General features: G+C 43.6%; 103 protein-coding genes and 1 pseudogene (1 of these 104 running past the window's edge). 46 read left to right on the top strand and 58 right to left on the bottom strand.

The window, feature by feature from the left end; genetic code table 11:
- From pcnB to mazG, 3 genes are all read right to left on the bottom strand, one after another.
- Nucleotides 1-1,215 carry the 5' portion of a polynucleotide adenylyltransferase PcnB gene (gene pcnB, locus FTV25_RS05335; RefSeq protein ID WP_180002354.1) on the bottom strand. 261 nt of this gene lie to the left of the window's left edge, so only the first 1,215 of its 1,476 coding nucleotides appear in the window; the start codon lies at nt 1,213-1,215; the stop codon falls past the left edge of the window.
- Nucleotides 1,216-1,351: 136 nt separating this feature from the next.
- Nucleotides 1,352-1,780 (bottom strand): ComEA family DNA-binding protein, encoded by a 429-nt coding sequence (locus tag FTV25_RS05330; protein WP_180002355.1) that lies wholly within the window; start codon nt 1,778-1,780, stop codon nt 1,352-1,354.
- On the bottom strand, nt 1,740-2,552 hold the full coding sequence (gene mazG, locus FTV25_RS05325; RefSeq protein ID WP_180002356.1) for a nucleoside triphosphate pyrophosphohydrolase: 813 nt from the start codon (nt 2,550-2,552) through the stop codon (nt 1,740-1,742). Before mazG ends, FTV25_RS05330 begins: the two co-directional genes overlap by 41 nt.
- A gap of 89 nt (nt 2,553-2,641) precedes the next feature.
- Here mazG and FTV25_RS05320 point away from each other — a divergent pair, with 89 nt between their 5' ends.
- A complete protein-coding gene (locus FTV25_RS05320) occupies nt 2,642-3,412 on the top strand; it encodes an SDR family oxidoreductase (RefSeq protein WP_179992370.1) in 771 nt (256 codons plus the stop codon).
- A gap of 25 nt (nt 3,413-3,437) precedes the next feature.
- Here the strand turns inward: FTV25_RS05320 and FTV25_RS05315 are convergent, their stop codons facing one another.
- From FTV25_RS05315 to FTV25_RS05230, 18 genes are all read right to left on the bottom strand, one after another.
- Nucleotides 3,438-4,085 carry a 4'-phosphopantetheinyl transferase superfamily protein gene (locus tag FTV25_RS05315; RefSeq protein ID WP_180002357.1) on the bottom strand — a complete coding sequence of 216 codons (648 nt, stop codon included), beginning with the start codon at nt 4,083-4,085 and terminating at the stop codon, nt 3,438-3,440.
- Nucleotides 4,086-4,177: 92 nt separating this feature from the next.
- Nucleotides 4,178-4,873, bottom strand: a complete 696-nt coding sequence (locus FTV25_RS05310; protein ID WP_180002358.1) for a hypothetical protein — start codon at nt 4,871-4,873, stop codon at nt 4,178-4,180.
- Between the two features lie 21 nt (nt 4,874-4,894).
- A complete protein-coding gene (locus FTV25_RS05305) occupies nt 4,895-6,955 on the bottom strand; it encodes a hypothetical protein (RefSeq protein ID WP_180002359.1) in 2,061 nt (686 codons plus the stop codon).
- Complete coding sequence (locus FTV25_RS05300) at nt 6,946-8,454, bottom strand: hypothetical protein (protein ID WP_180002360.1); 1,509 nt, start codon at nt 8,452-8,454, stop codon at nt 6,946-6,948. The genes FTV25_RS05305 and FTV25_RS05300 overlap by 10 nt, the downstream gene beginning before the upstream one ends.
- Before the next feature lie 262 nt (nt 8,455-8,716).
- Entirely contained in the window at nt 8,717-10,129 is a 1,413-nt protein-coding gene (gene der / locus FTV25_RS05295; RefSeq protein WP_166139054.1) for a ribosome biogenesis GTPase Der, read from the bottom strand.
- Nucleotides 10,130-10,305: 176 nt separating this feature from the next.
- The gene (gene bamB / locus FTV25_RS05290) at nt 10,306-11,454 is read right to left on the bottom strand and encodes an outer membrane protein assembly factor BamB (protein ID WP_180002361.1); all 1,149 of its coding nucleotides are present in this window, start codon (nt 11,452-11,454) and stop codon (nt 10,306-10,308) included.
- Nucleotides 11,451-12,149 carry a tetratricopeptide repeat protein gene (locus FTV25_RS05285; protein ID WP_005232125.1) on the bottom strand — a complete coding sequence of 233 codons (699 nt, stop codon included), beginning with the start codon at nt 12,147-12,149 and terminating at the stop codon, nt 11,451-11,453. Before FTV25_RS05285 ends, bamB begins: the two co-directional genes overlap by 4 nt.
- Nucleotides 12,150-12,179: 30 nt before the next feature.
- The gene (gene hisS / locus FTV25_RS05280) at nt 12,180-13,475 is read right to left on the bottom strand and encodes a histidine--tRNA ligase (RefSeq protein ID WP_180002362.1); all 1,296 of its coding nucleotides are present in this window, start codon (nt 13,473-13,475) and stop codon (nt 12,180-12,182) included.
- A 3-nt stretch (nt 13,476-13,478) separates the two neighbouring features.
- Nucleotides 13,479-14,600 carry a flavodoxin-dependent (E)-4-hydroxy-3-methylbut-2-enyl-diphosphate synthase gene (gene ispG / locus FTV25_RS05275; RefSeq protein WP_004782104.1) on the bottom strand — a complete coding sequence of 374 codons (1,122 nt, stop codon included), beginning with the start codon at nt 14,598-14,600 and terminating at the stop codon, nt 13,479-13,481.
- 23 nt (nt 14,601-14,623) lie between these two features.
- Nucleotides 14,624-15,409 (bottom strand): helix-turn-helix domain-containing protein, encoded by a 786-nt coding sequence (locus FTV25_RS05270; RefSeq protein WP_179992375.1) that lies wholly within the window; start codon nt 15,407-15,409, stop codon nt 14,624-14,626.
- Complete coding sequence (gene pilW / locus FTV25_RS05265) at nt 15,400-16,173, bottom strand: type IV pilus biogenesis/stability protein PilW (protein ID WP_373683619.1); 774 nt, start codon at nt 16,171-16,173, stop codon at nt 15,400-15,402. The genes FTV25_RS05270 and pilW overlap by 10 nt, the downstream gene beginning before the upstream one ends.
- A gap of 41 nt (nt 16,174-16,214) precedes the next feature.
- The gene (gene rlmN, locus FTV25_RS05260; RefSeq protein WP_005232136.1) at nt 16,215-17,450 is read right to left on the bottom strand and encodes a 23S rRNA (adenine(2503)-C(2))-methyltransferase RlmN; all 1,236 of its coding nucleotides are present in this window, start codon (nt 17,448-17,450) and stop codon (nt 16,215-16,217) included.
- Between the two features lie 121 nt (nt 17,451-17,571).
- A complete protein-coding gene (gene ndk / locus FTV25_RS05255) occupies nt 17,572-18,003 on the bottom strand; it encodes a nucleoside-diphosphate kinase (RefSeq protein WP_004782097.1) in 432 nt (143 codons plus the stop codon).
- A gap of 110 nt (nt 18,004-18,113) precedes the next feature.
- Nucleotides 18,114-18,314 carry a Fe-S cluster assembly protein IscX gene (iscX, locus tag FTV25_RS05250; RefSeq protein ID WP_005232138.1) on the bottom strand — a complete coding sequence of 67 codons (201 nt, stop codon included), beginning with the start codon at nt 18,312-18,314 and terminating at the stop codon, nt 18,114-18,116.
- 88 nt (nt 18,315-18,402) lie between these two features.
- Nucleotides 18,403-18,954, bottom strand: coding sequence for a phosphatase PAP2 family protein (locus tag FTV25_RS05245; RefSeq protein ID WP_004782094.1), 552 nt, complete (start codon nt 18,952-18,954; stop codon nt 18,403-18,405).
- Between the two features lie 1,184 nt (nt 18,955-20,138).
- Nucleotides 20,139-21,155 carry a ketol-acid reductoisomerase gene (ilvC, locus tag FTV25_RS05240; RefSeq protein WP_180002364.1) on the bottom strand — a complete coding sequence of 339 codons (1,017 nt, stop codon included), beginning with the start codon at nt 21,153-21,155 and terminating at the stop codon, nt 20,139-20,141.
- A 107-nt stretch (nt 21,156-21,262) separates the two neighbouring features.
- Nucleotides 21,263-21,754, bottom strand: coding sequence for an acetolactate synthase small subunit (gene ilvN, locus FTV25_RS05235; RefSeq protein ID WP_004782091.1), 492 nt, complete (start codon nt 21,752-21,754; stop codon nt 21,263-21,265).
- Nucleotides 21,751-23,478, bottom strand: a complete 1,728-nt coding sequence (locus FTV25_RS05230) for an acetolactate synthase 3 large subunit (protein ID WP_004782089.1) — start codon at nt 23,476-23,478, stop codon at nt 21,751-21,753. The genes ilvN and FTV25_RS05230 overlap by 4 nt, the downstream gene beginning before the upstream one ends.
- Nucleotides 23,479-24,160: 682 nt before the next feature.
- Here FTV25_RS05230 and FTV25_RS05225 point away from each other — a divergent pair.
- The 4 genes from FTV25_RS05225 (at nt 24,161) to holA (ending at nt 29,089) form a co-directional block, all read left to right on the top strand.
- Entirely contained in the window at nt 24,161-24,511 is a 351-nt protein-coding gene (locus tag FTV25_RS05225) for a DUF4124 domain-containing protein (RefSeq protein ID WP_034703208.1), read from the top strand.
- A 122-nt stretch (nt 24,512-24,633) separates the two neighbouring features.
- Complete coding sequence (gene leuS, locus FTV25_RS05220) at nt 24,634-27,270, top strand: leucine--tRNA ligase (protein WP_180002365.1); 2,637 nt, start codon at nt 24,634-24,636, stop codon at nt 27,268-27,270.
- 277 nt (nt 27,271-27,547) lie between these two features.
- Complete coding sequence (locus FTV25_RS05215) at nt 27,548-28,081, top strand: hypothetical protein (RefSeq protein WP_004782084.1); 534 nt, start codon at nt 27,548-27,550, stop codon at nt 28,079-28,081.
- Nucleotides 28,082-28,090: 9 nt separating this feature from the next.
- Nucleotides 28,091-29,089, top strand: a complete 999-nt coding sequence (gene holA / locus FTV25_RS05210) for a DNA polymerase III subunit delta (RefSeq protein WP_180002366.1) — start codon at nt 28,091-28,093, stop codon at nt 29,087-29,089.
- Here the strand turns inward: holA and FTV25_RS05205 are convergent.
- Nucleotides 29,086-29,535, bottom strand: a pseudogene (locus FTV25_RS05205) (bacteriohemerythrin). The gene holA and the pseudogene FTV25_RS05205 overlap by 4 nt on opposite strands.
- 601 nt (nt 29,536-30,136) lie before the next feature.
- On the opposite strand from FTV25_RS05205, the gene FTV25_RS05200 reads away from it, so the two are divergent.
- Genes FTV25_RS05200 through FTV25_RS05190 form a run of 3 tightly spaced genes read left to right on the top strand, consistent with a single transcriptional unit; the run spans nt 30,137 to nt 34,912 of the window.
- Nucleotides 30,137-31,510, top strand: a complete 1,374-nt coding sequence (locus tag FTV25_RS05200) for a MacA family efflux pump subunit (protein ID WP_180002367.1) — start codon at nt 30,137-30,139, stop codon at nt 31,508-31,510.
- Between the two features lie 2 nt (nt 31,511-31,512).
- A complete protein-coding gene (locus tag FTV25_RS05195) occupies nt 31,513-33,489 on the top strand; it encodes a MacB family efflux pump subunit (protein ID WP_180002368.1) in 1,977 nt (658 codons plus the stop codon).
- Nucleotides 33,490-33,499: 10 nt separating this feature from the next.
- Entirely contained in the window at nt 33,500-34,912 is a 1,413-nt protein-coding gene (locus FTV25_RS05190; RefSeq protein WP_180002369.1) for an efflux transporter outer membrane subunit, read from the top strand.
- Between the two features lie 56 nt (nt 34,913-34,968).
- On the opposite strand, the gene FTV25_RS05185 is transcribed toward FTV25_RS05190, so the two are convergent.
- Both FTV25_RS05185 and FTV25_RS05180 read right to left on the bottom strand, forming a co-directional pair.
- Nucleotides 34,969-36,783 (bottom strand): tetratricopeptide repeat protein, encoded by a 1,815-nt coding sequence (locus tag FTV25_RS05185; protein WP_180002370.1) that lies wholly within the window; start codon nt 36,781-36,783, stop codon nt 34,969-34,971.
- Nucleotides 36,784-36,885: 102 nt separating this feature from the next.
- Nucleotides 36,886-37,656, bottom strand: coding sequence for a ThiF family adenylyltransferase (locus tag FTV25_RS05180; protein WP_004782076.1), 771 nt, complete (start codon nt 37,654-37,656; stop codon nt 36,886-36,888).
- Nucleotides 37,657-37,854: 198 nt separating this feature from the next.
- Between FTV25_RS05180 and FTV25_RS05175 the strand changes: the two genes are divergently transcribed.
- The gene (locus FTV25_RS05175; protein ID WP_180002371.1) at nt 37,855-38,103 is read left to right on the top strand and encodes a hypothetical protein; all 249 of its coding nucleotides are present in this window, start codon (nt 37,855-37,857) and stop codon (nt 38,101-38,103) included.
- 34 nt (nt 38,104-38,137) lie between these two features.
- On the opposite strand, the gene orn is transcribed toward FTV25_RS05175, so the two are convergent.
- Nucleotides 38,138-38,692, bottom strand: coding sequence for an oligoribonuclease (gene orn, locus FTV25_RS05170; protein ID WP_004782074.1), 555 nt, complete (start codon nt 38,690-38,692; stop codon nt 38,138-38,140).
- A 124-nt stretch (nt 38,693-38,816) separates the two neighbouring features.
- On the opposite strand from orn, the gene rsgA reads away from it, so the two are divergent.
- The 4 genes from rsgA to secB all read left to right on the top strand — a co-directional run bounded on the left by rsgA (nt 38,817) and on the right by secB (nt 41,146).
- On the top strand, nt 38,817-39,875 hold the full coding sequence (gene rsgA, locus FTV25_RS05165; protein ID WP_180002372.1) for a ribosome small subunit-dependent GTPase A: 1,059 nt from the start codon (nt 38,817-38,819) through the stop codon (nt 39,873-39,875).
- A 93-nt stretch (nt 39,876-39,968) separates the two neighbouring features.
- Entirely contained in the window at nt 39,969-40,376 is a 408-nt protein-coding gene (locus FTV25_RS05160; RefSeq protein ID WP_005232169.1) for a rhodanese-like domain-containing protein, read from the top strand.
- A 21-nt stretch (nt 40,377-40,397) separates the two neighbouring features.
- A complete protein-coding gene (grxC, locus tag FTV25_RS05155; RefSeq protein ID WP_004782071.1) occupies nt 40,398-40,652 on the top strand; it encodes a glutaredoxin 3 in 255 nt (84 codons plus the stop codon).
- 35 nt (nt 40,653-40,687) lie between these two features.
- Nucleotides 40,688-41,146 carry a protein-export chaperone SecB gene (gene secB, locus FTV25_RS05150; protein WP_004782070.1) on the top strand — a complete coding sequence of 153 codons (459 nt, stop codon included), beginning with the start codon at nt 40,688-40,690 and terminating at the stop codon, nt 41,144-41,146.
- Nucleotides 41,147-41,197: 51 nt separating this feature from the next.
- Here the strand turns inward: secB and FTV25_RS05145 are convergent, their stop codons facing one another.
- The 8 genes from FTV25_RS05145 to FTV25_RS05110 all read right to left on the bottom strand — a co-directional run bounded on the left by FTV25_RS05145 (nt 41,198) and on the right by FTV25_RS05110 (nt 52,028).
- Entirely contained in the window at nt 41,198-41,596 is a 399-nt protein-coding gene (locus FTV25_RS05145) for a cytochrome b562 (protein ID WP_180002373.1), read from the bottom strand.
- 189 nt (nt 41,597-41,785) lie between these two features.
- A complete protein-coding gene (locus FTV25_RS05140) occupies nt 41,786-42,592 on the bottom strand; it encodes an enoyl-ACP reductase (protein ID WP_005232173.1) in 807 nt (268 codons plus the stop codon).
- Between the two features lie 128 nt (nt 42,593-42,720).
- On the bottom strand, nt 42,721-43,542 hold the full coding sequence (locus FTV25_RS05135) for a TatD family hydrolase (protein ID WP_180002402.1): 822 nt from the start codon (nt 43,540-43,542) through the stop codon (nt 42,721-42,723).
- Nucleotides 43,539-44,501 carry an RsiV family protein gene (locus FTV25_RS05130; RefSeq protein ID WP_180002374.1) on the bottom strand — a complete coding sequence of 321 codons (963 nt, stop codon included), beginning with the start codon at nt 44,499-44,501 and terminating at the stop codon, nt 43,539-43,541. The genes FTV25_RS05135 and FTV25_RS05130 overlap by 4 nt, the downstream gene beginning before the upstream one ends.
- A 49-nt stretch (nt 44,502-44,550) precedes the next feature.
- Nucleotides 44,551-45,378, bottom strand: coding sequence for a hypothetical protein (locus FTV25_RS05125; protein ID WP_166136334.1), 828 nt, complete (start codon nt 45,376-45,378; stop codon nt 44,551-44,553).
- Nucleotides 45,379-45,473: 95 nt separating this feature from the next.
- Entirely contained in the window at nt 45,474-47,066 is a 1,593-nt protein-coding gene (locus FTV25_RS05120; protein ID WP_180002375.1) for a peptide chain release factor 3, read from the bottom strand.
- Between the two features lie 287 nt (nt 47,067-47,353).
- Entirely contained in the window at nt 47,354-49,411 is a 2,058-nt protein-coding gene (locus FTV25_RS05115; RefSeq protein ID WP_180002376.1) for an EAL domain-containing protein, read from the bottom strand.
- A gap of 427 nt (nt 49,412-49,838) precedes the next feature.
- On the bottom strand, nt 49,839-52,028 hold the full coding sequence (locus FTV25_RS05110; RefSeq protein WP_166136328.1) for a carboxy terminal-processing peptidase: 2,190 nt from the start codon (nt 52,026-52,028) through the stop codon (nt 49,839-49,841).
- A gap of 199 nt (nt 52,029-52,227) precedes the next feature.
- On the opposite strand from FTV25_RS05110, the gene nagZ reads away from it, so the two are divergent.
- Complete coding sequence (gene nagZ, locus FTV25_RS05105; protein ID WP_180002377.1) at nt 52,228-53,250, top strand: beta-N-acetylhexosaminidase; 1,023 nt, start codon at nt 52,228-52,230, stop codon at nt 53,248-53,250.
- 123 nt (nt 53,251-53,373) lie between these two features.
- Nucleotides 53,374-54,237, top strand: a complete 864-nt coding sequence (locus FTV25_RS05100) for a class I SAM-dependent methyltransferase (RefSeq protein ID WP_180002378.1) — start codon at nt 53,374-53,376, stop codon at nt 54,235-54,237.
- A 31-nt stretch (nt 54,238-54,268) separates the two neighbouring features.
- On the opposite strand, the gene FTV25_RS05095 is transcribed toward FTV25_RS05100, so the two are convergent.
- Complete coding sequence (locus FTV25_RS05095; RefSeq protein ID WP_179992394.1) at nt 54,269-55,606, bottom strand: alpha/beta fold hydrolase; 1,338 nt, start codon at nt 55,604-55,606, stop codon at nt 54,269-54,271.
- Between the two features lie 324 nt (nt 55,607-55,930).
- On the opposite strand from FTV25_RS05095, the gene FTV25_RS05090 reads away from it, so the two are divergent.
- From FTV25_RS05090 to pta, 3 genes are all read left to right on the top strand, one after another.
- Entirely contained in the window at nt 55,931-57,196 is a 1,266-nt protein-coding gene (locus tag FTV25_RS05090; RefSeq protein WP_034703231.1) for a glutamate-5-semialdehyde dehydrogenase, read from the top strand.
- 406 nt (nt 57,197-57,602) lie between these two features.
- Nucleotides 57,603-58,826 carry an acetate kinase gene (locus FTV25_RS05085; protein WP_180002379.1) on the top strand — a complete coding sequence of 408 codons (1,224 nt, stop codon included), beginning with the start codon at nt 57,603-57,605 and terminating at the stop codon, nt 58,824-58,826.
- 54 nt (nt 58,827-58,880) lie between these two features.
- Complete coding sequence (gene pta / locus FTV25_RS05080; protein ID WP_180002380.1) at nt 58,881-61,019, top strand: phosphate acetyltransferase; 2,139 nt, start codon at nt 58,881-58,883, stop codon at nt 61,017-61,019.
- Nucleotides 61,020-61,328: 309 nt separating this feature from the next.
- Here the strand turns inward: pta and FTV25_RS05075 are convergent, their stop codons facing one another.
- Nucleotides 61,329-61,568: a DUF2171 domain-containing protein gene (locus tag FTV25_RS05075; RefSeq protein ID WP_004781996.1), complete on the bottom strand. Its 240-nt coding sequence runs from the start codon at nt 61,566-61,568 to the stop codon at nt 61,329-61,331.
- Nucleotides 61,569-62,321: 753 nt separating this feature from the next.
- Here FTV25_RS05075 and FTV25_RS05070 point away from each other — a divergent pair.
- On the top strand, nt 62,322-63,848 hold the full coding sequence (locus FTV25_RS05070; protein WP_005232211.1) for a fumarate hydratase: 1,527 nt from the start codon (nt 62,322-62,324) through the stop codon (nt 63,846-63,848).
- Nucleotides 63,849-63,908: 60 nt separating this feature from the next.
- On the opposite strand, the gene FTV25_RS05065 is transcribed toward FTV25_RS05070, so the two are convergent.
- The 4 genes from FTV25_RS05065 to tig all read right to left on the bottom strand — a co-directional run bounded on the left by FTV25_RS05065 (nt 63,909) and on the right by tig (nt 68,260).
- A complete protein-coding gene (locus FTV25_RS05065) occupies nt 63,909-64,625 on the bottom strand; it encodes a DUF2846 domain-containing protein (RefSeq protein ID WP_004781989.1) in 717 nt (238 codons plus the stop codon).
- A gap of 167 nt (nt 64,626-64,792) precedes the next feature.
- The gene (gene clpX / locus FTV25_RS05060) at nt 64,793-66,103 is read right to left on the bottom strand and encodes an ATP-dependent protease ATP-binding subunit ClpX (RefSeq protein WP_004781987.1); all 1,311 of its coding nucleotides are present in this window, start codon (nt 66,101-66,103) and stop codon (nt 64,793-64,795) included.
- Between the two features lie 29 nt (nt 66,104-66,132).
- Nucleotides 66,133-66,738 carry an ATP-dependent Clp endopeptidase proteolytic subunit ClpP gene (gene clpP, locus FTV25_RS05055; RefSeq protein WP_004781985.1) on the bottom strand — a complete coding sequence of 202 codons (606 nt, stop codon included), beginning with the start codon at nt 66,736-66,738 and terminating at the stop codon, nt 66,133-66,135.
- A gap of 190 nt (nt 66,739-66,928) precedes the next feature.
- Nucleotides 66,929-68,260, bottom strand: coding sequence for a trigger factor (gene tig, locus FTV25_RS05050; protein ID WP_180002381.1), 1,332 nt, complete (start codon nt 68,258-68,260; stop codon nt 66,929-66,931).
- A 503-nt stretch (nt 68,261-68,763) separates the two neighbouring features.
- Between tig and FTV25_RS05045 the strand changes: the two genes are divergently transcribed.
- The 10 genes from FTV25_RS05045 (at nt 68,764) to rdgB (ending at nt 83,550) form a co-directional block, all read left to right on the top strand.
- Nucleotides 68,764-71,058 carry a TonB-dependent siderophore receptor gene (locus tag FTV25_RS05045; RefSeq protein WP_180002382.1) on the top strand — a complete coding sequence of 765 codons (2,295 nt, stop codon included), beginning with the start codon at nt 68,764-68,766 and terminating at the stop codon, nt 71,056-71,058.
- A 412-nt stretch (nt 71,059-71,470) separates the two neighbouring features.
- Nucleotides 71,471-73,726, top strand: coding sequence for a catecholate siderophore receptor Fiu (locus FTV25_RS05040; protein WP_180002383.1), 2,256 nt, complete (start codon nt 71,471-71,473; stop codon nt 73,724-73,726).
- A 79-nt stretch (nt 73,727-73,805) separates the two neighbouring features.
- The gene (locus tag FTV25_RS05035; protein WP_180002384.1) at nt 73,806-74,489 is read left to right on the top strand and encodes a Fe2+-dependent dioxygenase; all 684 of its coding nucleotides are present in this window, start codon (nt 73,806-73,808) and stop codon (nt 74,487-74,489) included.
- Nucleotides 74,489-75,595, top strand: a complete 1,107-nt coding sequence (locus FTV25_RS05030) for an alpha-hydroxy acid oxidase (protein WP_180002385.1) — start codon at nt 74,489-74,491, stop codon at nt 75,593-75,595. The genes FTV25_RS05035 and FTV25_RS05030 overlap by 1 nt, the downstream gene beginning before the upstream one ends.
- 316 nt (nt 75,596-75,911) lie before the next feature.
- Nucleotides 75,912-78,203 (top strand): TonB-dependent siderophore receptor, encoded by a 2,292-nt coding sequence (locus FTV25_RS05025; protein WP_180002386.1) that lies wholly within the window; start codon nt 75,912-75,914, stop codon nt 78,201-78,203.
- Between the two features lie 466 nt (nt 78,204-78,669).
- Nucleotides 78,670-80,367 carry a 2-isopropylmalate synthase gene (gene leuA / locus FTV25_RS05020; protein WP_180002387.1) on the top strand — a complete coding sequence of 566 codons (1,698 nt, stop codon included), beginning with the start codon at nt 78,670-78,672 and terminating at the stop codon, nt 80,365-80,367.
- 112 nt (nt 80,368-80,479) lie between these two features.
- The gene (locus FTV25_RS05015) at nt 80,480-81,640 is read left to right on the top strand and encodes a homoserine O-acetyltransferase (protein ID WP_034704397.1); all 1,161 of its coding nucleotides are present in this window, start codon (nt 80,480-80,482) and stop codon (nt 81,638-81,640) included.
- A complete protein-coding gene (gene metW, locus FTV25_RS05010) occupies nt 81,640-82,233 on the top strand; it encodes a methionine biosynthesis protein MetW (protein WP_004781976.1) in 594 nt (197 codons plus the stop codon). The genes FTV25_RS05015 and metW overlap by 1 nt, the downstream gene beginning before the upstream one ends.
- Nucleotides 82,230-82,820, top strand: a complete 591-nt coding sequence (locus tag FTV25_RS05005; protein ID WP_218945549.1) for a tetratricopeptide repeat protein — start codon at nt 82,230-82,232, stop codon at nt 82,818-82,820. The genes metW and FTV25_RS05005 overlap by 4 nt, the downstream gene beginning before the upstream one ends.
- A gap of 103 nt (nt 82,821-82,923) precedes the next feature.
- On the top strand, nt 82,924-83,550 hold the full coding sequence (gene rdgB, locus FTV25_RS05000) for an RdgB/HAM1 family non-canonical purine NTP pyrophosphatase (protein WP_180002388.1): 627 nt from the start codon (nt 82,924-82,926) through the stop codon (nt 83,548-83,550).
- Nucleotides 83,551-83,657: 107 nt separating this feature from the next.
- Here rdgB and FTV25_RS04995 read toward each other — a convergent pair whose 3' ends face one another.
- Nucleotides 83,658-84,539, bottom strand: a complete 882-nt coding sequence (locus FTV25_RS04995) for a permease (RefSeq protein WP_180002389.1) — start codon at nt 84,537-84,539, stop codon at nt 83,658-83,660.
- 186 nt (nt 84,540-84,725) lie between these two features.
- Here FTV25_RS04995 and FTV25_RS04990 point away from each other — a divergent pair, with 186 nt between their 5' ends.
- From FTV25_RS04990 to FTV25_RS04975, 4 genes are all read left to right on the top strand, one after another.
- Nucleotides 84,726-84,944 carry a Sec-independent protein translocase subunit TatA gene (locus FTV25_RS04990; protein ID WP_159123604.1) on the top strand — a complete coding sequence of 73 codons (219 nt, stop codon included), beginning with the start codon at nt 84,726-84,728 and terminating at the stop codon, nt 84,942-84,944.
- Nucleotides 84,945-84,953: 9 nt separating this feature from the next.
- Nucleotides 84,954-85,376 carry a Sec-independent protein translocase protein TatB gene (gene tatB / locus FTV25_RS04985; RefSeq protein WP_180002390.1) on the top strand — a complete coding sequence of 141 codons (423 nt, stop codon included), beginning with the start codon at nt 84,954-84,956 and terminating at the stop codon, nt 85,374-85,376.
- Nucleotides 85,373-86,152, top strand: coding sequence for a twin-arginine translocase subunit TatC (tatC, locus tag FTV25_RS04980; RefSeq protein ID WP_180002391.1), 780 nt, complete (start codon nt 85,373-85,375; stop codon nt 86,150-86,152). The genes tatB and tatC overlap by 4 nt, the downstream gene beginning before the upstream one ends.
- A gap of 187 nt (nt 86,153-86,339) precedes the next feature.
- Nucleotides 86,340-88,568 carry a PhoX family phosphatase gene (locus FTV25_RS04975; RefSeq protein WP_159123607.1) on the top strand — a complete coding sequence of 743 codons (2,229 nt, stop codon included), beginning with the start codon at nt 86,340-86,342 and terminating at the stop codon, nt 88,566-88,568.
- Between the two features lie 34 nt (nt 88,569-88,602).
- Here FTV25_RS04975 and FTV25_RS04970 read toward each other — a convergent pair whose 3' ends face one another.
- Entirely contained in the window at nt 88,603-89,394 is a 792-nt protein-coding gene (locus tag FTV25_RS04970) for an NRDE family protein (protein WP_159123608.1), read from the bottom strand.
- Between the two features lie 93 nt (nt 89,395-89,487).
- Between FTV25_RS04970 and lgt the strand changes: the two genes are divergently transcribed.
- The 3 genes from lgt (at nt 89,488) to FTV25_RS04955 (ending at nt 91,161) form a co-directional block, all read left to right on the top strand.
- Nucleotides 89,488-90,300: a prolipoprotein diacylglyceryl transferase gene (gene lgt / locus FTV25_RS04965; RefSeq protein ID WP_159123609.1), complete on the top strand. Its 813-nt coding sequence runs from the start codon at nt 89,488-89,490 to the stop codon at nt 90,298-90,300.
- An 89-nt stretch (nt 90,301-90,389) separates the two neighbouring features.
- Nucleotides 90,390-90,782, top strand: a complete 393-nt coding sequence (locus FTV25_RS04960) for a hypothetical protein (RefSeq protein ID WP_034169880.1) — start codon at nt 90,390-90,392, stop codon at nt 90,780-90,782.
- Nucleotides 90,775-91,161: a hypothetical protein gene (locus tag FTV25_RS04955; RefSeq protein ID WP_180002392.1), complete on the top strand. Its 387-nt coding sequence runs from the start codon at nt 90,775-90,777 to the stop codon at nt 91,159-91,161. Before FTV25_RS04960 ends, FTV25_RS04955 begins: the two co-directional genes overlap by 8 nt.
- Before the next feature lie 49 nt (nt 91,162-91,210).
- On the opposite strand, the gene FTV25_RS04950 is transcribed toward FTV25_RS04955, so the two are convergent.
- Nucleotides 91,211-91,756, bottom strand: coding sequence for a CHAP domain-containing protein (locus FTV25_RS04950; protein ID WP_166136276.1), 546 nt, complete (start codon nt 91,754-91,756; stop codon nt 91,211-91,213).
- Between the two features lie 389 nt (nt 91,757-92,145).
- Between FTV25_RS04950 and FTV25_RS04945 the strand changes: the two genes are divergently transcribed.
- The 6 genes from FTV25_RS04945 to msrA all read left to right on the top strand — a co-directional run bounded on the left by FTV25_RS04945 (nt 92,146) and on the right by msrA (nt 96,523).
- Nucleotides 92,146-92,637, top strand: a complete 492-nt coding sequence (locus FTV25_RS04945; RefSeq protein WP_180002393.1) for a lipocalin family protein — start codon at nt 92,146-92,148, stop codon at nt 92,635-92,637.
- A 171-nt stretch (nt 92,638-92,808) separates the two neighbouring features.
- Nucleotides 92,809-93,651 carry a thymidylate synthase gene (gene thyA, locus FTV25_RS04940; RefSeq protein ID WP_034169878.1) on the top strand — a complete coding sequence of 281 codons (843 nt, stop codon included), beginning with the start codon at nt 92,809-92,811 and terminating at the stop codon, nt 93,649-93,651.
- A 98-nt stretch (nt 93,652-93,749) separates the two neighbouring features.
- Nucleotides 93,750-94,262, top strand: a complete 513-nt coding sequence (gene dfrA40 / locus FTV25_RS04935; RefSeq protein WP_180002394.1) for a trimethoprim-resistant dihydrofolate reductase DfrA40 — start codon at nt 93,750-93,752, stop codon at nt 94,260-94,262.
- Between the two features lie 26 nt (nt 94,263-94,288).
- Nucleotides 94,289-95,335, top strand: a complete 1,047-nt coding sequence (locus FTV25_RS04930; protein ID WP_166136267.1) for a DUF4105 domain-containing protein — start codon at nt 94,289-94,291, stop codon at nt 95,333-95,335.
- A 103-nt stretch (nt 95,336-95,438) separates the two neighbouring features.
- The gene (locus FTV25_RS04925; protein ID WP_180002395.1) at nt 95,439-95,900 is read left to right on the top strand and encodes an META domain-containing protein; all 462 of its coding nucleotides are present in this window, start codon (nt 95,439-95,441) and stop codon (nt 95,898-95,900) included.
- Between the two features lie 98 nt (nt 95,901-95,998).
- On the top strand, nt 95,999-96,523 hold the full coding sequence (gene msrA / locus FTV25_RS04920; RefSeq protein WP_004781907.1) for a peptide-methionine (S)-S-oxide reductase MsrA: 525 nt from the start codon (nt 95,999-96,001) through the stop codon (nt 96,521-96,523).
- An 88-nt stretch (nt 96,524-96,611) separates the two neighbouring features.
- On the opposite strand, the gene FTV25_RS04915 is transcribed toward msrA, so the two are convergent.
- The 5 genes from FTV25_RS04915 to FTV25_RS04895 form a co-directional block, all read right to left on the bottom strand.
- Entirely contained in the window at nt 96,612-97,016 is a 405-nt protein-coding gene (locus FTV25_RS04915; RefSeq protein ID WP_004781905.1) for a biopolymer transporter ExbD, read from the bottom strand.
- The gene (locus tag FTV25_RS04910; RefSeq protein WP_034702346.1) at nt 97,016-97,639 is read right to left on the bottom strand and encodes a MotA/TolQ/ExbB proton channel family protein; all 624 of its coding nucleotides are present in this window, start codon (nt 97,637-97,639) and stop codon (nt 97,016-97,018) included. The genes FTV25_RS04915 and FTV25_RS04910 overlap by 1 nt, the downstream gene beginning before the upstream one ends.
- A 25-nt stretch (nt 97,640-97,664) precedes the next feature.
- Nucleotides 97,665-98,441 carry a hypothetical protein gene (locus FTV25_RS04905; RefSeq protein ID WP_004781901.1) on the bottom strand — a complete coding sequence of 259 codons (777 nt, stop codon included), beginning with the start codon at nt 98,439-98,441 and terminating at the stop codon, nt 97,665-97,667.
- A gap of 194 nt (nt 98,442-98,635) precedes the next feature.
- The gene (gene purU / locus FTV25_RS04900; protein ID WP_005232297.1) at nt 98,636-99,502 is read right to left on the bottom strand and encodes a formyltetrahydrofolate deformylase; all 867 of its coding nucleotides are present in this window, start codon (nt 99,500-99,502) and stop codon (nt 98,636-98,638) included.
- A gap of 61 nt (nt 99,503-99,563) precedes the next feature.
- A complete protein-coding gene (locus FTV25_RS04895; protein ID WP_034580311.1) occupies nt 99,564-100,283 on the bottom strand; it encodes a TetR/AcrR family transcriptional regulator in 720 nt (239 codons plus the stop codon).
- 114 nt (nt 100,284-100,397) lie between these two features.
- On the opposite strand from FTV25_RS04895, the gene FTV25_RS04890 reads away from it, so the two are divergent.
- From FTV25_RS04890 to FTV25_RS04875, 4 genes are all read left to right on the top strand, one after another.
- Nucleotides 100,398-101,846, top strand: a complete 1,449-nt coding sequence (locus FTV25_RS04890) for a coniferyl aldehyde dehydrogenase (RefSeq protein ID WP_004781896.1) — start codon at nt 100,398-100,400, stop codon at nt 101,844-101,846.
- A 165-nt stretch (nt 101,847-102,011) separates the two neighbouring features.
- Nucleotides 102,012-102,248, top strand: coding sequence for a 50S ribosomal protein L28 (gene rpmB, locus FTV25_RS04885; protein WP_000048256.1), 237 nt, complete (start codon nt 102,012-102,014; stop codon nt 102,246-102,248).
- Between the two features lie 16 nt (nt 102,249-102,264).
- Nucleotides 102,265-102,420, top strand: a complete 156-nt coding sequence (rpmG, locus tag FTV25_RS04880; RefSeq protein ID WP_001205031.1) for a 50S ribosomal protein L33 — start codon at nt 102,265-102,267, stop codon at nt 102,418-102,420.
- A 153-nt stretch (nt 102,421-102,573) separates the two neighbouring features.
- Complete coding sequence (locus FTV25_RS04875; RefSeq protein WP_159123619.1) at nt 102,574-104,301, top strand: cation:proton antiporter; 1,728 nt, start codon at nt 102,574-102,576, stop codon at nt 104,299-104,301.
- 201 nt (nt 104,302-104,502) lie between these two features.
- On the opposite strand, the gene FTV25_RS04870 is transcribed toward FTV25_RS04875, so the two are convergent.
- From FTV25_RS04870 to FTV25_RS04820, 11 genes are all read right to left on the bottom strand, one after another.
- Entirely contained in the window at nt 104,503-104,781 is a 279-nt protein-coding gene (locus tag FTV25_RS04870; RefSeq protein ID WP_004781893.1) for a hypothetical protein, read from the bottom strand.
- A gap of 104 nt (nt 104,782-104,885) precedes the next feature.
- Nucleotides 104,886-105,389 (bottom strand): DUF6586 family protein, encoded by a 504-nt coding sequence (locus tag FTV25_RS04865; protein WP_159123620.1) that lies wholly within the window; start codon nt 105,387-105,389, stop codon nt 104,886-104,888.
- Nucleotides 105,390-105,598: 209 nt separating this feature from the next.
- Complete coding sequence (locus tag FTV25_RS04860) at nt 105,599-105,850, bottom strand: RNA-binding protein (protein WP_004781890.1); 252 nt, start codon at nt 105,848-105,850, stop codon at nt 105,599-105,601.
- Between the two features lie 83 nt (nt 105,851-105,933).
- Nucleotides 105,934-107,922, bottom strand: coding sequence for an ATP-dependent helicase (locus FTV25_RS04855; protein WP_180002396.1), 1,989 nt, complete (start codon nt 107,920-107,922; stop codon nt 105,934-105,936).
- A 289-nt stretch (nt 107,923-108,211) separates the two neighbouring features.
- Nucleotides 108,212-109,354, bottom strand: a complete 1,143-nt coding sequence (locus FTV25_RS04850; RefSeq protein WP_180002397.1) for a glycerate kinase — start codon at nt 109,352-109,354, stop codon at nt 108,212-108,214.
- Between the two features lie 123 nt (nt 109,355-109,477).
- Nucleotides 109,478-110,050, bottom strand: coding sequence for an HdeD family acid-resistance protein (locus tag FTV25_RS04845; protein ID WP_180002398.1), 573 nt, complete (start codon nt 110,048-110,050; stop codon nt 109,478-109,480).
- 125 nt (nt 110,051-110,175) lie between these two features.
- Nucleotides 110,176-110,934, bottom strand: a complete 759-nt coding sequence (locus FTV25_RS04840; protein ID WP_180002399.1) for a hypothetical protein — start codon at nt 110,932-110,934, stop codon at nt 110,176-110,178.
- Nucleotides 110,935-110,966: 32 nt separating this feature from the next.
- The gene (locus FTV25_RS04835; protein ID WP_004781881.1) at nt 110,967-111,164 is read right to left on the bottom strand and encodes a hypothetical protein; all 198 of its coding nucleotides are present in this window, start codon (nt 111,162-111,164) and stop codon (nt 110,967-110,969) included.
- Nucleotides 111,165-111,288: 124 nt separating this feature from the next.
- Nucleotides 111,289-113,931, bottom strand: coding sequence for a type I DNA topoisomerase (gene topA, locus FTV25_RS04830; RefSeq protein ID WP_005232311.1), 2,643 nt, complete (start codon nt 113,929-113,931; stop codon nt 111,289-111,291).
- A gap of 31 nt (nt 113,932-113,962) precedes the next feature.
- Complete coding sequence (locus FTV25_RS04825) at nt 113,963-114,412, bottom strand: ammonium transporter (protein WP_004781877.1); 450 nt, start codon at nt 114,410-114,412, stop codon at nt 113,963-113,965.
- Nucleotides 114,413-114,524: 112 nt separating this feature from the next.
- Complete coding sequence (locus FTV25_RS04820; RefSeq protein WP_180002400.1) at nt 114,525-115,199, bottom strand: hypothetical protein; 675 nt, start codon at nt 115,197-115,199, stop codon at nt 114,525-114,527.
- Nucleotides 115,200-115,343 lie beyond the last annotated feature (144 nt).

Below are 115,343 nucleotides of genomic sequence, written 5' to 3'. Positions count from 1 at the left end.
GCTCTTGGCACGCTGACGGTTATATTGGGCAATGGCACGCTCTTTTTCATCGCTGCCCATTTGCTGATAGGCTTCCCACCAGCTTCCCATACCTTGTGCAGTTTCATCGCCTGATTTTTCACGCAGCAACAAAAAGTCAAAGCCGGCACGGAAACGTGCATGACCTGATAATGCTTCAATCTGTTGCGGTTTTGGATTGAGCAAGCGGGTTTGCATTTCCCAGACTTCACGAATGAAAGTTTCCGCAAAGCGTGGAATCACAGTACGGGTAGCCTGACGTTTCAGTACATCTAGTCCTGCCTGTGCACGTGCTTCTGCAGGCACGGCCCCTTTAGACAGATAAAAATCACAGCGCTCTAGGAACGGTTGCCACAACAATACCGCATAGAAGAAAGCCGGATTGATGGTCTTGCCAATCGAAATACGCTGATCGGTATTTTTCGCTGCCAGTTCAATAAATGCAGTAATGTTTGGCTTGATATCGGCAAACAGCTGACGCCAGATGCCAAAATCGATCAGCATTGGCATCACACGATTCAGATGTCCCATAGTGAATAGCTTTTGCGATTCATCATAGAGACGGTGTGGAGACACATCACGTAGAAGCTGGGTCATTTCCGGAGTGAAAATATCCAGAATGGCTTTATCAATACTGAAATTGAGTTTGGCTGCAAAACGTAAAGTTCGCAGCATCCGGACCGGATCTTCCTCAAATCTTAGAGTCGGATCACCCAGTAAACGCAGCGTTTTGTGTTTAATATCATCTACTGCATTGCAAAAATCCAGCACGATACCTTTGCGTGGCTGGTAATACATGGCATTGATCGAAAAATCTCGACGAGCAAAATCTTGCTCAATGGTGCCCCAGTTATTATCGCGCAGGATCATCCCTGCTGCAGAGGTCACCGCTTTTTTAGGAGGCGCACGGAAAGTTGCCACTTCAACCAGTTCACGGCCCGAATAGACATGCGCCAGCTCGAAACGTCGTCCGATAATCCGACAACGCCGTCCGAACACTTCTTTAACCTGAGCTGGTGTAGCATTGGTCACTGCATCGAAATCTTTGGGATTTAAACCCAGCATCAGATCCCGGACACCACCACCTACGATATAAGCTTCATAGCCTGCCTTGGTTAAGGCATCAATCACATCGAGAATATAAGAAGGTAATTGAGCGGTTGATAAACCACATTTTGACGCGCGCAAAGTTTGCAAAAGACGCTGTCTCCTACGTCTGAACGTAAAATTCTAAGATGACGCTAATCATATCGCTTACACCGCTAAAGGGCAATTTGATTATGTCATTCTCATGGTTCAGATGGATGGCTTATTTACAATAAATTCAGCAGGGTTACAAAGCCAGTTTATCCTTGTTTTTGGCAAATAAGGCCGGCCCGATGCCTTTGATCTGTTGAATATCTTCAATTGTTTTAAATTTACCGTTTTTCTGCCGGTATTCAATGATCGCTTCCGCTTTCTTCTGCCCGATGCCATTTAACTGCTGTAACTGCTCAATACTGGCCTGATTCAGACTGATTTTATCAGCAGCTGAAGAGGCGGATAATGCAGGTTTAGCCAGATAATGATTGTTTTCAGAAACGGGGGTAGCAGCAGCAATTTTCTTCTTCAGGCGTGCATCATGCTGCTGCTGACGTACTTTCCATTCTGCATAATCGGTTGCAGTTGCATGTACTGTTCCAATTGAAGTATAGGCCAGCCAAATGCCTAGTAGGACAGTATTAATCCATGCTGGACCTATGCGATGTTGTACTTTGTTCATGAGCGGCTCTTTGTTTTAATTCTAATTTGGCCTGTTCCCAGAGCTGATCCAATTCAGCCAATGACAGGCTTTCCAGATTGAGTTGCTGTTGTTCTGCCCGATCTTCCATCAGGGCAAAGCGAGTCCGGAATTTATGGATCGTGCCCAATAATGCCATCTCGCTTGAGACACCAAGTTTACGACCAACATTCACCAGTGAAAATAAGCAGTCTCCAAATTCTTCGAGTATTTCATCGGAATTTTGTCCAGCAACGGCTTCTTTGAGTTCAGCCAGTTCTTCTTCCAGCTTGCCATAGGCACCCGCGACATCTGGAAAGTCAAAGCCGATTTTGGCGACATTTTTCTGGATCTCATCCGCCTGTTGCAGTGCAGGTGCATGCTTGGTCTCATCCAAACGTGAACGTGGCTTACCCTGTTTTTCTTTCTGCTTGATTTCTTTCCAGAGTACCGAGACATCTTCAGGACTCAGCTGTGCAAACTGTTCAGCCTGAAATACATGCGGATGACGACGAATCAGCTTATCCGTAATCGCCTGAACTACATCGTGAAAATCAAAAGCGCCCTGCTCGCTATACATTTGTGACTGAAATACGACCTGTAACAGCAAATCACCCAGTTCATCCCGCACCTCATCAGCTTGGCCAGAGCGCACTGCTGCTTCAACTTCATAGGCTTCCTCAATCGCATATTTGGTTAAAGATTCGGGAGTCTGTTGCTGATCCCATGGACATTTTTCACGTAACTCACGCATGACTTGGAGTAATTGTTCCACCGTAAAACCTCTTCTTTACCAAATAGCCGCATTATTTTGCCTGTCTCTTGCTATGCTCAAGAAAAAAAGACAATAAGGAGATCAAGCACATGCACAGTATATTGATTAGTGGTGCAGCACAAGGAATTGGTGCCGCGACAGCCAGGCTATTTTACCAGCAAGGTTATAAAGTCGGAATTTATGATATTAATCTTGAACAGGCAGAACAATTGGCCCAGCAACTCGGTGAGCATGCCAAAGCTGGCTTTCTGGATGTAACCGATTATGCATCATGGGAAACTACTCTATCTGAATTCGCATCCTGGTCAGGTGAAATCAATATTCTGGTAAATAATGCCGGGATTTTATATTCTGGTCCTTTTGAAGAAACGAATATTACTAATCACCATCGCACCCTTGACGTGAATATTAAAGGCGTCCTGAATGGCTGTCATGCTGCTTTACCCTACTTAAAGCAGGCTTCCTTTGCCCGGGTCATTAACCTGTCTTCAGCATCGGCGATTTATGGCCAAGCGGATCTGGCTTCCTATGCAACCAGCAAATTTGCGGTTCGTGGTTTGACTGAAGGACTAGATATCGAATGGCAAAAATATGGCATTCGGGTATTTGATGTGATGCCGCTTTTTGTTAGCACTGCAATGGTGAAAGATATGCAGGCTGAAAGTATCAAAAAAATGGGCGTGCATTTAAAAGCTGAGGATGTTGCACAAGATATTTTCAAATTGGCACAGCTAAAAGATTCGATCTGGCAAGTGACGCATCATCCAGTCGGATTCAAGAGTAAGTTTTTATTTCACTTATCTCGAATGAGCCCACAGTTCGTTAACCGGCTGAGTAATTTAATGATTGCCAAACAATAAGAAATATTTTGGGCTTACTTCACTTTCAAAAAGCTTGATGAATCTTAATCACTGGAAATCTTAGACCTTTACAGGAATGCTCACTTTGCCAGGCCACAGTGAGCATGCAACCCGCTAAGATATAGTTTTGATAGGCATAAATTCCAATTTCTGGATGTTCACAACGTCCCCCATCCTGATATGGATGAATCTGGGTATTCAGCTCATTCAGGTTCATCCGGATTCCAAGTCCTGAGGCTTTTAGGACCGCCTCTTTGGTGGTCCAGACTTTAAACCAGTATTCAGGATCGTAATCTAATGCCTGCCACTGTTTCAGCTCTTCAGGATGAAAAGCGTGTTGGGCTAGGGCTTCAAAACGTACATTTCGATTAAGTTCTTCGATATCGATCCCCAAATTCTGAATATGTTTGCTTGTTGCTAATCCATAAAAGTTTTGGCTATGCGTATGATTAAAGCCATAGTCTGGATGGGCTGAAAGATAGGGTTTGCCGTATTCGGTGGCAGCAAAATCTGAAGACTGAACCGGTCGATTGAGTTGATCTGAAAGTAGCTGATTACGATGATTATAAATCGCAAGTTTACGCTGCTTAATTTGCTCTACTCGTGATTGATGAGGATCTGTGAAAAAGAACTGATCAATTTTTTGTAGATAAATTTGAATATTACGCGACAATGCAAAACTCTTAAAAACAGATCGACATCTGCATTTTACGTCGCCAGACAGAAAAAGAAAGCCTGTTCGAAAACAGGCTAATTTCATACATATTAGATAGAATCTGAAATATCAACTGGTTTTGCTGCTGCAGATTCTGGTGCTTTAAAGTTTAAGCCCGCTTTTTTCATCAGCTGTGGATATTCAACCAGTGCCATCGTCGAGTTTTTGGCAATACCCGTAACATCACTCAGTAAACCTTTAGCATCCATCAGTGACATACCACTATTAGAAAGACTCATTGGATTAGTCAGCAATTGCATCGATACCTGCTTACTATTCACGACCAGTTCACGTGCAGATAAACCTGCAATCGCAAAGTTGGTCAGTGAATTTACCAAAAGTTGTTTCTGACTCGCACTTAATGCATTAATACGTTCAAGTGTTGCAGCTTCATCTTTTTTCGACGCTTCTAAAACTTCATCGGTCAGTTTGGTAATTTCTTTCTGGATTGCTGCTTTTTCTTTCACATCAGAAGTTGTTTTCAAGCTATTTAACTTGGTTTTTAATTCTTCGCTGTCCTTACGTTCAGCAAATAAGGTTGCCAGTGCAGTACGGCTCTGAGTAAACATAGCATTGGTAGCTTGAGCCTGTTTCAAAAAACCAGCCAAATCAAGATTTTGTGTAGATGTCCCAGTGGTGGTTTCAACTACTTTTGAAGCCAGACTGCTCAATGTTCCAAGACCTGCATGAGCTTGTGATGTTAATACAGCACTACCTACAATTAATATGCTTGCGATTTTTTTCATAATGTTTCCCCTCATAATTCCTTATTGAATTGCATCGGCCTTTTGCACGATCTGATTTAAAATTTTTGGTAATGCCTTGAACATCTGAATGTTGTACATTTCATGACGATGGGTGATATCAATACCCTTTAAATTGACTTCCTGTTGCAAGCCAACAGCTCCCACACGTTCCTGTTTTGCATTAAAACGGCGTGCTCCTCCAGCCAGCACCAAAGTGGCATCACAACTGGATTTGTCCACATTACATTTGATAGAGTCTTCTTTGACTTGGATCTTGAATGCCGGTTGTAAGCATTCGTCTTTTGGCACATACAAGTCTAATTTAAGCTGTTTTTTAAAGCCGGCATTTTCGGTCATTCTGGCAATCGACGTTTGTAAACTGGTCTGGCCTTTGAATCCTGATCCAGTCGCATAAAATGGACGCTTAGACTGACTAGTAAATGCGTGATAAATCAGTGGCCCAAATCCATAAAATGGAATTTCACCTACTTGATCGGTATGTAGACTTGGACACAATACCCGTGCAAGTTTTGAGTCACCGACAGCCGCATGACTATCTACCAAAATACTGTCACCCGAACGTACTGGCAGACGGTCATTTCCACTTACAGGGAAATCCAACTGTGCTTTAACTTTAGCCCCTTGACGCTCAATTACTGTAGCTTCCCAAGTTGGAATTAATACTTCACGCTGGGCAACTTTTTCACGATTATAGACATGAATTTTCATTCCTGTAGTTAAACGTTCGCCGGCATCCTGAATCGTAATGGTTTCGCTACCGCCACTCGATACCTGCAAATCTGAACGGGTAAACTGAATCCCTTTCTGGAATTGCTGGCCCAATTTTACCAAGGCATTTTTAAGTGCAACTTCTTTACGCGTATCTAGTGAAAAACCCATACCTTGAGAAATAGTTTCATTAATTTCATCAGTGGCATGTGCGGAATAAATCACACGTCCTGAACGGTCGATCATTTCGGCAAACACTTCACTATGAACTACTTGCTGCTGGGTCATCTTTCCGACTTGCTGCTGATAACCAATCACAGGAATCACATTTATACGAATGAAAAATTCAGGCAGTTCACGCTGCAGCTGAGTTTCCTGATTGCTCAAACCTGTCTGCTCACTGATACTCTGTGCCAATGTGCTATAACGTTTATTCACCGGTGTAAGGGTGAATGAGGCATTTTCCCCAATTGCATCAGAAAAAATCTGTTCAATCAGATCCTTTGACTCACCTTGATAGGTCAAGACATCAACAACTAAAGTTTTAGGCTTATTCAATGCCTGACGGGTATTGGTTGAAATCTTGCTGAACTGGCTAGCACTACCACTCATCAATACAGGCAATGCCACTGCATAATCGCTGTCAGCATGCACCACCCGAATCAGATCTCCTGACTCTGAACTCAACTCATCATCTTTAGCAATACCCTGATTAAAGCCTTTGTCCAAAACCAGATAGGATTTCCAGCGATCAATTACCTTGGTCTGCACCTCAGATACTTTGAATTTCTTTTGGAGATCCTGAGCCAGTTGCTGAGTCAGAGTCAGCAAACTGCTTTGAAATTTCTGTTGAACTGCCTGACGGGTTGCAGCTGTTTCAATATCGTTTGCTAAGACCTGAATTGGCTGTGACAGAGTTGCACTATCGGTATAAATCACTTCCCCAGACAGGACATTGGTTAGCTTTAAACTTAAGGTAACAGGCAAAAAAATCTCGGCTGTAGATTCTTTTTGCACTACATATTCACTGGCGCGCAAAACTTCCAGCGAAGCCACATAAGATCGATGTTTATTCTGCTGAGAAATAGAGGCAACTACCTGATCTTGCAGAGCCTGTTTCAACTGCTGCTCGAAGGTTCGTGCAACCTGTTGACGAAGCGCTTCGTTCGATACTGCCTTGCTAAAGTCACAGGAAATCGACGAAGCATTTGCTTCTATATGGTCTGCTGATTGACGGCAAGGCAGTTCCAGCCCGTAAATTCCCTTAGCCGGAAAAACCTGAATATTCGCTTGCGCACTGACAGCACCCATGAGTGCTACAGCAAGCGCGACTTTTTTAAAGCTTATTTGCATTGGGTACCACCAATACATAAAGTGATGGTATTCCCTGCCTGCAAGCGTTCGGCATTAGATAGAACAGGATTCACACGACGCAGCGCTTTTGCAAGTTCGGCACTTAGAGGCTTTTCACTCTTATAAGTCATGGTCATTTCAACCAATTTGCCATCTTGGGTACGGATATCGATATTTTCAGCACCGTCCATTTCATCTAAAGCTACATAGAGGTCATCCCCCAAACGGCTAGAGACACTGCCCGATACGCTCTTCACAAAGAGAGTAATTTCTTTACCATACATGCTGCGGTTTTTCGAATAAGCCAGAATTTGTGGACCAACTTCAGTCAAAGTCATTTCACCCAATTTACGGGCAACATTGGTCCGGCAAGAATCTGTCGTTGCCGCTGTAGAGGATTCAGTACGAGTATCACCGCCCATCAGCGTGCCATCATCAACTGAATAAATTTTATAGCTGATTGCACCATCACACACGAATTGGCCCGTTGCACCTGAACGGCCACGATCAAAAATATGAGAGCTACCAACCATGAACCAGTCCGCTTTTTCCTGACGAGCAGCAGCTGCGAGTTTGGCCAGTTCTGCATCACTCAGTAATTGCTGAATGCTCATACTGCGCCCTTTTAAATAACGGCTACGGAACAGATCCGAATCCATTAAACGCAGGTCATATTTAGATGCCGAACTAGCAATCGCATTCAGTGTCTGGTTTTCTCGTTCTGGCTTTGTAGATGGTGTTTGATATTCCACATATTTCACAAAGCTTTGGATGTCATTCTGGCGCTCAGACTGGCTATAACGTGCTGACTCACTAGCGTTATAACTTGCTGAAGATGCAGATTTGCCTGAATTGTTATGACTGGATGAACGTGCTGCGACGCCTACGCCTGCACCATAGTAATTGTCATAAGCATAACCTGCTGCAGCCGATGACTTTCCTTTCGAGGAATAAGATGAACTTTCACTTGCTTTGGCACTTTCTTTCGCGTCATAGCTGGCTTTTTCATCATAGGCATAGCTTTTATCAGAGAAGTACGAAGTAAATTCTTTAACCGGTTTTGAATTGTCACGTGGTACACCGAAATACTCATCCATCACAATCATGATCGGACTGGTTCGACTAGCCTTTTTAGATAGCCCCAGATCATTTAAGATCTGACGAAATTCCTGATCATCCATTTCAATTGAAATAGAAGTCACTAGCTCTTTGTTGCCATTAGTTTGGCTACCACGATTAAATACGTAGCTATTGTCAACCTGTTTCACAATATCTGCCAGATGCGGCTGGGCATCTTGCATGGCTTGGGGACCATTAATTTTCTTGATTAAAGCAATGACCGCATCAGTTTTTGCATTATTCAGTGCTTGATTACGTGTAGCTACCGGATCTTTTTTATTAATAGGGCTACTACCCTCACCATTTACTTTGATCAGTTCAGCGCACGCAAGGCTTGGTAAGCCCACCATACAGATTAAGGCCAATGCTGTTTTTTTCATGTTTCCCTCACACTGCCAAAATCCAGGCAATTATTTATTGTGATCTTTTTCAGTCAATTTTCATTCTTGTGAATGAGTTAACAATTTTATACAAATATAGTACATATAACATTAACATTTAATTTATTTTTATACTAAATGATTAGAATTAAACGAATATTTAATTTTTTCTAAATTTACAATTTAAGTTTACTAATATATTTTTATTTTCTTAGATATAAAAAAGCCTGCTTTCGCAGGCTTTTTTATTTAACTATGGCAATTAACCACGTTTAAATTTTTTCTCGGCTTTCTTGAATTTCTGTACATAACGACGGCGACGCGCAGCAGTACGTTCATCCAGCTGTGACTTGCGACCTTCAAATGGGTTTTCTGAGGTTTTAAATTCAATTTTTACTGGTGTACCTTCAAGTTTGTAAACTTTACGGAATACATTTTCCAAGTAACGGCGATAATCTGCAGGTGTCTTATCTACCTTATTACCATGAACCACGATAGTCGGTGGATTCTGTCCGCCCATATGCGCATAACGCATCTTGATGCGACGACCTTGTACAGTAGGTGGTTGGTGCGCTTCAGTGGCATCATTTAGAATCTGGGTTAGCTTCGCTGGTGATACTTTCAGATGTGAAGAATCATAAGCACGGTGAATCGATGGATACATCTCACCGACCCCTGTACCATGTAGCGCAGAAATCAGGTGGATTTTCGCCCAAGGAATAAAGTCAAAACGACGCTCTACATCGAGCTTACATTGTTTACGATCATATTCGGACATGTTGTCCCATTTATTGATCGCAATCACCATGGCACGGCCAGCTTCCAGTGCATAACCGATCAGGTGTAAGTCCTGCTCTACAATCCCTTCACGCGCATCAACAACAACAACTACTACGTGCGCATCTTTCATCGCCTGTAAGGTTTTCACAATTGAGAATTTCTCAATCATTTCATCAACCTTACCTTTACGGCGTACCCCAGCGGTATCAATCAGGGTGTATTGACGACCATCACGCTCAAAAGGAATATAGATTGAGTCACGCGTCGTTCCTGGCTGGTCAAACGCTACAACACGCTCTTCACCCAATAGACGGTTTACTAGTGTCGATTTACCTACGTTTGGACGACCAATAATTGCAAGACGTAGACCAGTATTCTTGTCATGTTCTTCTGGACTTTCATCTTCAGGCACATCTTCAAGTACTTCTTCCAGCATTTGCTGTACGCCACGGCCGTGGCTAGCAGCCACTTGCATAGGCTCGCCCATACCGAGTTTATAAAACTCGACCAGAGCAGCTTCAGCATGTACGCCATCAACTTTGTTAGCTACAAGGAAAACTTTCTTGCCCAAAGTACGCAGTTCACGAGCGATCTGTTCATCAGATGCCAGTAGTCCGGCACGTGCATCGACCACAAAAATGATCATGTCGGCTTCATGGATCGCAGTTTTAGACTGCTCAGCCATGTAGGAGTCAATACCGCCTTCATTTTCACCGATACCACCAGTATCCACGACAATGAAAGATTTGTTTTGATAGATCGCATCACCATATTTACGGTCGCGTGTCAGACCAGCAAAGTCTGCCACCAATGCGTCACGGCTCTTGGTTATCTGGTTAAACAGAGTTGATTTTCCGACGTTCGGACGACCAATGAGCGCAATTACGGGTTTCATAGATTAACCTTTATTCAATATCAGGCTGTCTAAAAATGGCCTGAACATCAGAAAGTTTTGGAAGAAAAAGGGAATAGGATTAAAGCCTAAAATAAATAAAAACACGGGGCATTGAACATTCAATCACCCCGCGTAAAAAATACGGTTGGCTTATTTTAGCATAAGCCAAACAAAAATTAACGATTCTGCCAGATGCTTAATGCACCCTTGCGAGTCGAAACATAGAGCTGGTTGTCAATTACGCGTAAATGACGCACTTCACCAGAAGTTTTAGCACGGCCAATAATCTGCCCTGTTGATGGATCCAGCAGGTGCAATACCCCGTCCAGATCACCTACGACAAGTTCAGTTCCGAGCATTACCGGATTGCTCAACTGACGATTCAACAACTGGTCATTTTCCCATAAAGGCTGACCAGTGGTAATTTCATAAGCGCTGATTTTACCGTCGGTTTGGGCAACGAAGACGCCATTGCCCACCACTTCCGGACGCTGGATACTGCTGGCATCTTCACTCCAGATCACCTGTTGTGAAGCCAGATCAAATACAGTCACCTGACCTTGATAGCTGGTGGTCACAATAAACTGACCTGCTACGACAGGATCACCGTCAATATCAATCAAACGCTGAATGTCCGAACGGCCATCCGAGATTGCAACACGGCGCTGCAATTTAGGCACACCACTTAAGGCATCGATTGCATAAATATAAGCATTTGAAGTCGCAATCAATACATTACGCGCATCTAAAGGCACTGGAGCCGCCATGCCACGCAGGCTAAACTGGACATTCGGTAAATCATAGGTCCAGACCTGAGCGCCTGAGGCCACTTCGTGGGCATATACAGTACCGTCATTAGTGACAGTAATTACGCGGCCTGCATGAATCAAAGAAGGCGCCAAGATGGCACCAGTCAATTGTGCAGTCCAGCGTTGTTCGCCAGTCTGCTGATCCAGTGCGATCAGTTGGCCTTTGTTGCTGCCAACCACCACGATCCCATCAGCGGCTTCAACGCCAGAGCTTAACGTATCTTTGCTGACTTTTTTCTGCCACAGGCGCTGCTTGCCATTAAAAGCAGTGACTTCACCCTTAGGGTCGATCGCAAATACGACTCCGTTATCCGCATCCAGACGTAAACGTAGCGGATCAGCCTTCTCTGTTGAAGAAACACTGGTCGAAAATACAGGAACAAGTGTTTTAGTCTGACTGATTTTTGGAAGTGGATTCGGTTTTACTTCTGGTACTTTATTGGTCTTACCCGCACAGCCAGCGAGTGCAAGAGTTAAAACAGTTAAAGCACAGGTGATTTTATATGTTCTGTTCATTCAGCTTCTTCCACTTGTGTTTCTATAATTGGGCGTTCGATTTCCGGGTCATCGACCAACACGCCTACGCTTTCGAGCTTAATTTGTAAAATTTGACGTTCTTCTTTACGTTCAATCAAAGCATCCCATGCACTTTGATATACTTTTTTGGCATTTTCAATATCATTTTTGGCAACATAGATATCGCCACGTGCTTCATCGGCGGTTGCTTTAAATGCAGGTTCAGTCACTGCATCCAAAGTTTTCAGGGCTGCATCATATTTTTTCTGTGCTAATTGTGCATAAGCCAGACGCAATTTAACGACCTGAACCAGGCCTTTATCATCAACTTTAGAGTTTTCAACTTTTTGTAATGCTTTCTCAGCGGCAGCGTAATCCTGCTTGTCATAAGCCAGTTTCGCCATGACCAACTGGGTTTGAATTGCTTGAGCTGAATCTGGCGCTTCTTTGACAATCTTGTCTGCAGTTTCAGATAGCTTGGCAAAAGCATCACCATCTGCAGCCTGTGCTTCATCCATCAGTTGCTGAACCTTGGCAGTCTGCATTTGCGATTCCGCCAGGTTTTTCTTCTGCCAATATTCCCATCCGAAAAAGGCAATCAGCGCAACCAGAATCCCGATAATGATCGAAGAACCATACTTCTTCGTGAAGGATTTTAAACTTTCAAGTTGTTCATCATCAGTCATTGCGCTCATGCGATTACCTTTTTCCTAATGTTTTATCGATTATTTTGAAGAAATTTTAGTACTGAAAAATGCGACAAAGTCTGCAAATGGCACAGTAGATTGCTCTGCAGTCGCCAGCTCTTTCACCGTAAAGCTTTGTGCTTCCAGTTCACGCTCACCGATAATGGCCGCATATAAAGCACCGGCTTGATCGGCTTTTTTCATTTGCGACTTCATTGAACCTTGTGAGCCGACTTTCAGACGAATATTACTGCCTGCAGCTTCCAATTGATCACGAATCTGTTCGGCCAATACCAGTGCTTTACCTTGAGAAGCAGGATCGGCAACCAGGAATACTTCGCAATCACGTACTGGCGTATTGTCTTCAACCTGTTCCAGTAGAAGCAATAAACGCTCCATCCCCATCGCGAAACCAACTGCAGGCACAGATTGATCTGCCTTGCCTTTCAATTGACCGACTAAGCCGTCATAACGACCACCGGCACACACAGTACCTTGCGAACCTAAATGAGTCGTAGTCCATTCAAATACGGTTTTGTTGTAGTAGTCCAGACCACGTACCAGTTTCTGATTGATGACAAAGCTGATACCGGCATCTGACAAATACTGTTGTAACTGGTTAAAGTGCGCCAGTGTTTCTTCACCCATAAAGTCGTGAAGTTTTGGTGCATTTTCTAGGATGCTTTGAGTTTTGACATCTTTGGAATCCAGAATACGCAGCGGATTAGTCGTCAGACGACGTTGAGAATCTTCATCCAGATCCGCTTTATGCGCTTGTAGGAAGTCTACCAGCGCCGCACGATACGCTGCACGTTCATCAGACTCGCCCAATGTATTCAGTTCGAGTTGAACTTTGTCAGCAACGCCCATACGTTTCCAAAGACGTGCTGTCATCAGAATCAATTCTGCATCTTGATCAGGCGTTGCCACACCAAAGGTTTCCACGCCAAACTGGTGGAACTGACGATAACGGCCTTTTTGCGGTTTTTCATAACGGAACATCGGTCCGATATACCAGACTTTCGGGGTCGCACCACGAAGCAGGTTATGTTCCAGCATCGCACGTACACAGCCCGCTGTTCCTTCAGGACGTAAAGTCAGAGACTCAGGCGGATTACCTTTGTCCAGAAAGGTGTACATTTCTTTTTCAACGATATCTGTGGCATCACCGATTGAACGTTTAAACAGATTGGTCTGTTCAACCATCGGCAAACGGATTTGTTGATAGCCATAGGCATCCATCAGACCTGACAGATGCTGTTCAAGACGTCTCCAAGCTGGGGTTTGCGTTGGGAGAATGTCATTAAAACCTTTGATTGCGACGATTGAACTCATGATCTACTCAGAAAAACTTGTGCGAATAATTTCTTTTGATTTGGCTTCTTCAAGCTCGGAAACACGTTGACGAACCATTGATTCGATTTCATCAACCAGTTGATTGGTATCGATTAAATGGCTCTTTTCACCATTACGATACACCAGTGAGCGCGGACTTGCACCTACTACACCGATATCGGCTTCTTTGGCTTCGCCCGGACCATTCACTTTACAGCCAATTACAGACACATCCATCGGAACACGGACATCTTCCAGACGTTCTTCAAGGGTCTGCATTACTTTAATCACGTTAAATTCCTGACGTGAACAGCTTGGGCAGGCAATAAAGTTAATTCCGTTAGAACGAAGGCCCAGCGATTTCAGGATATCAAAACCAATCTTGATTTCTTCTTCAGGCTCAGCTGCCAGAGAAATACGCATGGTATCGCCAATACCTTCCATCAGCAGACCACCCAAAGCAATCGCTGATTTCACTGAACCGGTACGATATACACCCGCTTCCGTCACACCCAAGTGCAATGGATTATCAATCTGTTTAGACAGCAGACGATAAGCATCCATAGTCAAAAACACGTTTGATGCTTTGACCGATACTTTAAATTCATGGAAATTCAGACGATCCAGAATGTCGATATGACGCATCGCAGATTCCAGCAATGCTTCACCGGTCGGTTCGCCATATTTTTTCTGGATATCTTTTTCCAGTGAACCGGCATTCACGCCAATCCGCATAGAAATGTCGTTATGACGTGCCGCTGCCACGACTTCACGAATCTTGGCTTCTGAGCCGATATTCCCCGGGTTAATACGCAGACAGTCTGCACCCAGATCAGCAACAGCCAGCGCAATCTTATAGTCGAAGTGAATATCTGCAACCAGTGGTACGTCGACTTGCTTACGAATTTCACCGAAAGCCGCTGCTGCTTCCATACTCGGCACAGAGACACGCATAATGTCTGCACCTGCATCTACACAACGCTGAATTTGTGCAACAGTTGCTGCGACATCGCAGGTTTCAGTATTGGTCATTGACTGAACAGTGATCGGTGCATCACCACCGACATAGACAGAACCGACACGGATTTTACGTGTTGGACGGCGCTGAATTGGATTTACGATCATGATTTCGCCCTATCTGCTCACCATTAACGTGATAAACGGAAATCTGCTTTTCCGTTAACCGTATAAGGTGACAATGCAATACTTTCATTATTTAAACTGAGTGATACTGCTGTCGCATCATCCAGTCGGATCTGGAATGGCGCTTCACCGCTCAGCTCTATAGTAGACGCTTGACGGCCAGTGGCCAGCACGTTACCGCCTGCATCTACAATATGCACAGAGGTTGGACGGCTAAAATCAAGCTTAAGCTGATCACCGGACATGGCAGCACCGGCATCCAGATTCAAAATCTCAACATCAGAAGAAGTGTCAGCAACTTCAGCATTATTTGAACTGCTTTCTGACCAGTTCTGGATCATGGCGACCAGTGCACCCAAGATCAGTACTACGACCAGCGCAATCAGACCGCGTTTTAACCATTTGCGGTTACGATCACGCTTTGATCCTGGCAATTTACCCATGATCTTGATTGGAGAATCTTTCAGAGCATGCGTTGCAACCATACCGGTATCATTGGCATAAATTTCATCAAAACGCTGAATCAGGCTAGAAGCATCGACACCGAGATATTTGGCATAGGTGCGGTAATAACCCTTAATAAAAGTCGCTTCAGGCAAGGATTTATAATCATCCTTTTCCAAGGCATTCAGGGTCTTTACCGGAATATTAAGCTCTTTGGCAACGTCTTCAAGCTCACGTTGCTGATTAATACGAATCTTGCGTAAGTACTCGCCTGGACGCTGAACATTTCCTAACGCGTTTGGAGCTACGCTCGAATTATTCGAATCTGAATTAGGATTTACTTCCATACGGCCTCAGTACTGTACTGTAATTGCAAATAACGTTGGTATTCCGGGCTTTCAGGGAACAATGCACGTAATTGATTGACCAAAACCTGCATGCCTAACTGATCGCCACTGGCACGCGCAGTGCGAATGCCAATCCAGAGCGCACGGGCACTCTGGTTTTTCTGCCCCACGCCACGTACAAACTGTTCATACATTTGAGTCGCGGCCGGGAACTGCTGGTTCAGATAAAAAATTTCTGCCAACTCTAACATTGATATATACGAAGCGCGATTAGCCTGTAGTGCCTGTTTGAATGATTTTTCAGCATTCGCCAGATCCCCCTGTTTCAGGTAAATCCGCCCCATATTTTCAAGGGCACGAAATCGCTGGTCATAACCTAAAGTTGCGCCAGCAATTTCGAACTGCTCAATCGCATCTTTATAGCGCTCAAGCTGATATAAATAGGTGCCGTAGTTATTTCGTGCCTGGGCATTCTTTGGATCTGCCGAAATTGCACGCTTGAAATAACCTTCGGCTTTTTCAAGATTAGGTTTACTGCCTTCCTGCTGAAGCAGCACCCCCATCATCATATTGGCTTGCGAATCACGCGGATTAGTTTCCAGTGCCTGATCCAGCGCACGTTTGGCTGAATCCAGATCACCGTTTTTAAGATATTCAACCGCCAACTGAGTACGAACCTTGGTGGCTTTTTCCGGATCCTTCTGACCTAGATCTGGCGTTTGACACGCAGTTAAAACCAAAGACCCACATACTACTGAAACCAAAGCAAGTTTAGATGTCAGACTACTCAATTGGCGACCTCTTGTTATCCTTGTGAGCGCATAATCTCATTGGACTGCGCAATTTTCTTTTTCCACTGTTCCGCACGACGGGTACGGTCAGCAACTTGTCCTACCAGTTGTCCACACGCAGCGTCGATATCATCACCACGTGTCTGACGAATCGTACACACAAAACCGGCATCAGACAAAGTTTTTTGGAAAGAAATAATCCGGTTACGGCTTGAACGGCCATATGGCGCATGCGGGAACGGGTTAAATGGAATCAGGTTAATCTTGCTTGGCAGATCTTTAAGCAGCTTGATCATCTGCTGGGCATGTTCAGGTTTGTCATTTACGCCATCCAGCATTACATATTCGATAGTCACGTGCTTACGCGCACTTTCATTACCATCTTTAGTGATGTAGCGCTGACAAGCGGCAATAAGCTGCTCTAGCGGATATTTTTTGTTGATTGGCACCAGTTCATTACGCAGCTCGTCATTGGTTGCGTGTAATGAAATCGCCAAAGCCACATCAATATCTTGCGCCAACTGGTCAATTTTCGGCACGACACCAGATGTTGAAAGCGTTACGCGGCGTTTAGACATGCCATAAGCAAAATCATCCAGCATAATGCGCATAGAGTTTAATACAGCATCATAGTTCAGCAATGGCTCGCCCATGCCCATCATCACCACATTGGTCACTGAACGCTCACGCTCAGCCACAGGCACTTCTTCCATATAGGAGTAGTTGGCCATCCATAACTGACCAATGATTTCAGCTTGAGTCAGGTCACGCTGGAAACCTTGCTTACCGGTTGAACAGAATGAACAGTCTAGGGCACAGCCCACTTGTGAAGAAATACACAGGGTCTTACGTGAACCAGTTTTATCCTCTGCCGGAATCAGGACAGTTTCAACCAGAGAGCCATCACCATCACCGACACGGAACACCCATTTACGGGTACCGTCTTTGGAATAGTTTTTATGCACTACTTCTGGCGCTTTAATTTCACAAATCTTTTCCAGTTTTTCACGCAGCTTGCCCGAGATATTGGTCATCTCGGCAAAATCAGTCACGAAATACTGATGAATCCATTTCATCACCTGACCGGCACGGAACTTCTTCTCGCCCATATCTTCGAAGAATTTTTCCATTTGCGGACGTGACATGCCTAGTAAGTTCACTTTTTCCACAGAATTTTGCTGTGCAGGAGTGGACGGAGATTGTTGCTGTGCATCAGAAACTGCTGATGTAGCGACCACTTCAGTACTCATGTGTATACCTAAACCATGTCTAAAGATGAAAGGAGAAGCTCAATATCTGAGCAAAGAATTATTCAGAGAATAAAAAAACCAGATAAGTATAATAACACTTATCTGGTTTGAATACTGCGTATTAACGAGTACGTGGAGCAATCTCAGTTTGCGCGAAGAAGTAGTTAATTTCGCGGTCAGCAGATGCTACAGAGTCAGAACCGTGAGCAGCGTTTTCGTCGATGCTTACAGCGAAGTCTGCACGGATTGTACCAGGAGCAGCTTCTTTAGGGTTAGTCGCGCCAAGGATGTCACGGTGAGCAAGAACAGCGTTTTCGCCTTCAAGAACTGAAACAACAACTGGACCAGAAGTCATGAATGCAACTAGGTCACCGAAGAAACCACGTTCTTTGTGCTCAGCGTAGAAGCCTTCAGCTTCAGCTTGAGTCAGGTGTTTCATTTTAGTCGCAACGATTTTAAGACCTGCTTTTTCGAAACGAGCAAAGATGTCACCGATGTGGTTTTTAGCAACTGCGTCTGGTTTTACGATAGATAATGTACGTTCAATAGCCATGATTGGCTCCTTAAGTCAATTGTTGACATGAAAATTTGCCGCATTATACCGAATAATGGACTTTTTTCTGCCTTTAAACTGTAAAAAAATTGCTTTTTTCAAACTGGCAATTAACGTGCTTCGTCAATCCATGCCATTTGAATGGCTTCCAGAAGCCCTTCGGTTGATTTGGTTGGATCGTCTTCAAAATCAGGAAGTGCACATACCCAGGCATGCAGGTCGGTAAAGCGAACCCATTGCGGATCCACGTCTGGATGCGCTTCATACAATTCAATCGCGATATCGAGGGTATCTGTCCAACGTAAACCCATATCTATTCCTAAGCCTATTTACTGTGATGTAGTACTTTAGCAAATTTGCAAAATTCTGCGAGCCTTTGCCAGATCATCTCGTGATTTTTTACAACATGATATTAAAAAAAGGTGCCGTAAATACAATCATGGTGGCTACCAGTGCGCCTAATATGGCTCCTACCGCCACATCACTTGGATAATGCAAGCCTAAAACCATTCGAGAGATCGCAACTAGAATGGCAAATGGCAACATTAAAAACAGCAAGAAAGGCACGATATAACCCAGCACGATGGTCACCATCACTGCATGCAAGGTATGTCCCGAAGGAAAACTAAAATGATCCAGCGGATGCTCACAGAGCCGAATCACCTGATGCACCTGATAAGGACGTGGCCGTACTGTTTTGGTTTTTAGCAGTTTATAGATCAAGGTTCCGACCATACTACCAAACACCAGATAAACAATCTGCAAGGTATACATCAAACCCTGAATCAGCCAGACGGCAATCAGCATCAAATACCAGAATACGCCATTGCCCAACCGGCTAATGATCTTAAAAAAAGCTGCAATGCGTTCTGAATGTGAAAAATGATTAAGATAAATGCAGCCTTTTAAATCAATTTCTAAAAATTTTAATTTTGCATTCTGAAATTTCATTGTAGAGCTCTTATTGTTTTATGCCCTGTATTTCAGGTTTGGTACGACTGAAAAATAGAGCTTGTTCAAATTGACGCATAAGATAATCGCCATTCACCTTTTTAGTTTGTTAATGTCCGCATCCTTCTGTAATCGTTATAAATCGCTTAATTCAGACATCTAACAGATGAATTCTTGCCACTATCCCACCCTACTCAGCCAACCTGTCCGATCATGTTGCACCTGTAAATAGTACATCCATGATCATTAGCGATCACTGCTCTACCGCTGGCCATCGCCTCCTGCACTATATTTTTAACCTTTCAATCCGACCTATCCCTGAACTGTTAATAGATGATTTATGTGTACTGATATTTATTGAAATAAGTTTGGATCACCACATTCAATTCATTCTTTAGGAATAATTATCTAGCCTTTAACAAAACCTGAGAAGGATCGATTGTGCTTCGAGTATAATGCAGTTATAACACCCAAGACTTTGGTGAAAATGTATCTATGAGCCACTTTCTGCCTTGGTCTTAATCAAAATTTGGTTATTCCCAGGCATTTAAAAGTTAATGAGATATAACTATCCATACTTTTGATCAAGTATGAAATTAAGGTGTGACTGTTTTATGAATTGATTTATGGGAGCTTAGCATTTCTTACATTATCAAACTTGCTGATGCTTTATGTCTGTTCCATCTACCTTTTCAATTTCTTTACTATACTTATGCTCAACTAATAACCGATTAAATACCTGATCCATGCCAATGAATTCAACTTGTAAAATAGTTGCCATTTTTGAATATGATTTATTTTTTGAGATAACCTTTTATCTTCAAATCCCCAGTCAACCAACAAAGCTGCTCTAAGCAATAAAATTAAAATTAAAATTAAAATTAAAATTAAAACAGCTAACCACAAACTTAATGAAAGCCAACTACCCCACAATACATCACGATAAATAATTGTTTGGATTTGCTGCCATGAAGTTTTGGTATTTTTTAATTCGAATGCATATTGCTCAAACTCTTGATCACCTACTCCTACTTCAGTCCAAGCATAGATATGATTTTCTATATTAAAAATTCAGTTCGATCTTTCATCTTATCTTTTTATATTTATTTAAATTATTATTCCATTATATAAAAAACCCACTCTAGTGAGTGGGTTTTCGCATTCAAATCAAATGATTCAAGAAATTAGTTTTTCTCTTTATCAACGATTTTGTTTGCTTGAATCCAAGGCATCATCGCACGCAATTTAGCACCAGTGACTTCGATACCGTGAGCCGCATTTTGACGACGACGAGCAGTCATAGATGGGTAGTTCAACGCACCTTCTTGGATGAACATCTTCGCGTATTCACCAGATTGGATACGTTTAAGCGCATTACGCATTGCTTCACGAGACTGTTCGTTGATGACTTCAACGCCAGTTACGTATTCGCCGTATTCAGCATTGTTAGATACTGAGTAGTTCATGTCAGCGATACCGCCTTCGAACATCAAGTCAACGATCAATTTAAGTTCGTGTAGACATTCGAAGTAAGCCATTTCAGGCGCATAACCAGCTTCAACCAGAGTTTCGAAGCCCATTTTAACCAGTTCAACAGCACCACCACAAAGAACCGCTTGCTCACCGAATAAGTCAGTTTCAGTTTCTTCACGGAAAGAAGTTTCGATGATACCTGTACGGCCGCCACCTACACCTGAAGCGTAAGAAAGAGCTACGTTACGTGCATTACCAGAAGCATCTTGGTGGATCGCGATTAAGTCAGGAACACCTGAACCACGTTGGTATTCAGAACGTACAGTGTGACCAGGAGCTTTAGGCGCAACCATGATTACGTCTAGGTCTTTACGTGGAACAACTTGGTTGTAAAGAACAGAGAAACCGTGAGCAAATGCTAGAGTCGCGCCTTCTTTGATGTTTGGCTCGATCACGTCGCGGTAAAGTTGAGCTTGGAACTCATCTGGAGTCAAGATCATTACTACGTCAGCTTGAGCTACAGCAGCAGGAACTTCAGCAACTTTAAGACCAGCGTTTTCAGCTTTTTTCCAAGAAGTAGAATTCGCGCGTAGACCAACAGTTACGTCAACGCCAGAATCTTTAAGGTTAAGCGCGTGTGCGTGACCTTGTGAACCATAACCAATGATTGCTACTTTCTTAGATTGGATAATAGATAAGTCGCAGTCTTTATCGTAAAAAATTTGCATTGCTGTCTCCGCTTAAATGCTTGTGTGTCCGTTTCATCAGGCAATGATCCTTGATCACATTGCCTGAAGCCCCCTTCTTATTAGAATGAGGAAATAATTTAAAAAATTTAGATGGTTAGTACTTTTTCGCCGCGTGCAATACCCGACACGCCTGAACGCACTACTTCCAAAATCGTGTTTTCTGCTAATGCGTCAATAAAACCGTCGATTTTTTCAGTCGTACCTGCGATTTGAATCGTGTAAGTTGTTGGCGTTACGTCAACCACCTGGCCACGGAAAATATCGGTCGTACGTTTGATTTCATCACGGGTTGCGCCTAAAGCTTTCACTTTGATCAGCATCAATTCACGTTCAATGTGTGCACCTTCAGACAGATCCACCACTTTAACCACTTCTACCAGCTTGTTCAGCTGTTTAGTGATCTGTTCGATCTTGTGATCATCACCATAAGTCGTCAAAGTCAGACGTGAAAGTGTTGGGTCTTCAGTTGGCGCAACGTTCAATGTTTCAATGTTGTAGCCGCGTTGTGAGAATAAACCCACCAAGCGAGAAAGCGCGCCTGCTTCGTTTTCTACGAGTACAGAGATAATATGTCTCATTTCGTGCGCTCCCCTTTTGCTAACCACATATCCTGCATCGATTGACCCGCAACTAGCATTGGATATACGTGTTCTGTACGGTCAACCATTACGTTAATAAATACGCACTTATCATTGATTGCCATCGCTTCTTCAAGCTTAGACTCAAGCTCGTCCGCATGGTCAATCTGAATACCCACATGACCATAAGCTTCCATCAATTTTGCAAAGTCAGGTAAAGACTCTACATAAGAGCTAGAGTGACGGCCTTCGTAGTTCATGTCCTGCCACTGTTTCACCATACCCAAGGCACGGTTGTTCAGGCACAGGATTTTCACGTTCAAGCCATATTGCTTACAGGTAGAAAGTTCCTGGATACACATCTGAATCGATGCTTCACCAGTAATACAAACTACTTGCTGATCCGGGAATGCAAGCTTAGCCGCCATTGCATATGGCAGACCAACACCCATCGTACCTAGACCACCAGAGTTGATCCATTGACGAGGACGCTTATAGCGATAGTGCAACGCGCCGAACATCTGGTGCTGACCAACGTCAGACGTGATGATCGCTTCGCCATTGGTGACTTTGTCTAGAGCACGAACCACTTGCTGAGGCTTCATTGAGCCATCAGTCGGTACATCGAACTTCAAACCATGAACCTGACGCCATTCATCAATCTGTTTCCACCATGCCGCAATCGCTTCAGGATTTGGCTTGGACACATTCATTTGCTTCAACTGGTTCAGCATTTCGTTCAGCACAGGTTCTACTGCACCCACGATTGGAATGTGCGCCATGATGGTTTTAGAAATGGTCGCCGGATCGATGTCAATGTGAATGACTTTGGCATTCGGACAGAATTTCGCCGGGTTATTGGTTACACGGTCATCGAAACGCGCGCCTACACACAGAATCACGTCTGCATTGTGCATGGTCATGTTGGCTTCGTAAGTTCCGTGCATACCCAACATGCCGATGAATTGTGGATCATCGCCCGGGAATGCGCCAAGACCCATCAGGGTATTCGTAACTGGGTAACCCAATAGATGTGCAAGCTCAGTTAATTGTGCTGAAGCATTGCCCTGAACCACACCACCGCCTGAGTAAATGACTGGGCGTTTCGCATGAATCAGTTCATCAATCGCTTTACGGATTTGACCTGAGTGACCACGATATGGTGGTTGATACGAACGCATCTTCACTTTTTCAGGATATTCGTAAGCAAATTTCTCTGCTGGGTTGGTTGCATCTTTAGGAATATCAACTACAACTGGACCTGGACGGCCAGATGACGCGATATAGAATGCTTTTTTGATAATTGAAGGAATTTCGCTGGCATGGCGAACCTGGAAGCTGTGCTTCACGATTGGGCGAGAAATACCGACCATATCAGTTTCTTGGAACGCATCCTCACCGATCAAATGGCTTGCAACCTGACCAGACAGGATCACCATTGGAATGGAATCCATATAAGCCGTTGCAATTGGAGTAACGGTATTGGTCGCGCCTGGGCCAGAAGTGACCAGCACAACACCAGTTTTACCTGTTACGCGTGAGTAAGCATCCGCCATGTGGCCGGCAGCTTGTTCGTGACGTACGAGGTAATGATTAATTTTGTCTTGTTGAAATAGCGCATCATAAATATGCAGTACTGCGCCGCCTGGATATCCAAAAACATGTTCAACGCCTTCATCCGCTAATGCGCGAACGAGCATTTCACCACCAGATAGAAGTTCCAACGTGATTCACCCTATATTATTCACTGCACAAATGGGAGGCATTTGCAGTGTTCATTCATTAACTGTCTGCACTGTTATAGCACACAAATTTCATAGTTTTCAAAGCAATAGGAATAAAAAATCCGATCTACCTGCTGTTCGAGCAATACAAGATCTAAAACATGTTGGGGTAAACATATTTTGTTCGCTTTGTTCAATTTTTCGGCTAGAAAAATTGCCCATTGCATGACATGACACTTATTCGAAGGGTGATCGATCTAAGGCATATAAAACTATTGCTGCATTCTTGTGTTTTCAGCCTTTAAAGTCAAGTTTAAAAAACAGGCTATTATTGTTTATACGTCTGAAATTTGCTGCTTTTACAGACAATTTCGACTTTAACTATGATTTTTAGCTTTAAAATTTTAATTTAAATTAATAAATTTCATATACTTAAAACTTTAATTTTATAAATTTTTAATATGTCTTATATAAAAAAATTGAATGAATTTTTAAGAAATTCAATGCAACTGTTTATAAATAAATTTCTTTTTATATAAAATTACTCTTTTTAGGTATCAGCTCAAAATATTAAGATCATTACTGATCACAAAATTAATTGAATTAAAAATCATCTTATGGCAAAAAATTCTCTACAATAACAACCCTATTTAACCGCTTGAAATTTTCAGGACTTTTACTCATGAAAAGATCTTTCCTGACCGCATTAAGTTTTGCCACTACGTTTGTTTTAGGTGTAGCAAGCAGCTCTGCTTTAGCGATTGAATATTATAAATGGGTCGATGCCAAAGGCGTGACTCACTACACTAAAACCCCGCCTCCTAAAAATGCCAAGCACAAAAGCAAAGTAGAAACCTATGGCTGGACCAATTCCGCGCCTACTCCAGCAAGAACAACCGAAAATGAGAACCGGACCGAAACGGGTAACTCAAACTCATCTGCACCTGTGCCTGTCGTTTCTGAAAATGAGCAGCAACAGCGTGAAGCCAATGAAGCTTTACAACGTGGTCAGTCTGAGCGTGTAGCCTTCTAATCATACTCGTCTGCCAATTTAGATTTTTCCTGCAGAATACCATCCGCAAAATTCACTTTTAGGTGCATTTTGCGCTATGCTGTGCCTTATATTTTTTTTAACCGTTCTCTTGTATTACGTATATGACTACTCACATTGACTCAGAATATCAAGCCAGTGCGATTGAACCTCAAGTCCAGCAGGACTGGGAATCTCGCAAAGCCTTTAAAGTTGCCGACACTGTAGAAGGTCCACGTCGTTATATCCTCTCGATGTTCCCTTACCCAAGTGGCAAACTGCATATGGGTCATGTGCGTAACTATACCATTGGTGACGTGATCAGCCGCTTTCACCGTTTAAAAGGTGAAACTGTATTACAACCCATGGGTTGGGATGCTTTCGGTCTTCCTGCGGAAAACGCTGCAATTGCACACCAGGTCGCTCCTGCAAAATGGACTTTCGAAAATATTGATTACATGCGTAATCAGTTGAAGAAACTTGGCCTGTCTGTAGATTGGGATCGTGAATTCGCAACCTGCACACCAGAATACTATCGCTGGGAACAATGGCTATTCGTTCAGCTTTATAAAAAAGGCCTGATCTACCGTAAACTTTCTACAGTCAACTGGGACCCAGTAGACCAAACAGTTCTTGCCAATGAACAGGTTGAAAATGGTCGCGGCTGGCGTTCAGGTGCATTGGTTGAGAAACGTGATATTCCAATGTACTACTTCCGCATCACTGATTATGCGCAAGAATTACTGGACGATCTTGAAACATTAAAAGACGGCTGGCCACAACAAGTCCTGACCATGCAACGCAACTGGATTGGTCGCTCACAAGGTATGGAAATCACCTTCCCTTCAGCGAATCCAGACGTGTATGCAGACGGTTTAACTGTATTTACCACGCGTGCCGACACATTGATGGGTGTGACCTATGTTGCTGTGGCAGCAGAACATCCAATGGCGCTAAAAGCAGCTGCCCTCCAATCAGAAGCAGGCAATCCTGAACTTCAAGCATTCATCGAAGAATGCCGTATGGGTTCTGTGGCAGAAGCGGATCTTGCGACTGCCGAGAAGAAAGGCATGGCAACAGGCCTTTCTGTAAAACACCCTGTCACAGGTGAAGAAGTTCCAGTCTGGATCGCAAACTACGTACTGATGTCTTACGGTTCAGGTGCGGTGATGGCAGTGCCTTCACACGATGAACGTGACTTCGAATTTGCCAACAAATATGGCTTAACCATCAAGCAAGTCATTGATGCCAAAGGTGCAGAAGATACAGACTTTGACGCAACTCAATGGCAAGAATGGTACGGCTCTAAAGACGGTAAACTGGTTAATTCAGGCGAATTTGACGGTTTAGACTTTCAAGGCGCATTTGATGCATTCTTGGCGAAACTTGAACCACAAGGTCTTGCGAATGTAAAAGTTCAATTCCGTCTACGTGACTGGGGTGTATCTCGTCAGCGTTATTGGGGTTGTCCAATTCCAATGATCAACTGTGACAAATGTGGTCAAGTGCCGGTACCTGAAGATCAACTTCCTGTGGTACTTCCGACTGACGTTGTTCCAGACGGTTCAGGTAACCCACTGAACAAGATGCCTGAATTCTACGAAACCACTTGTCCTTGCTGTGGTGGCGATGCACGTCGTGAAACAGATACGCTCGACACCTTCGTAGAATCATCTTGGTACTATGCACGTTATGCATCTCCAGACTTTACTGATGGCATGGTAAAACCTGAAGCAGGTCAAACTTGGCTTCCTGTAAACCAATACATCGGTGGTGTTGAACACGCGATTCTGCACTTGCTCTATGCACGTTTCTTCCACAAATTGATGCGTGACGAAGGCGTGGTACAAGGTAACGAGCCGTTCACTAACTTGCTCACTCAAGGTATGGTGCTTGCGGATACTTATTACCGCGAATCTGAATCAGGCAAGAAAACCTGGTTCAACCCTGCCGACATCGAACTTGAGCGTGATGAGAAAGGTCGCATCACTTCTGCGAAATACAAAGGTGATGGTCAAGATGTCATCGTTGGCGGTCAGGAAAAAATGTCGAAATCGAAAAACAACGGTATCGACCCGCAAGCGATTATTGACCAATACGGCGCAGATACTGCACGTGTGTTCATGATGTTTGCTGCACCACCTGATCAATCACTTGAATGGTCTGATGCCGGTGTTGAAGGCGCAAACCGCTTCCTGAAACGTGTATGGCGTTTGGCAACCGGTTTCCTTGAAAAAGGTAATACCGCGACTGAGTTTAATAAAGCGAAACTCTCTACAGCTGCGCAAGATTTACGCCGTAAGACTCACGAAACCATCCAGAAAGTGGGTGATGATATCGAACGTCGTCATGCATTCAACACTGCCATTGCAGCTATGATGGAACTGTTAAATGCGAACAACAAATTTGAAGCGAAAGATGATAATGACGTTGCTGTAGCTCGTGAATCGATCACTACGCTTCTTACATTGCTTGCTCCATTTGCACCGCACTTAAGCCAGACTTTATTGGCTCAGTTTGGAATCGAGTTAACTCAAGCACAGTTCCCACAAGTGGATGAATCTGCATTGACTCGTAATACCCAAACGATTGTGGTTCAAGTGAACGGTAAGCTTCGTGGCAAACTTGAAGTGTCTGTGGATGCATCGAAAGATGACATTCTTGCTCAAGCCAAAGCATTGCCAGAAGTTCAGCAATTCTTGACTGGTCCAACCAAGAAAGAAATTGTGGTGCCGAATAAGTTAGTGAACTTGGTGGTTTAATTTCCTTGAAGCCTCCTTGAGCAAGATATAAAGCACTGCTTTATATTGAAGCGCAAGAAAGGGAGGTTTGGAAGGATTTAATCTCCCCTAACCCCTCTTTAATAAAGAGGGGAATTCCCGTCCATATATAAAAAATGGGTTCTCCTCCCTTTTTTAAAGGGAGGTAGGGAGGGATTAAAAAACAATTCCAAACAAAGCCCGTTGCCAGCCAACGGGCTTTGACTTTACAATCCGGTTCAGGATTTCAAATATTTCCCCAAGGGAAAAGAGGATACTCATGCATTTAGGCAAACGTTTAGCAGCAATTGTTTTAACTTGTGGTCTAAGTGCAGGCCTCGTCGGCTGTGGCTTTCATTTAAAAGGAACCAATCCGAGTTCCGCACCTGTAGCTTACTCAGTCATGAGTCTGGCCCTCCCTGACAATACTGAAGATCTTCAGGAAAAACTGGCTGTTTACCTGGGTGCTGCTGGAGTACAGCTGAGTAATGCACCTGATGCTTATGTCTTACGTGTCCTAGATTACACCCCTCGCCGTTTAGAATTGAATGGCAAACTGGTGGAAACCTTATTGCGTCTGAATGTGACTTTCCGAATCGAAGATGCACAAGGCAATCCGGTGACTGAACCTCGTACTGTAATCGCGACCCGTACCTATCAATATGATATTGAAACCGTGAATACGGATGACCAGGAACAAAAATTCTTAAATCAGGTCCTGATTGATGATGTGGCCCAGCAGATTGCCCGTCAAATTTCTTCGAATCGTTTGCCATTGGCAAAACCAGAAACTTCGACTCAACCAGCCCAATAAGATGACCCAATGAAACTTGACTACCTCCAGGCATTAAAACGTGTCAATGAAGCTCGCGGTGCCTGGGTGTTGCATGGTCAGGAGCCTTTGCTGGAACAGAATCTGGTAGATGCCTTTCGTAGCAGCTGGCAAAGCCGTGAAGTTGAACGCCAGCGTTATGATATTAGCTCTGCCTCTGACTGGAAAAATGTCTTCAATGCTTTAAACAGCCTGTCATTATTTTCTAGCCAACTGGCAATTGAAGTGCATGGCAATATCAAACCGGATGCCAGTGGTCTCAAACTATTAAAAAGCTATCTGCAACAGGACAGTGACAACCTGCTGTTGGTGGTCATGCCGAAGCAAGATGCCAGCAGCCTGAAATCCAGCTTTTTCCAGACCATTGATGCCAATGGCGTAAATGTATCGCTAGTGGCCAACTACCCAAAAGATCGTCAACAGATCCTCGGAATTGAAGCGGAAAAACTAGGAATTAAGCTGGCCAATGACGCCTGGCAATGGCTAGAGCAGCATCATGAGCACAATTTGCTGGCAGCCAAAAATAGCCTGATGCGCGTAGCAGATACCTTTGCTGAAGTAGATATTATCCAGATTGACCATCTATATGCCTGCTTGCAGGATCAGTCCCGTTACAGCACCTATGATCTGAGTGATGCCTTGCTGAATGGGAATTTGGCACAATCAATTAAGATCTTTCAGTATCTGATTGCCTCAGGTGAACCGATGAGCCTGATTTTGTGGAGTATCAGTAAAGAAATGCGTCTATTGATGCAATTATTTGAACAGCCACAAAATGCCTTACAAATTGGTATCTGGAAGACTAAAGTGAGCTTATATCAGCAAGCCTTGCGTCGTTTAAGTCCACAGCGCTTTTTAAGCTGGCCTCAGCTTTTGATCCGGATCGATGCTGCAATCAAAGGGATGTCCAGAGAGAACCCTGAACATCTGATCTTGCAGGCCATTGCTGAAATGTGCGGTCAAAGCTTGTTTGCATCCTCGAGTGCCTAACTAAAGAAACGCGCGAACCAGCCTTTGCCTTTTTTCTTCTCCTGCGTTCGCAGGTAGCTCAGCATATTATCCCGTACTGCTTCGACATAATCCTGATCATCGTGCTGAATATGGTTGATGAGCCATTTGGACAGAAGAAGATACAAATCTTTTTCAATGGACTGACCTTGCTCAAACTTCAGACGATAATCATTCAATTTTTTGACAAATAATTCATGTATGCCGCGATGTGAGGGCAAATATTGATAACTCACCTGTTCCAGCAGGTTTTCCTCAAAGCTGAAATGTGACTGGGTATAGTCGATCAAATCATCTAAAACCTCCCGGATTTTATCGCGATCTCCGGTACTTTTGACCTACTCTAAAGCATTTATATAGTCCAGAATCTGGCGATGTTGATGATCAATCACCTCAATTCTAATATTGTAACTTTCATTCCATTCCATCTATGAACCTCATCAATTTTCTTAGTAAAGTCGTATTATTTTTTCGCTCATTAAATAAGCATATTCTCTTAATGAATAAACCCATATTTTTTTTATGGAATTAAATATTACAAACTTTATTTGCTTAAATCTATATGTAAAAAATAGATTTTTTAAATTTTAATAGAACACATCATTCGAAAAATTAGATTAAAAAATAAAAGAGGTTGGCTTTAGCGCAGAATTATTTTTACAACAAATATCATTAAAAACTTCCATGATATTGAGCAGCACTATGGCGTATTTTTATCAGCAATTTAGTGGCCAAGTTTTTGCATGCAGTATATCTGAGAAGTACTTTATACTCCCATGAAGATTTAATTGATTCATCATATGATCAATATTTTTTGGATAGCTAAATCGTATAAAATTTCACCTAAAAAAGATGATTCCAATAGGAGTAGGTCAATGAATCCTTTATATAAAATCAGGTTTTATCTTATATGCTTTTTTAAACCAGGCAGTGGAAAATAGTTCTCATTTTAAATAAAAAAAATTCACGTTTTATCCTAATTTCGCTTTTATAATCAACTGTTATCCTACGACCCGAATCTGAATCCATATGCCAAAAATAAAACCTACGAAACTCATTATGGCGATTGTAATTGCCATCCTGATGGCAGTCACTGCCTGGTATTTTCTGAAACCAAAAGAGCAGCAGCCACAATACATTACAGCTGAAGTGACCCAAGGGGATATTGAAAATTCGGTACTGGCAACTGGTGTACTTGAAGCCACCAAAATGGTCAGTGTCGGTGCCCAGGTTTCGGGTCAGGTTAAAAAAATGTATGTGCAACTCGGCGATCAGGTCAAACAAGGCCAGTTAATTGCCCGAATTGACTCTGTTCGTCAGGAAAATGATTTAAAGACTGCTGAAGCCAGCATTAAAAACCAGATGGCACAGCTTGCCGTGAAGCAGGCCAACCTTGCCAAGGTGGAAGCCGAGTATAAGCGTCAGCAAGCCATGTATGCCCAAGATGCAACCTCGCGTTCAGAACTGGAATCTGCATTAGCCAGCTACAAAACCGCTCAGGCAGATATCACTGCGATTAATGCACAGATTGAGCAGTCACGTTTAACCTTGGCAACCGCGAAAGAAGATCTCGGTTATACCCAAATCGTGGCGCCAATGGATGGAACTATCGTAGCGATCGTGACTGAAGAAGGTCAGACTGTAAACGCCAATCAAAGTGCACCAACCATCGTAAAACTAGCACAGCTGGATACCATGACGATTAAAGCTGAAATTTCCGAAGCCGATGTCATGAAAGTTCAGGAAGGCCAAACAGTGTACTTCACTACTTTGGGTAATACTGATAAGAAAATTTACGCAAAACTGCGTCAGGTTGAACCTGCACCAAATTCAATTAATACCGAAACCAATACTTCAAGCTCAACTTCAGGCTCTGCAGTGTATTACAATGCCCTGTTTGATGTACCGAATGAAGATGGCAAGCTGCGCATTGATATGACGGCGCAAGTCTATATCGTTCTTGATGAAGCACGAAATGTACTGACTGTTCCGGCGGCTGCCATTCAAGGTTCAAACCGTCCACAACGTCCAAATCGTGGTGAAGGCTCTAGCGGAGCCGGTGACCCATCTGGACGTGGCGAAGGTCAGGATCAAGCCCGTGGCGATAGTAAACGTCCGGAAGGTGACGGCCCTCTTCGCTTAGAACTTTCTGATGCTGAACGTGCCCTGATTGAACAAGGTAAAGCTCAGCGTGCCATGGTTCGTGTATTGCAGGCAGACGGTACAGCAAAACCAACCCCTGTCCTGATTGGTCTGAATAACCGTGTTACTGCACAAGTGATCAAAGGCTTGAAACGTGGTGATCAGGTTGTGATTGCAGATGGCTCTGATACTTCTAATGACGGTGCTAAACGTGGCGGCAGTGGCCGCGGTCCTGGTGGCGCCGGCCCAATGAGAATGTAAGCATGAATCAACAACAGCAACCTCTACTCGAGGTCAAGAATCTGGTTCGTGAATTCCCTGCGGGTGAAAGCACGGTCCAGATTTTAAAAGGGGTCAATCTGGAGATTTATCCGGGCGAACTGGTCGCCATTGTCGGTCAGTCCGGTTCGGGTAAATCCACCCTGATGAATATTCTGGGCTGTCTGGATAAGCCGACCAAGGGCAGCTATAAAGTTAAAGGCCGTGAAACCCGCGAACTTGAAGCCGATGAACTGGCACAGTTACGTCGTGAATATTTCGGCTTTATTTTCCAGCGTTATCATCTGCTCAGTGATTTAAGTGCGGCAGGTAACGTCGAAGTTCCTGCAATTTATGCCGGTGCAGATTCAGATACCCGTCACGAACGTGCTGTCAAATTACTGACTGATTTGGGCTTGGGTGAAAAAACCCAGAACCGTCCGAGTCAATTGTCTGGTGGTCAGCAGCAGCGTGTTTCGATTGCCCGTGCCCTGATGAATGGCGGTGACGTGATTCTTGCCGACGAACCAACCGGTGCACTGGATAAGAATAGCGGTATTGAAGTGATGCGGATTCTGCGTGAGCTGAATGCCAAAGGTCATACCATTATTCTGGTCACACATGATCATAACGTGGCAAAAAATGCGACGCGTATTATCGAGATTTCAGACGGGAATATTATTTCAGATAAACCGAATGTGCCTGAAGTTGATGATGGTTTCGAGAAAGAAAATCTGGTCCGAAATGAACAGAAGAAAATCTCGAGCTGGCGTTCTGCAGTAGACCGTCTCGGTGAAGCTTTCCGTATGGCCTTATTGGCCATGAATGCGCACCGGATGCGGACCTTCCTGACCATGCTCGGGATTATTATCGGGATCGCATCGGTGGTTTCGGTCGTTGCGCTGGGTAACGGTTCACAAAAGCAGATTCTGGAAAATATCAGCAGTCTTGGGACCAATACCATTACCGTGTTCCAGGGCCGGGGCTTCGGGGATAATTCACGTTCCTCCCAATCCAAGACGCTAATTCCCGCTGATGCCGATGCACTGGCAGAACAGCCTTATGTGGATGGGGTCAGCCCATCGGTCAACAGCAGTGTCACTGGACGCTTCAAAGAGATTGAAGCATCAACTACCGTCAACGGCGTTAGTGAAGACTTCTTCTATGTTAAAGGTATGACCTTTAAATCAGGTCAGCCATTTGATAAGGAAAGTATCACTGAACAGGCGCAGGATGTGGTGATTGATACCAACACCCAAAACACTTTCTTTGCAGATGGCACCAATCCTGTCGGTCAGGTGCTGCTTTTAGGCAGTGTACCAAGCCGAGTGATTGGCGTCATTGATGCGCAAAAAGGCATGATGGGAAACAATGATAGCCTGAATGTCTATCTACCCTATTCTACCGTCATGAGCCGTATGCTGGGTCAACCGAATGTACGTCAGATCATTGTGCGTATTAAGGATGAATATCCGAGTGCAGCTGCTGAAAATGCCATTTTGAATTTACTGGTCCAACGTCACGGCGCGCAGGATGTATTTACGCAAAATGCAGACAGTATCCGTGAAACGATTCAGCAAACGACTCAAACCATGACCTTGCTGATCTCGGCAATTGCGGTGATTTCACTGGTCGTGGGTGGTATCGGCGTAATGAATATTATGCTGGTTTCCGTGACTGAACGTACTCAGGAAATCGGGGTACGGATGGCGGTCGGTGCGCGCCAAAGTGACATTCTGCAGCAGTTCCTGATTGAAGCTGTTCTAGTTTGTATTCTGGGCGGTATCTTAGGCGTATTGCTGTCACTCGGTATCGGTCAGCTGATTACCCATTTTGCTGGAGGAACCTTCCAGATGGCATACTCGACCACATCGATTGTCGCGGCCTTTGTCTGCTCAAGCCTGATCGGTATTGTGTTCGGCTTTATCCCGGCACGTAATGCAGCCCGTTTGAATCCGGTCGATGCACTTTCTCGAGAATAAGGAATCTGATATGCATACTCTTACCAAACTTGCCAGTGCCCTGATTCTAGGGAGTTCATTGGTTGGCTGTGCGGCCGTAGTGAAAACGCCGTATGAACAGCCTGCTGTACAGGTGCCTAACAACTTTCAAAACAGTAAAGCTGTAAGCCAGCAAATCCATGCTGATATTCTGGCAGATCAATGGTGGACTCTATTTAAAGATCCGCAATTGAATAATCTGGTGAATGACGTACTGGCAGCCAATAGTGATCTGGCCGTTGCCGGGATCAATTTACAGCAAGCTCGTATTCAGGCCAGACAGACACAAAGCCAGCAAGGTGTACGTATCAGTGATGCGGGGTTAACCACGCGTAGAAGCTTTGATCTGGAAGATGGCAGCAGTTCATCCGGCTTTGGGGTTAATTTCCCTGGCTTAAGCTATGAACTGGATCTGTTCGGTAAACTGGCCAATCAGACTGAAGCAGCACGCTGGGAAGCCCTGGCATCTGAAGAAGACTTGCAAGCGACTGCACAAAGTCTGATTGGTACGACTGCTCAACTGTACTGGCAGCTGGGTTATCTAAATGAACGTTATAGCGTGGTTCAACAAAACCTAGCGACTGCACAGCGTACCTATGATCTGGTCAATGTCCAGTATCGTGCCGGTGCTGTGTCTGGTTTGGATTTAACTCAGGCTGAACAGGCCATTCAAAGCCAGCAAGCGACCTTAAGCCAAATTGAACAGCAGCGTGTGGAAACACGTACGGCACTGGCAGTACTCATGAATATGCCTGTGCAACAGCTTTCGATTCAGGAACCTCAACGTTTACCGAATATTACTTTACCGTCGATTGAAGCCGGCTTACCTGCTAGCCTTCTCTCCCGTCGTCCTGACTTGAGAGCTACTGAATTGCGTTTGCGTAAAGCCTTGGCCAACAAGGATGCCAATAAAGCCAGTTATTATCCTTCGATCAGCCTGACTGGCAGCCTAAGTACCGGCGTGGGCACCAGTTCATCATTGTCAGATGCACTTAAAAATCCGGTGGCGACCTTAGGTGCTGGACTCAGCCTGCCATTCCTGCAATGGAATGACATGAAGCGTGATTTGCAGGTGAATGAACTGGAATATGAAAAAGCGATTATCCAGTATCGTCAGACCATGTATGAAGCTTTTGCCGATGTAGAGAATGCCTTGTCTAATCGTACTGAACTCACCAAACAGGTTGCGTTACAACAGCGTAACGTTGAACTGGCTGAACGTACTGAACGTTTGACCGAAGTGCGTTATCGTAATGGTGCAGTAGCATTGAAAAATCTGCTGGATGCACAGGAAACTACGCGGAATGCCCGTCTGTCTTTGGTGCAAACCCGACAAAGCCAATACAATGCTTATGTGACCCTGATGCAAGCTTTGGGTGGTAGCCCGATCAAACAACTACCTTAAGCAATATATTTGACTCAAAAAAGACCGCTGTTAGTCAGCGGTTTTTTTATTGAAGTTTACATATGCAGATAAGCATTTACATTGTTGAGCTGTTCAATAGAAGGCTCATGTCCTAACAGACTGCCTTTTTCTAGCCATTGACGGGCAATTGCAATATCACGTTCTACACCAATGCCTTTGGTATATAAGCGCCCCAGATGACTATAAGCATCAGCATTCACCTGCGCAGCCGCTTTACGATAGCACTGGATTGCCTGATCCAAATTGGCTTCAATGCCAATTCCTTGTTCCAAAGCCTCACCTAAAGCATTTAGTGCGAGACCATTATGCTGGCTCAAAGCCTGTTGCAGATATTTCAGTCCTAAAGCCGTATCTTGCTCCACCTTCTTGCCCTTTAAATACATCAAGCCTAATTCGGCCTGTGCTTGTGCATCTTCCAATTGAGCTGCCTGATGCAGATAACGTTTGGCCTGTTCCTCATTCACTTCAAAGACTGGATAAAAACCAGAATATGCTTGATACAGATACCAGGCAGCCTTACTTGAACCTTTCGCCACCGCCTGATTCAAATATTGAATTGCTTTTTCTCGTGTCGGTAGTGGATATTCAGGCAAGCCATAAAAACGTCCCACTATATAAATCAGATCAGCTTCAGACTGTGCTGCAAGTTGCTCTTGCTGTGCAATTTCCTGAATCATTTGGGTAGCTTTAGCCGTATCTTTTGCTACACCTACTCCGTTTAAATAGCAGAGTGCCAGGCCCATCTGACTAAAGCGATGATCAGGATCGCTTTGCAAGGCATGTTGATAGAGTTCAAATGCTTTCTCCGGTTCATGTGCGACCAGATAGGATTCAAAATATAGTGCGGCAATCAGACTCAAGGCCTGTGGATGCTGGGTTTGTGCTGCTTCAGACCAGTAGCGAAATGCCATGGTTTCATTTTTTTGTACATACCAGCCATGAAAATAAGCCAGACCGATCAGGGTTTTGGCCTGTGCATCTTTATGTTCTTTGGACTGCTGTAATAGATGCTGAAACACCCGTTGACGTTGATCAGGATCAATACTGCCGAGTAACACGCCGGCATAGTAGTCATATAAACCACTCTGATCACCCAGATGAATACAGCGTTTAATGAAATTCAAAGCCTGCTGTTGATCTTTGGACAAGACTTTGCCATTTGCATAGGCTTCGGCAATATCCTGATTGGCAGCCAAGTGATCCTGCTGTGCTGCCAGAAACAGATAATGGATACCCAAACTTAAATCTTGCGCTGCACCATCCGCCAAATAATATTGGGCTAACTGATACTGTGAATTGGCATGTCCCTGCTCGGCATTTTGAATTAACAGTTGCAGACGTTGCTGTTCTGCAGTGTCATGGTCAGATTCAGCCAGCTCAGTGATGCGATACTGCGCATCCAGATGACCACGCGCGACCGCATGCCGATACCAGTACAAGGCTTTTTCAGGATCATTTAATTGGTATTGATGACCATCATAGATCTGGCCTAAATGATAGGCTGCATCCTCACCACCTAAACTATAAGCTTTTTCAAGAAAGCTTATGGCTTTTTCTATGCTCTGCTCACGCCCTTGTCCGTTTAAGTGCATCAAGGCCATACCTACATAAGCCTGTGGCAATTCCTGCTGCTGGGCCAGTCCCTGATAAATTTGATAGGCACGTTCATAGTCTGGATGATGCGGATCCGTACTTAGACGCGTTGCATATTTCAATTGAGCATCAATCTGCTCAATCCATAGATCATGATGCACGGCTTTGGCCTGATCACGTTTCACCGGATCAGGACGTTTCCACATCCAGATTGCTAAAGCCCCAATCCCCAAAACCAGCACTAGCAAAAACCACATAGCTGCTCCAAAACCAAAACATTGTTTTTGTTATATGTATAAAAATTCATTTTAAACTTAGCATAAAAAAAAGCACAGATCGTGTGCTTTTTTTTGACTCAATCAGGCTTTAAGTCTTTTACTATCGAGCTTTTTCAATACTTCCGATACTGCAACCATGGCGAAGCTAGAGGTCACTACCACTGCAGACCCATAACCACCACAGCGTAAGCCTGCGCTTGCACAAACATCTGCACTCGAGAATGGGTTATCGATAGAGTAGACACAAGTGATGCCAAATTTTTCTTTTGGCTTTTTACAGATACCTTTAGCACGTAATTGCGCACGTAATTTTGCCAGCATTGGATCCTGTTCGGTTCTGGATAAATCGGCAACACGGATTTTTAAGGGATCCAGTTTACCGCCTGCTCCACCGGATACAATCAATGGAACCTTGTTAAAACGGCAATGCAGCATCAAGGCAAATTTCGCTTTGACGTCATCGATACAGTCCAGAATGATGTCAGGATTTCCTGACAGAATTTCTTTCACATTTTCTGGCGTCAGATAATCGTCAATCAGATTGATCTTGATGCGTGGATTAATCGAACGGCAGCGTTCTGCCATGATTTCGATTTTTTCACATCCTAGTGTCGCCGTCATAGCTGGTAACTGACGGTTAATATTCGATGCTGCGACCACATCCATATCGACCAGTGTGAGCTCACCAATCCCGGTACGTGCCAATGCTTCGACTGCCCATGAACCAACACCGCCAATTCCGATCACCATCACGTGACTGTTTTCATAATGATGAAAGCTATCGTCACCATAAATTTTGGCTACACCCGCAAAACGGCGGTCATACTCATCATCTTGAAGCAGATCAGTCATAGGTCATCAATAGCAAGAAAAACACCAGAGCATTTTAGCAAAATCATGGGCACTTTACTGCCATTAAAATCCAGATACAAAATCAGTCAAAAAAGCTTTCTTGTGCCATCGCTAAAACACGTAAAATCGATCAAATTACAACCACCATAAACTTCACAATATTTCAATTAGGATTACCTTAAAGGGAGCCAGATCAGCATGCTATTTAACGCCCTTTTTGCCCTGGTGGTTTTGCTGTTCCTGCTCTATCTTTACGGTTTAACCTTTAAAAAGCAGAAAAATTATTATCTCAGTATCATGATCCGTATCCTGACTTTGGGATTATTTGCCTTGATTATCCTGGATCAATATGAAACCCAAACCCATCTTGCTCTGGTGCTTCTGACCTGGGTACTGTTTGAAAGCAGTGAAAACTTTTATCACAAGAAACTTTCTGCCAAGCAATAAAAAAGAAGCTTTCGCCTCTTTTTCACTGTTCGGATTATTTATTCATAATGAAGAAATATTCACGATAATATTTCAGTTCGGCAATCGAATCACGAATGTCATCCATCGCTAGATGCGAAGCATTTTTCTTCAGACCACTCATGATTTCAGGGCGCCAGCGTTTTGCCAGCTCTTTTACTGAAGATACGTCTAGATTACGGTAATGGAAATACTGTTCCAGTTCAGGCATTAAACGGTGCAGAAAGCGACGGTCCTGACAGATCGAGTTACCACACATCGGCGATACTTTTGGATTGACCCATTTTTTCAGGAATTCAATCGTTTCACGTTCTGCATCCTGAGCAGTCAATTTACTGCGGCGTACACGCTCAATCAGGCCAGACTGACCATGCTGGCGAGTATTCCACTCGTCCATCGCATTCAGGATACGGTCAGATTGATGCACAGCTAGCACGGGCCCTTCGGCAAGAATATTTAGGTTATCGTCCGTTACAATCGTGGCAACTTCAATAATCTGGTCATTGTCTGTATCTAGACCTGTCATTTCCAGGTCAATCCAAATCAGGCGGCTATCCGGGGTGCTGCTCATAAATGTGCAATCTTATTAGGCTATAAAACATTTATAGTAGCAAATTTATTACGTCGATGCTGTAACTGACACCCCGCTTCATGCTATTTTTGCCATCTCGCTCCCATGGTTTTTTAGGATTTGAATGGCTTTAATACGTAAACGTCGTTTAACTGAACAACAACAACGTCGTATTCAAAAACAGCACAAAACGCGTCAGGAAGAGATCGATACCTCTCAAGACCTGGAAGGACTGGTCGTGCAGCATTATGGCCGCCAGCTTGAAGTCCAGGCCTTGTCTGTACCTGAACAGCATCCTGAAAAACCGGTCGTGGCTGAAGGTGAACCTGAGCCATTCTGGAAGCCGATTGAACTAGGGAGTGTCTGGCGCTGCCATACCCGAACTAACCTGGAATTGCTGGTAACAGGTGACCGGGTCAAATGGCAGGCTGATCCCAATACCGGACTCGGCATTATTACAGCGATTCATCCGCGCACTTCTTTGCTGACCCGTCCTGACCGTTACCACAAGGTTAAACCGGTTGCCGCCAATATTTCCCTGATTGTGATTGTGTTCGCGCCATTGCCTGAACCAGCACCAGGTTTGATTGACCGTTATCTGGTGGCTTGTGCAGATGCAGAGATTCCAGCACTTTTAGTGCTCAATAAATCAGATTTGCTCAAGGAAAATGATCCGATTCTGGATTTGCTTAAAGAATATAAAGATTTGGGTTATGAAGTCATGCAAACCCAGTCCGATGGCGATCTGACAGAACTGTCCGCTCGTCTAAATGAAGAAACTGTGGCTTTCGTCGGTCAGTCTGGTGTGGGTAAAAGTACGCTGATTAATGCCATCGTTCCGGATGCTGCACAGAAAACCAATGTCATTTCTGAAAACTCGGCACTGGGTCAGCATACGACGACCTCCACACGTCTGATTTCCTTTGGCAATGGCGCTGCTCTCATCGACTCACCGGGAATCCGTGAATTTGGTCTCTGGCATCTGACCTTGGACAAAGTTCAAAGTGGTTTTCCGGAAATTGAAAATCTGCTCGGTCACTGCCAGTTCCGTAACTGCACACATAAACATGAAAAACAGTGTGCCTTACGTCAGGCAGCATCAACAGGGGAAATTTTGCCGCGCCGACTGGACAGCTATTTACGTTTAACTGACGAAATTAACGAAGCGCAGCAAAAAAATTAATTTTCTTAAGGCTTAGCCCTTGAAGCGGTGATTTTGATCACCATATTTATGAGCTATACTCTTGGCAATTTTAAAATTGTAATTAGGTGAATTGTGGAACGTTGGTTCGAGTTTATGGGGAATCACCCCTTCTTGTTTGGAACACTCGCGGTACTCGTGGTTGTCTTCTTCATCATCGAAGGTCAACGTAATGGTCGCAAAATCTCTCCGCAATCGCTGGGAATTTTAGTTAAAGCAAAAAATGCCATGCTGATTGATTTACGTGATGCCAAAGACTTCCGTGAAGGTCACATCAGTGGTAGCCGTAACATTCCATATAGCCAAATTACAAAACACGTTGATGAGTTAAAAGCATCTGATCGCCCGTTGGTGTTCATTTGTAATCTTGGGCAAGTTGCAGGTTCTGCACTTCAACAGGTAGGTCATGCAGATGCCTACCGTCTGGATGGCGGCATTACAAACTGGAAAGCTCAAGGTTTACCTTTGGTGAAAAGCAAATAATCTGCGAACAGGAGATTGATCATGGCTGAAGTTACTATCTATTCGACGACAGTATGTCCGTATTGTATCCGTGCAAAACAGCTCCTTGAGCGCAAAGGTGTTGCATTCAAAGAAATTAATTTATCGAATGAAGCCCCTGAAGTACGTCTTGAATTGATGCAACGCACCAATCATCGTACCGTGCCACAGATTTTTATTAATGAACAATTCATCGGCGGTTTTGATCAACTTTATGCCCTAGAGCGTGAAGGCAAACTAGACGAATTACTGGCTTAATCTACTAAAACCTACCTCATATCAAGGATTAAAGAATGAGTGAAGAACAACAAGCTCAACCACAATTGGCATTAGAGCGTATTTACACTAAAGATATTTCTTTTGAAGTTCCTGGGGCACAAGTTTTTACCAAGCAATGGCAACCTGAGTTAAACATCAACCTTTCTTCTTCTGCAGAAAAAATTGATCCGACTCATTTTGAAGTGGCTTTAAAAGTTGTGGTTCAAGCAACCAATGAAGGTGATACAGCGTTTATCGTTGACGTGACTCAAGCAGGGATTTTCCTGATTGATGGCGTGGAAGAAGAGCGTCTGCCATACATTCTTGGTGCTTACTGCCCGAACATTCTGTTCCCGTTCCTTCGTGAAGCGGTAAATGATATGGTCACTAAAGGTAGCTTCCCGCAATTGCTGCTTACTCCAATCAACTTCGATGCTGAATTTGAAGCGAACATGCAACGTGCGCAAGCTGCTGCTGTTGAAGGTCAAGCTTAATCACTTGATCTTGAAGTTAAAAAAGACCGTAATTGCGGTCTTTTTTATGGCTTATTTAAAGGCTTGATGCCCCTGCTTTTTAATCTGATCCATTTTCACTGTGAGGGTTTGGGCTTTGGCTAGCTGATTGGCTGCAACAAGTTGCTCAGCTTGTTTAATCTCTTTCAATAAGTCAGTTAACAATCCCTGATAAGCCGTAACTTTTGCATCTTTGAATTTTAGCTTTTGTAGACCTGATGGTAAATTTTTCTGGCAGACTTCCACAGATTTTTGCATGCCTTGCAATGCTGCCCGCGCCTCTTTGCTATCCTTGGCAGATTTGAAATTTTTTAAATGATGGTCAAGTTCATGCATATTGTCATGATAGTGATTGTCTGCTGCCATGCCCGACGTGGTGATCCCCACAGTTCCCATCACAAAAATCATGCTGATTAAAAAATTTTTAAACATCCTTAATTGTCCTGTATTGTTTTTATGTTAAACATCTTAGTGGGAAAGTCCTGAAAGATAAATTATTTTGATCCAAATTCTTGTATCACTTGTCATCAGACTTACATCATTAACAATTAGAGTTAAAAATAAAAAACCCTCAAAAACTTGAGGGTTTTTCTCTGCTGAGAATTAATCTCTTAAAGAGACTTATTCTGCATCCAGCATCAGTTCAGCACTCATGCCCACTGTATTATAACCAGCATCGACATACATGATTTCACCAGTAATCCCGTTCGCCCATGGTGAGCACAGGAACAATGCTGCATTACCGACATCTTCAATGGTCACATTGCGTTTTAGTGGAGCCACTTTTTCATTCAGATCCAGCATTTTACGGAATGATTTAATGCCAGATGCTGCTAATGTACGGATTGGACCTGCTGAGATCGCATTGACACGAATACCTTCTGCACCCAGGCTAGATGCCAGATAACGTACACCTGCCTCTAAAGAGGCCTTCGCCAGACCCATCACGTTGTAGTTTGGCATCACACGCTCAGAACCTTGATAAGTCAGGGTTAACAGGCAGCCTTGACGTACAGCCAGTAATGGCTTCGCAGCGCGTGCCATCGCGATAAAGCTGTACGCACTGATGTCATGGGCAATCTTAAAGCCTTCACGATCCGTCACATCAGTAAAATCACCATCTAAAGTATGTGCTGGTGCGAAACCGATTGAATGTACGACACCATCCAGACCATCCCAGTGTTTTGCCAGTTCTGCAAATGCATTGTCAATTTCTGCATCTACAGCCACATCACAAGGAAAAACCAATTCCGAACCGAATTGTGCAGCAAAATCATCTACACGTTTTTTCAGCTTTTCATTTGGATAAGTAAAAGCGAGTTCTGCACCTTCACGATGTAATGCCTGAGCAATACCAAAAGCAATTGATAATTTACTTGCAATACCTGCGATCAAGAAGCGCTTACCCGCCAATAGTCCTTGTGCCATGTGAATCTCACTCAAAATAATTTATATGCATGATGCCAAGTCTCAAGCATTTTAGAAATTGCATAATGCACCTTTTTTCACTGGATCATACATTGAAATACGCTTTCCGACCGATGTAGGGTTTTATCTTAGATCGCTAGATGTAAAGCCTGATGGGTATTTTTCCAGAGCTGCTGTGCCAGTTCATCTTGATCCATGTGCAGACTCTTGGCCAGGCCTTGCAGGACATAAGGCAGATTGGCAGGCGTATTGCGAGTTCGCTGCTCAGTAGAATGCTGGCAACATAAGGGCGTCATGTCCGGACAGTCGGTTTCAAGCACCAGATGTTCCGGTCCTACCTGCTGTACCACCTGATGCAGTTTTTTGGCATTCGGATTGGTGATTTGCCCTGTTATCCCAAGCTTAAAGCCCAGTTTAATAAAGGCTTTCGCCTCTTCAATCCCGCCACCAAAAGCATGGGCAATACCACCTTGTTTAAACTGATGCTGTTTTAGAATCTGTAAAACATCGGCATGAGATTTACGGATATGCAGTAACACAGGTTTATCAAACTGCTGCGCCAGTTCCAGCTGTGCAGCAAAAAAATCTTTCTGTTTCTGGAAAAGTTCCGGCTGTTTATGCCGTTTATCGGAAGTATCCAGACCAATTTCACCAATGGCAATACAAGGCTCTGTGCTTAATAACTGCTCCAGATCCTGTAAATGCTCAGGTTGATGCTGCTCAATATAAAATGGATGCAGGCCGGGTGCCAGATGACTTTGAGGCGCATTGTCTAACTGATTAATAAAATGATGCGTCTGCAATAAATCCTTAAACCGGCTCTGTAAAAAACCAATTAAGACCAGATGCTCCACCCCTGCTGCTTTGGATGCATAAGCCAGCTGTTCCCGATCATGATCAAAATCGGGAACATCAAAATGGGTATGGGTATCAAATAACGAAACCATCAGCGTGCTTTGGCAGGAGTTGCAGGCTCGGCTTCTGAAGCAGCGTTCTCTGTTTGAGGCAGATATTCAGGTTTCAGAATGCCATTCAGCTGTTCATAAGGAATGACCAGACGTGGCAAACCCACCACATAAGGACCAATCTCATATTCGGCATATTGCAGTGCCAATCCCTGTTTAGACAGATAGAAATTATCAGTCAGTTTGAATTTCCAGGCCTGTTCATATTCAGCTACATCATTGGCCAGTTTGGATTCCATCACCCAGGCTTTAAAAGCCTCATAAGCTTTGGCTTCAAGTTGAGCCTTTTGTTTAGGCAAAATGATATCATCCAGCTTAATCAGCTTTTTCTGCTCAAGGTCAAAATTGTAATAGGTTTGAGCAGAAGCGCCATGTGCACCACCCAGATAATGGGTACTGTTTAAAACCACAGTCGCAAGTGGATCGCCAGACTGCAGAATTCTCGGTTTGATCATCAGGCTAATACTATGACTGGCACTGAGTGCTTTCAACTCCTTATCCAGATTCAGGAAAGTCTGCATATGCGGCTGAATCTGCTGTTCAAGCTGCTGTTTTGGAGTTTTGACATTGGCTAATGCGGTTTGCGGTTCGGAAGCAGCGGCTTCAGCTTCACTGGCAGCCGATGCTTTCGCCGGTTCGATCGCATCAATAGACAAAATACCTTGTAGCTGCTGCAGAATCTGCTGATCTATCCATTCATCAATAAATGGCTGATTGCTTTTCAATCGCTCAATAGAAATCTCAGGACAGTTTTTTCCTTCACATTCAGGCAAGGCCAGTTTCAGCTTCTCAGTATCACCGCTCAGCTTCAGCACTTCAGGCTGAGCCTGTACCACTTCAGGTGCAGCAGGTTCTTTCGGCTCTCTTTCCTTAGGCTGGCAGGCACTCAGCAAAACTGCTGATGCCAATACTGACAGACATAAAACATTCTTATAATTTGACATGCATTAACCTTTATTCAACATCATCATTTATCCTTGCAGGACCTACCTGTTAGAACATATTCTGATAAATATCCACTTTCAAGACTTGTTGTGTTTGTTCTTTGGTTAAATAGATGTCCAGTTGTTTGGCATCTTTGCTAATTTCCTGACTCCGATAATGTAGACCAATTCCTTCCTGATCAAAGAACCAGTCCGCCTGCCCCCAATACAGTTTTTTTGGAGCTTTCTGCTGGACTTCTGCATTATTGTCCTTTAACCATTTTTGGTAAGCCTGCTGCACAATTTGGTCCATCTGCAACTGCTGTTCAGGATTGATAATATCCAGAGGACTGAGTATTTTTTGCTGCACACGATCAGCCACAAAGAAATAATAGCGTTCATTGACACGGATATTTTCCTGAGTGCTGTCTACCCCAATTTGCATTAACACAAATTGATTGCGCTGATAAGGAATACGGGTATAAAGAGATAATTCGTAGGCCTTATTCAGTTTGAGCTGGGCTTGCCAGGCATCGGATTTTTTTACATAGGCATTAACCGCCTGCTGCAGGCTCATATCCTGCTTTAGGCCAATTTGATCCTGAATCACTTTCGCCTGCTGCTTTTCAATAGACTGGTTTAGCCAGGAATCGGCTGTCTTTAAGGTCTGAATATCCAGATTAATACAGTTTTTGGTCTCACAAAATGGCAAGGCAATATCGGCCGATTTCTCCTGAATATTCAGGTAAGGCAAAAATTTGGCTTTTTCTTCAGGGGTGACTGCTGCAGATTTTTTTTGTTCTGTAGCTGGCTGTTTTTTTTCATTTTTATCACATGCTCCAAGTAACAAACTACAGCCAATGACTGAGCCGAGCAGGATTTCCTTACTAAACTTCATGATTTTTTAGAGATATAAGTAATGAGTCGTTTAAATGTAGCACAAAATAAAACAGCTTCCGGAGAAGCTGTTTAACATTTTCCAAGCCTGAAGGCTTAGTGTTCGCGTGTATTACGGAATACGATATCTGGATAACGTTCTTGCATCAGCTGTAAATTCACCCGGCTTGGTGCAAGATAAGTCAAGTGACCACCACCATCTACAGATAATTGGTCATGGGCTTTTTTCTTGAATTCGTTAAATTTTTTCTCATCTTCACAAGATACCCAACGTACTGTATTGATGCTCACTGGCTCATAAATACAGTCCACCTTGTACTCTTCTTTCAGACGATAAGCTACCACTTCGAACTGCAGCACACCCACAGCACCAACAATCAGGTCATTGCTGTTTTGTGGCATAAAGACCTGAGTTGCACCTTCTTCAGACAGCTCTTTCAGACCTTTTTGCAGCTGTTTTGACTTCAATGGATCTTTGAGACGGACACGGCGGAACATTTCCGGCGCAAAGTGCGGAATACCGGTAAATTGCAGTTTTTCACCGGAAGTGAAGGTATCACCGATCTGGATGGTACCGTGGTTATGCAGACCGATTATATCACCCGGCCATGCTTCTTCCAGATGCTGACGGTCACCGGCCAGGAAGGTCAAGGCATCGCTAATACGGATCTCTTTATCGATACGCACGTGCTTCATTTTCATGCCTTTTTCATACTTACCTGAACAGATTCGCATGAAAGCAATACGGTCGCGGTGTTTCGGGTCCATATTGGCCTGAATCTTGAAGATAAAGCCTGTGAAACCTTCTTCATCCGCCTCTACTTTACGGTCTTGAGTTGGATGCGCTTTTGGAGGCGGTGCATATTCGCTAAATGTATCCAGAACATGGTCGACACCGAAGTTACCCAAAGCAGTACCGAACAGCACTGGAGTTTGACGGCCTGCCAGGAATTCTTCACGATCTAATGGCTCATTCGCCATTTGTACCAGTTCCAACGATTCTTCAAACGCAGCCCAAGCCAGCTCTCCGACTTTTTCACGTAAGTCTGCATGATCATAGCCATCACGAACTTCGATATCAGTAATCACTGAACCAAAACCGGCTTTATAGACATAGAACTTTTCTTCGAGCAGGTTATAGACACCTGCAAAGTCACGTCCTGTACCGAGTGGCCAGGTAATCGGCACACATTTAATTTTCAAGACATTTTCGATCTCATCCAGCAGCTCTAAAGGCTCACGGATTTCACGGTCCATTTTGTTGACGAAAGAAATGATGGGGGTGTCACGCATACGACACACTTCCATCAATTTAATAGTACGTTCCTCGACACCTTTTGCACCGTCAATCACCATCAGCGCCGAGTCTACCGCAGTGAGGGTACGGTAAGTATCTTCCGAGAAATCTTCATGCCCCGGGGTATCCAGCAGGTTAATCATCTTGTCCTTGAACGGGAACTGCATGACGGACGTGGTGATCGAAATCCCACGCTCCTTTTCCATTTCCATCCAGTCAGAAGTGGCTGCACGATCCGATTTACGGCTTTTCACCATACCTGCAACCTGAATGGCCTGGCCCCATAACAGCAATTTTTCTGTCATGGTGGTTTTACCGGCATCGGGGTGGGAAATAATGGCGAATGTACGTCGCTGAGCGACCTGTGCCGCTAACTCATCTTTAAAACTCATGGAAAATACCTACTGCAGAACCGCAGTGCTCAAGATCAAATACGATCAATATGAAAAATTGACGATATTGTAGCAGATTTCTAGAGCCAATAAGCAGCCCTATAAACTGGAGAAATCGCAGTTTCCCATTCTCTTTTCTGGTTGAACTGATATTTTTTTGGCTCGTCGATTTAACGGATTTAATTCACTACCCAATCTAGAAATTATAAATCGATAACCACATAAATTTTATAATTTACAATTGATTAGTTTAATAATAAAAAATTCTAAATAGTGATTTACCGGGTTCAAGAAACAAAGACCCTAGCTTCAAGTTGCTCGACATCCATCGGTTTACCCAGCAGATAGCCCTGCATCTGCTGACAGCCCAAACGGGTTAAAATTTCTGCCTGCTGCACAGTTTCAATTCCTTCAGCTGTCACTTTTAAACCGAGTTTAATGGCCAGCTGAATAATACTTTCAAGAATCATTTCTTCCTTGGAACCTGCACTCAGACCCTGAATAAATTCCTTGTCAATTTTCAGCTCATCGACAGGCAGGTTTTTTAAATACAGGAAGCTAGAATGCCCGGTACCAAAATCATCAATCGCCAACTGGATGCCCATTTGACGCAACTGCTGCAAAGTCCGGATACTCGAATCAATATGATGCATGGCAGTCGATTCGGTAATCTCGATCATCAAATGTTGAGGATCAATTTTATATTGATTCAGAAGTTGTTCCAGTGTGCTGATCAGATGCTTATGCTCAAACTGAACCGCAGATAAATTGACGCCGATTGGGAAAAAATCAGCATGATCAGCTTCCCAGAGCTGAATCTGTTTGCAGGCCTGCTCTAGAGCCCAGTAGCCCATCGGAATAATCAAACCGGTTTTTTCTGCTCCGGGAATAAACATATTCGGACCCAGCAAACCATGCAATGGGTGCTTCCAGCGGATTAGCGCTTCTACACCACAGATCTGCTCATCATGGGTAAATTTTGGCTGATAAACCAAGATAAATTGCTGTTCTTCTACTGCCTTATACAGATCATTGATCAGTTTACTCTGGCTTTTGCTTTCATGCTGATCGGTCGAGAAATTAAAAACAGAATAGGTATTCCGTCCCTGATACTTGGAAGTCAACATGGCGGCATCTGCATTGATCAGCAGATCCTGCAGATTCTGGCCATGCTTCGGATACATGGCGATCCCGATACTGCCCGAGATATTGATGGTCTTGCCACTGATCTGGAAACTTTCCTGAATCAGTTCCAGAATCTTTTCTGATATTTTCGAGGCCTGCTCTACTGTAGTATTTTCCAGCACCAGCAGAAATTCATCGCCACCGATACGCAGCAGTTTGGAATCATCTCCCAGAATTTGATGAATACGATAAGCCAGCTGAATCAGTAGCTGATCCCCAACGTGATGGCCAAACACATCATTCACGGCTTTAAAGCGATCCAAATCAATATATAAAAAAGCGATTTCATGCTGAGCATCTTGCTGCCGGCCAGAAAACAGCAATTGTGCATATTTGACCAGATATAAACGGTTTGGCAGTTTGGTGAGATTATCCTGAATCGCCTGATTCGCCAGCTCTTTATTGGCCAGCATCAGCTGACGGTTACGTGATTCAAAGCGTAACTCCAGCATGGCTACGCCAAATGCAGTCACCAGTACCAGACAACTAATCAGGATGACTGAAAATAGCAAGTCATAGTGGGAATGACTGATCTGGCTCAATGGATGGGCATTTTCATAAAAACTGAGTGCCGCCATTCCCGTATAATGCATCCCGACAATGGTCAACGTGAGCATACTTGCGACCACGAGCTTCATCCGGATCGTACTTTGCACTGCCTGTCGATATTTGAATGCCACCCAGAAACTGAGTCCAGCCCCACTTGTCGCAATCAGAATCGAACAGATCATTAATAAAGGGTGATAGGCAGTCACATGATTTTTAACATTCAGGCCCAGCATGCCCACATAGTGCATTCCTGACATACCCAGCCCCATCAGGACAGCCCCTAGAATCAGACGGGCACAAGGCAAAGTTTTACGGGTGGTGAGCCAGATGGCAAAGGTTGCTCCCACAAAGCCAATCACATAAGAACTTAAGGTGAGTGCAGTATCTATATCATAAGCATCAGGAAAATGAGCTGCCGTCATGCCGACATAATGCATTCCCCAGATCGCCAGTCCCAGCAAGCCACCGCTGAACAGTAAAACAAGGGTTTTCAACCTTAGCGATACATTACGAAATAGCATCTGCTCAAGCGTAAGCGTCAAATAGCAGGCAATAAATGCTACAGCCATCGATCCAATGAGCAGACTGACATCATGATGAGCATGAATCATATAAAATGTTCCATCTGGGCGATCATTTTTATTTTATTGCGCAGCTGTATTCGCACGATTCCCCGCTAAATTTACGCCCTATAAAAAATAAAATACTCTTTTTCAGAGTTCATCCCGACTGCTTCAAACTTGAAGCTATATACAAAATTTATTGCAATATTTTTATCTCTTCAGTAGCTGGAGTGAAGTTTAAAATTGCCCTGAATCGATAAAATAAAAATTCAGCTTATATATTAGAAGTCTTTGAGATTTTATCAATTGATTAAATTTAATATTCCAGCTTTTTTATTCGACATAAATCACAAATTTTTCTTTTTTATTTAGTTACATAGCACTTTGTATTTAATTGATATTGCATTTTATTTGCACAAAAAAACAGCCTATCGAAATAGGCTGTTTTTAGAACTTATATTACTTTATGTTAAAGTTACTGTTTTGACTGTACTTGAGCATAGTCAGCCAAGACATGTGCGGCTTCCAGCACAAAAGCTTCTTCTTCCGGTAATGCCGGACGCTCTTTGGCTTTCATTTTCGCCCGGGCTTCAACCATGGCATCCAGAGATGCCTGATAACTTTCCCAGTTTGGATAAGGCTTCAGGCCGGTTGCAGCACGGCGGGCATTTTCAGCTTCTAAAGCTTTACGCTCGATATCCAGCAACTCAGCTTTACGCTGTTCCAGATCCAGAACTACACGTTTTTGGTCTTCGACTTTTTTCATAGCCGCTGTACGCTGTTCCAGATACTTGAATTGAGGATTCTGAGCGACACGCTGTTGAGATAACTTGGCCAGTTCCGGTACATATTTCTGGACCACACCTTCACGTTTAAATGGCGCAGTTGGAATCGTATCCCACTCTAGGGCATTTTTAGCCTTACGTTCACCAAACTCTTCGTTATAGATATCGACCAGCTTGATATCCGGAATCACGCCCTTGTTTTGGGTACTACCCCCCGTCACACGGTAGAACTTACGCTGAGTCAGTGTTGCCTGACCATGTGCCAAGCTATCCAGCTGAACCTGCGCAGTTCCTTTACCTGTTGTGGTACTACCAATCACGATGCCACGTTCATAATCCTGAATTGCTGCTGAATAAATTTCACTTGCAGATGCAGAAGCCAGGTTCACCATTACTGCCAATGGACCGGCATAGGTTTGTGCACCACCATCATCATCTTCAAAGACGCTGACATTACCGTTACCATCACGAATCTGAACCACAGGACCTGACTTGATCACCTGTCCCAGCATACGTGCCACTTCTTCAAGTGAACCACCCGGGTTATTGCGCAAGTCTACAATAATACCGGCAACATTCTTCGCAGCCAGCTCTTTCAGGGCCTTATTGGTATCTTCTGATACGGAACGGTAGTCGGTACCCGCACGACGGGCACGATAGTTCAGATAGAAAGATGGAATTTCAATCACACCATATTGATATTTTTTACCATCACGCTGGATTTCCACGGTACGGGTTCTAACCCCGGCATCTTCTTCCTGAATCACATCACGTACAAGACTGACATTACGCGCCTGTCCCATGGTCGCACCCGGGCCTAGTAACTTCAGTGTTACTTTGGTGCCGCGCTTACCACGAATCAGGCCAACAATTTCATTGCTCGGCCAGCCGATTACATCAACCATCTGTTCGCCGTCTTGAGCAACGCCAACAATACGGTCACCTGATTTTACCTGTCCTGATTTGCTGGCAGGCCCACCTTCTACAATGGTTTCAATCTTGGTGTAATCTTCATTACCACGTTCCGGACGAATCGACACCCCAATCCCTTCCAGCTGCAATGTAGTCTGACGGTTCAGCTCCATCGCATCTACAGGCGGGAAATAATTACTGTGCGGATCATAAGTCAGCATCATCGCGTTGAGGGTTTTGTCCAGTACATCATCGCTCTTGATCCGGCTGAGACGTTCTAACTGACGGGTATAACGCTTAGTCAGAGTTTGAGCAGGTGTTAAATCTTCCGGCCCAGTCAGATCCTGGCCATTTGCCAGTTCTGGATTGGCTTTGAGTGCATTCTGCTTAGCTTGCTCTTCTTCCTTACTGATCGTCAGGTTAATCAGCTGAGAAACCAGCATTTTTGACCAGTGAGCACGTTGTTCAGCCTGAGTTTTAAAGAATGGCGCTTTTTCGCGATCCGTTTCAATATATACATTCTTCTGATTCAGGTTTTGCGGTTTTTTCAGTTCTTCCAGCATAAAGGTATAGAACTGGGCTAAACGCTCACGATACTGCGCATGAATTTCATAAGGGCCAGACAAATTGCCGGCTTTCAGATTGGCACCGAAAGTAGCGCCATAGCGTTTTTTATAATCTTCTATTTCAGATGCCAGAAAAAGACTGTGATCTGCATCCAGACTATCAATATAAAAATCAAAGATACGCTGTGAAGTCTGAGCATCCAGACGCATATTCAAATAATGTTGGCGATCAACGAGAGTTGCCAGTTGTCGGGATACCAATGCCTGTTCTTGAGAAGGTTGAAGCACTGCTTTGCTGACTACTTCTTTACCATCAGCTGCAATTGCATCATTCACCACATGGGTAAAAAATAATCCGCCTGTCGCAATCGCAACTGCACAAGCTATTGTTTGAAATTTCATAAATAATTCGTACTTCCTTGGCCTCAAGACCAATTTGACCGTGTTGCTTTTCGAGCAGAACTTAAAGTATTCAGCATCTTAAACAACTTAATATGTTTATGTCGTGTAGTTTTATCATATTCTGTGCTGACAAAGTGTAGCAAATCATTGCAGAATTCAGGTATTGTTTTCCCCGAAAATTCTAAAATGGATTCCGCATATGATTGGCGCATTGATGCTCGACATCGCAGGCACTACCCTTACTCAAGAAGATATTGAACTCTTGGGTGCACCACAAGTCGGTGGTGTAATTTTATTCGGTCGCAATATTGAATCTCCTGCCCAAGTCCGCGCTTTGACTGATCATATGCGTCAGGTCCGTCCAGATATTCTGATTGCGGTGGATCAGGAAGGTGGCCGTGTACAGCGCCTGAAACAGGGCTTTACCCTACTGCCTGCCATGGGTAAATTTGGTGAGCTTTACCAGACTAATCGTGAAAAAGCGCTGGAACTGGCCGAGAAATGTGGCTGGTTAATGGCCACCGAAGTACTGGCTGTCGGAATTGACTTCAGTTTTGCGCCTGTGCTGGATCTGAATGATATTAGTGATGTGATTGGCGACCGTAGCTTTGCCAGAAATATTCAGGATATTATTCCACTGGCTGGTGCTTTCCTGAAAGGTATGAAACGTGCTGGTATGGCTTCGACTGGCAAACATTTCCCGGGACATGGTTCGGTTAAAGCAGATTCGCATGTGGCCGCTGCCATTGATATGCGCAGCTATGAAGAAATCCAGCAAAAGGATATGCAGACTTTTATCCAGTTACAATCCCAACTGGATGCGCTTATGCCTGCCCATGTTATCTATAGTCAGGTTGATCCAAATCCAGCCGGTTTTTCAGAATTCTGGATTCAGAAAGTGTTACGTCAAGAACTTGGATTCGACGGCGTACTGTTCTCGGATGATTTAAGCATGCAGGCTGCCTGTGTGGCTGGTGGTGCCGATGCCCGTATTCAGGCGGCATTGAAAGCAGGTTGTGATATGGGGTTAGTCTGCAATGATCGCGCAGCACAGTGTATCGCACTTGAAGGCATTCAGGAGCTACCGCTGCCAAATCAGCAGCGTCTGGAACGCATGCGCGGAAAAATTGCAGAGATTCAGATCGGCACTGAACTGAATCTTGGAGATGAGTGGTGCCAGATCCGTGATGAAATCAGTCAGTTTAAAGATCAGGTTCTGTAATTTTTAAATGACCTGAATACGACAAAGGAACACGACAAGGTGTTCCTTTTTTATTATCATGTTGAAAAGACTGCTATATTGATGAGCAGCATTGAATTAAAACAACAATAAGGTCAGGACGACATGACAGAATCTCTTTCACAACATCGCCATATTTCTTTTACTGCACACTATACCGGCTATATCTGGTACAAAATGGGGATTTCACATCCGGTATTTGCCACCTCTAAAGGTAAATTCCTTGCCAAACTGGTTCATCCATTGGAGTCATGGGCTGAGCGTCATGTCGGTGGCAGTATGCGCACCACCCTGAAACAGCGTCATCAAATGATTGACGAACACTTAGGTCAGTTAATTAGTAAATATCCTCAATTACAGGTACTGGAAATTGCCAGTGGCTTATCCCCACGCAGCTGGAATTTTAGACAGAAATTTACCGGGATTAATTATCGGGAATTGGATCTGCCCGATATGGCCAAGATCAAAACTAATGCTTTGCAGCAGATTGATCAGGATGCCCCGGAAGTATTGAGCGGCGATATTTTTAGTGCAGAACTGGCGAATATTTTTAAAGTCTTTGACCCGCAGCAGCCTTTAGTCATTATTAATGAAGGCCTGATCAATTACTTTGATCAAAAAATGCTGTTTACCTTGCTCAAAGGTATTAACGAATATGGTCAAGGTTTCAGTGAAGTGCATTATCTCAGTGATATTTACCCTGAACCGGTCAAAAACAGACTGGCAAGCTTTATCTGGGCCTGTAGTCGTCTGCTAAAATTTATCTCACGCAGTGCATTCACCTTTCATTTTAAATCGCCCCAAGAACTACAGCAGTTTTTTCAGCAAGCTGGGTTTATGCGGGTGGAGGTCGAACAGCCACAACGTTATTTTGCAGAACCTCGACAGCAGAGTCCTCATTATGAACAGGATGAACATTTGGGCGATTTAGTCTGGATGATTCATGCGGTGAAAAAAAACAGCGTTTAATTACGCTGTTTTTTTTATGAATTCTATTGTTTTAGATGACTGCATCGAATACTTCAGCCTGTTGAATTGCTTTCTCTTTCTGGACAAAGCGTAATAAACGCTCTGCTACATCAAAACTGCCATGCTTGAACAAGGCACGTAACTGAGTGTCATCATGTTCGAAGATCAGACATTCGATCTTGAACTCACCTTCTTCATCTTCCAGATGTAAAGCCAGATCACGTGGATATGCGGCTGCCTGATCGGTTAATCCAGGTTCCAATTCCAGCAACACCCCAAAGAAATTCATATCGACAATTTCTGCCTTGAATACCAGATCAGAATGACGATGACTTAAATAACGCTGTGGATCCTGAACCGTAATCCGCTCTTCCCCACGTCGTTCGATCTGCTGCATCTGTTCACGGGTGAACGGGATAATACCTTCGAGTTGATCAACCGGCTCATCACGCAGGAAAGTTGCAAATAGATGCATGGTTTCTTTACGGCGCTGTAACTGAGGCACATGATCTGCAGAAGCGATCTGCACATACTGCATGTTTGGACATTGCAGGGCAAAATTGGCATTCTCATGCGGCAAGGTAAAGCTGTCATATTGCCCGCAAGCCACCAAAACTTTGCATTGAGGAATCGGTACATTGGTCAGTCTTAAAAGACGGTTACAGTTGATGTCATAGCGGTCCTGTTCTGTCGCTGTAAATTCTGACATCTGCTTAAAAAACAGCCGTTTTGCTGTTGGCGACATGCGGGTTTCCTTTAAACGTGCATGATTAACCAGATAAAGAATTACTGCTTGGCCAAATTCGTCCATGCGCTGTTCTTTCATTAAATGCAAAGATTCTTCCAGCAGCATGCGCCAGCTTTTGCGGGTTTTCTGCATTACACCCATCAAAATCATACGGTCTACCAGTTCAGGACGCTGATCTGCCAGACAGGAAGCCACCACTGAACCTAAAGACATCCCTAGAATAGCCACCTTAGGCAGTTGCATCTGCTCCAGCCATTGGCCTAGCATCGCTGCCAGATCTTCCAGTTCAAGTGTTCCTGCAGATAAGCCGGTATCAACGTTAGTAATTTGCTGGTTGGCCCCCATGGAAGGTAAATCAATTAAAATAATAGGTCCCGCATCAAATAACTGTTCTACACAATATTTGTAAGAATTAAAGTTCTGAAAAGCTCCCCCAATAATCACCATTGGGCGCATATGCAAAGTATCAGGACGCGCAATGGCCATATACTCGATTTTCCAGCCATCGATCCATGTCGTACGTGCTGGTTGCTTGAAACTGTGCTTATCATAAAGATCAAAAAAACCGTAATGGCTATGTTGGTCCAATGCCTGGGCATCCATCTGGATAATGGAATTCATATTCCTTTCCTCCGTCCTTGCCTTATTTTTATTGTGCAAGTCATTATTTACAGATCTTATGCTTCAGGATTATTCCGATTATCCTGAACACGCATCCTGCGCTGTAGTAATTATATCAATGACATCTATGTCGCTACATTTCATTCTATACAGAGCGGCTTTTCACAAGCAACTGATTCGACAACCACTTATCTGCTTTTAAAGATAAAACAATTTCAAAATGTTTATAAACAGTGAAAAGCTTATGATTTTTAAGTGATGGGCTTCATTGTCCGGCATCAGACTGTTAATATCAAAGTGAAATTTCTAAGTGATTGAACCGCTATGCAAGAGTCTATTGAACAATACATGCAAACGGTAGGACAGCAGGCACGCCAGGCTTCTCGCATTTTGGCTCGTGCGTCTACCCAAACTAAAAACAGCGCATTGTCAGCAATTTATACCGCTTTAGAAAACAGTCAGGCCGCTATTCTGGCTGCTAACCAGATTGATATGAATAAAGCTCACCAGAACAATCTGGACAGTGCCCTGCTTGATCGCTTAGAACTCAACCCCGCACGCTTTAAAGGTATGTTACAGGGCCTGAAAGATGTGATCAGCCTGAAAGATCCAATTGGTGAAATTACCGATATGGCTTACCGTCCTACAGGTATTCAGCTTGGCAAGATGCGTGTGCCTTTAGGCGTAGTGGGCATGATTTATGAATCACGTCCGAATGTAACTCTGGAAGCTGCTTCACTGGCATTGAAATCCGGAAATGCGATTATTCTGCGTGGCGGTTCAGAAGCTCTGGAATCTAACCAGGCCATTGCGACCGCCATCCAGCATGGCTTGAAAGTAGCGGGTTTGCCTGAAGCTTCAGTTCAGGTGATCAATACAACTGACCGTGCTGCAGTTGGCCAACTGATTACCCTGACTGAATATGTCGATGTGATTGTACCGCGTGGTGGTAAAGGCTTAATTGAACGCATTACTGAAGAAGCGCGTGTACCTGTGATTAAACATCTGGACGGGAATTGTCATGTCTATGTCGAAGCACAGGCTGATCTGCTCAAAGCCCTACCAATTGCTTTGAATGCCAAAACCCATCGTTATGGGGTATGTAATGCCATGGAAACTTTGCTGGTTGATGAGAAAGTTGCTGAAGATTTCCTGCCTCGAATTGCTGAGTTGTATCAGGAAAAACAGGTGGAACTTCGTGGTTGTCGTGAAACCCAGCGTATCTTGGGCAATCAGGTAGTTGCCGCAACAGAAGAAGATTGGTACACCGAGTATCTAGGTCCGATTCTGGCAGTTAAAATCGTATCGGGTGTTGAGGAAGCTATTGAACATATCAATAAATATGGCTCGCATCATACAGATTCAATTATTACTGAGAATTACAGCATCGCTCGTGAATTTTTAGCAGGTGTAGATTCGAGTTCAGTCATGATCAATGCTTCTACCCGCTTTGCCGATGGTTTTGAATATGGTTTGGGTGCGGAAATCGGTATTTCGACGGATAAGATTCATGCCCGTGGCCCGGTTGGCTTAGAAGGTCTGACTTCCCAGAAATGGGTAGTCTTCGGCGATGGTCAGATTCGCCAGTAAATAGATAATAAAATCAGCCTTGTTCGCAAGGCTGATTTTTTATGCATTAGATGAATAAAAGACATTTTCAAGTAAATATGCAGCCTTTATAAAATTGCATATAATTTCTTCATATCCATACCTAAAAGATAGAATAAATAAACATTATTTTTAAGAAATATAAGCTACAGTTTAATAGATCATTTTTTAACAGTATTTTATTTATAAATGAAAACTATGAACTGATAAATTTTAATTATTATTGTCGCTGTGGTCGATAATGCTTAAGTCTAATCGGCTAAAGTCTATCTAGGACAGTAAAAAAACCCATGTTAAAACATGATCACAGACCTATCTTGTGTCGCTTTTGCCAGCAGACAGGTCAACGAAATGGATGAGAATTTTAATTAGAATCGGGTAAACAATCGTGTCTAAATCAGTATTAGTTATTAATTGTGGCTCTTCTTCAATCAAGTTTGCCCTATTGCTTGAAGAAAAGAATTTCCGTATTCACGGCTTAGCTGAGAACTTAGGCACAGAAAATGCCCGTATTAAAGGTGTGACTGTCGGTAATGAACCAGTCGATATTCACATTCCTTTCGCAGATCATAAGAAAGCGCTAGAAGTAGGTTTAGAGCGTCTGGCGAACTATAAGCCGGATGCGATTGGTCACCGTGTGGTACATGGCGGCAGCCTGACCAAGGCAGAACTGATTACTGACGAGATTATTGAAAAAATTCGCGAAGCAACTCCACTTGCGCCTTTACACAATCCGGCTCACCTGATCGGGATCGAAGCAACTAAACGTTTATTCCCAGACTTGCCACAAGTCGCAGTATTCGATACTGCTTTCCATCAAACCATGCCGGCACATGCTTACCGTTATGCGCTGCCTAAATTCCTTTATACCGAATATGGCGTACGTCGTTATGGTTTCCATGGTACCAGCCATGCTTATGTGTCCGATCGCGGTTCTGAACTGGCTGGCAGCTTTAAGCAAGGTGGCTGGTTAACAGCCCATCTCGGTAATGGTAGTTCGACCTGTGCGGTGTGGAATGGCCAAAGTGTAGATACCTCAATGGGTCTGACGCCACTTGAAGGTGTGGTGATGGGGACTCGTAGTGGTGATGTCGATCCAAGTTTGCATAGCTTCCTGGCTGCAAACTTAGGCTGGGATGTATATAAAATTGACAAGATGCTCAACAAAGAAAGTGGCTTGCTTGGTTTATCTGACAATCTGTCTAATGACATGCGTACCCTGATTGAAGCCTCAGAACAAGGCAATGAAGATGCGACTCTTGCGATTGAAGTATTCTGCTACCGTCTGGCGAAATCTTTAGCTGCTTTAAGTTGTGGTCTGCCACGTATTGATGGCCTGTTCTTTACCGGTGGTATTGGTGAAAACTCGGCGTATATTCGTGAAAAAACCATGGTTTATTTACCACATTTCGGTTTCAACCTGGATAAAGACGCTAATAGCAGTTTGAAACGCGGTACTGAAGGCCGGATCGATAACGGTACAGGCCCACAAATCTGGGTAGTCCCGACTGATGAAGAAGGCCGAATCGCGAAAGAAACTCATTATGTGGTAGAGCATGAAGTGGAGCAAGCCACTGCAAAAAAGTCTGAACCTGAAGCTGCGCTTGCATAAGCAAGCCCGGTTCCCTTTTACCTAATTTCTATTATTGCGCGACTGATATTACTTATGAAAACGATTTTATTGGTGCCGACCGGGGAAGGCGTCGGCTTGACTTCAGCCTGTTTAGGTTTGGTATATGTTTTAGAATGCCAAGGGGTAAAAGCAGGTTTTGTGAAACCTTTTTCACAGGAAAAAAGTCAGGAAACAGATCGCACTACAGCACTCTATCGTCATTTATCCCAAAGTGAAACCGTTGAACCGATTGCTTATGAAAGTCTGATTCAGCGCTTTAATCTGGGTGAAACAGATGAATTGCTTGAAGATGCAGTACGCCTGCATCGTGAGATTGCCAAAAATCACGACCTGATTATTGTTGAAGGTTTGGTACCAAATAGCCGCGATACCTTTGCGCCAAGCTTTAATGCAGCCTTAGCGCAGGCACTCGATGCCAAAGTCATCATTGTCAGCAATGCTGATATCAACCAGCCTGAAGTGGCAGCTGAAAAAGTTGAAAGCCAATTACGTTATCTGGGTGGGTCCTCTTCTACCCGTATGGCTGGCGTATTATTTATGCGCACCAAAGGCTTACCGGAAGATTCTGCACAGATCCCGGTGACTATTGATCCTGGTTTACGCCTGATTAGTGATACCAACAAATTTATAGCAGCTATTCAGAAAACCCATGCCCATATTGGTTCTGAAAAGCTTCCAGTCATTGGTCTGGTTCCATTCAGCAATACTTTAAGTGTGCCACGTATTTCTGACTTGGCAGCGCATATTTCAGCAGACTGGGTCAATCTGGGTGAAGCAAAGCAGCGCCGTGTCTTACATAGCAGTTTAATTGCGTCCAATATTGAACATGAATTACATAAATTTGTGGCTGGCGAGCTGATTATCAGTGCATCAGACCGTATTGATGTCTTGCTGGCAAGTAGCCTGGCGAGCAGCAATGGCATTCCATTGGCAGGACTGGTGCTGACTGAACACTATGAGCCAAATTCGGCAGTACTGGAGTTCTGCCAGACAGCGATCAAGCATGGCCTGCCTATTCTGCATACGCCACTCAGCACTTTTGAAACTGCCCAAAGTCTGGCCAATTTAAGCAATGAAATTCCATGTGATGATACTGAACGTGCTGAACAGGTGACCCGTTTTGTATCCAGTCACTTAAATGAAGAATGGATCGCACAGCTAATCAATGGTTCTTATAAGCCACGTCTGTCGCCTTCTGCATTCCGTCATGAACTAGTACAAAAATCGATTACTGCGAAAAAACGTATTGTGCTTCCGGAAGGTGATGAGCCACGTACCATTCAGGCGGCTGCGATCTGTCAATCTCGTGGGATTGCGCACTGTATCTTGCTGGCAAAACCGGAAGAAGTGGTTGAAGTTGCTAAAGCACGCAATATTGAATTACCGCACGATCTTGAAATTATTGATCCAGACCTGATTCGCGAGAATTATGTCGAAAAAATGGTTGAATTGCGTAAAGGCAAAATCAATGAATTGCAGGCGCGTGAACAGCTACAGGATACTGTCGTACTCGGTACCATGATGCTGGCACTTGATCAAGTGGATGGTCTGGTTTCTGGTGCAGTACATACGACTGCCAATACCGTTCGTCCTGCTTTCCAGTTGATCAAGACAGCACCTGAATATTCACTGGTTTCTTCTGTGTTCTTTATGCTGCTGCCAGATGAAGTCTATGTCTATGGTGACTGTGCGATTAATCCAGATCCAGATGCTGAACAACTGGCTGAAATTGCAATTCAGTCTGCTGACTCTGCAAAAGCCTTTGGCATTGATCCGCGCATTGCTATGATTTCTTACTCTACCGGTACTTCAGGTACAGGTGCAGATGTAGAAAAAGTGGTGAAAGCGACTGAGATTGCCAAGCAACGTCGTCCTGATCTGTTGATTGATGGTCCACTGCAATACGATGCCGCTTCAGTTGAAAGTGTGGGTCGTCAGAAAGCACCAGATTCACAAGTCGCTGGTCGTGCTAATGTGTTTATCTTCCCTGATCTAAATACTGGTAACACCACTTATAAAGCGGTACAACGTGCAGCAAATGTCGTGAGTGTCGGTCCGATGCTGCAAGGCTTGAACAAGCCGGTGAATGACCTGTCACGTGGTGCGCTGGTCGATGACATTGTATTTACCATTGCTTTAACTGCGATTCAGGCTGATCAGCAAGCTAGTTAATTTTCTTTAACACTCCACAACCATCCGGTCAAAAGATCGGGTGGTTTTTTTATTGATCTATTTTATAAGTTTTCTCGGTAATCATTAGACGTTCTATAATCTACAGATTATCTAGCTCAAAAAATTATGCAGGTTCTTAATCTGCTCTATGAGTAAATAAAACTAAAATAAACAGATTGATGACACAAAAGAAATGCCAGCCGAACAGGCTGGCATTTACCACTTTAACAGATCAGACTTGCCTATTTTAAACTTAAATCCAGTTTGACTATTTAAGCCAAACCAGAATAAGTCAGGCAAAGATCATGCTTATACCGTGGTCCATTCTTTGTGCACATCTTCTGCTGTTTTATTCAAGATCACGCTGTCATCTTTCACTTCGCTTACCCAGCTGATCGGAATCAGATGATGCTCATTATTCTCGTCATCACTTCTTGTCAATTTAATCTTGTCCTGACCTTCTAAATGATCCACTTTACCAACTTGAGTACCATCTGAAGCAATTACTGAAGCATGTTCTTTGATGTCATTTGTATTAAAGTTACTCATTCCAATTGTCCTATTTATAGAAGTTGAGAGACCTCAGTCTAAGCCCTAAAAAATTGGCTGTGTGTAAGGGTTTTCAGGCTTTGGGTTTTTCTGGGTTAATAATGTAATGAAGAAAAATAACTGTGTCACAGGCGTGTTGTGGCAAGGCCAAGATGATTGAAATATTGTTTTTTTATTAAGGTAATTTGAAGATTTGAAGATTTGAAGATTTGAAGATTTGAAGATTTGAAGATTTGAAGATTTGAAGATTTGAAGATTTGAAGATTTGAAGATTTGAAGATTTGAAGATAGGCTAATTTTTTAGCTCTTAAAATGTAAAAAAGAAGATAAAGCTTAAGCTTGATCTTCTTTCTGGCCGTAGAACCAAGTAGCAGCGATATAAAGACTAAAAGCAATTACCATCAATACACTAGTCAGGGTCATAAAGAAAACTCATCATTCATTTGATAAGCGCATTATGTAAAAGTTTTATGACAGTTATATGACAATGATGAAATTTTCATAATTTTAATTAATTAATAAAAATCATATATTTAGAATATATTTAATTATATTCCAATAAATTTTAAGCTGAAATATGACAGTAAATATGACAAAAACCTGTCATTTTTAACCAATCTTTCAGCCAAAGTAATTTTCCTTATTGCTTAAACTATAAACTTTTGGCCAATGTCCCTGCAAAACGCCCACAACCGGATTCATTTGTCTTATAATTTAGCCCGCTAGCTAACAGCCCGCTCAAGAGATATTTGTATGACAACTATTATCAAGCAAGATGACTTGATCACATCGGTTAAAGATGCGCTTCAGTTCATTTCTTACTATCATCCACAAGACTTCATCCAAGCGATGAGCCGTGCGTACGACCGTGAAGAGAACAAAGCTGCGAAAGATGCGATCGCGCAAATCTTAATTAACTCACGCATGTGTGCAGAAGGCCACCGCCCTATCTGCCAGGATACTGGTATCGTCAACGTATTTGTTGAAGTGGGCATGGACGTTAAATTTGATTTAACCATGAGCCTGGACGATGCGATCAACGAAGGTGTACGTCAAGGTTATCTTGAAAACTCTAACGTACTTCGTGCATCTGTACTGGCTGACCCTGCTTTTGGCCGTAAGAACACCAAAGACAACACGCCTGCTGTGATCTATCACAAACTTGTTCCAGGTAACAAAGTAGACATCACTGTTGCTGCTAAGGGTGGCGGTTCAGAAAACAAATCTAAACTGGCAATGTTGAACCCGTCTGACTCAATCGTGGACTGGGTATTAAAAACTGTTCCAACTATGGGTGCAGGCTGGTGTCCTCCTGGTATGCTGGGTATCGGTATTGGTGGTACTGCTGAAAAAGCCATGATGCTTGCAAAAGAAGCATTGATGGAAGAGATCAACATGGACGAATTGCTTCGTCGTGGCCCACAAAACAAACTTGAAGAACTTCGTATCGAAATCTTCGAGAAAGTAAACGCATTGGGCATTGGTGCTCAAGGTCTTGGTGGTTTAACCACTGTTCTAGACATCAAGATCAAAGATTACCCTTGTCACGCTGCAGGCAAACCAGTCGGTATGATCCCGAACTGTGCTGCAACCCGTCACGCACACTTCACACTTGATGGTTCAGGCGTTGCGCATATTCAAGCACCAAGCCTTGAAGACTACCCATCAGTCACTTGGGATTCTTCATCTTCTAAACGTGTTGACCTAGACAACATCACTCAAGAAGAAATGAACTCTTGGAAACCAGGTGATACGCTGCTTCTAAACGGTACAATCTATACTGGCCGTGATGCTGCACACAAACGTATGGTAGACATGCTGAACAACGGTGAAGAACTCCCTGTTGATCTAAAAGGCAAATTCATCTACTACGTAGGTCCTGTTGATCCAGTGGGTGACGAAGTTGTAGGTCCTGCAGGTCCAACAACTGCAACTCGTATGGATAAATTCACTCGTCAGGTATTAGAAGCAACTGGTCTTTATGGCATGATCGGTAAAGCGGACCGTGGTCCTGCTGCTGTTGAAGCAATTAAAGACAACAAAGCGACTTACCTCATGGCGGTTGGTGGTGCTGCATACCTCGTATCTAAAGCAATCCGTGAAGCTGAAGTGGTTGCATTTGCTGATTTGGGCATGGAAGCGATCTACAAGTTTGTAGTGAAAGATATGCCTGTATCTGTAGCAGTTGACGTAAATGGTACATCTGTACACGCGACTGCTCCAAAAATCTGGCAAGCGAAAATTGGCAAAATTCCAGTAGTTGACGCTGCTGCGGGTTAATTTAAGCTATATAAAAAAGCACCCTTAATGGGTGCTTTTTTATTGGAATTTTAAAATTAATTACCAGGTTCTTGGATCCCAGAGTTTAAACGGTGTGGTTAACTGTACATCTGTAGATGGATCATATTCAGTTGCCTTAATTTTCTGAGCTTTCTTGCGGATTTTCCCAGTTTCCTGATCCTGTGCAAAAAAGTTAAAACTGTCCGATTTTAACTGGGTAAAAGCAATTTCATTGAGGCCCACACTGCTCGGCATCAGCATCAGAGGTCCCGGAACACTACGACGGGTGCTTAGATTTTCTTCATCATACTTAATAAAATAGGATTGACCCGCTTCTACGGTAAAGTCCAGATATTTAGGTTTCTGGAAGTGCAAAGCACCTAAAGGACGGCTGGTACTCAAGCGATAAGTGCCTGCAGGTAACTCAATCCAGTAATGATGATTATGCAATAAACTCGGAATACGATGCTGATTGATAAATAGGCTGGCAGCGACAATTTCCTGACGGTTCCATTTGGAATCCGGGCGGTATAAATAAACAATTGCTGCATCCTCATGCTGAGGTTTAACTGCCTGAAAATGATTGCCCTGTTTCTGGTTGACCCAGCCGCCAATTGTAAACATCCCCACCCGATGCTGTTCGACGAAGCCTGGTTTTTTTTCAAGATCAATATTTTTTAAAGTGCTGAGTGGCTGTGTAGGCTCAACTACGGCTTTTTTACCGTGACAACCCATCAGCGCCAAACTGCCGATGAGCACCATTGCGACTCCACGCATGCTTATCCCTCACTGCGTCTTTATTCTTGTATGCAAGTGCTTTGCGATATATTTTTATAGCTTTCGGCGTCCACGCCTAGATGTTGAGATTAGCATCTGCTTTTATCTTTTGGAAATAAAAAACGTGCGAAAACACGGGGTTTTCGCACGTTTCTGACGAATAGCAATCAAGCAGATTTGCTATTCACCACCTTTAAATCAACTTTTGCCGCTGTTTCTGGCTCATCATGTGGTTGACGTTCAGCACGAAATTCTGGTGCAGCTTCACCATTAATGACAGCTTCATTCACCACCACGGTGCCTACATCGCTACGACTCGGCAGGTCATACATGGTTTCTAGCAATGAATTTTCCAGAATCGAACGCAGGCCACGCGCACCAGTATTACGTTCCAGTGCTTTTTTCGCAACGGCACGTAGTGCTGAATCTTCAAAGACCAAGTCCACATTTTCCATCTCAAACAAATGTTTATATTGACGAGTTAATGCATTCTTCGGCTCAGTCAGAATCTGCATTAAAGCTTCTTCATCGAGCTCATCCAAAGTCGCAATCACGGGTAAACGACCAATGAATTCTGGAATCAGACCAAATTTCACTAAGTCAGTCGCTTCGACCTGACGGAACAATTCAGACAACTTTTTGCTTTCGTCTTTATTACGGACTTCTGCAGTAAAGCCAATACCACCTTTCTCCTGACGCTGCTGTACGATTTTCTCAAGACCTGAGAATGCACCGCCACAGATGAACAGGATATTCGAGGTATCAATCTGAATGAATTCCTGCTGCGGGTGCTTACGACCACCTTGTGGTGGAATTGAAGCAACCGTACCTTCGATCATTTTCAGCAAGGCTTGCTGTACGCCTTCACCTGATACATCACGAGTAATGGATGGGTTTTCAGATTTACGGGTAATCTTGTCGATTTCATCGATATAGATAATGCCCTTTTGCGCTTTTTCGACATCGTAATCAGCTTTTTGCAAAAGCTTTTGTACAATGTTTTCAACATCTTCACCCACATAACCCGCTTCAGTTAGGGTTGTTGCATCTGCCATGGCAAATGGAACGTCCAGAAGACGGGCAAGGGTTTGTGCCAGCAAGGTTTTACCTGAACCGGTCGGACCGACCAGCAGGATATTACTTTTGGCAATTTCAACGGAATCATCTGCTTTCTTACCATTGGTCTGTACTTTCAGACGTTTGTAATGGTTGTATACGGCCACAGATAATGTCTTTTTCGCTACGTCCTGACCAATCACATATTGATCGAGCGCCGCACGGATTTCATGCGGTTTCGGTAAAGGACGGTTCGCCCAGTCATTGGTTTCGACCTGTTGACTGGTTTGAACCAAATCTAAGCATACGTCCACACATTCATTACAAATGTATGCGTCCTCGCCTGCAATCAGCTTTCCGACTTCAGACTGCGTTTTACCGCAAAATGAACAATGCTTTTGTCCTTGAGGATGTTCGGACATATTTACTCCAATATCTCAATCTCTAAAACTTATGGACGTTTCGTTAGAACTTCATCCACAAGACCGTATTCTTTCGCTTGCTGAGCAGTCATGAAGTTGTCACGGTCTGTATCGCGTGCCACTTTTTCATAGTCCTGACCGCTATGTTCAGCCATTAAACGGTTTAAACGTTCTTTAATGAACAGAATTTCACGTGCGTGAATTTCAATATCTGATGCCTGACCTTTGAAACCACCCAAAGGCTGGTGAATCATGACACGTGCATTTTCAAGGCAATAACGTTTGCCTTTAGTTCCTGCATTAAGCAGGAATGCACCCATTGATGCTGCCTGACCCATACAGTAAGTCACAACATCCGGTTTAATGAATTGCATGGTGTCATAAATGGCCATACCTGCAGTCACCGAACCACCTGGCGAGTTAATATATAGATGAATATCTTTATCTGGGTTCTCAGCTTCTAAAAACAACATTTGCGCAACGATCAGGTTGGCCATATTGTCTTCAACTTCACCTGTCAGAAAAATTACCCGCTCACGTAAAAGGCGTGAATAAATATCAAAAGAACGCTCACCACGAGAGGATTGTTCTACCACCATTGGCACTAAAGCGTTTTCAATCGTTGGAACATACATAGGTTTATTTATTCCTAAATTTTTGTGACTTAATCCATAATCACAATATGAGGGATAATCAATGAAATTGCAAAATAATCGCGAATAATTCCATCATATTTTTTGCATTAGTTTTGTGAAAATCAGATATGTCAAGAAATCACTAATATGAAAAAAGGCGCATAAAGCGCCTTTTTATGGAAAGCTTGAATTAGCCTTGTTGACGAGCTTGTTGCTCTTTCAATAAGTCTTCATAGCTTACAGTCGCATCAGTCACTTTAGCAGATGCTAGGATGTGATCAACAACTTGGTCTTCAAGTACAACTGCTTCGATTTGAGCACGTTGTTGCTTGTCATTTTTGAAGTATTCGATTACTTCGTTTGGATCTTCGTAAGAAGAAGCCATGTCTTCGATATAAGCTTCAACGCGCGCTTGATCTACTTCGATTTTCGCATCAGCAAGAATGCGGCTTACCAATACGCCAAGTTTAACTGATTTCTCAGCTTGTTCTTTGAACAGGTCATCTGGAAGCATGCTTGAATCAAATGCTTTCGCGCCTTGAGCACCGAACTGTTGAGTGAACTGCTGGATCATTTGTTGACGTTGACGGTCAATTTCTTGAGCAACCATTGCAGATGGAAGTTCAACTTCGTTTGCAGCTACAAGTGCATCGAAAGTTGCGCCTTTAACCTGGTTACGCAGGCCGTTTTTCACTTCACGTTCCATGTTTTTACGAACGTCAGCTTTCAGTTTTTCAACGCCATCTTCTTCAGAAATACCGAAGATTTTCAGGAATTCAGCATCAATTTCTGGAAGTTTTTGTTTTTCAACAAGTTTTACATTGATTTTGAATTGAGCTTGTTTACCAGCAAGGTTTTCAGCTTGGTAATCTTCAGGGAAAGTAACATCGATCACTTTCTCTTCGCCTTTCTTCATACCGATGATGCCATCTTCGAAGCCAGGGATCATACGACCAGAACCTAAAACAAGTTTAAAGTCTTGCGCAGCGCCGCCTTCAAATTTTTCGCCATCAACAGTACCTTCGAAGTCGAAAGTTACTTGCATGTCTTTTTTAGCCATGCCTTTAGTTTCAGCCCAAGAAGCGCGTTGTTTTTGAAGATTTTCAATCATCTTCTCAACGTCTTTATCATTTACTTCAGACGCTTTACGTTCAAGTTCCAGACCTTCGAATTTCACTTCAACTTCTGGATAAACTTCAACAGTCGCTTCATAAACTAAAGCATCGTCTTTCATTTCGGTTTTTTCGATGTTTGGCATACCAACAGCGTTGATTTTTTCTTGTTGGATTGCTTCGAAAACTGTGTCACGAATGATGTCGTTGACAACTTCTTGGTAGATACCAGCGCCGTATTCACGACGAACTACGTTTACAGGTACTTTACCTGGACGGAAGCCGTTGATCTTCGCAGTTTTAGCAGTGCGTTTTAAACGAGCTTCAAATTGCTCATTAATACGGCTCGTCGGTACAGAAACATTTAAACGACGGGCAACGCCCGAAACCGCTTCAGAAGTTACTTGCATGGCTTCCTCTATATATTTGGTAATAACAGGTTTATAAAAATGTGCCACATTATATGACAACATTTGCAGATATACAAAACACAATACTTGAATCGTCTTTATTGATGCTGTAATAATCAAATTTATTCAGTCAAATTCATTTTTCTTTGATTAAATATCCCTTCCCTCAAATAAGAGTAGATATATTGATTACTCAAACTGGACAGATCATCTCATTCATCGGCATTTATGGATTTTTATAGGACTTTTAGTAAACTTTTCTTTATCTTTTCTTCAAAATTTTTAAACTCTAATAATCTCAATAAAAGTAACGATAATAATCTATTAATCAGATCTATTTTAAATACATTAACTTAGAAACATTTTGATACACTATCACATTGATCAAACCAATTAATACAATCCTTAAAATCGTCATTTCCTATCGGCAAGTAATTCTTAATTTAAATAAGAATTATTATTATTCGCATACATAAATTTTAAGCTTTTTTTCGGGTTCCCACATGTCGTTTATCAAATCACGTAAAAAACTCGTTTCATCGGCGATTGCCTCTTCCCTCTCGATTGTAACCGTAAATGCTGTGGCTGATGAAAATGTGGTCAAGCTCGAAACTATTCATCAAGAAGTTAAAGCTGAACAGACACCAAGTTTAAAAGTAGATAATTCCGCAAATAAGAAATTTGTTGCACCTTTACTGGATACACCTAAATCTGTATCAGTCATTTCTAAGCAACTGATTGAAGACACTCAAGTCACTACACTTTCTGATGCTTTACGTACTGTACCTGGTATTACTTTGGGTGCGGGTGAAGGTGGCAACCCGAATGGCGATCGTCCATTTATTCGTGGTTATAACTCTGAAAGCTCAATGTATGTAGATGGAGTTCGTAGCGCGACTTCACAAAACCGTGAAATGTTTGCGGTCGAACAGGTTGAAGTGACCAAAGGCTCTTCTTCTGCAATGGGCGGTGCCGGTACGACTGGCGGTAGCATCAACATGATCTCTAAGGTTGCTAAAGCTGGTGATTCTTTAGAAGGTTCCATTGCACAAGGTACCGATAATTACCAGCGCATCACTTTAGATGGCAACAAAGATTTCGGTAATGGCATTGCAGCGCGTATTGCTGTGATGGGTCATCAAAATGAAAAAGCAGGTCAGAAAGACGGTGCTGAATATAAACGTGTAGGTATTGCACCAAGTATCAGTTTTGGTCTGGATACCCCTACCCGTGGGACTTTAATCTATTACTACTTAAAATCTGATGATACACCTGACTCAGGCGTACCTTATTGGAACTCTAAAGATAACACTACAACTGGTAAACCACTTGATGCTAGACAAGGCATTTACTACGGCTGGAAGGATCGTGATTTCCAAAAACAGGAAAATCAAATCGGCACTTTAAAATTAGAACACGATTTAACGGATAACCTGACCATCAGTAATACAGCTGTCTATGGTAAATCTAAAAATGATTATGTCTGGACACAGCCGGATGATTCGAAATCAAATATTGCTAATGGACAAGTAGTTCGTCGTGCGAATACACGTATTACTGATACTGAAACCTTTAGTGATCAGCTTTCATTAACTGGTAAATTTAATACAGGCACACTAAAACATAGCTTTAATGTGGGCGCTGAATATTCAAAACAGGAATCTGATAAAGGAAATTATTTACTTACAGATTTGGGCCAAGCACCAAGCTCTACCCTTCCAGCCATTATTAGTGGAAACAAGGCATGTAGTACCTTTACAAGTGCTACTTCAAATAATTGGTGTACCAGTGCCTATAATCCCAATTCAAAAGATCCTTGGTTAGGTTCAATCACTGCTGCACCAAAAGCGAGTACGACCGACACAGAAAGTACTGGTATCTACTTATTAGACAATATTGAATTAAATCCACAGTGGTTATTAGATTTAGGTGTTCGTTGGGATAAATTTGAAACTGAACAAAATATTCACGCTTCAAATACCAGATACGCAAATGACAGTGATTTCTTTAATTACCAAGCGGGCGTAACCTACAAGCCATTAGAAAATGGTTCTATCTATGCAAGTTATGCTACTTCCGCAAATCCGGTTGGGGTAGATGCGGCTGATGGATCAGAAGGACTTTCTGTTCCTGGACGTAATACGACTGAAGCACAAGCTGAGGCTATGAACAACCTTAAACCAGAGGAAGTTCGTACTATGGAACTTGGTACAAAGTGGGATTTATTTAATGATAAATTAAATCTAACCGCTGCCATTTTCCGTACTGAGAAAACCAATACACGCTCTACTGACGTGGATGGTTTCACACGCAATATTGGTGAAACCCGTGTAGATGGTATTGAGCTAGGTGCAAGCGGTAATCTTACTGATAAATGGGCAGTTTCAGCTGGTTATACTTATTTAGATAGCGAAATTGTAGATGCCGGTTTCTATAATGCAGGTACTTCTGACGTTCCTGATTACCAGCCAAGTTTAAATAATGGCAACCAGGTTCAAAACGTAGCTAAAAACTCTGCCACACTTTGGACGACTTACGATCTCACTCCTGCTTTAACAATCGGTGCGGGTGCAGTTGCTATGGATAAAGTTTATGGTAATGCCGATAATACCAAATATGTTCCAGGTTATGTACGTTACGATGCAATGGCGCGTTATAACGTAAATCAAAACGTTGACCTGCAGTTAAATGTAAATAACTTATCTGATGAACGTTATTTCACTAAAGCTTATGCATCTCACTATGCAACTGAAGCAGAAGGCCGTAACGCAGTTCTTTCTCTGAACTTTAAATACTAAGTTTTAGCTTCTTCCCTCATCAAAAAATAGCCTCATTCGTGAGGCTATTTTTATTTTCTGAAAGATATAAAACTTTAAATCTAGATTTAGTTGTATTTATAAACCTTTTAATAAAAAGCTTTAAATAGAAAATAATTACATTTTTTAATCTTAGGTAAAAAACTGAAAAATAAGTTTATTTTGAAATTTTTCTTAATAGAAATCCCAGATTAAAGTTTGAATATTAAACAGTAATTTCATCCATAAATTCATAAGAATGATTTAATTAAATATTGTTAATGATAATTATTATCACTACAATTCGCAAAATTGTTAAAGGCCATAACAATAACTCCATAATTGCTGCTATTTGATGAACTCGAGCATATCAAGGTGGTAAGGGAAATATTATTCAATTCAGGAATTCTGTCACATGGCGCATATCAAAAGCCGAAAACATCATTACAAGACTTCATTGGTCGCACTTGCTGCAACTTTGCCACTGATCACTCATGCAGATAACATCACCAATGAAAGCGTTATTCAGCTTCCAGAAATTACAGTTAAGAATAAAACTGCAAATGAATATAAAATGGATCAATTAAGTTCTGCTAAATCTAGCCAAGCTTTAGTAGATACGCCTCAAACCGTTTCGATTATCAACAAGAACTTATTAAAAGAACAAGGTGCAACCACCCTGGTTGAAGCCTTACGTAATACGCCAGGAATTACCCTACAACTCGGTGAAAATGGTAATACCAGTGCTGGCGATGCCTTCCAGATGCGCGGCTTTTCAACTCAAAGCTCCACCTATCTGGATGGCATTCGTGACCTCGGCGCTGTAAGTCGTGATGTGTTTAACCTGGAACAGGTGGAAGTCGTAAAAGGCCCTGCGGGTGCCGAAGGTGGGCGTGGTACGGCATCTGGTTATGTGAATCTGGTCAGCAAATTGCCTCATTTGGAAAACAGTCGTGAAGTCTCTGCCACCTACAATACGGCTGAACATACGCGTCTTGCCACTGACATTAATCAGGCGATCAATGACAGCGTTGCTGTCCGTTTAAATGCAATGGGTCAAGATGGCGGTGTAGAAGGCCGCGACTTTATCCAGAATCAAGGCTGGGCTGTTGCCCCTTCTATCGCCTTTGGTCTGGATAGTGATACTCGCCTGTATCTTTATTCCCAGCATATCCGCCAACGTAACATTCCGGATGGCGGTATTCCAACGATTGGCATGAAAGGTTTCTGGAATGCTGACCCACTGATTGCCAGTGCACCTAAAGTAGACCGTGAAAATTATTATGGCCATACCGATGACCATGAAGATGTTGATGCTGACATGTATACAGCCAAAATCGAAAGTGACTGGTCTGAAAATCTGAAATTTACCAATATTACCCGTCTGGGCAATACCCATATGCAGCGTACTTTGACGGGGATTAATAGCCTTTCAAGAAATGACTCTACCCATCCTCAAGACTGGACAGTAAGCCGTTCACGCCAGGGTGTGGATCAGGAAAATAAAATTCTGGCTAATCAGAGCACGGTGAACTGGAATGTCAAAACCGGTTCAGTGGAGCATGATCTGGTCGCTGGTGTAGAACTATTAAAAGAGCAGCAACATTCCAGAACACTGGCCACACAAATGCCGGGACAGCCAAGCAACACCACACCACCCGCGAATCTATACAATCCTGACCGTCACCAGAATCTGCCTGATCCTGTGTATACGGGCGCTTATTCGGATGGTGAAACCCAGACGGCGGCTGCTTATCTTTTTGATACGCTCAAGTTTGGTGAACGTTTTCAACTTAATGGTGGCGTCCGTGTCGATTATTACGATACTAATTACGATGCGCTGGGTTACTCAACCGACAGTACGACACTAGCAGTGACTGAAACCAAAACAGATTTAAAAGCCCATGACACTTTATTCAGCTGGAAGCTCGGTGGTTTATATAAGCCAACTGCCTACAGCAGTGTCTATGCATCTTATGCCAAATCCCTGACACCGCCGGGTAGCAGTAACTTTAGCCTTTCAACCACAGGAATTAACAGCTCGGCTGCAGCCCCTCAAGAAACTCATCATTATGAAATTGGCACCAAATGGGACTTGCTGGATGGCGATCTGGCTTTAAATGCTGCTGCATACTACACCGAAAATGAAAACCAGTTTACCCAAGATCCGATTACCCGAGAGTCTGTTCAGGAAGGTAAAACTACAGTTAAAGGAATCGAATTGGGCGCTGTTGGTAAAATTACTGATGCCTGGAATATTTCAGCAGGTGTTGCCCATATGAAAACCGAGCAAAAAGACCAGTTCAGTGTCAACTCCAACACGGGTGTAGTGACCCAGACCAATAGTGTACGTTGGTCACCTGAATGGACCGCTTCTTTATGGACGACCTATAACATTGCTGGTTTAAAACTGGGCTTGGGCGCACGTTATGTGGATGAGCAAAAACGTGTGATTACCGATAGTACTGCAGCAGCGAATATGCCAAGTATTCCAAGCTATGTGGTATTTGATGCTATGGCCGGGTATACCTTCAACGACCAGACTTCTTTAAACCTGAATGTTTATAATCTGGCAGACAAAGAGTACATCAGCACGCTGAATAATGGAGGTGGCCGTGTGATCTTGGGTCAACCACGTTCAGCAGCCTTAACCCTGAACTATAAATTTTAATTTAGCTTTTATCTCTATCTATCAATATCGTGTATTCTCTTGAATGCACGATATTTTCAATTGCAGGAATGTTTTTAAAATGATGTTACATATCCCGGCAGTATTAAGCAAAGCACAAGTTGCCGAACTGAGACAGCATTTAGATCGTTCAGAACACTGGATGAATGGGCAACTCAGTGCCGGGAGTCAGGCACAGAAAATCAAAAAGAACCTACAACTGGATTCTTCTTCTGTCCTGTATCAGCAGATTAGCCCTATCATTTTACAGGCGCTTAAAAGTCATCATTTAATTACCTCTGCTGCCCTGCCGAAACATATCCTGCCGCCCCTGTTTAACTGTTATCAGGATTCAGGCACCTATGGCAATCATGTGGATAATGCCATTCATTATTCTCCCCTACTTGGACAGCCCATTCGTACTGATGTGTCACTGACTTTATTTTTATCTGAAATCGATGAATATGAAGGTGGCGAGCTGGTCGTTGAAGACCAGTATGGCTGCCATGAAGTGAAACTGGATGCGGGTGATGTGATTGTTTATCCATCGACCAGCCTGCATCGGGTTGAACCGGTGACTCAAGGTAAACGTATTGCGGCTGTGACCTGGATTCAGAGTATGGTTCGTGAAGATGCCAAACGCAGCATGCTGTTTGATCTGGATATGACCATTATCAAGCTACGCCAGCAGATTGGCGATACTGAAGAAGTCCTGCAGCTCACCCATCATTATCACAACCTGATTCGTCAGTGGGGTGATTTATAATGTCACGTGAACCAATGGCGCCATTAACCCAGATCCCGGCCTACCTACAAACCATCGCCGATTATGAGGTCGAAGCCGAGAAACATCTGTCCAGCATGGTTTGGAACTATCTGCAAGGCGGCTCCATGGACGAAATCAGTGTCCGGGATAATTTACAGCAGTTTCAGGATATTCAGCTTCTGCCGCGTATGCTGAAAGATCTGACCCAAGGCAACACTGAAATCGAAATATTCGGACAAAAATTTCCGTATCCAATTTTTTTGGCACCAATTGGACACCAGCAGCAGTTTCATCCTGAAGCCGAAGCCGCTTCTGCCCTCGCTGCAGAAGTGATGGGCAGCAATATGATTCTCAGTACGTTTACCAATACGGATATGCGCGCATTAAAGCAGGACAATCCACACAAATGGTTTCAGCTTTACTGGCAAGGGAATCGGGAAAAATCTTTAGCTTTGGTCAAAATGGCTGAAGCACACCATTATACGGCGCTAGTGATTACGGTAGATTCACCACATACTGGCATCCGCGATCGTGAACGTCGTGCGTTTTTTCATTTACCGGAAGGCATGCAACATCCGCATACGCCTACGCATATTCCCTTACCAGAATTAAAGGAAGGTGATCATCCTGTCTTTAACGGACTAATGAAAATTGCCCCAACTTGGGAAGATATTGCCTGGATGGTACAGCAGACTCACTTACCTGTGATTCTGAAAGGCATTGTGCATCCTCAGGATGCCCAGCTGGCGATTCAGCATGGGGTAAAAGGCCTGATCATTTCCAATCATGGCGGTCGCGTGCTGGATACCTGCATTTCTCCTCTCATTGCCTTGCAGCTGATTAAAAAGGTGGTGCCAGCAGATTTTCCTCTGCTCTATGATGGCGGCATCCGTCGTGGATCGGATGTATTCAAGGCAATTGCCCTAGGTGCTTCTGCTGTCCTGATTGGCCGTCCTTATATTTATGGTCTGGCGACTGCCGGAGCTTTGGGCGTAGCGCATGTGATCAAAATCCTGAAAGAAGAATTTGAGATTACCATGGCCTTAATGGGAACAGCGACCGTGGCAGATATTCAACCGAGCTGTCTATTTAGGGGAATTGATTAATTAGGATTTAATTGAAAATAAAAATGAAAAATAAATTAGTTAAATATCTTACCCTTAACTCCTTGAAGCGTCTTTAAAGGCAATTCAACATAGCTTTATCTATCAATAGCTATTATCAATAAAAACCAAATAAGATCCATATTTAATCAATCTATATTAAAAACATGGTTTTAATTCTCAGTTCGCACTCTAGTCTATCTATTTTTTAAATTGATTAAATTTTGTTCATTGCCAATATCAATGCAAGAAGGATAGCAACGATAACAATAATAATTATTATTTGCGAATCCAAACTTAAAAATAAAAAAGAATGATTATGAGCTATATAAAATCTCGTAAAAAAATAGTTTCTTCAGCCATCGTTTCTTCCCTTTCTTTTGCATCTGCACACACGATTGCACAGGAAAATGTGGTGCAGCTTGAGACCATTCATCAGGAAGTACAAGCTGAACCCGTGCCGGGTCTAAAAGTCGATCAGTCAGCCAATAGCAAGTTTGTTGCGCCACTCCTGGACACGCCAAAATCTGTGGTCGTGATTCCCCAACAACTGATTGAAGATACGCAGGTCACTACGCTGGCTGATGCTTTGCGTACCGTACCAGGTATTACTTTAGGCGCAGGTGAAGGCGGCAATCCGAATGGGGACCGGCCTTTTATTCGAGGCTATAACTCGGAAAGTTCGATGTACGTCGATGGCGTACGAAATTCGACTTCACAAAACCGGGAAATGTTTGCCATTGAGCAGGTCGAAGTTACCAAAGGTTCTGCTTCTGCCATGGGCGGTGCGGGCACTACGGGTGGCAGTATTAATATGATCTCCAAAGTGGCGAAAAAGGGAGATGCGCTGGAAGGCTCTGTTGCGGGTGGTACAGATATGTATGCACGTATCACTCTGGATGCTAACAAGGACTTCGGCAATGGCATGGCGGCTCGTATCGCGGTCATGGGCCACCAGAATGAAAAAGCGGGTCAACATGACGGTGCTGAATATAAACGTGCTGGTATTGCACCCAGCTTCAGTTTTGGCCTGGACAGCGCAACCCGTGGAACTTTAAGTTATTACTATCTAAAAACTGATGATATTCCAGACTCAGGCATTCCCTATAACAATCCGTTTGGGGCGCCTACTGGAAATAACCCTGATAACCGGCCATTAAATGGCAATGGTAAACCGATTAACGTCAAACAAGGGCAGTATTATGGCTGGAAAGATCGTGATTTCCAGAAACAGGAAAACCAGATTGGCACCCTCAAGCTGGAACATGATCTAAATGACAATTTAACCCTCAGCAATACGGCGGTATTTAGCCGTTCTAAAAATGACTACCTCTGGACCAATCCTGATGATTCACGCGGAAACTTCATTTTAAATGGTAATGTCTGGGCTCGGGCCAATTCACGTATCGCAGATACCGATACCTTTACTGATTTGCTGGCTTTAACCGGTAAATTCAACACCGGTATCATCCAGCATAGCTTTAATCTGGGTGCAGAATATTCGGATCAGGATACTGAGCGTACTCAATATATTATTAACGGTCTGAATGCGACTGGCAGTTCCTATGCAGCCTGTGGCACTCCTGCCAATATTGTCTTAGGTTGGTGTACTTCTGTAGACAATCCAAATCGGAGTACCTGGACGGGAACGATTAGTACGGATGGTGCAGACAGTTATCATATTGAGACCAAATCCAAATCGATCTACTTACTGGACAGCATCGAACTGCATCCGCAATGGATTGTGGATCTGGGAGTGCGCTGGGATGACTATAAGACCCAGCAAACATTGACCTATGGACGATTCAATAATGCGGTGACAGGTGCTAACAATACGCCAATTACAGCCGTTCCAGGCGATCAACTCACCCTTGAAAATGAAGATGACTTTATTAACTATCAGGCTGGTCTGGTCTTTAAGCCAAGAGAAAATGGCAGTATTTATATCAGCTATGCCACTTCCTCAAATCCTGTTGGCATCGATGGCGGTGATGGTTCCGAAAGTATTACTGTAGCTATTGAAAATTTAAAACCGGAAAAAGTCCGTACCATGGAACTGGGGACTAAATGGGACATTCTGGAAGACAAACTCAATTTGACCGCCGCCATTTTCCGTACTGAAAAAACCAATACCCGTTCAACCGATGCTGATGGTACTACCCGTAATATTGGAGAGACTCGTGTTGATGGAATTGAGCTAGGTATCAATGGAAATGTCACTGACAAGTGGGCAATTTCTGCAGGCTACACTTATCTGGACAGTGAAATTGTTGACGATGGTACTGCTACTAATGATGGTAATCAGGTGCAGAACGTACCGGAAAACAGTGCAACCTTATGGACAACCTATCAGGTCATGCCTCAGCTGACACTGGGTGCCGGTGCGGTGGCAATGGACAAAGTGTATGGCAATGCTACCAATACCAAATTCGTGCCAGGTTATGTCCGTTACGATGCCATGGCGCGTTATCAGATCAATTCAAATGTAGATCTACAGCTAAATGTGAATAACCTGTCCGACACACGTTATTTTACCAAAGCCTATTCTTCCCACTATGCAACTGAAGCCGAAGGTCTCAGTGCTGTATTAGGCCTACATTTTAAATACTGAGCTAGCCAATTATCATCAGATTCAGGGATAGTCTGAATTCATCAGGCTATTCCTTATTTTTTCACCAGAATAATCTCATATATAGATTGTTCAAAACTTCTCAATAAAGTTATCATATAAAGAAATATTTTAGCCATATTGCTTAATCACAGAAAAATCCAACAAAATTAAAATAGATCAAAGAAATATTTTCCCAATTAATAACTTTATAAGAAAATCTTTTTTAAGATACGACTAAAATCCATAGAAAAAGCAAAAACTTTTCACGTTTTCTGGACTAAAATTAATCTTATAGGTTCACCATGCAGGTGTCTGGTCGATCCTGATGATCAAGACTTTAAAAAATACAGGATTGATCTTATTTACCCACACCTGCCTGTAAACGAATATATAGACAAAATCTATACTGTAGACTGAGCAACTGCTGCACCAAGCGAGTCTGCCAGGCTACCTAAGGAGCTCTCTCATGATGTTGGCTGATCCAAGTAAAAAATACCGTCGCATGTATCAACGTGTGGACTTACCAGACCGTCAATGGCCGAACAATGAAATCACTAAAGCGCCAATCTGGATGAGTACTGACCTGCGTGATGGTAACCAGGCGATCTTTGAGCCAATGAACATCGAGCAGAAGTTCAAAATGTTCCAGATGTTGGTGAAAATCGGTTTCAAACATATTGAAATCGGCTTCCCGTCTGCATCTCAAATTGATTTCGACTTCACTCGTAAATTGATTGAAGAAGGTCATATTCCGGATGACGTCTACATCGAAGTATTGGTTCAGGCACGTGACCATTTAATTGCACGTACTTTTGAATCTTTACAAGGTGCGAAACGCGCAATCGTGCATATCTACAACTCTAACTCTCCAACCTTCCGTCAAAAAGTGTTGAACGTAGACGTTGAAGGTGCAAAACAGTTAGCGATAAATGCAGCGCAAAAAGTGAAAGAATACGCAGCAAAACAGCCTGAAACTGAATTTATCTTCCAGTACAGCCCTGAATGTTTCTCTGCAACCGAATTGGAAGTCGCGAAAGACGTTTGCGACGCTGTGACTGAAATCTGGGAAGCTTCTCCTGAAAACAAAGTCATCTTGAACTTGCCGGCTACTGTCGAAGTATCTACACCAAACGTGTATGCCGACCAGGTGGAATGGATGCACCGCAACATTGAGCGTCGCGACGGCGTGATCATTTCAGTTCACTGTCATAATGACCGTGGCTGTGGTATCGCAGCGTCTGAATTGGCGATTATGGCGGGTGCTGATCGTGTCGAAGGTTGTGTATTCGGCAATGGTGAACGTACCGGTAATGTGGACGTAGCGGCAATTGCCTTGAACATGTATACCCAGGGTGTTGCACCAAACTTGGATTTCTCGAACATCAACGAAATCATTGCGACTGTTGAAGAATGTACGGGCTTGCCTGTACACCCACGTCATCCATATGCGGGTGACTTGGTCTTCACTGCCTTCTCTGGTTCGCACCAGGATGCCATCAAAAAAGGTTTCGAATTCCAGAAAAACGAAGAAATCTGGGATATGCCGTACTTGCCGATCGATCCAAAAGACTTGGGCCGTGACTATGACGCTGTAATTCGCGTGAACTCACAGTCTGGTAAAGGCGGTATCGCATACTTGTTAGAATCGAACTACAACGTGACCTTGCCACGTCGTTTACAGATCGAATTCTCGCAAATCGTGCAGCAAAAAACTGATGAAGATGGTACTGAGATTTCAGCACAAGCGATCTGGAGCTTGTTCAAAGAAACTTATGTAGCTGCGAAAGATGCTCATTATTCTGCGAAAAACTACAAATTGTCAGATGAAAATGGCAATCAGGTGATTGAGCTGGATATTGAAGTAAACGGTGAAACTCAGCACTTACGTGGTGAAGGTAACGGTCCGATCTCTGCGATCTTGGATGCCTTACAATTACCAATCGATGTCTTGAACTATGAAGAACGTAGCATCAGTTCTGGTGCCCATGCTAAAGCCTTGGCATTGGTTGAACTTCAAGTGAAAGGTACTGGTAAATCAGCCTTTGGTGCAGGTGTGCATGACAACATCGTGACCTCTTCAATTGAAGCGATTATCGCATGTACTAACCGCCTGATTGACCAAGGTGTGTTAAGCACTGAACAGGTGATTGCTGCTGCCGTCTAGACACGGTATTAGAATTAGCGATAATTCATAGCACTAAAAAGACTTTAGAAGGATATCTGCAAATGGTATCCTTTTATTTATTCATACTAAAGATTTAAGGCGAATCATTCCCGTGTCTTTTCCAGCTGACTCAGTGGGCCTTGTTGTCCCGCAAAAGTTCCAATTCGAACAGCCGTTAGAGCTTGAATGCGGTCGCATCCTCCCACGTTTTGAACTGATGGTAGAAACTTATGGCGAACTGAATGCCGATAAGTCCAATGCCATTTTGATCTGCCATGCCCTGTCTGGCCATCACCATGCTGCCGGTTATCATCATGAAGATGATAAAAAACCAGGCTGGTGGGATGCCTGTATTGGCCCGGGCAAGGCAATCGATACCAATAAATTCTTTGTGGTGGCGCTGAATAATATCGGCGGTTGTAATGGTTCTACTGGTCCTACCTCTCCTAATCCCGAAAATGATAACCGTCCATATGGTCCAGACTTTCCGCTGGTCACTGTGCGTGACTGGGTAAAAACACAGGCGATGCTGTCTGACCGTCTGGGGATTGATGTGTGGTATTCCATCATTGGCGGCTCACTCGGGGGCATGCAGGCCTTGCAATGGTCCGTAGATTATCCGGACCGTCTGCAAAAATGCGTGATTATTGCTAGTGCACCGAAACTGTCTGCACAAAATATTGCCTTTAACGAAGTCGCGCGTCAGTCGATTCTGTCAGATCCGGACTTCCATCATGGCCGTTATCTGGAAAATGACAGCTATCCAAAACGAGGCCTGATTCTGGCACGGATGGTTGGTCATATTACCTATCTGTCTGAAGAAGCCATGAAGCAGAAATTTGGCCGTGATTTAAAATCTGGCAAATTCATGTATGGCTTCGATGTAGAATTCCAGGTCGAAAGCTATCTGCGTTACCAGGGTGAACAGTTTAGCCGTAACTTTGATGCCAATACTTATCTGATCATGACCAAAGCACTGGATTATTTCGATCCTTCACGTGAATATCAGCAGTCACTGGTCAAAGCAATGGCGCAAACCAAATGTAAGTTCCTGGTAGTTTCTTTCACGACTGACTGGCGTTTCTCGCCTTCACGTTCTGTTGAAATCGTGGATGCCCTCATTACCAATCATAAGCCGGTCAGCTATGTCGATATTGATGCAGAACAAGGCCATGACTCTTTCCTGTTCCCGATTCCCCTGTATGTAAAATCCTTGCGCGCCTTCCTGGGCGGTGAAGAACATCTGCGATCAACACCGAAGGAGGCTGTGTAATGCGTATTGACCAACAACTTGCTGAGAAATGGATCAAGCCCGGTTCACGAATCCTCGACCTCGGTTGTGGTGATGGCGAACTGCTGGCCCATATGAGCAAAAAGCACAATATTCGTGCATATGGATTAGAAATTGATCAAGAAAAGATTGCAATTGCGATCAGTCGCGGGTTAAATATCATCCAGCAGGACTTAAACCTCGGTTTAAGCCGTTTTGCTGACCAGTCTTTTGACTATGTGGTGATGGCACAGGCTTTGCAAGCTGTAGATGCACCAGACGTATTATTGCGTGACATGGTGCGTGTAGGGAAACAGGCCATTATTACCTTTCCAAACTTTGCGCACTGGAAGACTCGTTCTTTCTTGGCATTAAAAGGGAAAATGCCGGTTTCGGAAGCCTTACCCTATATGTGGTATAACACCCCGAACATTCACCTATGTACCTTCCGTGACTTTGAAGCATTATGCGCGGAAAACAACATAAAAATTATTAATCGACTCGCTGTGAATGGGAATCAAGAAGATAGTTTGCTGAGCAAACATCTCCCAAATCTGTTTGGTGAAGTCGCAATTTATCGAGTGAGCGCTCTATGAAAAAATTATTATTAAGTACGACGCTACTGGCTGGACTTTTTGGCATGCAGGCCCATGCCGATTACGTTGCACCAACGCCTTCTGTGGCCAGCCAAGCAGCGCAATATTCAGTAATGGACATTCATAGTCTGACTAAAGCAGCTAAAGCGGGTCAGCCTGGTGCACAATTTTATTTAGCAACCAAATATCAATATGGCAAAGACGTCCAGAAAGATGAACGTCAGGCCTTTGCATGGTACAAAGCTGCTGCCGACCAAGGTCTGGCAGTGGCTCAACTGAATGTTGGCCGTATGCTGGCAGATGGTATTGGTACCAAAAAAGATGAAACACTGGCTCGCCAGTACTTCGAAAAAGCAGCCAGCCGTGGTGATAACCGTGCCAGCTTCAATCTGGCCATGATGGAAGAAAAGAAGAAAAACTACATGGGTGCTTACCAGTGGTATGAACTCTCTACCCGTGACGGCATGCTGGACAATAAAGTGATTACTTTATCTGAAGGCAAAAAAACTGCATTGGCAGCCAACTTGACCCAGGAACAGATCCGTCAAGCACGTGATCGTGCAGACCGTTGGATTCAGGCACAATAAGCTGGATCTGCAAAAGAGCGCCTTCGGGTGCTTTTTTTATGGCCTAAAAACTGCAGCAAGTTGCTACACTACATATATGTAATTTGAAAGATGAGTAATTGATATGGCTTCAACTGACTGGTTATCCCAAGGCACACTGGTACTGGCAAGTAATAATAAAGGCAAGATTGCAGAATTTGAAAAGATGTTTGCAGAACTCAAACTTCCAGTTGAAGTTATTCCTCAAGGTCAGCTGAACATCGAAGATGCGATTGAAGATGGTTTGAGCTTTGTTGAAAATGCCATTATCAAGGCACGTCATGCCTCACGTATTTCTGGCAAACCTGCGATTGCTGATGATTCAGGGATTTGTGTACCAGTTCTGGGCGGTGCACCTGGGATCTACTCGGCTCGTTATGCGGGTGAACATGGTGATGATGCTGCGAACAATGAAAAATTACTGACTGACCTGAAACCACTGCGTCAAGAGGGTGAAGTGATTGAAGGGATGTTTGTGTGTGTACTGGCCTTGGTTCAACATGCCGAAGACCCACTACCACAAATCTTCCAGGGCATCTGGAAAGGTGAGATCTTGGAAGCAGCCCGTGGTGAAAATGGCTTTGGTTATGATCCATTGTTCTGGTTACCAGAACTAGGAATTTCCAGCGCAGAAATGAGCAAGGAAGAGAAAAATAAAATTAGTCACCGTGGGCAGGCCATGCAGCTATTTAAAGTGAGTCTGGAAAAGTAATCCATCTTGATTTCACCCTTTTTAAAAGGGTAAGGAACACGGTTCCGCAAGGGAAGGATTTAAACATTAGTGAATCCTCCTCAATCCCCCTTTTCCAAAGGGGGACCTTAGAGTGCAGGCATTAGCACATGCAACACTAGCCCATAGATCCCGATCAAAATCGCACTAGCCAAGGTTCCCGAAGCAATATATTTGGCTGAATGCCCTGTGCCTTGATAATGGGTTTCCAGTGCCACAATATTGGCTGCTGGCGGTAATAAAAAGAACATCAGCATGACGGCATACGTTAGAGTAAACTGTGGAATCGGCAAATAAAAATAAGCTGCACCACACAGTAACACCGCAAACAATCCCCGACTAAAAATTAGTTGTAGACTGCGCATTAAATCGAAGCGGCTGATCCGTACATTGCTTAGCCACATTCCTAGCACACACATGCCACTAAAAGTCACCAGCACTTTATTGGCTTGATACAGCATCTCTACCCAAGCCACTTGTTGCCAGTGACTCAAATCCCAAAATGACAATAAAGCTGCCATCGACAAAGCCACCACTGGCGGTGAGAGCAACACATTTTTTAAAATATAACGCGCGTCTTGTCTGGCTTCACTGACTGCCATGACTGCACAGACATTGCCAAACAAAGAACCACCAATGTACAGCGCCACCACGGTACTGGTCGCTTGTGGACCAAAAACGGCCAAGGCAAAAGGAATCCCCAGCCATGCACCATTTAAATAGCTCAGACATAAGGCACGCAGTTTATTTTTAAGGATGCAATAAAATACGGCAAAAAACAGGCAGGAACAAAAGAAGCTAAAGCTGATCAGCCACAAACTGCCTTCCTGGTAGAACACCATGTTGTAAATAATCAGCACCGGAATCAGGACCCGGGCCAGTAAAGCCGCCAAGAAAGGCCGAATCGGTTTTAAATATTGCACGCCCCAATAACCGGTCAGAAAAGACAGGAGCGGAAGAATCAAGGCCATGACAGTACTGCTGGGATTTCTATATCAGGCCATATGCTAGCACAGCATGGTTTTAATCGAATCGTAGATTTTTTGATATGAGCTATTCATCGCACTGATGCTGTGTCGGCAAACTGTCATTAAAGCGTCACTGCATTGTCATACAAGCCTGCTGAGATAGGTGCATGAAATATGGAGGATAAAATAATGGCAGGATTATCAATTTGGCATGTGCTGATTTTTGCAATTGTGGTGATTTTATTATTTGGCACATCGAAACTGAAAAATCTGGGTAAAGATGTTGGCGGCGCAATTAAAGACTTTAAAAAATCGGTCAAAGATGAAGAAGCTGAACAGGCCAAGTTAGCAGAGCCACGCATCATCGAGGCACAAGTCAAAACCCCTGAAACCTCGATCAAGAGTTAAGAGTTCGCTATGCTCAATATCGGAATGACCGAGCTGCTGATTTTCGGGATTATTGCGCTTTTAGTCCTTGGGCCAGAGAAACTTCCTGAGGCAGTACGTTTTGTGGGAACATGGTACGGCAAGATCGAGCGTATGGTGAGCAATGTTCAGAATGATCTTGATCGTGAATTACGTCTGTCTGAGCTACGCGAACAAATGCAGGCTGAAATGCAGCGGATTCAGCAACTCGAAGCCAAGATGCAGGCACAAATGGCAGATTTACAGCAGCCGATCGCAACTGAGAAATCAAAAGCAAAGCCTCAGCCTGTTCAGGTATCGGTCAGCTATCAGCCGATCGTAGAGCCTGTATCCCCTGTGTATCTACCTAAACCGGTAATAACACAAGCTGCGATTTCCGAACAACGCTATACAGAAATGAAGGTGGCTGTATGACATCCTTACCGACCACACCAGCCTCAAATGATGCTGCAGTGGTAAATCTTGAAGAGATGCCAATTACCCAGCATTTGGTGGTATTAAGAGAGCATCTGTTTAAAGTAGTTGCTGTCCTGATTGGCCTGTTTTTCTGTTTATTACCCTTTGCCAATCAGACTTACCAGTGGCTGTCTGAACCGCTGCGTGCACAGCTACCCGCAAGCTCGACCATGATTGCCACTGATGTGACGGCAACCTTCATGGCACCGTTTAAGCTGAACTTTTTTGTGGCACTGATGATCGCGATGCCGTTCATCTTGTACCAGCTCTGGACCTTTATTAAGCTGGCGCTGTATGCCAAAGAAAAGAGTCTGGCTTTACCACTTCTGATCGGCAGTATCGTGCTGTTTTATACTGGCATCAGCTTTGCATACTTTGTGGCATTGCCCTCGATTCTGCATTTTTTTATCAGTGTTTCGCCTGAAACCGTAGCCCCAATGACCGACATCAACAGTTATCTCAGCTTCTGTTTAAAGCTGTTTCTGGTCTTTGGTTTTACCTTTGAAATCCCGATTATTACCTTGGTTCTGATCTTGATTGGAGTGGTTTCAACCCAGACGCTGGTCGAAAAACGCCGCTTTATTATCGTTGGCTGTTTCTTTGTAGCTATGTTCGTGACTCCACCCGATGCCTTGTCGATGATCATGTTGGCCATCCCCATGTGGTTACTGTTTGAACTGGGTTTACTGGCAGGAAAACTGATCGAAAAACGCCGTTTAACCGATCAACAATAACAAGAACCCAAAAACAAAAAGAATGTATTTCACTCAGGCAGCCTTGGCTGTCTTTTTGTTTACATTTAAACCAATATATTGATTTATTTAATTTTATTGAAATATAGACTTAACCATTTTGTCATACTTTAGGTCTAATTTATTTCTGACTTAATGAAAAGCAAGCCTTTCACCAGGATCGGAAAAAATGACAGATTATTTAGATTTTAATGATGATTATGACAGCAACAATTCGGGGAATGCAGAGTTCACTCAACTTTTGCAAAAAAATATTAACCGCCGTGAATTGATCAAAAAAACAGCTGGTGGTGCAGTTGCCTTAACTTTAGCAGCTTCTTTAACCGGTTGTAGTGATGACGATGATGAACCAAATAACTCAGACAATCCTACTCCACCATCAACTGAACCAGATTTAACAGCGAAACCAAGCTCGCTAAAATTTAAGGCAGTCGAGAAAAATACTTTAGAACAATTTTCGGTGCCTGAAGGCTACGATTTCAAAATCTTGCACGCTGTAGGCGATCCTCTGAATTCAAGCCTGCCAGTTTGGGATGAAAACAATATTCCAAGTGGTATTTCATATGAGCGTCGTGTTGGTGATAACCATGACGGCATGACCTTTTTCGGTATGAATGCCGCTAAGCAAAATTATGATGCAACAGTATCTGATCAAGGTCTGTTGGTCATGAACCATGAATATTTGCAACGTGGTGATCTACACCCTCGCGGCAATGCTTTTGATCCAAAAGATATTACTGAAGATGAAGCGCTTCGTGAAATATACGCGCATGGTGTTTCAATTGTTCATTTGAAAAAAGACCCAGTCACTCAAGCTGTTAGTGTGAATCTGGACTCACCATTTAACCGTCGTATTACTGCAGCAAGTGAAATCGAATTTAGAGGCCCTGTAAAAAACCATGCCTTGGTACAGACAGCATTTAGCCCAACTGGCTTGATCACACGCGGTACGATTAATAATTGTGGTAATGGTTATACTCCGTGGGGTACTTACCTCACCACTGAAGAAAATTTTAATCAGTACATCGCGCGTCAAACAGAAGATGATGCTGGGGATGTACGTGACGCCATGACTGAACATGCCATCTCTCGCTATAAAGTGAGCAATAAAGCAAGTGGTTATAACTGGCAGAGTATTACAACTCCAACACTTTCATCTGTAGATATGTTCAGCCGTTGGAACACTGCTGCTTTAGCGAACACAGCTCAAGAAGATTATCGAAATACAATCAATACCTTTGGCTGGATCGTGGAAATTGATCCATTCGATAACCGCAGTCGCCCAGTAAAACGTACCGCATTGGGTCGTTTTGCGCATGAAGATTGCCGTGTTAGCCGTGCGATTGAAGGTAAGCCACTTGCATTCTATATGGGTGATGACTCTCAGGGCGAATACATCTATAAGTTTGTATCAGCAACCAATTGGAATCCAAGTGATATCAATGGTGGCTATGCAGCTGGTGATAAATACATGGACCACGGTAAGTTCTATGTCGCCAAGTTTGATTTTAATGAAGCTACGGGTGAAGCGCGTGGTGAATGGCTTGAACTGTCCATGAATAACCCGAAAATTACTAGTTATGAAAAGTATCAGTTTAAAGATCAGGCCGATATCTTGGTACATGCACGTCTAGCTGCCGATGCAGCGGGCGCGACCAAAATGGACCGTCCAGAATGGGTTGCCGTAAATCCTGAAAATGGTGAAGTTTATGTAACTTTAACCAATAACTCGCAACGCGGTACCGGCCATGCCATTGATGCAGCCAACCCACGTCAGTACTCGGACGATGATGATACGACTAATCGCTTGCGCGGTAACATCAACGGCCATATCATCCGCTTCCGTGAAGATCAGGATGATGTCAGCTCGACTGGCTTCACTTGGGATATTTTCCTGTTTGGTGCAGAAGCAGATTCGATTCCTGGGGTTAACCTGTCAGGCTTGACCGATGACAATGACTTCTCTAGTCCAGATGGCATGTGGTTCGATCCACGTGGCGTACTGTGGATTCAAACCGATGATGGTGCTTATACAGATACCACGAACTGTATGATGCTGGCTGCTTTACCAGGTCAAATTGGTGATGGTAGTGTAGCTACAGCTACTGCAGGTGCCGGTACTCAGAAAACACCACTTGGCACTCAACTAGATGACTCCAAGTTACGTCGTTTCTTGGTCGGTCCAGCAGATTGTGAAATTACGGGTGTGACCATGACACCAGACTACAAAGCAATTTTTGTGAATGTTCAGCATCCGGGTGGTACTTGGCCATCAAACCAGCCTGCAAATTTAATCAGTACAGGCAAAGGCTCTCGCCCTCGTTCGGCTACAGTGGTTATTACCCGTAAAGATGGGGGAATCATTGCAGGTGAAGCCTTAGAAACGACTCAAGCTTAATTCTCAAGCAACTTCAAAACAAGGCTGACCTATGTCAGCCTTGTTTTTTGTCCAATGGAATAATTTTTTCAATCACCTGTCCTACATTTTCACCCTGCTGTGATTTTTCTAGCCAGCACCATTTATCATTGGTCATTCTCAAAAAATTAGAACAGCGGGTGCCATAGGCTGGGCTTTGAATAAATGTCGAAGACAGCAGATGTTCCATTTCCACCGAAATCCCTGTTTCAGGTAACAGTTCAGGAATCACTTTACGTTCATCTTCCAGAATATCCCACACGGCATAAGACAGATCAGCTTCCGAAACTGCCTGTTGTTGCAGCATCGGTAAAAATTCCTGGGTAAAGCGTTTGCGTAAATGTCGGGTCTTGTACCAGTCTTCACTCATCAGGCCATTGGAAACCACATATACCCCTTGCGCCAACACTTGCGGTGCTTCACCACGGTTGCTCATATAGACCGCCTGCTCTCGATCACCAACAAACAGGTTAAAGCCTGCATAGTTACATTGCTTTTTTTCCAGTTCTTGGGCAAACCGAATTGGTGTTAATTCAGATTCCAGAAAATCCTGAAGAATATGACCGCGTGAAGTCGGATAAGATTTCTGATCCTGCCCATCCCGAAAATTGGTAATCACTGCCCATCGTCCTGAGGCAGTTACGCCCATCCAGGTACCGCCAGACTGCAGATCCTGCCCGGCAATAATCGGACTGTTCTCCCATTCATATAATGCCTGGGTTGGACGTTGATAGAACTCATCACGATTTGAAATCAGACATAATGGCGTTTCATCCAGAACTCGCCAAGCCAGTGCCACAATACACATAATTGATGCTCTCGATCTTTACACATTGAATGTACAACATTTTTCTTCGCTTTCAGCTAAAATCTGTGCAAAACAGAATCACAAGGAACAGGAATGCTCACCTATCCAAACATAGATCCCGTTGCAATTTCGCTCGGGCCTTTGCAAGTCCACTGGTATGGACTGATGTATCTCTTGGCTTTTTTATTTGCCTGGGGACTGGCGACTTATCGCGCTAAACAACGCGGCTGGACACCAGATATGGTCTCGGATCTGATTTTCTTTGGGGCTTTGGGTGTGATCATCGGTGGCCGGGTCGGTTACGTTTTATTCTACGGTTTTTCTCAGTTTTTGGAAAATCCACTCTGGCTGTTCCAGATCTGGACCGGTGGCATGAGTTTCCACGGTGGCTTCCTCGGCGTAATCTTGGCGATGTTATGGTGGTGCAAGAAATATAAGATGGCCTGGTTCCAGACGCTGGACTTTATTGCACCCTGCGTTCCGACAGGCCTGATGTTTGGCCGGATCGGTAACTTTATTGGTGGTGAACTCTATGGTCGTCAAGTCACTGATCCAAATTTTGCCTTGGGCATGATTTTCCCAACCGATCCGCTGCAACTGGTACGTCATCCCTCACAGCTGTATCAGGCGCTCTGTGAAGGCCTGATTCTGTTTATCGTACTATGGTGGTTCAGTAGCAAACCACGTCCACGTATGGCAGTTTCTGCGGTATTCCTGACCGGCTATGGTCTGGCCCGTTTTATTGTCGAGTTCTTCCGTGAACCGGATAATGGTCAGCTATTTATTGGTTGGATGAGTAAAGGACAATTCCTGAGCCTGCCAATGATCCTGATTGGTCTGTGGATGCTGTGGTATGCCTATCAAAAGAAAATTTATGACTGGGGTCCACAGAAAAATAACGGATAATTTCTCAGAATATTGCGAGGCATCTGCCTCGCTTTTTTATATTTAAAATATGCTAAAGTGCTTTTTATCTTTTCTGTTCCTACATCATCATGCTTGAATTCTGGTTTAATCCGCAGGTGTCGCTCCTGAAAAAACTGCTGTTCTTTGTTGTGATTGCTGCAATTGCCGTAGGTCTGTACTGGATGGAACCTTTGCCTTTAGATGCCATCCTGATGTTTGCTGGTACTGGAATTATTTTCCTGATTTGTCGTTACTGCAAAATTCATTTCGCAGCAAAAAATCCGACTGGCCTGTTCTATCGTGTCCTGACCTGGATTCCGATTGCCTTATTAATCAGCCTGATTTTTATGAACATGAAACAGGGTGAAATTCTGCTGCCCGGCGCTCAGGGAATTGCCTTTATGGCTTTGACAATCTGCCTGTTTTCGCCTCTGTCTTTGCTTAATCAGAACAAGTCTGATTCAGGTTCACCACATGCTTGAGTTCTGGTACTCCGAACGCTGCAACCGTCAGCTCAAGCTCATCATTATTATTGCGGTATGTATCGTAATTTACATAGCATCGACTGTAGCGAAACTGGGCCCGATATTTGTTGGAATCAGTCTGGCGATTGGAATGCTGATACACGTCTTGCATGAATTCAGATTAAAGCTTTCTCCTGAAAATCCTTATGCAGAAGGTTTTCGTGCTTTAACGATGGCGATTCCGATTGTGGCAGTAATTAGCCTGATCGGTTATTTACCCAAAACAGGTGAGATCGGGGAAACTGTAGCGCTAGGTCTACAATGCTTGGGCTTTGTGGCGATTGGACTGTTTATGGTGTCGATTTATAATAAACGTGCGAAACGCTTCGAAGATTGAACCATTTCGCGACTTTCATTTTTAAGTTCTGAAATTTTCAGCGTCTGATTTAAAGATATGAATCTAGACGGTAATACGTATATTTCACATCGGAATTACGATAGACCGCATAGCCATTCTGTTTAAAATCAGAAACCCAGGCCGAACCAGAATATGCTGCAATATGACCATACTGATGCTGTGAAGTCCGGTCGATAATGTAGATATCACCTTTTTTCGGACGGTCAAAAGACAGGTTGATTTTTCGATAGCCTAATTGCTGGAGGGTATTGCCCCAGTCAGCTGCGGCAACAGGATGATTCACAATTTTTGCGCCTGAAGACTGCAAACCGACGCGAATACTGCGTGCACATTTCTGTGTACTAGTACTGCGGGTAATACCTTGCAGGTAGCTGGTGAATTTTTCAATATCGAAACGCTGGCCGTTCATTGCACTAAAAGTCTTGCGAGATTCAGAGCTTTTGTTACGAGCTGACACAGAGGTATAGCGCTGAGGCTGACGTTTGGAATTTTGTCCCGATTGGGAACGAATTATGACGTTCGCTTGAACAGGAGCATGCACTTCGCTCATATTCACTTGATGATCATAAATCATATTGGACCAAGTACTCCTCGCCTGTAAGTTTGGCTTTCAAATCTTCAACACGCGGTGAATACTAGACGGTTAAATGTTACTTTTCACGTTAAAAATGTAAATATATTTTTCCGCATTTGTTTAATTTTACTTAACTTGTTATTTCTTTTATATTTATAAAATTTACAATTTTCACAAAAAAGTTATAAATTCACCACTTTTCAAATTTATTACCGATCCTGCTCAGACTATTTCTAAATCAATATTTGAATGCCTTTATGACTAAATCTGTAATTTTACCCACGATAATAAAGTCAACATTTCACTACAGGATTACATCATTCTGGCTAGCAACTCTCGTATTAGACTGATTTAGTAAATTTAAATTGAGATGATGAGGAAGAAAAAATATGAGTCATGATGTAAAGACTATTTCAAATTTCAATTTAGAACAATATTTAGGGATCTGGTACGAAATTGCCCGTCTGCCCATGAAACACCAACCTGAAGACAGTACTGATATTTCCGCAGTCTATAGCCTGAATGAAAATGGCACAGTCCGCGTTCAGAACCGTTGTCTGGATGGTGCGGGCAAACTGGATGAATCTATTGGGGAAGCCACCATTGTGGATGCTGAGCATGGGAAACTGGAAGTCAGTTTCTTGCCTGAAGGTTTGCGCTGGGTACCTTTTACCAAAGGGGATTACTGGATTCTCAAACTGGATGACAAGTATGAAACTGCATTGGTCGGTGAGCCCAATATGAAATATCTATGGCTCCTGCATCGTAAGCCGACATTGGATGAAGCAACCAAACAAGAATATCTAGCTTATGCTGAATCTCTGGGTTATGACCTGTCCGATCTGATCCATACAGTACATACCGGTAAGCCAACAGCTTAAAAAAAGATGATAAAAAAGCATCCATCATGGGTGCTTTTTTATGCCCTTTTCTCTCGTGTTTAATCCTTTTCACTGCTATGCGGAAGTGCTCAAAAAAATGTTATGATGAGCGCAATTTTAAATTGCCCAATTCAAAGAAAAGCAATTTTCAACAGATTTTAAGAGAGACCTATGCGCCAATATCTTGACCTTTTACAACATATCCTCGACAACGGCGGCGATAAAGGCGACCGTACCGGCACAGGTACACGCTCGGTATTTGGTCATCAGATGCGCTTTGATCTTTCCAAGGGCTTCCCTTTACTTACTACTAAAAAAGTTCATTTCCGTTCGATCGTGATTGAACTGCTGTGGTTCCTGAAAGGCGATACCCATGTAAAGTATCTTCAGGACAACAAAGTGACCATCTGGGATGAATGGGCAACTGCGGAACAGACCGCGCGTTTTGGTCGTCCAGAAGGTGAACTCGGTCCAGTCTACGGCCATCAATGGCGTAATTTTGGTGCCACTCAAAATGCGGATGGCAGCTATAATCAGGATGGTTTTGACCAGATCAAATGGCTGATCAATGAGATCAAGACTAATCCGAATTCACGCCGTCTGATTGTATCGGGCTGGAATCCGAATGAAGCGAGTCAGGTGGCTTTACCGCCTTGCCATACCTTGTTCCAGTTCTTTGTACATAATGGCAAATTGTCTTGCCAGCTTTATCAACGTAGTGCTGACGTTTTTCTTGGCGTTCCATTTAATATTGCCAGCTATGCTCTATTGACTCATATGATTGCGCAAGTATGTGATCTGGATGTAGGTGATTTTGTCTGGACGGGTGGTGATACGCATTTATATGCCAATCATTTTGAACAGGCTAAACTTCAACTCAGTCGTGAGCCTTTAGGCCTGTGCCAGTTAAAACTGAATCCTGAAGTTAAAGACCTGTTTGATTTTAAATTTGAAGATATTGAAATTGTCGGTTATGAATCGCATCCAGGAATCAAGGCACCCGTTGCAGTTTAATTTCGGTTAAACCTCGGAAAATATTCAAATCCCACTTTGCTTAAAGTGGGATTTTGCATTTTAATAGCAATAATTTTTATCTGTTTTTGAGTATGGGTATGGCATTTCAGGATTTAGAAGTCGTTCATGTCGTGGCAATGGATCAGCAGCGCTGTATTGGTAAGGACAATGACTTGCCTTGGCATATCTCAGCAGATCTCAAGCACTTTAAGGAAATCACTCAAGGTGGTGTGATTGTGATGGGCCGTAAAACGCTTGAATCAATGGGCCGTGCGCTGCCTAAACGTGTGAACTGGGTGATTACCCGTGATCCTGACTGGTCTTTTAAAGGCGTCAAAGTCGCGCATACGATTGAAGATGCCCTGACTCAAGCCGTAGCCGATGTGCAGGCTTCAGAAAAACCGAATGCTATTTTTATTATTGGCGGTGGTGAAATCTTTAAACAGACTCTGGAGATCGCTGATTGTCTGGAACTGACCCATGTTGAACTGGATGTGCAAGGTCACGCCTACTATCCGGAAATTCCGGCCCAGTTCAAAAAAGTTGCATCAGAACAACATATCGATGACAAAACCGGTATTGCATTTGAGTTCGCAACATACAGAAAATAAAGCCTATTTTCTATAAAAGATTGAACATGCAAGGACAAGACCATTCAGAAAAGCATTGGAGCCTGTGGTTATTAGGGAGTCTGTTTAGTGTATTTGTCCTGTGTTCAAGTCTTTGGCTGAGCCTGATGCTCTGGGTGCAACAACCCTTGGGTAAAATTGGCAGCATCATTCTGATCGGTCTCTGGCTTCTATTTGCCTGTGTGGTCTTGGGCATTTATTTCACCAAGCATCTGATTTCCCGCCAGGTGGATACAGTGCTTTATCTGCTAGCCTTTCTGGTCAGCTTACTGGCTTATTTAAGCATAGAACCTCGTCAGGATCGTGACTGGAATCCTGAAGTTTCCCGACTGCTCTCCTATGAGCAGCAAGGCAATCAAGTCACCTTGCACAATATCCGTAATTTTGACTGGCAAGCAGAGGGGCAATATACCGAACGCTGGGAAAGCCGGAGTTTTGATCTAAACGACATTACCGGGGTAAACATTATTACCTCTTACTGGATGGGACCTAAAATTGCCCATACGCTGGTCAGTTTTGATTTTGCCAATCAGAAACCGCTCGCCTTCTCGATCGAAATTCGCAAAGAAAAGGATGAGAAATTTTCTGCTATTGGTGGCTTCTTCCGAAAATATGAACTGAGTTTGGTCGCCTCAGATGAGAAAGATATTGTATATACGCGTAGCAATATTCGTGGTGAGCAGGTTTACTTTTTTCCGGTCAAAATGCCGCAAGCAGAAGCTCAGGCCCTATTTAAAGAATATCTGCGTAAGGCTGATGAACTGGCCAAAGAACCTAAATGGTATAACACCTTGAGCAGTAACTGCACGACGCTGGTCTTTGATATGGCTCAGGCAGTATCTCAACAACAGCTTCCTTCAGATTACCGTCTGCTGGCTTCTGGATATTTACCCGATTATCTATATGATTTAAAAGCGCTAGATCAGCGCTGGGATATACAAACCTGGTATCAGCGTGCACACGTTAATCCACGGGTTAAAGATATCGGTCAGATCTCCAGTCAGGAGTATTCACAACGCCTGCGTCAAGGCCTACCTGAGCCGAGTTCCAGATAATTTTCTAAGCTATCCAACTTAAAGAAAGATACAAAATCAACTGGCATATATTGCATTTTTTTGTTTATATACAAATAGCTAACTCAGAATTAGAGTCTCTCTCATGCTAAAAAAATTAACAGCAATCATGATTTTAGGTTCAGTCTTTGCTATGTCAGGTTGTGAAACCGTACCGAGTACCTCATCAGTCAAAACTGAAAATAATTTACAGCTCCTGCAAAATCGCACCTGGATTGTGAACCAGATTGGTAATACCGAAATTACTACAGCACCGACAGCACGCAATATTCCAAGTCTGCAATTCGATGCAGCGACTCAACGCGTGTCTGGCGCAGATGGCTGTAACCGTATAATGGGCAGCTACACTGCCGGCAAAGACACCCTTAACTTAAGCCAGATGGCGAGTACCGAAATGGCTTGTCTGGATAATGCAGGTCTGGATCAGAAATTTAAGGAGACACTGAGCAAAGTGACTCATTATCAGGTCTATGGTAAAACCCTGAAATTAATGGACCGTCATGGCAATTTACTCATTCAGTTAGAAAGTGCAGTACAGCCTCACTAAGTTTTGACTACAAAAAACCTGTGTCGTGCAGGCTTTATATCTTTCATACTCATATGAACATTCAATAATCAGCACTCTACAATGATGAGGACTTAACCATGCAACAAGCACTATTTGGTGGTGGATGCTTTTGGTGTACCGAAGCAGTATTTTTACAGCTTCAGGGCGTACAGAAGGTCGTCAGCGGCTATGCGGGTGGACAAAATCCTAATCCGACCTATGAGCAAGTCTGCGGCGGTGATACCAATCATGCCGAAGTGATCCTGATCGATTTCGATGAAAATCAGATTACGTATAGTCAGTTGCTCGAAGTCTTTTTCGCAACCCATGATCCAACGACATTAAACCGTCAGGGCAATGATGTCGGCACGCAGTATCGTTCTGTGATTTATTATTTTAATGATGAGCAGAAAGAAACTGCACAGCTCACAATAGACTCATTGAAAGCTGAAGGATTGAATATTGTGACTGAACTTAGCCCTGCACCGACTTTCTACCCTGCTGAAGAATATCACCAGAATTTCTTTGCCAAGAATCCGAATCAGGGCTACTGTAATTTCGCGATTCCGCCCAAGCTGAACAAATTACAACATAAGTTTATGACGCTGCTTAAAACCCATTAAACTGGTTCTGCTGAATTGAATGCCCTCTTAAATTAAGGCAATAAAAAAGCGACTGATCTCAGTCGCTTTTTTATTTGAGAGCAAAAAATTAATTATCGGTTGCAAAGGCAATATCGCTGAGTCCGGCTCCACTCGCGCGTGACATCACTTGAGCAACGGTGTCATAACGTGATTCTTTATCTGCTTTCAATACGATGGTCGGTTGACGCTGTGCCTGGCTCGCCTCATTGAAACGGGTTTCAAGTTGATCCAGGGTCAGTACATCACCATTCCACGCTACATCACCTTTGGCATTGATGCTGATGGTGACATTTTCAGGTGGCAGGTCAATAATTTCTGCAGTGGTTTGCGGCAAGGTTAATGGAATTGATGGGTTCGCAACGGTCGCTGTCACCAGAAAGATGATCATCAATACCAACATAATGTCGATCAGGGGAATGAGATTCATCTCATTCATGCCTGTATCGTTGTCTTCACCCAATTGAAAAGCCATTAAGCTTGACCTCCAACTAAACTGTCTTGTGTTACTTTCGCATCAGCCTTCTTTGCAGAAGAGTCCTGCTGCAACATGGTATCAATCAATAAGCTATGCGCATGGTCTTGCAGTTCATTGCTTAAAGTACGGTTGACACGTACACAGATGTTATATGCAAGTACTGCAGGAATCGCCACAGCCAGACCCAGACCGGTCATGATCAGCGCTTCACCCACTGGAGTGGCTACTTGTGCCAGACCTGCCTGACCACTCTTACCCACGGCAACCAGTGCGTGGAAGATCCCCCATACTGTACCGAACAGACCGACAAAGGGTGAAATTGAAGCGATGGTACCCAAGACAGATACACCTTTTTCCGCATTACCTTTTTCTAATGCGATCTGACGCAATAAAGCCTGCTCAGCTACAGCTTTACGTTGTTCAAATGCCAAAGGAGTCATTTTATTTTTCAATTGTCCTAATGCTTTAGATAATTGAGCATAGGCAATCTGTTTAAGTTGGCGAGTGCCCATTAAACGCAGCACAAAAATGGTCCATGTCGCAATCGACATTGCCAATAACACGAAATACAGTGTTTTACTGACTGCATCAGCGTGTTGCCAATAAACTGAAAAGTTCATATTCGAACTCCTAATGGGTTAGCCGTTATTTGGTAATCTGAAAATCGAAAGGCTGTTCCACACGGGTTGGATAAGCCACACCATTTTCAACATATTTGGTCAGTTGTGCACGACGTACCGCTGATTCAACTTTGCGCGTAACGGCCGGGCTACAACTCGAATTTCGTGCGGTCGCAGAGACCACTTTCCCCTGCTCATTTGCAGATACATCCACCACTAGCGAACAGGCTGATTTTAACTCTCCTGCCGAGAGCGACACTTTTGGTGCACGCTGCCAAGATACGCCGCCGCCAATTGCAACACTTTTCGGTGCTGGCGGTGCAGGTGGAGTCGGCGGTGCGACAGGTGCGGGTGGCGCAACCGGCACAGGTGCAGGTGCCATTTTTTTAGTTTCAGTCACGACCGCAGGAACCACTGGACTTGGTGCCGGTTTGGCTTCAACTGGCGGTGCAGTAACAGGTTTAGGCGTTTCTGCTTTTTTCACCTGCTCAATTTTTTCTACTTTTTTGGGTGGCGGTGGCAGCGGTTTTTCTACAATTTTAACTTCTTTCGGCTTTGGTGGCTCTTGTTTAGGCTCTGGCGGCTTTGGCTTCGGTGGTAAAGGTTTTGGGGCTTCCTGAAGTTTGACGAAACGAACCTTTAAAGGTTCTTTATCGACCTGTTTCAGTTCAGGTGCTTCCATCTGGCTGACTGCCCATAAGAGACCCACGTGTCCAACTAGAACCGCAGCCAGAATAGAAACGACTTTCTTTTTCATCTGATTTGACGGTGGTGGTGTCATGGGAGCAGCAACTTGACTCATTAAATCTATTTACCTCGAAGAGATGATGCGAAACAAACTATCAAGCTCATCGGTTAGCACAATTAAAGTACGCCAATAATAAATGAGAAGTGTTTTCATTTGCAACTACTAATCCCACTTTTCTCCATTATTTTTGTTTCAAACAAAAAAAGGCATACTTAAAGTATGCCTTTTTTAAACCGAGATGCAAGCGCTTATTGGAACACGACAGTTTTATTGCCGTCGACAATCACACGGTCTTCCAGATGCCATCTCACTGCACGTGCCAGCACATTACGTTCAACATCCTGACCCAATTCACGCAGCTGTTCAACAGTAAAGTCATGGTTCACACGCTCTACATCCTGCTCGATGATTGGACCCTGATCCAGATCAGCTGTCACATAGTGTGCAGTTGCACCGATCAGTTTTACACCTTTGTCATAAGCCTGTTTGTAAGGATTAGCACCCACGAACGCTGGCAGGAATGAATGGTGAATATTGATCACTTTCATTTCCCATTTACTTACGAACTCTTCATCGAGAATCTGCATATAACGGGCTAATACCAGCAGATCGTTGCCCTGCATCAGTTCATCAATCTGTGCATAGGCTTCACGTTTGTTCTCTTTGGTCACAGGAACCACTTCAAACGGAATACCAAAGTTTTCTACTGATTCACGTAGAGTTTCGTGGTTAGATACCACTTTAGTGATTTCACATGGCAGACCGCCGCGTGCATGACGCCATAACAGCTCTAGCAACGCATGGTCGACTTTAGAAACCAGAATACCGACCTTTTTCACATCACTGACCAGTGCCAGACGCCAGTGCATGCCATAGCGCTCTGCAACATTGGCAGCAAAAGTCTGCAACAGGCTTTCTTTACGGCTTTGCAGATTGTCCAGTTCAAACTCAACACGCATGAAGTAACGTCCGCCCTGCGCTGCTGTCGCGTATTGATCAAGCGCCGTAATGTTGGCACCCTGATGATACAAGAAGCTTGAAACAGCCTGCACGATGCCTGGCTTGTCTTCACAAGTAATCAATAAACGTGCGGTATTAGCAGTCGTCATATTCATGTTGGTTAAGGTCACTAATTAGTTAAATTAAAAAAATAAGCCGAGTATTCTAACGCGTTTCTTAGATATTCTGAATAGTTTGTTCAGATTCAGGCGGTTTAGGCGACGACAGACTGGCAAACAGCTCTGAGGAACCGAACGAGTTAAGTAAGCTTTCATACGTCTGACGGCTTTCACCACGCAGATAAGCACCTTCCAGGAACACCATCTGACGCAGTGCTTGCCAGACCCATTTTTCTTCCAGAGTGTTGGAATCGGTAATATGTCCCGACATATACAGGAAGTTGGTCCAGTTGGTCAGTACGATCCAGAGGTTAATAATCAGCGCTTCAATTTCTGAATCGGTCATTTCCATCAGGCCGGCATTTACGAAGGCTTTATAAATTTTTTGTCCCTGCTGCATGACCTGTCCGGCAAAACGCGGATAAAGCTTGCGGAAATCTTCGTTATTTTCGACCAGATGGTATACGTCACGGTGCAGAAAACGATAAGCCCAAAGCTGACTGCTCAGTACCTGAAAATAATGAATCTTGTCATTGGCATCCAGAGCACGGTCTTCCGGAAGTGCCAGCATTTCCAGCGTCTGATGCTGATACTGCTCCATCAGTTCCTTGATAATTTCATTTTTATTACGGAAGTGATAATACAGATTACCCGGACTCATGCCGAGTTCAGCAGCAATATGGTTGGTGGTTACAGATCGTTCGCCACGTTCATTAAACAACTGCAAGCTGAGCTGTAAGATACGCTCTTTGGTTTTTAACGTTTTGGTTTGGGACATCCTAAAATAACCATTCAGTTCATGCATTAGTAGACTAACACACAAAGTAACTTGACTAATTAGAGTATTTGCTCTAAAAATTAATTAATCGATTTTGAATAATGGTAGTGCGGCATGAACAGTCACACAAAAACAACTTCAATGACACCACATTTTCTTGATAGCCAGCACCTCAATGAAATTCTGGCTCAACAAAAATACGCCTACTTACGCTACCCACTGCCGACTGCAAAGGAACGTATCGATCGTTTAGCTCGGCTTAAGCGTATCTTAGTTAAGTATCAAGATCAATTTGCCGATGCAATTAATCAAGACTATGGTAACCGCTCTATCGGGGAAACCAAAATTGGCGAGTTACTGACTTGTCTTGAACATATTAAATATTACAGCAAAAACCTGACCGGCTGGATGAAACCGTCCAAGCGTCATGTCGGTATTATTCACCAGCCGGCAAAAGCCTGGGTACAGTATCAACCTCTAGGCGTGATCGGCATCATCGCACCGTGGAACTACCCTTTATTATTATCCATTGGTCCTCTGATCTGTGCGTTAGCTGCGGGCAACCATGCCATGATCAAAATTTCCAGTTCATCGGCTGCTTTTGGCAAGGTACTGGAAAAAGCCTTAGCTGAAGCCTTTCCTAAAGAACTGGTTGCCGTGGTGAATGGTGGCGGTACGGTATCTGATGCCTTCTGCCGACTGGCTTTTGACAAGATGATTTTTACCGGCTCAACGGCTGTCGGTAAAACCGTGATGGCAGCAGCTGCGGAAAATCTGGTACCTGTGATTCTGGAACTGGGTGGCAAATCCCCTGTACTAGTGCATCCATCCATTGACCTGCGTGATGTAGCTCAGCGTATTGCCGTGGGCAAGCTCTGGAATGCGGGCCAAACCTGCGTGGCACCGGATTATATGTTCCTGCCGCGTGGCAAAACTGCCGAGTTTATCGATCATTTTAAAGCCTGTGTCGAAAGCATGTATCCGGACATCAGCCATAATCAGGATTACACCTCGATTATCAATGACAAGCAGTACAATCGTTTGCAAGGTTATCTGGATGATGCCCGTGAGCAAGGCGCGCAGATTATTGAAATCAATCCACGTAATGAATCGCCAGCAGACCTGCGTAAAATTGCACCGACCATCGTGACCAATGTTATGCCAAGCATGCAGATCATGCAGCATGAAATCTTTGGGCCGCTCCTGCCGATCATGGAATATGATCAAATTGACGACGTTATCGACTTTATTAATAGCCGTCCGCGTCCACTTGCATTATACTATTTCGACTTTGATCAGGCGCGTGCTGATTATGTCGCACAGCGTACCCATTCAGGGCATTTCGGGCAAAACACTGTATTAACCCATGTCGCACAGGATGACCTGCCATTTGGTGGTGTCGGTGCTTCCGGTATGGGTAAATATCATGGGCCAGAAGGCTTCTTCAGTTTGTCGCATGAACGGTCTGTAATGTCGAATCCTAAGCTGTATAGCTTGAAATACATTCTGCCTCCGTTTAATAAGCCGATCCATAAGCTGATTTCGAAGACACTTCTTCGATAAATGATCAAGGCATGAGCTATCACACGGGCTCATGCTTCGTTTTAGACAAAATCGCTTGTCTTTTAAGCGCATTTTTGATATAAAACGCCCCTTGAATGAATTCAATCCGTTTATTTTTGACTGGCCATACAGATTTGCTGTTGGCTAAATCAATGGAGTTACACCATGTCTAAGGTTTGCCAAGTTACCGGCAAGCGTCCAGTCGTTGGTAACAACGTCTCACACGCCAACAACAAAACTAAGCGCCGGTTCGAGCCGAACCTGCACCACCACCGTTTCTGGTTAGAAAGCGAAAAACGTTTTGTACGTCTTCGTTTAACCACTAAAGGTATGCGTATTATCGACAAATTGGGCATTGAAAAGGTTGTTGCTGACCTTCGTGCTCAAGGTCAAAAGATCTAAGTAAGGAGTCAGGACAATGCGTGATAAGATTCGCTTAGTTTCTTCAGCTGGTACAGGTTATTTCTATACCACTACTAAGAACAAACGTACTATGCCGGAAAAAATGGAAATCAAAAAATTTGATCCAAAAATCCGTCAACACGTAATCTTCAAAGAAGCTAAAATCAAATAATTTTAGTTTTTTGAAAAAAGCGACCTTCCCGGTCGTTTTTTTTTGCATTTTTTTTATGCGGCTTGATAAACTTTCTGTTTCTTCTGGCATTTTCTGTGCTTATTTCCCATAAAAAACTGAAATTTCATAAAATTTATTTTAAAGGAGTGTTTAGTGCCACATGACGTAGAGCTCATTATCCTGTTAGCTGTCGGTTTTGGCTTGGCCTTGGTTTTTGGCTATATCGCTGCACGTCTACGCCTTCCCCCACTGATTGGTTATCTGGTTGCCGGGATTCTGATTAGCCCGAACACCCCAGGCGTGGTTGGAGATGTGCATCTGGCGAACCAGCTGGCCGAACTTGGCGTCATGTTCCTGATGTTTGGTGTCGGGATGCACTTTTCTCTGAATGACCTGATGCAGGTCAGGCGTATTGCCTTGCCGGGTGCAGTCTTGCAGATTGCAGTCGCGACACTGCTCGGGGTCGGGGTCTCCATGCTCTGGGGCTGGAATTTTGGCTCTGCCTTGATCTTTGGTTTAAGCCTGTCTTGTGCCAGTACTGTTGTACTTCTCAAAGCCCTGGGTGATCGTGGCCTGCTCGAATCCATTAACGGGAAAATTGCAGTCGGCTGGCTTCTAGTTGAAGATCTGGTTATGGTGCTGGCACTGGTATTATTACCCGCAACTGCAGTACTGCTCGGTGGTCAGGCTCTGGAAGGCAGTAGTAGCGATCAGAATGTCTGGATCACCTTAGGCATTACCTTGCTCAAAGTAGCCGGCTTTATTGCTTTCATGCTGATTATTGGTAAACGTTTAGTGCCAATGATCATGCAGGTGGTGGCACGTTTAGGCTCACGTGAGCTATTTACCTTAACCGTCGTAGCTGCAGCCGTATCGATTGCCTTTGGGGCTTATAAGGTCTTTGGCGTATCCATGGCACTCGGTGCGTTCTTTGCCGGGATGGTAGTGAAAGAGTCTGACTTCAGCCACCGTGCCGAAGAAGAAACCTTACCGCTGCGTGAAATCTTCTCGATTCTGTTCTTTGTGTCCGTCGGTATGCTGTTTGATCCGCGTATCCTGATGGATCAGCCACTTCATGTGTTGGCGGTGCTCGGTATTATCATGATTGGTAAAACCATCGCAGCGATGGCACTGGTGCTGTTCTTCCGCTACCCAATCAATACGGCACTCACCGTCGGTGCATCTCTGGCACAAATCGGTGAATTCTCTTTTATTCTGGCCGCACTTGGTGTATCGCTAAATCTATTGTCACTCGATGGACAAAACCTGATTCTAGCGGGTGCCCTGATTTCGATTACCCTGAACTCGTTTATTTTCTCAGCAGTAGAACCGGTACAAAAATGGATCCGCGAACGTTCGTCTCTGGCGCGCTTATTGGAGCGTAGTGGTGATCCGCTTGCCATGCTACCGGATGAGGTCTCGCAGGACTATCTGCGTGATCAGGTGGTGATTGTGGGTCATGGTGAAGTCGGTCGTCGAATTACTTTATCTCTAATGGAGCAAGATATTAAGGTAGTCATTGCCGAAGAAAACCGTGAGATCGTAGAGAACTTGCGTAAAAAAGGCATTGCGGCAGTTTCTGGTGTCGCAACCGAACCTGGTGTGCTGATTCAAGCTCATATTCAGCATGCACGTCTGCTGGTGATCTCACCGATGGATATTATCGATATCCACAAAATCGTGGATATTGCCAAGACCCTAAACCCTGCTATTCAGATCCTGCTGTGTGCAGAAAGCAAAGAAGAAGCTGAAGTCATTCGCCGTGATAATATTGGCGAGGTGTACTATGCCAAAGAGGAGATGGCGAGAAATATGAGCAATCATATTTTGAACCAGATCGAGATTGCGCATAACCATCCGCCTACGCATTATTCAGGCTGATTTCTTAAAGAAGTTGTCAAAATTGGCAACTTCTTTTTTATTGATTGGACTGGAATTTATCACATCGGCAAACCATAAAATTTCAGATTACTTTTCTGTTTAATAGACTTAATTTTTTCTCTTATTCTCTATTTTTTTCATTTTATAAACACAAAAAAAGCACACTTCAAGTGTGCTTTCCTGCTCGCCAGGGTAGGCAATTTAACTCATATATTTGGGCTCTTCATCCACAACTTCAGCTTGCCATTCATTGACCTGCTGTTCCAGCAAACCATATAAAGCAGCCTGAATCATGTGTTGTGCAATCACAGGCGTTTGATCACCCAACAGGGCTTTCACCTCGTCATTAAACTGAATCATGACTAATGGCTGTTTTTTTGAGCCCGCATTTCGTAATGCCAACGCGCCACCTTCAAGTTGAACGAGTTCCAAAATCGCGTCTTGATTACCAAATAAATCTTTCAACTGTTCTATAGACATATATCCTCCATGTTCAACATGGTGGCAAAGAGCGATTGCACTTTGCATCATTAGAGTAATTGATATAGGGTTAATAATCGCAATTTCAAGTACAGCTGATCAGATTAAAATTCAACCATCTCATTACGAAAACCATCAATAAGCTGCGTCAGGTCACGATGCCATTCTCGTAATATAGCAGTATCAGGTAACCAGGCTTGTGGTGTCTGTGTGACTTTAATGATGAGATTTGAAGAAGTTTCATCTTCGGGTTGTGGCGAACTTGGCTCTGGCGCATATTGGCAGAGACGGTAAGCACGTTTCAGTTCAGCAAGAAAACCATCTTTGGATAAATGCTGTAATACGGTCACTTCAGGTGATACCTGCCCCTTAGCCGCCATAAGCTCTTCAATCGATTTCAGCGTCGGGCTCAGGTCATTCAGACGGTAATAGCGTACCAGTTCCTGCAAAAAGGCCAGCAGCGCCCCATGCAGATGGAATACGGCAGCTTCACGATGAGCTTGTGCCTGCTGCACATGATCAGTCTGTTCAGCCTGCTGACAGGCCATACGGGCGAAATAAAGTTTTTGATTGGTACGGTCCGCATGATAGCGAGCAACTCGTGTCATCGAGATTTCCTAAGCATTAAAACAAATTTTGGCTCTTATAAAGTAAAACGTCCGCTCGCATTACGCAATGCAAGATTGTCTACGCTGTCGATCTATTCTGCATGATCTTGATACTTCAGACTGCTGATATTAACCCTTCAGTAAAAATCTAGGCCTTTTTAAAGGCAAAAAAAAGAGCATCATACATGCTCTTTTTTATCAGCTGTTATTTAAGCCTGTGGCTTTTCTTCAGCTTGCTTCACACGAATCCCCTGACCATGCAGGCGCAGTGTATTTAAACCTTTAATCGCTTTAACAGCTTCACGGCCATGTGGCATTTCTACAAAGGCAAAACCTTTAGACTTGCCTGTTTCTGCATCCATGACCAGCGTACAAGACTCAACAGTACCATATTGCTGAAACAGGGTCAGCAATTCAGCTTCTGTTACAGTGCGCGCCAAGTTACGAACTAAAATTTTCATCGGATAACCTTAAGAAGATAGGCAAAAATAATCAAAAAGCACGTGCCTACTCTACTTTTTGCGTCAAACCCAGAAGAGATAGTTTAATCGAGATCAATCCCAAAATCTAAATTAATCGACTGGCGCTCAATTAAAGCACTTTTCACAGTCTGTTGACGGGTTTTGTAATGGGTTTCTGTGATACATAAATTCCGGGTCAAATCATTGAGAAAATAGCTTTCAATTTTACGCCCCTGCTCATCCACCGTTTCACGCGCCCAGTGATTCAGGTTTTGCTTGGTCAGAATCAGTTCATTCTGTGCACGAGTCAACGCCACATACAATACCCGCCGCTCTTCCTCGACATCATCAAAATCCCCTTGCGCCCGTGCATGCGGATATTGTCCCGGAGTGACATTGGCTACATAACAGACTTTCTGTTCCGTACCCTTGGCCGAGTGAATGGTAATGAGGGTCACCACATCCGTATCCGACTGGCGTTCAATTTCGGAAATAGAGACCGGATCGAGCACATACTCTTCCAGAAACTCACTCACTTGAGCATGCTTGGAAGCCAGCTGTTTTACCAATTCAAAATCTCCCTGACGGCGATTCCAGTCTTTTTTATAGTTCTCGGCCAATTGTGCTTCAATGGCTTGGACTGCCAGACCAACACAGGCCTGTACTTCGGTTTTGAGTACCGCCATTTGCTTCATAATCAGAATGGTTTCCAGTGGAATCTTGCCAAATTTTTTTAGCTTGTCGGCAATGATATCCATCTCTGGCTCAGCTAAAAGCTGCTGAGACAGCTTACTCGCCCCGACATCACCCACACCATTCCATAAGGTCAAAAAGCGCATCCAGGCAATATCATCCAGAGGATTCGCCACCACACGCAACAGGCTGAGCAGATCTTTCACATGCGCAGTTTCTAACAGTTTCATCCCGCCGATGAATCGATACGGAACATTGGCCGCGATACAAGCTGCTTCAATATGTCGCGCTGCATAACTGGAACGTACCAGCACCATGTGATCGGACCATTTGCTGCCTTGCAAGTAATGCCGCTCTTTTATATCAATCGCGATCCATTTCGCTTCATCAAACTCATTCGGGAAAATATGCATCTTTGGCTTGATGCCTTCACCGCGATGCGCATCCAGACGCTTGTCATATTTGATTTCAGACTGATCCAGCAGCCAGTTAGATAGATCCAGAATTTCCTGAGTTGAGCGGTAATTTTTTTCTAGTTTAAAAATTTTTGCATCCGGTACCCGTTCCTTGAAATGGTGAATATTTTCAAAATCAGCACCACGGAAACCATAAATCGACTGTGCATCATCGCCAACACAAAACAGACTGATCTGATCTTTTAGCGGTTCCAGCAATGCCCATTGCAATGGATTAGTATCCTGCATTTCATCCACCAGCATATGCCGACAAATTGAGGACACATATTCCACTAGCCCTTCAGACTGTGCCAAAGCAGTCGCCACCACAGCGAGGATATCATCATAATCCAGAAAGCTACGCGCACACTTACGCGCTTCATATTCCTTCATAATGTCGGCAATCTGGTCTTTGAGTGCCAGATATTCTGGCATCTGCTTTTCCAAAGCCAGACTCAGTTTCTGCCGGGTATTCCGCGCAAAGGAATATAAATCACAGAGTTCCTGTGGCTTCGGCAAGTAATTTGGATTTTTCTTGTCATCACGCCCACGAATCAGGCGGAACATCATCAGCTGATCATCACGGTCAATAATTGAAAACTGTTCCAGTCCAAAAGCCTTTGGAATCCGGCGCAGCAGATACATACAGAAGGTATGAAACGTTGATGCACGTAAGCCTTTGGCCTGTTCACCGAGTGCCAGTTCCACCCGTGCCACGATTTCACTCGCCGCACGACGTGTAAAGGTCAGAATCTGAATTTGATTCGCTGGTACGCCTTGATCAATCAGATAAGCTGCACGTGCCACGATAGTTTTGGTCTTGCCACAGCCTGCCCCAGCCAAAACCAAACTGTGCTTTGCTTCTGTTGTCGCAGCTTGCTTTTGTTGCGGATTTAATTCATCTATCAGGGAGGCTAAACTCATGGTCACTCATCAATTTGTGGATAGGTGTAGTTTAACAGATCACTCTTATTATAGCTTTGAGCTGCTCTGGAACAGGGCGAACTTTTATTCTTAATGAGCTATAGGGTTGACGGCATGGATGCCTTCCGCTGGATTGATGTATAGGGATATACCCTAAATCCAGCAAAGGATTTTTGTTACCTTACAAACTCAAAATATATTTTGAGGCTTCTCATCCCTGAAAAGTAAAATCTGCTTACGCGTTTATATTTGTCTTTTTATAAAGCTTTTGCGGCAATGACCATCTTACTCAAACACCCTGTTCCTTAATATTTTGAACAGTTTGAACAACCGCTTTTTCCAGATTGATTTCTGCATTCTTTAAGGCTTCTTCCAATAAATAATCTGGTGGATTAATCCCGACAATCTGACTAAAACCAACCTGATACAGTGACTCAATCCCCTCACCGACCAAACCTGCAAACGCAATTACCGGTTTATTTAATTGCTGGGCGACCTGAGCCACACCAAATGGTGTTTTTCCTAAAGCAGTCTGATGATCAATCTTGCCCTCGCCAGTGAAAACATAATCTACATTCGCAATTTTTTGTGCCAGTTTATTCTGTTCCATAATTAACGCTACACCGGATTGCAGCTTTGCTCCTGCAAACGCCATCAGCCCAAAACCTAACCCACCGGCTGCACCAGCACCTGGAATGTTTCTTTTAGAAATACCTAAACCTGCTTCAACCAGATCAGCAAAATGACTTAGATTTCGATCCAGTTGTTGCACCATTTCCGATGTTGCACCTTTCTGCGGCCCAAAGATCGCTGAAGCACCATTCGACCCACAGAGCGGATTATTCACATCTGAAGCGATCAAGATTTCCGTATTGTTTAAACGAGCATCGAGTTGGGAAAAATCAATTTGATCAATCTGATCCAGATTACCACCACAGACCTGAATTGATTCTCCCGCAGTATTTAAGAATCGGGTTCCCAAAGCCTGAGCCATACCGGCACCACCGTCATTGGTAACACTACCACCGAGCCCAATAATGATTTTCTTTACGCCAAGATCTAGCGCCTGTTTGATCATTTCCCCTGTGCCATAAGTCGAGGTCAACATGGGATTACGCCGAGTAGCTTCGAGCAGATGAATGCCATTGGCCTTGGCCATTTCAATCACTACGGTCTGACCTGCATTAACCAATCCAAAATAAGTTCCGATCGACTGACTGGCTAATGGCCCTGTAACTCGGCACGTTACTCGTTCACCCTTTAGACTTGAGATTAATGCATCTACAGTTCCCTCACCACCATCTGCCATGGGTACAGTAATACAATTTGCGTCAGGAAAGACCTGCAAAATACCACGCTGCATCGCCTGACAGGCCTGCTCAGCAGTCATACTTTCCTTAAAAGAATCTGGCGCTAGAACAAAGGTTTTCATGAATATGATCGGCCGCGTGATAGGTTTTATACTAATTTGAAGTGCATACCCATCTTACAGGCAAAGCTGAACATGCCAATAAAAAAGAGCGCTGATTCGCACTCTTTTTTATACTGATCTTACTTAAAGATCTGCGGAGCTTTTTGGCACACGATGTTTGATATAGGAAGCCAAAGTCAAATAGTTAATCCCTTGGAACAAAAGATCGATTGCCAGAAAAGCGCCCAGAACCCAGAACGGTGCATTCGGTGACAATAGAATCAGGATACCTGTAGCTAAAGTTAAAATCCCGGAAAATAAAGTCCAGCCCCAGCCACGGAATGCTTTAAAGATAAAAGCATTGAAGATGCGAATTATTCCCGCCACAAGCAAAGCAATCGCAAGCAGATTGGTCAGTACAATCGCAGTTTTCGCTGGCGTGCTAAAGGCATAATAGCCCGCAATAAAATAGATAATACCGAATAGCAGCCAGAGCCAGCGAAATGCCCCATCGAAGATTTTAATCCCGGCGATCAGATGAACCACTCCACCTATCATCATCAGGACACCAAACAGGAATACGATGGATAAGGTGGCAAAAGGCAGCGACGTTAACAGTACGATTCCAAATAACACTAATAAGGCACCCAGGCCTAAATACCATTTACGGTTTTCATGCAATTGATGCCGAACAAGATCATTTCCAACAGTCTTCATATTCTTCTCAAGTCATTGGCTATGACTTTGATTATGCTCTTAAATCATGGAGAAATTTGTTAGAAATTCACTGAGTTTATCTATAAAAATAGTAAGTTATGCCGGTTTATTTAGCACTTTGTTAATTATTTTTTCCAGCCAAGTTCAATCGCCGTGATTTCATTAATCAGGGTCTGATTTAAAGATTCCGGCATTTTACTGGTACTTTGCGATACCGGAATGTGCCCTGCCATCAGCTCAGCTTTGGTTTGGGGAAATAAAGGCTGCTGATTGGGATTGGCATAACCCACTGGGTATATCGGCTGGCCTGTGGCGAGATCATATTTATCTGAAGCGCCAAAGGCATGCAGTAATTCATGCACTAGGACAATCTTATTCTGGTCAGACTGTCTGCTTGAAGCAAATAGATTGACTGAACCGATTCGGCCTTTTTGCAGAGCCGTTGAATGTTTTAATTGCTGGGTGTGTGTAGGATCATAATAATTTAAAAAGAGAGTAACATTCGATGAAGGATCTGAACCTTGCTGCTGTTGCCAGGCATAGAAACGGAATTTCAGACTCCATAAAATATTGCCAAGTAAGGAGGCCTGCTCCGGCACTTTAGGCGGCAATTCTTTAAGTTCACGCCCCAGATTAAAATAAAAATAAGTGGGCTGTCCACGGTACTGCTGGGCCGCTTTTTCCAGATATTCTTGTGTTCCTTTTAGATCCTGAGCAGACAATTGCTGGATATATTGCTGTGTGGTCGCCAATCCATCTGCATTGATCGGATGCAACAGAACAAAGATTGGTTTGTTCCAGTCCTGATTCTGATCTCGATAAGCATTTACTGCCACCACAAACAAAATCATCAATAAAATCAGGATTCGGATCTTTTTCCACATATGAACACGCCAATAGAGAGTTAATTTAAATTTTATTTTTGTTTCGTTTTTTGATCTTCAGAGCGCAGATATAAAACACAGCTCAAACTAACCAGTGACATAATAATCACCAGAATCATCAGCATTCCCCGGTCCATAGGAATACCCATTTCATTAATCTTTTTAAGCATGAAATAGAGGATAGATCCTAATCCGATACTTAAGAACAGGAATTTATCTAGCCAAGTCATGCATGATTCCTATTTTAATCTTTTATTATTTAACGCCTAGAATATCCTAGAACTGTGTTGATCAAAAATACTTAGTCATAAAAAAATGCCGACTTTCGTCAGCATTTTCTTGATGTCTTATAGCTTAGGCCTCAACCCATTTGCCATCCTGATAGACCAGCGACCATTTGGTTTGCTTGCCTTCAGGGGTTTCCGAACCAATATATTGAGACTGGTTCTTACGGCTGAATTTCACCAAGGTTGGATTTCCTTCAGGATCCACATCTGGTGCCTGCAAAATAAACTGATATTTTGGATCTAGCTGATCCGCTACAGTACGCAGTTCTGCAACCTTCGGTGCGCGAGTTTCACGGACTTTCGGGAACTTGCTCGCGGCCAGGAACAGACCGGCGGCACCATCACGCAGAACAAAGAAATCATCATGCTTGGTTGAACGTAAGTGTTCCATCTTGATCGGATCAACACGCGGAGGCGCAGGTTGACCATTCTTCAAGACTTTACGGGTATTCTCACAGCTGGTACAGGCAAAATATGGACCAAAACGGCCAGTTTTCAGCTGCATTTCACCATCACATTTATCACATGGAATGGTTGGGCCATCATAACCCTTAATCTTGAATTCGCCTTCTTCCAGCTCATAACCTGTACAGTCCGGGTTATTACCACAGATATGCAGTTTACGGCCGCCATCAATCACATAGCTGTCCATTGCAGTGCCACAGACTGGACAACGTTTTTTCGACATCAGGTCAGCAGTTTCTGCTGCATCATCATCAGACAGTGCTGCCAGAGATTCAACCGGAGTCAGGTTCAATGTACCTTTACAACGTTCTTTCGGTGGCAAGTTATAACCCGAACAGCCCAGGAATACACCCGTTGTTCCGGTACGGATCTGCATCGGACGGTCACATTCTTTACAGTGTACAGCTTCAACTTCTACAGGCTGATTGCGGCGCATGCCGTTTTCACCCTGAGCATTGGTCAGACGTTTTTTGAAGTCACCATAGAAGCTATCTAACAGATCTTTCCAGTTGCGTTCACCATCTGCCACTTTATCCAGCTGACCTTCAAGGTCTGCAGTAAAGTCATAATTCATCAGGTTGTTGAAACTTTCGTCCAGACGGTCGGTGACGATCTCACCCATCTTCTCAGCAAAGAGACGACGGTTCTCCAGTTTTACGTAACCACGATCCTGAATGGTCGAGATAATGGCAGCATAAGTCGAAGGACGACCAATACCTTTTTTCTCAAGCTCTTTTACCAATGATGCTTCAGTAAAACGTGCCGGTGGTTTGGTAAAATGTTGAGATGGATCTAGTTTTTCCAGCTTCAGCACTTCACCAACTTTCACAGCAGGCAACAGTACATCATCATCAGATTTGTTCTGGCCACGAACTTTGGTGAAACCATCAAATACCAGAGTACGACCTTTGGCTTTCAGTTCAACACCATTCGCATCCACTAAAATAGTCGATGATAAATATTCTGCTGGTGTCATCTGACAAGCTACAAATTGACGCCAGATCAGGTCATACAGACGCTGTGCATCACGTTCCACTCCAGCCAGACTATCGCCTTTCAATGCCACATTGGATGGACGAATGGCCTCATGGGCTTCCTGCGCACCAGCTTTATTACCATAACGGTTCGGCTTGGCTGGCAGATATTTCTCGCCATATTCAGACTCGATATGACCACGCACCATATTGACTGCATCATCACTCAGGAAGGTGGAGTCAGTACGCATATAGGTAATGAAACCAGCTTCATATAGGCGCTGTGCCAGCATCATGGTTTTCTTTACCGAGAAACCTAGACGGGTACTTGCGGCCTGTTGCAAGGTAGACGTGATATACGGCGCACTTGGATTCACCTTGGTCGGCTTATCTTCACGGCTAATAACTTTATATTCAGCGTCTTTAATCAGATTCAGTAAAGCATCTGTTTCAGCTTTATTATGCAGCTTTAAAGTCTTGCCATTTTGCTTGACCGCTTCCAGACGAATATCATCTTTCTTGGATTTGGTATCTGCAAAAACCTGCCAGTATTCTTCAGGAATGAACTTACGAATTTCACGTTCGCGTTCCACGACCAGCTTTACAGCGACAGACTGTACACGCCCCGCAGACAGACCACGGGCAATTTTTTCCCATAGCAGTGGCGAAATCATGAAGCCGACGACACGATCCAGGAAACGGCGTGCCTGCTGGGCATTGACCTTATTGGTATCTAGACGTGAGGGCTGTTTAAACGCTTCCTGAATGGCATTTTTGGTAATTTCGTTAAAGACCACACGTTGATAGCGTGAATCATCGCCGCCGATCACTTCTTTTAAATGCCAGGCAATCGCTTCCCCTTCACGGTCCAAATCCGTTGCGAGATACACTTCATCGACTTGCGATGCCAGTTTTTTCAGTTCAGCGACTACGCCTTCCTTGCCCGGAAGGACTTCATATTTGGCTTTCCAGTCATGTTCTGGATCGACACCCATCCGGTTAATCAACGCCTGCTGTGATTTTTCCGCTTTTTCTGCTTCAGTCAGCTTGGTTCGGGTCACCGGTTTTTTCTCTGCAGTTTTCGCAGAGCCGCCCGTCGGCAAGTCACGCACATGACCCACCGAGGATTTCACGATGTAGTTTGAACCGAGATACTTGTTGATTGTTTTCGCTTTTGCAGGCGACTCCACAATCACCAAGGCACGTTTACTTCCAGCGTCGGAAGACTTCGCCGTGCTGCTTTTTGATGTGGACCGAGGAGCGTTCGCCATATTAACCGTTTAATCCTGTTTATTTCTAAAATTAAAGTTCAGCCAAAGAATGTAATAGTGCCTTGATGTCATCAAGTTGTGTGGCTCTAAGATCAGATTCTTCATCCCAATAGAGTCCTACACAGTTTGCCTGCATATCAATAGCATAAATGCCCTTTAATGCAATGGGAAAATCTTTAAATTTGTCATCCCCATGCACCAGTTCAAGTTTGTTATCAACCACGCGGGCACGCATCAGCGGTAAACGGGCATCTGGAAGCAGCACACTGTAATAGGCCACCATACTGGCACGACTTTCAGTCGCCTTGGGAATATTGGTCCAGTCCGGCGCAACCACCAGACGTGGATGTAAGCCCATCTTGCGGGCTTTATCACGCATGAGTCCTAATGCCTTTTCTCTAGGACTCACACGCAGACCAAAAATAGACCCCAGTACGAAAACGATGATGACAACTGCCACCCAGATTCCGGTATTTTCCATAGTTCAACCTTTATGTTCTTATATTAGATTTGCATAAGCCCGCTATAAAAGGCAAGCACCGCTTGCGAAATACTATTTTATTCTCTGTACTTATTACTTTTACGTCTTTGTTTTAAGATAAGATTTCAGTGTTTGGCTGATTGATGATATGCGGTTGGATCGCCATTGGAATCAGGCAGGACTCATCCAGATTAGCCCAAGCCTGTATGAGCTGGCCGTTATAAATCAGCTTGCTATTGTCCTGTTTGAGAATATCCTGCTTCTTTAAAACCTGAATGAAATCTTGCGCTGCTTGCTGGTGCTCTAAGCCTAAGATTGAGCGTACTGAATTTAATAAACTTGCAGTTTTGGCCGGACGGCTACTTTCACTCTTCGCCAGATAATCACTATAGATTTTGACCCGCTGTAAATGAGGCTTTAACTGAATATCAGCAATACTCGGTAAAGTAATCGCTATGGGTTTCGATTGTTTGAGTACTTCCAGTTTTAACAGTTCGTGCATCCGATTTAGCTCATAACTTACTTTTTGATCCTGAATCTGAATCAGCTGATAATTTTTTAACTGGCCAATGACCTGCTTGATAGTGGCAGAAGTTCCTTTTAGCCAGGACTTTAAGGCATTGTTTCGAGAGTTAAATTGTTTGGGCTGATTTTTTACTAATAGTTTAACCGCAGCGAAAAGCAGCTTGAATTCAGCTTTTTCTGGATGAATGTGCTCTAAAGATAATTTAGTGGAACATGTGGACTGAATTTCTTTTTTCTTCTGTTGTGCCTGAAACCCCATCACTTTGAGTAAATCGACAATAGATCTCTTTCATAAATCAAAAAACGATCTTCTTTTTGGTTAATATTTGCACTCCGGATTTCTTAGCATTCGTGCATAATCTGCGGATGAAATACATCGATTCAAACAAGCTTTCTGATCCTCAGT

The organism is Acinetobacter sp. YH12249, assembly GCF_013417475.1.
Taxonomy (GTDB): domain Bacteria; phylum Pseudomonadota; class Gammaproteobacteria; order Pseudomonadales; family Moraxellaceae; genus Acinetobacter.
This window is presented reverse-complemented; position numbering and strand designations above follow the sequence as displayed.

What these genes read in the sequence shown, in the direction of transcription:
- FTV25_RS04910 (WP_034702346.1), bottom strand. Translation starts at nt 97,639, where the DNA reads ATGAACTTTTCAGTTTATTGGCAACACGCTGATGCAGTCAGTAAAACA.
- purU (WP_005232297.1), bottom strand. Translation starts at nt 99,502, where the DNA reads ATGAATATGACGACTGCTAATACCGCACGTTTATTGATTACTTGTGAA.
- rpmG (WP_001205031.1), top strand. Translation starts at nt 102,265, where the DNA reads ATGCGTGATAAGATTCGCTTAGTTTCTTCAGCTGGTACAGGTTATTTC.
- FTV25_RS05300 (WP_180002360.1), bottom strand. Translation starts at nt 8,454, where the DNA reads ATGAAAAAAACAGCATTGGCCTTAATCTGTATGGTGGGCTTACCAAGC.
- FTV25_RS05140 (WP_005232173.1), bottom strand. Translation starts at nt 42,592, where the DNA reads ATGGCACAAGGACTATTGGCGGGTAAGCGCTTCTTGATCGCAGGTATT.
- FTV25_RS05070 (WP_005232211.1), top strand. Translation starts at nt 62,322, where the DNA reads ATGACAACTATTATCAAGCAAGATGACTTGATCACATCGGTTAAAGAT.
- FTV25_RS05190 (WP_180002369.1), top strand. Translation starts at nt 33,500, where the DNA reads ATGCATACTCTTACCAAACTTGCCAGTGCCCTGATTCTAGGGAGTTCA.
- FTV25_RS04835 (WP_004781881.1), bottom strand. Translation starts at nt 111,164, where the DNA reads ATGACTTGGCTAGATAAATTCCTGTTCTTAAGTATCGGATTAGGATCT.
- FTV25_RS05200 (WP_180002367.1), top strand. Translation starts at nt 30,137, where the DNA reads ATGCCAAAAATAAAACCTACGAAACTCATTATGGCGATTGTAATTGCC.
- FTV25_RS05115 (WP_180002376.1), bottom strand. Translation starts at nt 49,411, where the DNA reads ATGATTCATGCTCATCATGATGTCAGTCTGCTCATTGGATCGATGGCT.
- FTV25_RS05030 (WP_180002385.1), top strand. Translation starts at nt 74,489, where the DNA reads ATGTCACGTGAACCAATGGCGCCATTAACCCAGATCCCGGCCTACCTA.
- thyA (WP_034169878.1), top strand. Translation starts at nt 92,809, where the DNA reads ATGCGCCAATATCTTGACCTTTTACAACATATCCTCGACAACGGCGGC.
- grxC (WP_004782071.1), top strand. Translation starts at nt 40,398, where the DNA reads ATGGCTGAAGTTACTATCTATTCGACGACAGTATGTCCGTATTGTATC.
- FTV25_RS05045 (WP_180002382.1), top strand. Translation starts at nt 68,764, where the DNA reads ATGTCGTTTATCAAATCACGTAAAAAACTCGTTTCATCGGCGATTGCC.
- FTV25_RS04860 (WP_004781890.1), bottom strand. Translation starts at nt 105,850, where the DNA reads ATGAAAATTTTAGTTCGTAACTTGGCGCGCACTGTAACAGAAGCTGAA.
- rpmB (WP_000048256.1), top strand. Translation starts at nt 102,012, where the DNA reads ATGTCTAAGGTTTGCCAAGTTACCGGCAAGCGTCCAGTCGTTGGTAAC.
- FTV25_RS05090 (WP_034703231.1), top strand. Translation starts at nt 55,931, where the DNA reads ATGCAAGAGTCTATTGAACAATACATGCAAACGGTAGGACAGCAGGCA.
- FTV25_RS05185 (WP_180002370.1), bottom strand. Translation starts at nt 36,783, where the DNA reads ATGTGGTTTTTGCTAGTGCTGGTTTTGGGGATTGGGGCTTTAGCAATC.
- bamB (WP_180002361.1), bottom strand. Translation starts at nt 11,454, where the DNA reads ATGAACAGAACATATAAAATCACCTGTGCTTTAACTGTTTTAACTCTT.
- rsgA (WP_180002372.1), top strand. Translation starts at nt 38,817, where the DNA reads ATGGCTTTAATACGTAAACGTCGTTTAACTGAACAACAACAACGTCGT.
- FTV25_RS05110 (WP_166136328.1), bottom strand. Translation starts at nt 52,028, where the DNA reads ATGAAATTTCAAACAATAGCTTGTGCAGTTGCGATTGCGACAGGCGGA.
- lgt (WP_159123609.1), top strand. Translation starts at nt 89,488, where the DNA reads ATGCTCACCTATCCAAACATAGATCCCGTTGCAATTTCGCTCGGGCCT.
- FTV25_RS05180 (WP_004782076.1), bottom strand. Translation starts at nt 37,656, where the DNA reads ATGACTGATCTGCTTCAAGATGATGAGTATGACCGCCGTTTTGCGGGT.
- FTV25_RS05310 (WP_180002358.1), bottom strand. Translation starts at nt 4,873, where the DNA reads ATGAAAAAAATCGCAAGCATATTAATTGTAGGTAGTGCTGTATTAACA.
- FTV25_RS04840 (WP_180002399.1), bottom strand. Translation starts at nt 110,934, where the DNA reads ATGTGGAAAAAGATCCGAATCCTGATTTTATTGATGATTTTGTTTGTG.
- FTV25_RS05035 (WP_180002384.1), top strand. Translation starts at nt 73,806, where the DNA reads ATGATGTTACATATCCCGGCAGTATTAAGCAAAGCACAAGTTGCCGAA.
- FTV25_RS05225 (WP_034703208.1), top strand. Translation starts at nt 24,161, where the DNA reads ATGAAAAGATCTTTCCTGACCGCATTAAGTTTTGCCACTACGTTTGTT.
- FTV25_RS04970 (WP_159123608.1), bottom strand. Translation starts at nt 89,394, where the DNA reads ATGTGTATTGTGGCACTGGCTTGGCGAGTTCTGGATGAAACGCCATTA.
- FTV25_RS05285 (WP_005232125.1), bottom strand. Translation starts at nt 12,149, where the DNA reads ATGAGCGCAATGACTGATGATGAACAACTTGAAAGTTTAAAATCCTTC.
- FTV25_RS04995 (WP_180002389.1), bottom strand. Translation starts at nt 84,539, where the DNA reads ATGGCCTTGATTCTTCCGCTCCTGTCTTTTCTGACCGGTTATTGGGGC.
- metW (WP_004781976.1), top strand. Translation starts at nt 81,640, where the DNA reads ATGCGTATTGACCAACAACTTGCTGAGAAATGGATCAAGCCCGGTTCA.
- tig (WP_180002381.1), bottom strand. Translation starts at nt 68,260, where the DNA reads ATGCAAGTAACTTCTGAAGCGGTTTCGGGCGTTGCCCGTCGTTTAAAT.
- FTV25_RS05195 (WP_180002368.1), top strand. Translation starts at nt 31,513, where the DNA reads ATGAATCAACAACAGCAACCTCTACTCGAGGTCAAGAATCTGGTTCGT.
- FTV25_RS04930 (WP_166136267.1), top strand. Translation starts at nt 94,289, where the DNA reads ATGCAAGGACAAGACCATTCAGAAAAGCATTGGAGCCTGTGGTTATTA.
- orn (WP_004782074.1), bottom strand. Translation starts at nt 38,692, where the DNA reads ATGAGCAGCACCCCGGATAGCCGCCTGATTTGGATTGACCTGGAAATG.
- FTV25_RS04950 (WP_166136276.1), bottom strand. Translation starts at nt 91,756, where the DNA reads ATGATTTATGATCATCAAGTGAATATGAGCGAAGTGCATGCTCCTGTT.
- FTV25_RS04955 (WP_180002392.1), top strand. Translation starts at nt 90,775, where the DNA reads ATGCTTGAGTTCTGGTACTCCGAACGCTGCAACCGTCAGCTCAAGCTC.
- FTV25_RS05125 (WP_166136334.1), bottom strand. Translation starts at nt 45,378, where the DNA reads ATGAAGTTTAGTAAGGAAATCCTGCTCGGCTCAGTCATTGGCTGTAGT.
- FTV25_RS05175 (WP_180002371.1), top strand. Translation starts at nt 37,855, where the DNA reads ATGCTATTTAACGCCCTTTTTGCCCTGGTGGTTTTGCTGTTCCTGCTC.
- leuS (WP_180002365.1), top strand. Translation starts at nt 24,634, where the DNA reads ATGACTACTCACATTGACTCAGAATATCAAGCCAGTGCGATTGAACCT.
- FTV25_RS04845 (WP_180002398.1), bottom strand. Translation starts at nt 110,050, where the DNA reads ATGAAGACTGTTGGAAATGATCTTGTTCGGCATCAATTGCATGAAAAC.
- FTV25_RS04945 (WP_180002393.1), top strand. Translation starts at nt 92,146, where the DNA reads ATGAGTCATGATGTAAAGACTATTTCAAATTTCAATTTAGAACAATAT.
- FTV25_RS04850 (WP_180002397.1), bottom strand. Translation starts at nt 109,354, where the DNA reads ATGAAAACCTTTGTTCTAGCGCCAGATTCTTTTAAGGAAAGTATGACT.
- pta (WP_180002380.1), top strand. Translation starts at nt 58,881, where the DNA reads ATGAAAACGATTTTATTGGTGCCGACCGGGGAAGGCGTCGGCTTGACT.
- rdgB (WP_180002388.1), top strand. Translation starts at nt 82,924, where the DNA reads ATGGCTTCAACTGACTGGTTATCCCAAGGCACACTGGTACTGGCAAGT.
- hisS (WP_180002362.1), bottom strand. Translation starts at nt 13,475, where the DNA reads ATGAGTTCAATCGTCGCAATCAAAGGTTTTAATGACATTCTCCCAACG.
- FTV25_RS04865 (WP_159123620.1), bottom strand. Translation starts at nt 105,389, where the DNA reads ATGACACGAGTTGCTCGCTATCATGCGGACCGTACCAATCAAAAACTT.
- ndk (WP_004782097.1), bottom strand. Translation starts at nt 18,003, where the DNA reads ATGGCTATTGAACGTACATTATCTATCGTAAAACCAGACGCAGTTGCT.
- FTV25_RS04855 (WP_180002396.1), bottom strand. Translation starts at nt 107,922, where the DNA reads ATGAGTTTAGCCTCCCTGATAGATGAATTAAATCCGCAACAAAAGCAA.
- tatB (WP_180002390.1), top strand. Translation starts at nt 84,954, where the DNA reads ATGCTCAATATCGGAATGACCGAGCTGCTGATTTTCGGGATTATTGCG.
- der (WP_166139054.1), bottom strand. Translation starts at nt 10,129, where the DNA reads ATGAAACCCGTAATTGCGCTCATTGGTCGTCCGAACGTCGGAAAATCA.
- FTV25_RS05320 (WP_179992370.1), top strand. Translation starts at nt 2,642, where the DNA reads ATGCACAGTATATTGATTAGTGGTGCAGCACAAGGAATTGGTGCCGCG.
- FTV25_RS04915 (WP_004781905.1), bottom strand. Translation starts at nt 97,016, where the DNA reads ATGGCTTTTCAATTGGGTGAAGACAACGATACAGGCATGAATGAGATG.
- FTV25_RS05095 (WP_179992394.1), bottom strand. Translation starts at nt 55,606, where the DNA reads ATGAATTCCATTATCCAGATGGATGCCCAGGCATTGGACCAACATAGC.
- holA (WP_180002366.1), top strand. Translation starts at nt 28,091, where the DNA reads ATGAAACTTGACTACCTCCAGGCATTAAAACGTGTCAATGAAGCTCGC.
- msrA (WP_004781907.1), top strand. Translation starts at nt 95,999, where the DNA reads ATGCAACAAGCACTATTTGGTGGTGGATGCTTTTGGTGTACCGAAGCA.
- FTV25_RS04905 (WP_004781901.1), bottom strand. Translation starts at nt 98,441, where the DNA reads ATGAGTCAAGTTGCTGCTCCCATGACACCACCACCGTCAAATCAGATG.
- FTV25_RS05025 (WP_180002386.1), top strand. Translation starts at nt 75,912, where the DNA reads ATGAGCTATATAAAATCTCGTAAAAAAATAGTTTCTTCAGCCATCGTT.
- FTV25_RS04890 (WP_004781896.1), top strand. Translation starts at nt 100,398, where the DNA reads ATGAACAGTCACACAAAAACAACTTCAATGACACCACATTTTCTTGAT.
- clpX (WP_004781987.1), bottom strand. Translation starts at nt 66,103, where the DNA reads ATGTCCGAACATCCTCAAGGACAAAAGCATTGTTCATTTTGCGGTAAA.
- FTV25_RS05145 (WP_180002373.1), bottom strand. Translation starts at nt 41,596, where the DNA reads ATGTTTAAAAATTTTTTAATCAGCATGATTTTTGTGATGGGAACTGTG.
- FTV25_RS04825 (WP_004781877.1), bottom strand. Translation starts at nt 114,412, where the DNA reads ATGGAAAATACCGGAATCTGGGTGGCAGTTGTCATCATCGTTTTCGTA.
- FTV25_RS04895 (WP_034580311.1), bottom strand. Translation starts at nt 100,283, where the DNA reads ATGTCCCAAACCAAAACGTTAAAAACCAAAGAGCGTATCTTACAGCTC.
- nagZ (WP_180002377.1), top strand. Translation starts at nt 52,228, where the DNA reads ATGATTGGCGCATTGATGCTCGACATCGCAGGCACTACCCTTACTCAA.
- FTV25_RS04990 (WP_159123604.1), top strand. Translation starts at nt 84,726, where the DNA reads ATGGCAGGATTATCAATTTGGCATGTGCTGATTTTTGCAATTGTGGTG.
- ilvC (WP_180002364.1), bottom strand. Translation starts at nt 21,155, where the DNA reads ATGCAAATTTTTTACGATAAAGACTGCGACTTATCTATTATCCAATCT.
- tatC (WP_180002391.1), top strand. Translation starts at nt 85,373, where the DNA reads ATGACATCCTTACCGACCACACCAGCCTCAAATGATGCTGCAGTGGTA.
- FTV25_RS04960 (WP_034169880.1), top strand. Translation starts at nt 90,390, where the DNA reads ATGCTTGAATTCTGGTTTAATCCGCAGGTGTCGCTCCTGAAAAAACTG.
- FTV25_RS05065 (WP_004781989.1), bottom strand. Translation starts at nt 64,625, where the DNA reads ATGCGTGGAGTCGCAATGGTGCTCATCGGCAGTTTGGCGCTGATGGGT.
- FTV25_RS05120 (WP_180002375.1), bottom strand. Translation starts at nt 47,066, where the DNA reads ATGAGTTTTAAAGATGAGTTAGCGGCACAGGTCGCTCAGCGACGTACA.
- FTV25_RS05305 (WP_180002359.1), bottom strand. Translation starts at nt 6,955, where the DNA reads ATGCAAATAAGCTTTAAAAAAGTCGCGCTTGCTGTAGCACTCATGGGT.
- ilvN (WP_004782091.1), bottom strand. Translation starts at nt 21,754, where the DNA reads ATGAGACATATTATCTCTGTACTCGTAGAAAACGAAGCAGGCGCGCTT.
- FTV25_RS05075 (WP_004781996.1), bottom strand. Translation starts at nt 61,568, where the DNA reads ATGAGTAACTTTAATACAAATGACATCAAAGAACATGCTTCAGTAATT.
- FTV25_RS05270 (WP_179992375.1), bottom strand. Translation starts at nt 15,409, where the DNA reads ATGGAAGTAAATCCTAATTCAGATTCGAATAATTCGAGCGTAGCTCCA.
- FTV25_RS05330 (WP_180002355.1), bottom strand. Translation starts at nt 1,780, where the DNA reads ATGAACAAAGTACAACATCGCATAGGTCCAGCATGGATTAATACTGTC.
- FTV25_RS05040 (WP_180002383.1), top strand. Translation starts at nt 71,471, where the DNA reads ATGGCGCATATCAAAAGCCGAAAACATCATTACAAGACTTCATTGGTC.
- FTV25_RS05130 (WP_180002374.1), bottom strand. Translation starts at nt 44,501, where the DNA reads ATGTCAAATTATAAGAATGTTTTATGTCTGTCAGTATTGGCATCAGCA.
- FTV25_RS04975 (WP_159123607.1), top strand. Translation starts at nt 86,340, where the DNA reads ATGACAGATTATTTAGATTTTAATGATGATTATGACAGCAACAATTCG.
- ispG (WP_004782104.1), bottom strand. Translation starts at nt 14,600, where the DNA reads ATGATCGTAAATCCAATTCAGCGCCGTCCAACACGTAAAATCCGTGTC.
- secB (WP_004782070.1), top strand. Translation starts at nt 40,688, where the DNA reads ATGAGTGAAGAACAACAAGCTCAACCACAATTGGCATTAGAGCGTATT.
- leuA (WP_180002387.1), top strand. Translation starts at nt 78,670, where the DNA reads ATGATGTTGGCTGATCCAAGTAAAAAATACCGTCGCATGTATCAACGT.
- iscX (WP_005232138.1), bottom strand. Translation starts at nt 18,314, where the DNA reads ATGGGTTTACGTTGGACAGATACCCTCGATATCGCGATTGAATTGTAT.
- FTV25_RS04925 (WP_180002395.1), top strand. Translation starts at nt 95,439, where the DNA reads ATGCTAAAAAAATTAACAGCAATCATGATTTTAGGTTCAGTCTTTGCT.
- FTV25_RS05100 (WP_180002378.1), top strand. Translation starts at nt 53,374, where the DNA reads ATGACAGAATCTCTTTCACAACATCGCCATATTTCTTTTACTGCACAC.
- FTV25_RS05215 (WP_004782084.1), top strand. Translation starts at nt 27,548, where the DNA reads ATGCATTTAGGCAAACGTTTAGCAGCAATTGTTTTAACTTGTGGTCTA.
- dfrA40 (WP_180002394.1), top strand. Translation starts at nt 93,750, where the DNA reads ATGGCATTTCAGGATTTAGAAGTCGTTCATGTCGTGGCAATGGATCAG.
- FTV25_RS05005 (WP_218945549.1), top strand. Translation starts at nt 82,230, where the DNA reads ATGAAAAAATTATTATTAAGTACGACGCTACTGGCTGGACTTTTTGGC.
- clpP (WP_004781985.1), bottom strand. Translation starts at nt 66,738, where the DNA reads ATGTATGTTCCAACGATTGAAAACGCTTTAGTGCCAATGGTGGTAGAA.
- topA (WP_005232311.1), bottom strand. Translation starts at nt 113,931, where the DNA reads ATGGCGAACGCTCCTCGGTCCACATCAAAAAGCAGCACGGCGAAGTCT.
- rlmN (WP_005232136.1), bottom strand. Translation starts at nt 17,450, where the DNA reads ATGAGTACTGAAGTGGTCGCTACATCAGCAGTTTCTGATGCACAGCAA.
- FTV25_RS04870 (WP_004781893.1), bottom strand. Translation starts at nt 104,781, where the DNA reads ATGTCTATAGAACAGTTGAAAGATTTATTTGGTAATCAAGACGCGATT.
- FTV25_RS05245 (WP_004782094.1), bottom strand. Translation starts at nt 18,954, where the DNA reads ATGAAATTTCAGAATGCAAAATTAAAATTTTTAGAAATTGATTTAAAA.